99 protein-coding genes and 1 pseudogene (2 of these 100 only partly in view) are annotated in these 115343 nt (G+C 71.1%); 52 read left to right on the top strand and 48 right to left on the bottom strand.

The genetic code is table 11. From position 1 onward, the window contains the following. The 4 genes from EDF24_RS07925 to EDF24_RS07910 form a co-directional block, all read right to left on the bottom strand. Positions 1-772, bottom strand: the 5' portion of a protein-coding gene (locus EDF24_RS07925) for an aminotransferase class V-fold PLP-dependent enzyme (RefSeq protein WP_260233407.1). It extends 530 nt beyond the left edge of the window; 772 of the gene's 1302 nt are visible here — the first part of the coding sequence; its start codon is at positions 770-772; its stop codon lies beyond the left edge, outside the window. Between the two features lie 162 nt (positions 773-934). After that, positions 935-1147, bottom strand: a complete 213-nt coding sequence (locus tag EDF24_RS07920; protein ID WP_123655625.1) for an Rv0909 family putative TA system antitoxin — start codon at positions 1145-1147, stop codon at positions 935-937. Positions 1148-1257: 110 nt separating this feature from the next. Next, positions 1258-2541, bottom strand: coding sequence for a chloride channel protein (locus EDF24_RS07915; RefSeq protein ID WP_123702076.1), 1284 nt, complete (start codon positions 2539-2541; stop codon positions 1258-1260). 58 nt (positions 2542-2599) lie between these two features. Beyond that, positions 2600-3034 (bottom strand): zf-TFIIB domain-containing protein, encoded by a 435-nt coding sequence (locus tag EDF24_RS07910; protein ID WP_123702074.1) that lies wholly within the window; start codon positions 3032-3034, stop codon positions 2600-2602. 175 nt (positions 3035-3209) lie between these two features. Between EDF24_RS07910 and EDF24_RS07905 the strand changes: the two genes are divergently transcribed. Next, on the top strand, positions 3210-4385 hold the full coding sequence (locus tag EDF24_RS07905) for an ROK family transcriptional regulator (RefSeq protein ID WP_123702072.1): 1176 nt from the start codon (positions 3210-3212) through the stop codon (positions 4383-4385). Positions 4386-4483: 98 nt separating this feature from the next. Here EDF24_RS07905 and EDF24_RS07900 read toward each other — a convergent pair whose 3' ends face one another. From EDF24_RS07900 to EDF24_RS07880, 5 genes are all read right to left on the bottom strand, one after another. Then, a complete protein-coding gene (locus EDF24_RS07900) occupies positions 4484-5857 on the bottom strand; it encodes a sugar ABC transporter substrate-binding protein (protein WP_123702070.1) in 1374 nt (457 codons plus the stop codon). 10 nt (positions 5858-5867) lie between these two features. After that, positions 5868-6821 carry a carbohydrate ABC transporter permease gene (locus EDF24_RS07895; protein WP_123655630.1) on the bottom strand — a complete coding sequence of 318 codons (954 nt, stop codon included), beginning with the start codon at positions 6819-6821 and terminating at the stop codon, positions 5868-5870. A 30-nt stretch (positions 6822-6851) separates the two neighbouring features. Further along, the gene (locus tag EDF24_RS07890; RefSeq protein WP_260233384.1) at positions 6852-7817 is read right to left on the bottom strand and encodes a carbohydrate ABC transporter permease; all 966 of its coding nucleotides are present in this window, start codon (positions 7815-7817) and stop codon (positions 6852-6854) included. Between the two features lie 173 nt (positions 7818-7990). Beyond that, entirely contained in the window at positions 7991-10222 is a 2232-nt protein-coding gene (locus tag EDF24_RS07885; protein ID WP_123702069.1) for an alpha-galactosidase, read from the bottom strand. A gap of 47 nt (positions 10223-10269) precedes the next feature. Then, positions 10270-11253 carry a magnesium and cobalt transport protein CorA gene (locus EDF24_RS07880; RefSeq protein WP_123655633.1) on the bottom strand — a complete coding sequence of 328 codons (984 nt, stop codon included), beginning with the start codon at positions 11251-11253 and terminating at the stop codon, positions 10270-10272. Positions 11254-11388: 135 nt separating this feature from the next. Here EDF24_RS07880 and EDF24_RS07875 point away from each other — a divergent pair, with 135 nt between their 5' ends. Then, positions 11389-12192: a tryptophan-rich sensory protein gene (locus EDF24_RS07875; protein WP_123655634.1), complete on the top strand. Its 804-nt coding sequence runs from the start codon at positions 11389-11391 to the stop codon at positions 12190-12192. A gap of 294 nt (positions 12193-12486) precedes the next feature. On the opposite strand, the gene ald is transcribed toward EDF24_RS07875, so the two are convergent. The 3 genes from ald to EDF24_RS07860 all read right to left on the bottom strand — a co-directional run bounded on the left by ald (position 12487) and on the right by EDF24_RS07860 (position 15752). Further along, positions 12487-13587: an alanine dehydrogenase gene (gene ald, locus EDF24_RS07870; protein WP_123702608.1), complete on the bottom strand. Its 1101-nt coding sequence runs from the start codon at positions 13585-13587 to the stop codon at positions 12487-12489. 124 nt (positions 13588-13711) lie between these two features. Then, positions 13712-14734, bottom strand: coding sequence for an AraC family transcriptional regulator (locus EDF24_RS07865; protein ID WP_123655636.1), 1023 nt, complete (start codon positions 14732-14734; stop codon positions 13712-13714). Positions 14735-14789: 55 nt separating this feature from the next. Further along, on the bottom strand, positions 14790-15752 hold the full coding sequence (locus EDF24_RS07860) for a sugar-binding transcriptional regulator (RefSeq protein ID WP_260233383.1): 963 nt from the start codon (positions 15750-15752) through the stop codon (positions 14790-14792). A 182-nt stretch (positions 15753-15934) separates the two neighbouring features. On the opposite strand from EDF24_RS07860, the gene EDF24_RS07855 reads away from it, so the two are divergent. Beyond that, positions 15935-17689 carry a glycerol-3-phosphate dehydrogenase/oxidase gene (locus EDF24_RS07855; RefSeq protein WP_123655637.1) on the top strand — a complete coding sequence of 585 codons (1755 nt, stop codon included), beginning with the start codon at positions 15935-15937 and terminating at the stop codon, positions 17687-17689. A gap of 88 nt (positions 17690-17777) precedes the next feature. Here the strand turns inward: EDF24_RS07855 and EDF24_RS07850 are convergent, their stop codons facing one another. After that, positions 17778-18434: a histidine phosphatase family protein gene (locus EDF24_RS07850; RefSeq protein WP_123702063.1), complete on the bottom strand. Its 657-nt coding sequence runs from the start codon at positions 18432-18434 to the stop codon at positions 17778-17780. Between the two features lie 66 nt (positions 18435-18500). Continuing rightward, positions 18501-20036 carry an MFS transporter gene (locus EDF24_RS07845; protein ID WP_123655639.1) on the bottom strand — a complete coding sequence of 512 codons (1536 nt, stop codon included), beginning with the start codon at positions 20034-20036 and terminating at the stop codon, positions 18501-18503. A gap of 198 nt (positions 20037-20234) precedes the next feature. On the opposite strand from EDF24_RS07845, the gene EDF24_RS07840 reads away from it, so the two are divergent. Then, positions 20235-20762: a DinB family protein gene (locus tag EDF24_RS07840; RefSeq protein ID WP_123702061.1), complete on the top strand. Its 528-nt coding sequence runs from the start codon at positions 20235-20237 to the stop codon at positions 20760-20762. Between the two features lie 246 nt (positions 20763-21008). On the opposite strand, the gene EDF24_RS07835 is transcribed toward EDF24_RS07840, so the two are convergent. Then, positions 21009-21971 (bottom strand): sugar-binding transcriptional regulator, encoded by a 963-nt coding sequence (locus tag EDF24_RS07835; RefSeq protein ID WP_123655641.1) that lies wholly within the window; start codon positions 21969-21971, stop codon positions 21009-21011. 77 nt (positions 21972-22048) lie between these two features. Here EDF24_RS07835 and EDF24_RS07830 point away from each other — a divergent pair, with 77 nt between their 5' ends. The 5 genes from EDF24_RS07830 to EDF24_RS07810 all read left to right on the top strand — a co-directional run bounded on the left by EDF24_RS07830 (position 22049) and on the right by EDF24_RS07810 (position 26585). Then, entirely contained in the window at positions 22049-22528 is a 480-nt protein-coding gene (locus EDF24_RS07830; RefSeq protein ID WP_123702059.1) for a ribose-5-phosphate isomerase, read from the top strand. 152 nt (positions 22529-22680) lie between these two features. Beyond that, a complete protein-coding gene (locus tag EDF24_RS07825; RefSeq protein WP_148070853.1) occupies positions 22681-23523 on the top strand; it encodes a hypothetical protein in 843 nt (280 codons plus the stop codon). A gap of 116 nt (positions 23524-23639) precedes the next feature. Beyond that, complete coding sequence (locus tag EDF24_RS07820) at positions 23640-24713, top strand: outer membrane lipoprotein carrier protein LolA (protein ID WP_123702054.1); 1074 nt, start codon at positions 23640-23642, stop codon at positions 24711-24713. An 86-nt stretch (positions 24714-24799) separates the two neighbouring features. Further along, positions 24800-25723, top strand: coding sequence for an ABC transporter ATP-binding protein (locus EDF24_RS07815; protein ID WP_123702606.1), 924 nt, complete (start codon positions 24800-24802; stop codon positions 25721-25723). Then, on the top strand, positions 25710-26585 hold the full coding sequence (locus EDF24_RS07810; RefSeq protein WP_123655645.1) for an ABC transporter permease: 876 nt from the start codon (positions 25710-25712) through the stop codon (positions 26583-26585). Before EDF24_RS07815 ends, EDF24_RS07810 begins: the two co-directional genes overlap by 14 nt. A gap of 3 nt (positions 26586-26588) precedes the next feature. On the opposite strand, the gene EDF24_RS07805 is transcribed toward EDF24_RS07810, so the two are convergent. From EDF24_RS07805 to EDF24_RS07790, 4 genes are all read right to left on the bottom strand, one after another. Next, positions 26589-27623 carry an NADP-dependent oxidoreductase gene (locus EDF24_RS07805; RefSeq protein WP_123702052.1) on the bottom strand — a complete coding sequence of 345 codons (1035 nt, stop codon included), beginning with the start codon at positions 27621-27623 and terminating at the stop codon, positions 26589-26591. 221 nt (positions 27624-27844) lie between these two features. Beyond that, the gene (locus EDF24_RS07800; RefSeq protein ID WP_123702050.1) at positions 27845-28762 is read right to left on the bottom strand and encodes a metallophosphoesterase; all 918 of its coding nucleotides are present in this window, start codon (positions 28760-28762) and stop codon (positions 27845-27847) included. Positions 28763-28922: 160 nt separating this feature from the next. Then, entirely contained in the window at positions 28923-31466 is a 2544-nt protein-coding gene (locus EDF24_RS07795; RefSeq protein ID WP_123702048.1) for an alpha-L-rhamnosidase, read from the bottom strand. 69 nt (positions 31467-31535) lie between these two features. Further along, positions 31536-32378, bottom strand: coding sequence for a helix-turn-helix transcriptional regulator (locus EDF24_RS07790; protein WP_123702046.1), 843 nt, complete (start codon positions 32376-32378; stop codon positions 31536-31538). A gap of 136 nt (positions 32379-32514) precedes the next feature. Between EDF24_RS07790 and EDF24_RS19125 the strand changes: the two genes are divergently transcribed. The 7 genes from EDF24_RS19125 (at position 32515) to EDF24_RS07760 (ending at position 41448) form a co-directional block, all read left to right on the top strand. Beyond that, the gene (locus tag EDF24_RS19125) at positions 32515-32706 is read left to right on the top strand and encodes a ferredoxin (protein ID WP_185017414.1); all 192 of its coding nucleotides are present in this window, start codon (positions 32515-32517) and stop codon (positions 32704-32706) included. Further along, on the top strand, positions 32703-33950 hold the full coding sequence (locus EDF24_RS07785) for an NAD(P)/FAD-dependent oxidoreductase (RefSeq protein ID WP_185021602.1): 1248 nt from the start codon (positions 32703-32705) through the stop codon (positions 33948-33950). Before EDF24_RS19125 ends, EDF24_RS07785 begins: the two co-directional genes overlap by 4 nt. Beyond that, positions 33947-35215 (top strand): cytochrome P450, encoded by a 1269-nt coding sequence (locus EDF24_RS07780; RefSeq protein ID WP_148070851.1) that lies wholly within the window; start codon positions 33947-33949, stop codon positions 35213-35215. Before EDF24_RS07785 ends, EDF24_RS07780 begins: the two co-directional genes overlap by 4 nt. Before the next feature lie 183 nt (positions 35216-35398). After that, on the top strand, positions 35399-36811 hold the full coding sequence (locus EDF24_RS07775) for an extracellular solute-binding protein (protein WP_185021601.1): 1413 nt from the start codon (positions 35399-35401) through the stop codon (positions 36809-36811). Beyond that, a complete protein-coding gene (locus tag EDF24_RS07770; protein WP_207909581.1) occupies positions 36808-37779 on the top strand; it encodes a carbohydrate ABC transporter permease in 972 nt (323 codons plus the stop codon). Before EDF24_RS07775 ends, EDF24_RS07770 begins: the two co-directional genes overlap by 4 nt. Further along, positions 37776-38705 (top strand): carbohydrate ABC transporter permease, encoded by a 930-nt coding sequence (locus tag EDF24_RS07765; protein WP_123702037.1) that lies wholly within the window; start codon positions 37776-37778, stop codon positions 38703-38705. The genes EDF24_RS07770 and EDF24_RS07765 overlap by 4 nt, the downstream gene beginning before the upstream one ends. A 76-nt stretch (positions 38706-38781) precedes the next feature. Continuing rightward, entirely contained in the window at positions 38782-41448 is a 2667-nt protein-coding gene (locus EDF24_RS07760; RefSeq protein WP_123702035.1) for a glycoside hydrolase family 78 protein, read from the top strand. Between the two features lie 50 nt (positions 41449-41498). Here the strand turns inward: EDF24_RS07760 and EDF24_RS07755 are convergent, their stop codons facing one another. Genes EDF24_RS07755 through EDF24_RS07745 form a run of 3 tightly spaced genes read right to left on the bottom strand, consistent with a single transcriptional unit; the run spans position 41499 to position 43691 of the window. Continuing rightward, a complete protein-coding gene (locus EDF24_RS07755; RefSeq protein ID WP_123702033.1) occupies positions 41499-41930 on the bottom strand; it encodes a DNA methylase in 432 nt (143 codons plus the stop codon). Between the two features lie 46 nt (positions 41931-41976). Next, entirely contained in the window at positions 41977-42369 is a 393-nt protein-coding gene (locus EDF24_RS07750; RefSeq protein WP_243698251.1) for an L-rhamnose mutarotase, read from the bottom strand. Next, on the bottom strand, positions 42366-43691 hold the full coding sequence (locus EDF24_RS07745; RefSeq protein ID WP_221181356.1) for an MFS transporter: 1326 nt from the start codon (positions 43689-43691) through the stop codon (positions 42366-42368). Before EDF24_RS07745 ends, EDF24_RS07750 begins: the two co-directional genes overlap by 4 nt. A gap of 326 nt (positions 43692-44017) precedes the next feature. Here EDF24_RS07745 and EDF24_RS07735 point away from each other — a divergent pair, with 326 nt between their 5' ends. The 12 genes from EDF24_RS07735 (at position 44018) to EDF24_RS07680 (ending at position 60588) form a co-directional block, all read left to right on the top strand. Continuing rightward, on the top strand, positions 44018-45028 hold the full coding sequence (locus EDF24_RS07735; protein ID WP_123655657.1) for a LacI family DNA-binding transcriptional regulator: 1011 nt from the start codon (positions 44018-44020) through the stop codon (positions 45026-45028). An 18-nt stretch (positions 45029-45046) separates the two neighbouring features. Then, complete coding sequence (locus tag EDF24_RS07730) at positions 45047-46144, top strand: LacI family DNA-binding transcriptional regulator (protein ID WP_123702029.1); 1098 nt, start codon at positions 45047-45049, stop codon at positions 46142-46144. 304 nt (positions 46145-46448) lie between these two features. Further along, positions 46449-47771, top strand: coding sequence for an ABC transporter substrate-binding protein (locus EDF24_RS07725; protein WP_123702027.1), 1323 nt, complete (start codon positions 46449-46451; stop codon positions 47769-47771). Positions 47772-47851: 80 nt separating this feature from the next. Then, positions 47852-48706, top strand: coding sequence for a carbohydrate ABC transporter permease (locus EDF24_RS07720; protein ID WP_123702602.1), 855 nt, complete (start codon positions 47852-47854; stop codon positions 48704-48706). Continuing rightward, positions 48703-49569 (top strand): carbohydrate ABC transporter permease, encoded by an 867-nt coding sequence (locus tag EDF24_RS07715; RefSeq protein ID WP_395867621.1) that lies wholly within the window; start codon positions 48703-48705, stop codon positions 49567-49569. The genes EDF24_RS07720 and EDF24_RS07715 overlap by 4 nt, the downstream gene beginning before the upstream one ends. 110 nt (positions 49570-49679) lie before the next feature. Then, positions 49680-51989, top strand: coding sequence for a family 78 glycoside hydrolase catalytic domain (locus EDF24_RS07710; protein ID WP_123702022.1), 2310 nt, complete (start codon positions 49680-49682; stop codon positions 51987-51989). A 302-nt stretch (positions 51990-52291) separates the two neighbouring features. Beyond that, positions 52292-53461 (top strand): L-rhamnose isomerase, encoded by a 1170-nt coding sequence (gene rhaI / locus EDF24_RS07705; RefSeq protein WP_123702020.1) that lies wholly within the window; start codon positions 52292-52294, stop codon positions 53459-53461. Between the two features lie 2 nt (positions 53462-53463). Further along, positions 53464-55548, top strand: a complete 2085-nt coding sequence (locus tag EDF24_RS07700) for a bifunctional aldolase/short-chain dehydrogenase (RefSeq protein ID WP_123702600.1) — start codon at positions 53464-53466, stop codon at positions 55546-55548. Positions 55549-55552: 4 nt separating this feature from the next. Next, on the top strand, positions 55553-57046 hold the full coding sequence (locus EDF24_RS07695) for a rhamnulokinase family protein (protein WP_123702018.1): 1494 nt from the start codon (positions 55553-55555) through the stop codon (positions 57044-57046). Between the two features lie 128 nt (positions 57047-57174). Next, the gene (locus EDF24_RS07690) at positions 57175-58365 is read left to right on the top strand and encodes an alpha-hydroxy acid oxidase (protein ID WP_123702598.1); all 1191 of its coding nucleotides are present in this window, start codon (positions 57175-57177) and stop codon (positions 58363-58365) included. Between the two features lie 79 nt (positions 58366-58444). Then, positions 58445-59380: an ABC transporter ATP-binding protein gene (locus EDF24_RS07685; protein WP_123702016.1), complete on the top strand. Its 936-nt coding sequence runs from the start codon at positions 58445-58447 to the stop codon at positions 59378-59380. Continuing rightward, positions 59377-60588 carry an ABC transporter permease gene (locus tag EDF24_RS07680; protein WP_123702014.1) on the top strand — a complete coding sequence of 404 codons (1212 nt, stop codon included), beginning with the start codon at positions 59377-59379 and terminating at the stop codon, positions 60586-60588. Before EDF24_RS07685 ends, EDF24_RS07680 begins: the two co-directional genes overlap by 4 nt. Positions 60589-60645: 57 nt before the next feature. On the opposite strand, the gene EDF24_RS07675 is transcribed toward EDF24_RS07680, so the two are convergent. Continuing rightward, positions 60646-61842, bottom strand: a complete 1197-nt coding sequence (locus tag EDF24_RS07675) for an ROK family protein (RefSeq protein WP_123702012.1) — start codon at positions 61840-61842, stop codon at positions 60646-60648. A gap of 134 nt (positions 61843-61976) precedes the next feature. Between EDF24_RS07675 and EDF24_RS07670 the strand changes: the two genes are divergently transcribed. Genes EDF24_RS07670 through EDF24_RS07655 form a run of 4 tightly spaced genes read left to right on the top strand, consistent with a single transcriptional unit; the run spans position 61977 to position 66826 of the window. Further along, on the top strand, positions 61977-63272 hold the full coding sequence (locus tag EDF24_RS07670; RefSeq protein WP_123702010.1) for an ABC transporter substrate-binding protein: 1296 nt from the start codon (positions 61977-61979) through the stop codon (positions 63270-63272). A gap of 11 nt (positions 63273-63283) precedes the next feature. Continuing rightward, positions 63284-64234 (top strand): carbohydrate ABC transporter permease, encoded by a 951-nt coding sequence (locus tag EDF24_RS07665; RefSeq protein ID WP_123702008.1) that lies wholly within the window; start codon positions 63284-63286, stop codon positions 64232-64234. Then, on the top strand, positions 64234-65136 hold the full coding sequence (locus EDF24_RS07660; RefSeq protein ID WP_123655670.1) for a carbohydrate ABC transporter permease: 903 nt from the start codon (positions 64234-64236) through the stop codon (positions 65134-65136). Before EDF24_RS07665 ends, EDF24_RS07660 begins: the two co-directional genes overlap by 1 nt. A 25-nt stretch (positions 65137-65161) precedes the next feature. After that, positions 65162-66826: a glycoside hydrolase family 13 protein gene (locus tag EDF24_RS07655; RefSeq protein WP_123655671.1), complete on the top strand. Its 1665-nt coding sequence runs from the start codon at positions 65162-65164 to the stop codon at positions 66824-66826. A 99-nt stretch (positions 66827-66925) separates the two neighbouring features. Here EDF24_RS07655 and EDF24_RS07650 read toward each other — a convergent pair whose 3' ends face one another. From EDF24_RS07650 to pnuC, 3 genes are all read right to left on the bottom strand, one after another. Continuing rightward, positions 66926-67585, bottom strand: coding sequence for a hypothetical protein (locus tag EDF24_RS07650; RefSeq protein WP_123702006.1), 660 nt, complete (start codon positions 67583-67585; stop codon positions 66926-66928). 201 nt (positions 67586-67786) lie between these two features. Next, complete coding sequence (locus EDF24_RS07645; RefSeq protein WP_123702004.1) at positions 67787-68470, bottom strand: hypothetical protein; 684 nt, start codon at positions 68468-68470, stop codon at positions 67787-67789. Between the two features lie 33 nt (positions 68471-68503). Continuing rightward, positions 68504-69169 (bottom strand): nicotinamide riboside transporter PnuC, encoded by a 666-nt coding sequence (gene pnuC, locus EDF24_RS07640; protein ID WP_123702002.1) that lies wholly within the window; start codon positions 69167-69169, stop codon positions 68504-68506. A gap of 367 nt (positions 69170-69536) precedes the next feature. On the opposite strand from pnuC, the gene EDF24_RS07635 reads away from it, so the two are divergent. From EDF24_RS07635 to EDF24_RS07610, 6 genes are all read left to right on the top strand, one after another. After that, positions 69537-70091: an alternate-type signal peptide domain-containing protein gene (locus tag EDF24_RS07635; protein WP_123655675.1), complete on the top strand. Its 555-nt coding sequence runs from the start codon at positions 69537-69539 to the stop codon at positions 70089-70091. Positions 70092-70168: 77 nt separating this feature from the next. Continuing rightward, on the top strand, positions 70169-70765 hold the full coding sequence (locus EDF24_RS07630) for a TasA family protein (protein ID WP_123702000.1): 597 nt from the start codon (positions 70169-70171) through the stop codon (positions 70763-70765). Next, on the top strand, positions 70762-71646 hold the full coding sequence (locus EDF24_RS07625; RefSeq protein WP_123701998.1) for a hypothetical protein: 885 nt from the start codon (positions 70762-70764) through the stop codon (positions 71644-71646). The genes EDF24_RS07630 and EDF24_RS07625 overlap by 4 nt, the downstream gene beginning before the upstream one ends. Next, entirely contained in the window at positions 71634-72281 is a 648-nt protein-coding gene (locus tag EDF24_RS07620; RefSeq protein ID WP_123701996.1) for a signal peptidase I, read from the top strand. The genes EDF24_RS07625 and EDF24_RS07620 overlap by 13 nt, the downstream gene beginning before the upstream one ends. An 11-nt stretch (positions 72282-72292) precedes the next feature. After that, the gene (locus EDF24_RS07615) at positions 72293-72820 is read left to right on the top strand and encodes a hypothetical protein (RefSeq protein ID WP_123701994.1); all 528 of its coding nucleotides are present in this window, start codon (positions 72293-72295) and stop codon (positions 72818-72820) included. An 80-nt stretch (positions 72821-72900) separates the two neighbouring features. After that, positions 72901-73158 (top strand): hypothetical protein, encoded by a 258-nt coding sequence (locus EDF24_RS07610; protein ID WP_123701992.1) that lies wholly within the window; start codon positions 72901-72903, stop codon positions 73156-73158. A gap of 12 nt (positions 73159-73170) precedes the next feature. Here the strand turns inward: EDF24_RS07610 and EDF24_RS07605 are convergent, their stop codons facing one another. Then, positions 73171-73680: a hypothetical protein gene (locus EDF24_RS07605; RefSeq protein ID WP_123655681.1), complete on the bottom strand. Its 510-nt coding sequence runs from the start codon at positions 73678-73680 to the stop codon at positions 73171-73173. 51 nt (positions 73681-73731) lie between these two features. Between EDF24_RS07605 and EDF24_RS07600 the strand changes: the two genes are divergently transcribed. Then, complete coding sequence (locus EDF24_RS07600; RefSeq protein ID WP_123701988.1) at positions 73732-75039, top strand: GNAT family N-acetyltransferase; 1308 nt, start codon at positions 73732-73734, stop codon at positions 75037-75039. Between the two features lie 136 nt (positions 75040-75175). Here the strand turns inward: EDF24_RS07600 and EDF24_RS07595 are convergent, their stop codons facing one another. The 5 genes from EDF24_RS07595 to EDF24_RS07575 form a co-directional block, all read right to left on the bottom strand. After that, positions 75176-76174, bottom strand: coding sequence for an ABC transporter permease (locus EDF24_RS07595; RefSeq protein WP_123655683.1), 999 nt, complete (start codon positions 76172-76174; stop codon positions 75176-75178). After that, complete coding sequence (locus EDF24_RS07590) at positions 76171-77109, bottom strand: ABC transporter permease (protein WP_123701987.1); 939 nt, start codon at positions 77107-77109, stop codon at positions 76171-76173. Before EDF24_RS07590 ends, EDF24_RS07595 begins: the two co-directional genes overlap by 4 nt. Continuing rightward, a complete protein-coding gene (locus EDF24_RS07585; protein WP_123701985.1) occupies positions 77106-78791 on the bottom strand; it encodes a dipeptide ABC transporter ATP-binding protein in 1686 nt (561 codons plus the stop codon). Before EDF24_RS07585 ends, EDF24_RS07590 begins: the two co-directional genes overlap by 4 nt. Further along, on the bottom strand, positions 78788-80455 hold the full coding sequence (locus tag EDF24_RS07580; protein ID WP_123655686.1) for an ABC transporter substrate-binding protein: 1668 nt from the start codon (positions 80453-80455) through the stop codon (positions 78788-78790). The genes EDF24_RS07585 and EDF24_RS07580 overlap by 4 nt, the downstream gene beginning before the upstream one ends. A 183-nt stretch (positions 80456-80638) precedes the next feature. Then, the gene (locus EDF24_RS07575) at positions 80639-81931 is read right to left on the bottom strand and encodes an MFS transporter (protein ID WP_185021599.1); all 1293 of its coding nucleotides are present in this window, start codon (positions 81929-81931) and stop codon (positions 80639-80641) included. A 55-nt stretch (positions 81932-81986) separates the two neighbouring features. On the opposite strand from EDF24_RS07575, the gene EDF24_RS07570 reads away from it, so the two are divergent. Next, positions 81987-82943 (top strand): DUF5937 family protein, encoded by a 957-nt coding sequence (locus tag EDF24_RS07570; RefSeq protein ID WP_123655688.1) that lies wholly within the window; start codon positions 81987-81989, stop codon positions 82941-82943. Between the two features lie 410 nt (positions 82944-83353). On the opposite strand, the gene EDF24_RS19500 is transcribed toward EDF24_RS07570, so the two are convergent. The 7 genes and pseudogenes from EDF24_RS19500 to EDF24_RS07540 form a co-directional block, all read right to left on the bottom strand. Continuing rightward, a complete protein-coding gene (locus EDF24_RS19500) occupies positions 83354-83635 on the bottom strand; it encodes a hypothetical protein (RefSeq protein WP_260233409.1) in 282 nt (93 codons plus the stop codon). 102 nt (positions 83636-83737) lie between these two features. Next, positions 83738-83833 (bottom strand): annotated as a pseudogene (locus EDF24_RS19495) (DUF2510 domain-containing protein); the annotation flags it as partial. Between the two features lie 127 nt (positions 83834-83960). Next, positions 83961-85229, bottom strand: a complete 1269-nt coding sequence (locus EDF24_RS07560) for a D-arabinono-1,4-lactone oxidase (RefSeq protein ID WP_123701978.1) — start codon at positions 85227-85229, stop codon at positions 83961-83963. 11 nt (positions 85230-85240) lie between these two features. Further along, positions 85241-86770: an L-arabinose isomerase gene (gene araA / locus EDF24_RS07555; protein WP_123655690.1), complete on the bottom strand. Its 1530-nt coding sequence runs from the start codon at positions 86768-86770 to the stop codon at positions 85241-85243. Then, entirely contained in the window at positions 86767-87528 is a 762-nt protein-coding gene (locus EDF24_RS07550) for an L-ribulose-5-phosphate 4-epimerase (RefSeq protein WP_185021598.1), read from the bottom strand. The genes araA and EDF24_RS07550 overlap by 4 nt, the downstream gene beginning before the upstream one ends. Then, complete coding sequence (locus EDF24_RS07545) at positions 87525-89198, bottom strand: xylulokinase (protein ID WP_123701976.1); 1674 nt, start codon at positions 89196-89198, stop codon at positions 87525-87527. Before EDF24_RS07545 ends, EDF24_RS07550 begins: the two co-directional genes overlap by 4 nt. Positions 89199-89874: 676 nt before the next feature. Next, a complete protein-coding gene (locus tag EDF24_RS07540) occupies positions 89875-90864 on the bottom strand; it encodes a LacI family DNA-binding transcriptional regulator (protein ID WP_123701974.1) in 990 nt (329 codons plus the stop codon). 176 nt (positions 90865-91040) lie between these two features. Here EDF24_RS07540 and EDF24_RS07535 point away from each other — a divergent pair, with 176 nt between their 5' ends. The 4 genes from EDF24_RS07535 to EDF24_RS07520 all read left to right on the top strand — a co-directional run bounded on the left by EDF24_RS07535 (position 91041) and on the right by EDF24_RS07520 (position 96344). After that, positions 91041-93071 (top strand): glycoside hydrolase family 127 protein, encoded by a 2031-nt coding sequence (locus EDF24_RS07535; protein ID WP_123701972.1) that lies wholly within the window; start codon positions 91041-91043, stop codon positions 93069-93071. 4 nt (positions 93072-93075) lie between these two features. Continuing rightward, positions 93076-94383, top strand: a complete 1308-nt coding sequence (locus EDF24_RS07530; protein WP_123701970.1) for a sugar ABC transporter substrate-binding protein — start codon at positions 93076-93078, stop codon at positions 94381-94383. A gap of 64 nt (positions 94384-94447) precedes the next feature. Then, on the top strand, positions 94448-95389 hold the full coding sequence (locus EDF24_RS07525; RefSeq protein ID WP_123655695.1) for a carbohydrate ABC transporter permease: 942 nt from the start codon (positions 94448-94450) through the stop codon (positions 95387-95389). A gap of 4 nt (positions 95390-95393) precedes the next feature. After that, complete coding sequence (locus tag EDF24_RS07520; RefSeq protein ID WP_123701968.1) at positions 95394-96344, top strand: carbohydrate ABC transporter permease; 951 nt, start codon at positions 95394-95396, stop codon at positions 96342-96344. Between the two features lie 174 nt (positions 96345-96518). Here the strand turns inward: EDF24_RS07520 and EDF24_RS07515 are convergent, their stop codons facing one another. Then, the gene (locus EDF24_RS07515) at positions 96519-97574 is read right to left on the bottom strand and encodes a substrate-binding domain-containing protein (RefSeq protein WP_165931398.1); all 1056 of its coding nucleotides are present in this window, start codon (positions 97572-97574) and stop codon (positions 96519-96521) included. Between the two features lie 189 nt (positions 97575-97763). On the opposite strand from EDF24_RS07515, the gene chvE reads away from it, so the two are divergent. The 3 genes from chvE (at position 97764) to mmsB (ending at position 101716) form a co-directional block, all read left to right on the top strand. Next, positions 97764-98897 (top strand): multiple monosaccharide ABC transporter substrate-binding protein, encoded by a 1134-nt coding sequence (gene chvE / locus EDF24_RS07510; RefSeq protein ID WP_123655698.1) that lies wholly within the window; start codon positions 97764-97766, stop codon positions 98895-98897. 100 nt (positions 98898-98997) lie between these two features. Next, the gene (mmsA, locus tag EDF24_RS07505) at positions 98998-100548 is read left to right on the top strand and encodes a multiple monosaccharide ABC transporter ATP-binding protein (protein ID WP_123655699.1); all 1551 of its coding nucleotides are present in this window, start codon (positions 98998-99000) and stop codon (positions 100546-100548) included. After that, on the top strand, positions 100535-101716 hold the full coding sequence (gene mmsB / locus EDF24_RS07500) for a multiple monosaccharide ABC transporter permease (RefSeq protein ID WP_123655700.1): 1182 nt from the start codon (positions 100535-100537) through the stop codon (positions 101714-101716). Before mmsA ends, mmsB begins: the two co-directional genes overlap by 14 nt. Positions 101717-101797: 81 nt before the next feature. Here the strand turns inward: mmsB and EDF24_RS07495 are convergent, their stop codons facing one another. Next, positions 101798-103078 carry an alpha-amylase family glycosyl hydrolase gene (locus EDF24_RS07495; protein ID WP_185021626.1) on the bottom strand — a complete coding sequence of 427 codons (1281 nt, stop codon included), beginning with the start codon at positions 103076-103078 and terminating at the stop codon, positions 101798-101800. Positions 103079-103202: 124 nt separating this feature from the next. On the opposite strand from EDF24_RS07495, the gene EDF24_RS07490 reads away from it, so the two are divergent. Continuing rightward, on the top strand, positions 103203-103601 hold the full coding sequence (locus EDF24_RS07490) for a DUF3253 domain-containing protein (RefSeq protein WP_123701964.1): 399 nt from the start codon (positions 103203-103205) through the stop codon (positions 103599-103601). Positions 103602-103678: 77 nt separating this feature from the next. Here EDF24_RS07490 and EDF24_RS07485 read toward each other — a convergent pair whose 3' ends face one another. Both EDF24_RS07485 and EDF24_RS07480 read right to left on the bottom strand, forming a co-directional pair. After that, positions 103679-104062, bottom strand: coding sequence for a hypothetical protein (locus tag EDF24_RS07485; RefSeq protein WP_148070849.1), 384 nt, complete (start codon positions 104060-104062; stop codon positions 103679-103681). Between the two features lie 20 nt (positions 104063-104082). After that, entirely contained in the window at positions 104083-104700 is a 618-nt protein-coding gene (locus EDF24_RS07480) for a nucleotidyltransferase domain-containing protein (RefSeq protein WP_185021597.1), read from the bottom strand. A 91-nt stretch (positions 104701-104791) separates the two neighbouring features. On the opposite strand from EDF24_RS07480, the gene EDF24_RS07475 reads away from it, so the two are divergent. Together EDF24_RS07475 and EDF24_RS07470 are read left to right on the top strand one after the other, a co-directional pair. Next, entirely contained in the window at positions 104792-105895 is a 1104-nt protein-coding gene (locus EDF24_RS07475; protein ID WP_123655704.1) for an SDR family oxidoreductase, read from the top strand. Positions 105896-105927: 32 nt separating this feature from the next. Next, on the top strand, positions 105928-106236 hold the full coding sequence (locus tag EDF24_RS07470; RefSeq protein WP_123701958.1) for a biopolymer transporter Tol: 309 nt from the start codon (positions 105928-105930) through the stop codon (positions 106234-106236). A 205-nt stretch (positions 106237-106441) separates the two neighbouring features. Here the strand turns inward: EDF24_RS07470 and EDF24_RS07465 are convergent, their stop codons facing one another. From EDF24_RS07465 to EDF24_RS07450, 4 genes are all read right to left on the bottom strand, one after another. Continuing rightward, entirely contained in the window at positions 106442-108265 is a 1824-nt protein-coding gene (locus EDF24_RS07465) for a beta-galactosidase family protein (protein WP_123701955.1), read from the bottom strand. Between the two features lie 65 nt (positions 108266-108330). Then, positions 108331-109665 carry a sugar ABC transporter substrate-binding protein gene (locus EDF24_RS07460; RefSeq protein ID WP_185021596.1) on the bottom strand — a complete coding sequence of 445 codons (1335 nt, stop codon included), beginning with the start codon at positions 109663-109665 and terminating at the stop codon, positions 108331-108333. An 86-nt stretch (positions 109666-109751) separates the two neighbouring features. After that, positions 109752-110711: a carbohydrate ABC transporter permease gene (locus tag EDF24_RS07455; protein ID WP_123655708.1), complete on the bottom strand. Its 960-nt coding sequence runs from the start codon at positions 110709-110711 to the stop codon at positions 109752-109754. Then, entirely contained in the window at positions 110708-111643 is a 936-nt protein-coding gene (locus EDF24_RS07450; protein WP_123655709.1) for a carbohydrate ABC transporter permease, read from the bottom strand. The genes EDF24_RS07455 and EDF24_RS07450 overlap by 4 nt, the downstream gene beginning before the upstream one ends. 179 nt (positions 111644-111822) lie before the next feature. Here EDF24_RS07450 and EDF24_RS07445 point away from each other — a divergent pair, with 179 nt between their 5' ends. Further along, positions 111823-112851 (top strand): LacI family DNA-binding transcriptional regulator, encoded by a 1029-nt coding sequence (locus EDF24_RS07445; RefSeq protein ID WP_260233382.1) that lies wholly within the window; start codon positions 111823-111825, stop codon positions 112849-112851. A gap of 340 nt (positions 112852-113191) precedes the next feature. Here EDF24_RS07445 and EDF24_RS07440 read toward each other — a convergent pair whose 3' ends face one another. Beyond that, positions 113192-114697 (bottom strand): alpha-N-arabinofuranosidase, encoded by a 1506-nt coding sequence (locus tag EDF24_RS07440; RefSeq protein WP_123701951.1) that lies wholly within the window; start codon positions 114695-114697, stop codon positions 113192-113194. A 294-nt stretch (positions 114698-114991) separates the two neighbouring features. Here EDF24_RS07440 and EDF24_RS07435 point away from each other — a divergent pair, with 294 nt between their 5' ends. Beyond that, positions 114992-115343, top strand: the 5' end (the start) of a protein-coding gene (locus tag EDF24_RS07435) for an extracellular solute-binding protein (protein WP_123655712.1). The gene runs 1004 nt beyond the window's last position; 352 of the gene's 1356 nt are visible here — the first part of the coding sequence; its start codon is at positions 114992-114994; the stop codon falls past the right edge of the window.

Below are 115343 nucleotides of genomic sequence, written 5' to 3'. Positions count from 1 at the left end.
GTCCCCAGAGCACGCCGATGCCGTTCGGGCCGAGCATCTTGTGCCCGGAGAACGCGGCGAAGTCGATGCCGAGGGCCTGCACGTCGAGGGGGCGGTGCGGTGCGGACTGGCAGGCGTCGAGGACCACCAGGGCACCCTGCGCGTGTGCCGCCGCGACGATCTCGGCGACGGGGGCGATCATCCCGGTGACGTTGGAGACGTGCGCGAAGGCGACGACCTTCGTGCGGTCGGTGATGAGCGCGATGGCGTCGGTGGCGCTCCAGCAGCCGTCGTCGTCGACGGGCACCCAGCGGAGCGTCGCACCGGTTGCGATGGCGAGCTCCTGCCAGGGCACGAGGTTCGCGTGGTGCTCGGCCTCGGTCACCAGGACCTCGTCACCCGGGCCGATCCGGAAGCGTTCGGCGTCCGCTCCCCCGCGGCCGCGGCTGGCGTTCGCGATGCCGTACGCGACGAGGTTGAGGGCGTCGGTGGCGTTGCTCGTCCACACGACCTCGCTCGGGTTCGCAGCACCGATGAAGCCGGCGACGGTGGCGCGGGCGTCCTCGTAGGCGTCGGTGGCCAGGGCGGCGAGGGTGTGCGCGCCACGGTGGACGGCCGCGTTGTCGTGCTCGAGGAAGCGGCGTTCGGCGTCGAGCACCTGGCGGGGCCGTTCGGCGGTGGCGCCGGAGTCGAGGTACGCCAGCGGCTCGCCGTTCACCTGCTGCTGCAGGATCGGGAAGTCGGCCTTGATCCGCTCGACCTGGTCGTCGGTGAGCGGCTGGTTCGGTGCCACGATCGTCACTGCGCTTGATCCTCCTGGTCGTCGGGGACGACTCACTGTCGTCGGGGACAACCGCTCCATGGTCCCGGTTGTTCCGCCAGGAGTCCAGCCGGTCCCCCGACAGCGAACGACCCCGGACCCGTTGCCGGGGCGGGGCCGTTCGGTGTGCGGACGCTACTCGTTGCCGACGTGCTTGTCGGCGGAGTCGCGGGCGCCGTCGATCTTGTCGTCGAACTTGCCGCCGGTGGCCTTCTTCACGGCGTCGGCGACGCCGTCGAGCACCTTGTCGCTGATGCCCTCGGCCTTCTCGCTCTTCAGGGCGTCCTGGACCTTGCCGTCCTTGAGGAAGTCCTGCGCCTTCTTCGTGATGTCGTCGAACCCCGCCATGTCCGTGCCTCTCGTTCGGCGCGGAGCCGGTCGCCCCGCCGCGTGCCGCCGATGGTAGGCCGGTCGGGTCGCGCGCGTGCGGGTCGCGCGGGCTCGGGTGTCGGGTGCGGTCAGGCCATCTGGGCGCTGCGTCGGCGCGCCAGCACGTAGCCGACCGCGACGGACCCGGAGACCGCCAGGAGCGACGGGATGAGGATGTCGGTGCCCTGCTCGGTGAACTCGACGACGAGCACGAGCGCGGTGAACGGCGCGCGCATCGTCGTCGCGAGGAACGCCGCGGCGCCGATGAACGCGAAGGACGCCAGCCCGGGGCCGTCCGCCGGCCAGAGCAGGATCCACGCACCGCCGAGGAACCCGCCGAACGCCGCGCCGATCGCGATCGACGGCGTCAGGGTGCCACCCACAGCACCGGCACCGATCGTGGCCGAGGTGGTGATGGTCCGGATCAGACCGAGCACGAGGAGCAGCACGATCGGCGCGAAGCCGAGCATCGAGCCGTCGTCGACGGAGGTGTTCATCGCCAGGATGCCGAGCGCCCGGCCGTTGCCGAGGATCTCCGGGAACGGCACGGCGATGAGCCCGACCATCGCGAACACGACCGGCAGTACGACGAGCAGGTGCCAGCCCTTCGGCGCGATGCCCTGGAGCCGGTTGGTCAGCTTCACGAAGCCGACGCCGGCGAAGCCCAGCACCGGTCCGACGACGACGGCCCAGACGAGCAGCGACGGCGACATGTGCATCGCGGGCACGTGGTAGAGCACCTCGTCCGGGATCACGAGTCGCGCGACGAAGGCCGCGACGGCGCTCGTGGCGAACGCCGGCAGCGCGGTGGCGAAGGTGAGCTCGCCGAGCAGGACCTCGACCGCGAAGAGCGCACCGCCGAGCGGCACGTCGTACACGGCGGCGAGGCCGGCGGCGGCGCCGCACGCGACGAGGATCTTCGTCTCGCGCTTCGACAGTCCCGCGCGGGCGGTGACGAGCTGGGCGAGCCAGGCGCCGATCTCCCGCGGCGCCACCTCTTTGCCGATGGACGCACCGAGGCCGACCGCGAGGATCTGGACACCGGCGTTCGCCAGGGTCGCGAGCGCCGGCATCCGCTTGCCGTTGACCGCACCGGGCACGGAGACGATCGGTCGGCCCCACCGTCGGAGCGCCCACCAGGCGAACCCGGTCAGGATGCCCGCGGCGACGAGGGCGAGGAACCGGTTCAGCGCGGACGGGGCGTCGGCTGCCTCGAGGTGGCCGGCGAACGGGAACCCGAACGCGACGAACTGGATGAGCTGCAGCGCGAGCCACACCGAGACCCCGGCGATGCCACCCGCGACCCCGACGAGTCCGGTGACGACGACGAGCTTCAGCACCCAGCCCGGGGTCGTGTGTGCGGTGTGCGGCATATCGGAAACCCTATCGGCCGCGGGCCCGCCGCTCCGGCCCCGTCACCGCCGGGCGTCGTCAGTCGAAGAGCTCGCTGAGCCAGTTCCCGCGGCGCTTCTTCCCGTACGGCTGCTGGCCGTACTGCTGGCTGGACTGCTGGCCGTACTGCTGCTGGCCGTACTGCTGCTGGCCGTACCCGCGGCGGCCCTTGTCCCACGACCCGGGCGAGCCCGGGGATCCCGGGGACGCGTACCCGTTCCGCGGGACCGCCATGCCGGACGTGTACCCGGGCACGTAGCCGGGCGCAGGCGCGGCCGGCACCGCGTGCGGACCGGGTGCCGGAGCCGGCGCGGGGGCCGCGGTCGCGGTGGGCGCTGACGGCGCTGCTCGCTCGATGATCTTGTCGAGCTCGCCGCGGTCGAGCCACACACCGCGGCACTCGGGGCAGTAGTCGATCTCGATGCCGGATCGCTCCGACATCACGAGGGTCGCCTGGTCGTTGGGGCACTGCATGAGGAGGTCCTTCCGATCGGCGCGAGGTGCGCACTGCGATCGATCCTGTCGACCGCGTGTGTGCCGCCCGTGCGGAACCCCTGGACAGCCCCTGTGGATCACCGGAGTGTCCACCGCCCGGCACCGGCAGGACCCGGCACCAGCGCCTGCGCCCTAGGCTGACGACGTGCCCGAGATGCCCGACGCAGGACCCCAGCACGGCTGGGAGCCGCTGGTCGGCAGCGCGCAGTCCGTCGTCCTCGAAGTGCTCCGTGCCGGGCCGCGTCCGCGCACCGAGCTCGCCGCCCGCCTGGGCCTCTCCGGCCCGAGCCTGTCCCGGATCACGAAGCCGCTGCTCGAAGCGGGGATCCTGATCGAGCGCGACGGCGTGCAGCAGACGGTGACCGGCCGCCCCTCGATCCCGCTCGACATCGACCAGGACGCACACCACTTCATCGGGGTGAAGCTCACCGGCGACAGCCTCTTCGCCGTCTCGACGGACCACCGCGGCGAGGTCCTCACCGAGCGTGAGGAACCACTCGCCGACCGGGACGTCAGCGCCGTCGTCGCCCGGGTCGCCGAGGTGATCGCCGCCATCACCGCAGCGGACGACCGGGTCCGGGGCGTGTGCGTCGCGCTCGGCGGCGCGACCGAGGACCGCCGGACCGTCCGTCGGGCGCCGTTCCTCGGCTGGGAAGACGTCCCGCTCGCAGCGCTGCTCGCCGACGCGACCGGACTGCCGTGCTCGGTGGAGAACGACGTCCGGGCGCTCACCCACGCTGAGCACTGGTTCGGGGAAGGGCGTGACCACCGGTCCTTCGCGCTCCTGACGATCGGTGCCGGCATCGGTCTCGGTCTGGTCGTCGGCGGCACCGTCGTGGCAGGCGCCCACGGAGCCGCCGGCAGCATCGGGCACCAGCGGCTCGGTGGGACCGCGGGGACGTCGGACCTCCGCTGCGAGTTCGGGCACCGCGGGTGTGCACGGGCGGTCATCAGCGCCCGGGCGATCGCCCTCGCGGGCAGTGCGTCGCTCGGCCGTCAGGTGTCGGCCGCCGAGCTCCTCGACGTGGCGCGTGGCGACGGCACTGGTGCCGACGCTCGCGCTGCCCGCACCGTGGTCGACACCGCGGCCGAAGCGCTCGGGCTCCTCGTCGCGGACGTCGTCAACGTCGTCGACCCCGAGGTCGTCCTGCTCTCCGGGGAGCTCGTCGGCGTCGCCGAGGTCGGCCGGACAGCGCTCGACCGCTCGGTCGAGGCCGCCCGGCACTGGTCGACGCCGGCGCCCACCGTCATCGCGCAGCCGTTCCGCTTCAACGAGTGGGCCCGGGGCGCGGCCGCGGTCGCCATCCAGATGCACGCCCTCGGCGCCTGACCCCCACGCGCCCGCGCCCGCGCCCCTCGCACCGTGCGACCCGGCGCCCCGAGCGCCCCTCGCACCGTGCGAGGGGCCGCACCCGCCGCCCGCCCCGCCTACGTCAGCTGCAGCAGCGTGTTCACCTGGTCGTTGACCCCGGTCAGCGTGCTGACCGGCTTGCCGTTGGCGTAGATGTCGTCGAACGCCGGCTGGACGAGCGCCTGGATGTCGCCCGGGTTCCGCGTCACCGGGAACAGGAACGTCGTCTTGTCGGCCACCTGCTGGGTGAACGCGGACACGTCGAAGCCCTTCTTCCCGAACGCCGCGACGGCTGCAGCGGTGCCCTCGGGCCGCGCCGGGAAGACGATCCCGGCCTTCCCGACGATCTGCTGCGCGGTGGACCCGCCGAGGAACGCGACCCACTTCGCCGCGGCCTCCGGGTTCCGCGCCTGCTTCGTGATCGAGTCCCCCAGGCCGTTGAACATCGACGCGCGGTGCCCCACCGGCCCGGACGGGGTCGGTGCGATGGCGACGTCGATGCCGGCGAGGTTGCCGTACGCGCCGATCATCCACGAGCCGTTGAACGAGAGCGCGACCTTCTTCGCGCCGAGCTGCACGTCCGGCCCGGTCGTGGTGGAGAACACCCCGTACTTCGGCATGAAGCCCTTCTCGGCGAGCCCGAAGTACCAGGAGATCGTCTTCTGGAACCCGGCGTCGTCGTAGCGGAACTTGTTCCCCCACGGGTTGCTGTTCGTGTAGAACCAGTCGGTCGACCCGGTGAACGGCGACCACTGCGTCTGCCCGAAGCCGTCGCCGCCGCTGCCGTTCGCGCTCATCCCGTAGACGGCGATGTCGGTCTTGTCGAAGCCGGGCTCGTCGCCGCGACGCCCCTTGCCGTCGATGGTCAGGTGGGCGAGCATCTGCTCGAACGTGCCGCCGTCGTCGGGGTTCCACTCGAGTGCGGCGAGCTGGTCGGCGGTCACACCGGCCTTCGCCATCACCTTGGTGTCGTAGAACATCGCGATGGTGTCCCAGTCCTTCGGCGACCCGTAACGGTGGCCGTCCTGGCCCTTCCAGAGCTCGGCGAGCCCGGACTGGTAGTCGGCGTCCTGGATCGACGCGGTGGCCTCGAGTTCGTCGAGCTTGTAGAGCACGTCGAGGTCGGCGTACTGCGGGAACTTCGTCAGGTGGTCGGTGAAGACGTCGGGCGCGGTGCCGGCGATGAACCCGGCGGTGAGCTTCGTCCAGTAGTCGTTCCAGCCGAGCTGGGTGATCGTGATCGTGATGCCGGGGTTCTCGCGCTCGAAGGCCTTCGCGACCGCCTGGTAGGCGGGGAGCTGGTTCGAGTCCCACAGCCAGTACGACACGGTACCGGTCGCACCGCCGGTGGAGGACGCGCGGCCGGGCGACGAGCACGCGGCGAGCGCACCGAGGGCGAGGGCGGATGCACCGCCGGCGAAGAGCGCGCGGCGGGTGATGGAGTTCGTCATGGGGAGCGTCCTACTTGATGCCGGAGAAGCCGATGGAGTTGACGATGCGCTTGGCGAAGACGCCGAACAGCACGATCATCGGGAGCGCTGCGACGAGCGTGGCCGCCATCAGCCCGGACCAGTCGGTGCCGGACTGCGGGGCCTGCGACTTGAAGACGCCGAGCGCGACGGTGAGCACCCGCGAGCTGTCGGTGTACGACACCATCAGCGGCCAGAAGTAGTCGTTCCACGCGGTGATGTACGTCAGCACGGCGAGCGTCGCGATCGGTGCGGAGGCCATCGGCAGGATGAGCCGGAAGAACACCCGGACCTTCCCCGCGCCGTCGATGAGGGCCGCTTCCTCGACCTCCTTCGAGATGCCGAGGAAGAACTGCCGGAGGAAGAACACCGCGAACGGCGTCATCAGCATCGAGGGCAGCGAGATCCCGAGCAGGGTGTCGACGAGGCCGAGCGACTTGATGAGCGCGAAGTTCGGCAGGAGCGTGAAGATCGTCGGGACCATGAGCCCGGCGAGGAACACCGCGAACACCTTGTCGCGTCCCGGCCACCGCAGCCGCGCGAAGGCGTAGGCGGCGCCGGCGGAGAAGAACACCTGCCCGACGGTGATCATCGTCGCGGTGATCACGGAGTTGAGCAGGTACTGCCAGAAGTTGATCGCCGCGCCGGAGCCGCCCTGGGCGAGCGCCTCCTTCGTGGACTGCAGGCCGAAGACGCGCTCGAACCCGCCGAGGCTGAACCCGGTCGGCAGGAGCGAGGTCGGGTCGGCGGAGATCGCACCGTTCGACGACAGCGCCGTGCGGAGGATCCAGTAGAAGGGGAAGAGGGTCACGACGATCACGGCGATCATCGCGATCCAGGCGAACACCCGGCCGACGGACGGCTTCGGACGTGGGGGCTTGGCACCGCGGGTGGTGAGCGCGCGGGTGGTCGTGGGGTCGGCCACGGGGGGCAGTGTGCTGGTCATCTTCGACTCGCTTTCGGGGTCCGTGGCCGGTCAGTCCAGATCGCTCTCGCCGGAACGCGAGAGTCGGTACTGGATGAACGTGATGACGCTGAGGACGATGAGGAGGGCCACCGAGACGGCGGACGCGTAGCCGAACTGGAACCGGCCGAAGGCCAGGTTGTAGATGTAGTTCTGCACGACGTTCGTGGCGTTGGCGGGTCCGCCCTGGGTGGTCACCGCGACGGTGTCGAACACCTGGAACGACCCGATGGTCGTGATGATGAGCACGAGCGACAGGATCGGGCGGAGGAGCGGCACCGTGATGCGCCAGAACATCTTCCACTCGCTCGCACCGTCGATGCGGGCAGCCTCGTAGACCTGCTCCGGCAGGGCCTGCAGTCCCGCGAAGATGAGGAGCGCGGTGTAGCCGACGTTCCGCCAGACGTTGATGAACGCGATGGTCGGGATGCCCCACACGTCGCTCTGCAGGAACGGGATGCGTCCGATGCCGAGCGCGGAGAGCACCTCGTTGCCGATGCCGAGCTGCGTGTCGAGGATCCAGAGCCAGATCAGCGCCGCGACGACGTTCGACACCAGGTACGGCGCGAGGACGATCCCCCGGACGAACGTGGACTTCGTGAGCCGGTGCATCATCACCGCGATGAACAGGGCGAGGACCGTCTGGAACCCGATGTTCAGCAGCACGTACTCGACCGTCACCGCCATCGAGTGCCAGAAGATCGAGTCCTGCACGAGGCGCTCGTAGTTCTGCAGCCCGGTGAACACCGGCGGGGTGAGCAGGTTGTAGGACGTGAAGCTCAGGTAGATGCCGCGGATCGTCGGCCAGAGCAGGAACAGCGCGAACCCGATCGCGGCTGGTGCGATGAAGGCGAGCGCCAGCCACAGGTCGTTGCGTGGTCGTCGCTTCCGCGGAGCGGCGGTCCCGGCCGCTGTCTCGGTGTCGGCGCTCGGTCGGCTGCGCCGGACCGGCACCGTCAAGGGTGTTTCGGTGGCCATCGTGACTCCTTCGTCAACGTGGTTGCCGTCCGGGTGGCAGCCCCGGACGGGTTTAGTGTCGCCACAAAAGAAAGCGGTGTCAAGAGGTCGCCACGACGAGGTGGTGACCAGCTGACGGCCTGGAGGCTCGTGGCGGCGCCGCCATGAGCCTCCAGGCCGTCACGGGGTCCGGATCAGATCGCGGTGAGCCGGAACGGGACCACGCGCTCGGTGTACGTGGCCGGGGCCTCGAGGCCCACCGACGCGAGGACGCGACCGGTGAAGACCCGCGCACCGGACCACCATTCCGGGGCACGGACGCCGTCGGCACCGCTGCCGATGAGCACCGGGTCGACGCGGTACCGCGCGTCCGGGTCGAGGTCGCGGAACGTGATCCGACCGCGGAGACTCACCTCGGGGGCGGCGAGGGACGCCAGGAAGAACATCGCCTCCCGGCGGTCCGGCGCGACCACGCCGTAGACGTTCAGCGTGTCGTCGACCTGGTCGACGCGCACCAGGTCACCGCCGTGCAGCAGCGCCCGGGTGTCCTTGTAGAGCGCGATCCACTCGGCGAGGTCCCGCTCCTCGGCCGCGGTGGCCTTGGACAGGTCCCACTCGATGCCGAGGTGCCCGAACAGCGCGGTGCCCGCACGGAAGGACAGGTCGTGCCAGCGCCCCGTCGTGTGGTTCACGCCGCTGGCGATGTGCGAGCCGAGGAGCTCCGCCGGCAGCAGCTGCATCGTCCAGCGGTTCATCTGCTGCCGCTCGAGCGGGTCGATGCAGTCCGAGACCCAGACGCGGTCGGTGTGCTCGATCACGCCGAGGTCCACGCGGGAACCACCCGACGAGCACGACTCGATCTCGAACCCCGGGAAACGGTCCTTGAGCGCCGCCATCAGCCGGTACGCCGCCAGGGTCTGCTCGTGGACGGCCGCCCCGCCGTCCCGGTACCCGGCCTCGACCAGGTCCCGGTTGTGGTCCCACTTCACGTAGTCGATCCGGTACTCGTCGATGATCGCGGTCATCCGGTCGAGCACGTACTCGTACGCCTCCGGGATCGCGAGGTTGAGGACCTGCTGGTGCCTGGACCGGACCGGCAGGCGTCCGTCGGCCTGCATGATCCACTCCGGGTGCGCCCGGGCGAGGTCGCTGTCCTCGTTGATCATCTCCGGCTCGAACCACAGGCCGAACTGCATGCCGGCGGCACGGACGTGGTCGACGAGCGGCGACAACCCGTCGGGCCAGACGTCCTCGTCGACGAACCAGTCGCCGAGGCCCGCGAAGTCGTTGCGACGGTGGCGGAACCACCCGTCGTCGAGGACGAAGCGCTCCACGCCGAGGCGGGCGGACCGGTCGGCGAGGTCCTCCAGCCGGGCCAGGTCGTGGTCGAAGTAGACCGCCTCCCAGACGTTGATCGTCATCGGGCGGACGCTCCGGGGGTGCTGCGGACGGCTGCGGAGGTACCGGTGGAAGCGGCGGGCCTGCTCGTCGAGGCCGTTCGCGTACGCGCCGTGGAGCCAGGGGCCCTCGTAGGTCTCCCCCGTGCCGAGGCGCACCTCGCCCGGCAGCAGGAGCTCGCCGCCGCCGATGACCTGCTTGCCGTTGAACAGGCGCTCCGCGAAGTGCCGGTGGTTGCCGCTCCACGCGGCGTGGACACCCCAGAGCTCGCCGTCGGCGAAGCCGAACCCGGGGACGCCGACGCTCAGGACCGTGGCCGCGTCGGCCCCGGTGCGGCCCTTCCGTCCCTCGCGCTCGTGGATGCCGACCACGAGCTCGCGGCGCTGCGGGGTGCGCTCCTTGCCCCAGCGGCCGGCGAAGTCCAGGATCTCTCGGGCCCTGGTCGGGATCGGGAGCGCGACCGTGAGGTCGTCGACCGTGTACGTGCCGGTGCCGGTGTTCGTGAGGGCGGCGCGGGTGCGGACGAGGCCGGAGGGCAGCAGCTCGATCTCCAGGCGGACGGCGAGCTGGGCGTGGGCATCGGCGGCCTCGACGACGACGGTCGCGGGGCCGGCGTCGATGCGGGTGGGGGCGGCTGCACTGTCTGCCGTCTCGTGGGCCTGCGCCTCGTGGGCCCGTGTCTCGTGGGCCCGCGTCTCGTGGGCCCGTGTCTCGTGGGCTTCTCCGATCACGTCGATGCTCGTCGTCGTGAACCGCGGTGACCAGTCCTCCCCGTCCCGGTGCCCGCTCACGCCCGGCTTCCCGGACCAGCCGGCGTGCGGCTCGGGCAGGATCGCCACGCGGATCGGTTCGTCGACGGCGTTCGACACGATGGGCTCACGGCCCGCGGTGACGATCGCCTGCAGGTCCTCGGTGGACAACTCCCCGAGGGCGGCACCCCAGTGCACCACCGAGGGCAAGCGACCCCCGGTGCAGTCGAGCACGAGGGAGACCCCGGCGGTGGTCAGGTGGACGAGGGAGTGCGTCATCGGAGCTCCTGGTCGGCTTACTTTTGTTGCGTAAGTATGTCAGGTCGTCAGAACCAGCGCTTCACCTTGAAGACCACGAACAGCGCAGCGGCGAACGCGACCATCGCGATCACCGCCAGCGGGTAGCCCCACGTCCACGTCAACTCCGGCATGTGCGTGAAGTTCATGCCGTAGATCGCCGCGATGAGGGTCGGCGCGAAGAGGATCGCCGCCCAGCCGGAGATCTTCTTCGTGTCGTCGTTCTGCTTCTGCGCCGCCAGGGTCGCGTCGACCGTCAGCGCGTTCTGCAGCAGCTGCCGAAACGTGTCGATGCGCTCGACCGTCCGGATCGCGTGGTCGAGGACGTCACGGAAGCGGCGCTGCATCTCGACCGGCAGGTGGTACTTCTCGGCGCCGCGGTGGATGTTCTCGATCATGTGGATGAGGGGCCGGGCGGCGCGCTGGAAGTCGACGACCTCCCCGAACAGCTCGTAGATGCGACGGGACACCCCGGCGACCCCGGCGAAGAGCTGGTCCTCGATCTGGTTGATGTCCTCCTCGAGGCCCTCGATCACCGGGATGTAGTCGTCCACGATCGAGTCCATCAGCGCCCACAGCTGCGCTTGCGGCCCCGCGGTCACGAGCCCCGGCTTGCCACTCATCCGCTGCAGTGCTCGCGGTACGACGTGCTTCCCGCGGGGGTCGGCCTGCACGACGGCCAGGAAGAAGTCCTCCCCGACGAAGGCGTGCACCTCGCCGAACTCGACCTCTTCACGCTGGTCGTTGTAGAGCGCCGGCTTCAGCACCGCGAACAGCGTCGAGCCGTAGCGCTCGAGCTTCGGTCGCTGGTGGCCCTCGGCGGAGTCCTCCACCGCGAGCTCGTGCAGTCCGAGGGCGACCGCGACGTCCCCGAGCTCCACGGCGTCGGGCTGGTAGAGGACCACGCAGGCGCTGGCGTCCTGCTCGTGCATCATCCGGAAGGTGTCGTCGAGCGTCGGACTCGCGATCGGTGCGATGCGGTCGATGTACGCGGTGTTGAGCTCGACGGTCACGACCCCAACCTACGCAGGTCCCGGGGCCGCATGTCCCCCGCTCGCTGGACCCCGCCTGCACGCGCGGGTGGATGATCCGTCTACCGTGCAGGTCATCAGCATGCTGACGAAGGCGTGTCGACGAAGGGAGTGGCCATGCGATGGTTCCGGAAGATCGTGATCGCGGCGAGCGCCGTCGTCGCCGTGGTGGGCTCGTTCATCGGGTCCGGCGCCGCCGGTGGCACGCCGATCCAGGACGCAGCGGGCGGGGCACTGTCGGCGTCGTCCACGGCGATCGCCCCCGACGGGCCGGCCTTCGGCATCTGGAGCGTCATCTACGTCGGCCTGATCGCCTTCGCCGTGTGGCAGTTCCTCCCCCGCCGCGGTGACGAGGCCCGCCACGACCGGCTCGCCGTCCCCGCGACGCTGTCCCTGCTGCTCAACGCCGCGTGGATCCTGTCCGTACAGTTCGGCTTCCTCTGGTTGAGCGAACCGATCATCGTCGCGCTGCTGGCCGTCCTCGCGTGGACGTTCGTCATCCTCCGACGCACCCGCCCCTCCGGCATCGTCGAGGCCATCGTCACCGACGGCACCTTCGGGCTCTACCTCGGGTGGGTGTGCGTCGCGACGGCGGCGAACACGGCCGCGGTGCTGACGGCCGCCGGCTTCCGGGGCTTCGGGCTGTCGCAGGACGTCTGGGGTGTCGTCGTGGCCCTCGTCGCCGGGCTCGTCGGGGTGTTCATCGCCGTGGCCGGTCGTGGGCGCCTGGCTCCGACGGCGTCGCTCGCGTGGGGGTTGGCGTGGGTCGCGGTCGCGCGGCTCGACGGCCCCCTGGTGTCCGTGCCGACCGCGGTCGCGGCACTCGTCGCCGCTGCGCTCGCCGTCGTGGTGACGCTCGTCGTGCGGGCGCGCGCTGGCTTCCGCGCTCCGGCCGCGCACGCGCCCCGCGCGGTCCGGTAGCGCCGCGCGCGGTCCGGTAGCGCCCCGCGCTGCGGCGGCCGAGCACGCGACGAAAGCGACACCACGCGGCCGGATGCGCCACGCAATCGTGTATCCGATGTCGCCCGATGCGCGTACATCATCCCCGCAGCGACGAAAGCGACACCACGTACACCTTTGCGCGGCGCAATCGTGTACGCGGTGTCGCTTCCCTCACCCCGCCGCGTGCCCCGACGGCCGGCGCGGGTGCGCCGGTGCGGGTGCGCGGGCGCGGGTGCGCGGGTGCGCCGTCGCCTGCCGTCAGAGCCCCGCGGCTCAGCGCGCGGCGGCCGTCAGCCCGTGCGCGGCAGCGACGGCCTCGTTCGTCACGTGGCCGTCGTGCACGTTGAGCCCGCGGGCGAGCGCCGGGTCGGACTCGAGCGCCGCTTCCCAGCCCTGGTTCGCGATCGCCACGGCGTAGGGCAGCGTCGCGTTCGTCAGCGCGATGGTCGAGGTGCGCGGGACGGCACCGGGCATGTTCGCCACGCAGTAGTACACGGCGTCGTGCACCCGGAACGTCGGGTCGTCGTGCGTGGTCGGCCGCGAGCCCTCGAAGCACCCGCCCTGGTCGATCGCGATGTCCACGAGCACCGATCCCGGACGCATGTCCGCGACCATCGCGTCGGTGACGAGCTTCGGCGCCGACGCCCCGGGGATGAGCACGGAACCGATCACCAGGTCCGCGTCCTGCAGCGCCGAGGCGATCGCGTGCGACGAGGACCGGAGGGTCGTGATGCGCCCGTCGAACCGGGCGTCGAGTGCCCGCAGGCGCGGCAGGCTGATGTCGAACACGGTGACCTCGGCACCGAGCCCGAGCGCCATCGCCGCGGCGTGCTCACCGGCGACACCACCGCCGATGACGACCACGCGGCCCTTCGGCGTGCCGGGGACGCCGCCGAGCAGCAGCCCGCGGCCACCGTTCGCGCGCATCAGGTGGTTCGCGCCGACCTGGGCCGAGAGCCGACCGGCGATCTCGGACATCGGCGACAGCAGGGGCAGCGAGCGATCGGGAAGCTGGACGGTCTCGTACGCGATCGCGGTCGCGCCGGAGTCCATCAACGCGGAGGTCAGCGGGCGGTCGGCTGCGAGGTGCAGGTAGGTGAAGAGGACCTGCCCGGGTCGGATCGACGCGTACTCGGACGCGACCGGCTCCTTCACCTTGAGGACGAGCCCGGCACGGCTCCACACCTCGGCGGCCGACGGGACGATCGTCGCACCGGCGGCGGCGTACTCGGCGTCCGGGAAGGACGAACCGTCACCGGCCCCGGCCTGCACGAGCACGTCGTGCCCGTGCATCGTCAGCTCGGCGACACCGGCAGGGGTGGCGGCGACGCGGAACTCGTTGTTCTTGATCTCGGTGGGGACGCCGATGAGCATGGCGGACTCCTTCGTGGGCTGCGAGCGGCGGGCGACCACCATCCAGCCACTCGTGCGTGTCCGGCGCGTTACGGCCGAACATCCCGCTGATCAGATCCCGATCCGTGCGATGGGATTCGGCTGCTCAGCTCCGGGCGCGGAGCGATTCACTCGGCAGTTCGCCGAACCGCGACCGGTACGCGGCGGAGAACCGGCCGAGGTGACCGAACCCCCACGACCGGGCGATCTCGGCGACCGACACCTCGTCACGGTCGGCATGACGGAGGTCCGCGTGCGCGCCGTCGAGCCGGACCTGCCGCAACAGGTCCCCCGGCGTCTGGTCGAGGTGCCGGCGGAGCGACTGCTGCAGCCCGCGGGGGCTGAGCCCCGCGGCCGCGGCGATCTCCGGCGTGCCGATCGGCTCGTTCGCGTGGGCGTGCACGAACTCCAGCGCCCGGCGCAGTCGCGCGTGCTCCGGCCCGGTGCCGGGCACCGAGGCGCGCCAGAGGGTCCGGCGCGGGAACGCACGGAGCGCTGCCGTGCCGAACGACTCGGCGACGACCCGGCGCTCGACGTCACCGAGGACGTGGTCCATGTCGAGCCACGTCGCCGAGTGTGACCGGACGGCGTGCTGCCACGCTCGCAGTCCGTCGCCGGACGCCCGCTGCATCGGCTCGAAGGCGAAGTCGTCCTCACCGGCGAGCGAGCTCAGGAAGGAGCGGTCGAGCTGCACCATGTTCAGCGAGATGTCCCGGTGGTGCAGGTCCCAGGTGTCGTCGATGGGCAGCACCAGGGGGACGCCAGCCTGCAGGTCGACGGACTGGCCGCCGTAGGTCAGGGTGCTCGTGCCCGAGCGCAGCCAGATGACCATGAACTCGGCGTCCGCGCGACTCTCGCTCCGGATGTCGACGTCGAAGCGTGCGGTCCGCAGGGACATCCGCTCGTCGCCGACCCCGGCGAAGCTCCACGCGCTGCGCGGCGAGGTCCGCCGGACGTTCGGGGAGCGGAGCTCGTAACCAGCCGAGAAGAAGGCCAGTGCCTGGTCGACGTCGGTGCCGGCGAGCCGCTTGGACCAGCGACGATCGGGTCGGTCGGCGGCGTCGATCGGGGACACAGGTGTGGCGCTCACCGCCGTGGCCGGCGGACGGGAGTCCGTGGGAAGCACCATGGCCGAGAAGGTACGCGCGACCACCGACAGCGACCCGTGATCCGCGTCCCCCGGCTCAGTTCTGCAGGATCGCCTGCCCGATGCTCTCGTCGAGGATGAGGTCGGTGATCAGCCCGGCGGCCAGTGCCCCCTTGAGCGACGCCGCCTTCCCCCGCCCGGCCACCACGCAGATCCGCCGCGGAGCCCGCTTGATCGTGTCCAGGTCCGGCCCACCGGCGCGGGCGTTCACCCCGATGTCCTTCCAGGACCCGTCCGCCCGGTAGAACACGGTGGAGACGTCACCGACGACCTTGGCCTTGGTGAGTTCCTCGCGGTCGGCGGGGTCGAGGTACCCGCCGGAGTACACGTGCGAGGGGACCGGGGCCTGCGGGGCGCCGACGCCGAACACGACGACGTCCATCCGCTCGTGCAGGTCGAGCACGCGGCGGATCGAGCGCTCGCGGAACAGCGCCGCCTTCGTGGTGGGGTCGTCGAAGAACGCCGGGACCGGGAACTGCTGCACGAGCGCGCCGTACGCCTCGCCGAAGCGTCGGAGGATCTCGGACGCGTAGACGATGCCCGTGGTGCGGGTGTTCGCGGCGCCGTTCACCTGCACGACCGTCGACCCGTGCGTGGTCTTCGGCACGAGGTACCGGCTGACCGCACTGACCGTCGAGCCCCAGGAGATCCCGATCACCATGTTCGACTCGATGTACTGGGTCAGGATCCGAGCGGCGGAGAGCGCGACCCGCTCGAGCCGGTCGACGTCGCTCGTGTGGTCCGGCACCGGGACGACGTGCGCGTGCACGCCGAACCGTGCACGGATGTTCCGGCTGAGCGCTGCGGCCTGGTCGAGGGGTGACCGGATCTGGATGTCGACGAGTCCGGTGTCCCTGGCGTGCTTGAGCAGTCGGGACACCGAGGAGCGGGACGTGCCGAGTTCGTCGGCGATCGCGTCCATCGTCAGGTCCTGCAGGTAGTAGAGGTGCGCGGCCCGCAGGGCCTGCTGCGTGCGCATCGGTTGGGCGGCATCGCTCATGGAGCAACCATGCACGGACGTGCATGGCGCTTGCAAGCCCGACCGCCCGTGCCGAACCGGAATCGGACACGTCGACACGTGTGCTGCACGTTCGTGCACGCGAGTTGCCCGGCCTCTCACCGGAGGAGCACGATCGTTCTCGAACCCAGCGAACCGACCCACAGAAAGCGACGCGTACGCACATGTCGAAGACGACGCAGCCCCGACGCACAGTGACGAACCTCACCGAGCGTCCGAACGCACAGGTCCTCATCGTCGGTGGCGGCATCAACGGCATCGCCACCTTCCGCGACCTCGCCCTCCAGGGCGTCGACGTCGCGCTCGTCGAGCGTGGCGACTACGCCTCCGGCGCCTCCGCGGCGTCGAGCCACATGATCCACGGCGGCATCCGCTACCTCGAGAACGGCGAGTTCCGCCTGGTGCGCGAGAGCGTGCAGGAGCGCAACGGCCTGATCCGCATCGCCCCGCACTACGTCAAGCCGCTGCAGACGACGATGCCGATCTTCTCGACGTTCTCCGGCATCATGAACGCCCCCTTGCGGATGCTCACGCACAAGCAGCGCTCCACGAAGGAGCGCGGCGCGATGCTCATCAAGATCGGCATGACGATCTACGACTCCTTCTCCCGTGACGGCGGCTCGGTCCCGAAGCACGTCTTCCGCACCAAGAAGGCCGCGCTCGCGGACATGCCGGCCCTGAACAAGGACCTCAAGTACACGGGCACCTACTACGACGCCTCCGTGCACGAGCCGGAGCGCCTGGCGCTCGACGTCCTCAAGGACGGCCTCACGGCCGGCACGAGCGCCGACGGGACCACCACCAGCGCGGCCACCGCCCGCGCCACGAACTACGTCGAGGCAGCCGGCACCCGCGACGGCGGCGTCCTGCTCCGCGACCGCGAGACCGGCGACGAGTTCGTCTTCACCGCCGACGTCGTGATCAACGCCTCCGGTCCCTGGACCGACCTCACCAACGGCGCGTTCGGCGGCGAGACCAAGTTCATGGGCGGCACGAAGGGCTCGCACATCGTCGTGCACAACGACGAGCTGCTCGAGGCCACCAAGGGCCGCGAGCTGTTCTTCGAGAACGACGACGGCCGCATCGTGCTGATCTACCCGCTCAAGGGCCGGGTCCTCATCGGCACGACGGACATCGACGCCGACCCCGCGAAGCCGGTCACCACGACGGACGAGGAGATCGACTACTTCTTCGGTCTCGTGAAGCACGTCTTCCCGCAGATCGACGTCACCCGCGAGCACATCGTCTACAGCTACTCCGGCATCCGTCCGCTCCCCCGCCACGAGGACACCGCCCCCGGCTTCGTCTCCCGTGACTACCGGATCGTGGACACCCCCATCGCCGGTCTGCCGAAGAGCACCGTGCTGTCGCTCGTCGGCGGCAAGTGGACGACGTTCCGTGCCCTCGCCGCGCACCTCTCGACCGAGGCCACGACGAAGCTCGGTGTCGCCCGCAAGGTCGACACGACGGGCATGGCCATCGGCGGCGGCAAGGAGTACCCGACCACGGACGCCCAGCGCGCCCTGTGGATCAAGTCGCACCGCGACGGGCTCGACGCGAAGCTGGTCGAGGGTCTGCTCGAGCGCTACGGCACCCGCGCGGCCGAGGTCGTGGACGTCCTCACCGACGGCCCGGTCGAGGCACTCGAGTCCGACCCTGCGCTGACCCGCGCCGAGGTCGCGTACTTCGCCGAGCACGAGCACGCCGTGCACCTGGTCGACGTGGTGCTCCGCCGCACGAACCTCGCGTTCGTCGGTGGCGTCACCATCGACCTCCTCGACGAGCTCGCCGACGTGCTCGCCGGCGTCCTCGGCTGGTCGCCGGAAGAGCGCTCGGACGAGGTCCAGCGCACCCTCGACGTGCTGCGCGAGTCGCACGGCGTGATCGTGCCGTTGACGGCAGCCGCCGCCCGCGCCTAGTCGCGGCCAGGTGGGTGGTCGTCACCACTGACGGACGGGAGGCCCGGTGCCAGCTGGCACCGGGCCTCCCTTCCGTCTGTGTCCGGGTCTAGAACCGCTCGCCGGTCGGGTCCTGCGCGGTCCGGTCGATGAGGTCGTCGCCGCCCATCGGCTCGCCCTCCCAGTCCACGAGGCGCCACCCGTCGGCACTCGACCCCTCGAGCTCGACGACGCCGGTGTTCTCCAGGTGCCGGTCCGCGCCGAGGTCGTTCGGCACGTTCTGCGCGGTCGTGGCGGCCCAGATCCGGATCGCCGCACCGTGGCTGAACGCCGCGGCGACCGCGACGCCGGTGTCCTCGATCTGCCGGACGGCCTCGTCGTAGCGGTCGAAGAAGTCCTCGCCGGTCTCCGCGCCGGGCATCCGGGCCTCGCGCTCCCCCGACGCCCACGCGTAGCAGGCGGCCAGGTACCGCTGCACGGAGGTCTGGTCCCGCGCTCCCTGCAGGTCCCCGGCCTCGATCTCGCGGAGGCCCGGGAGCACCACGGGGTCGATGCCGAGCGCCGCGGCGAGCGGAGCCGCGGTGTGGTGCGTCCGGACCATCGAGGAGACGAAGAGCCGCTCGATGCCGCGGTCCGCGAGCGCCGCCGGCAGTGCTGCTGCCTGCTGCTGCCCGAGCTCCGTCAGGCCCGGACCGGGCACCTCGGCGTCGAGGACGCCGTTCACGTTCGCGGGGGTCTGGCCGTGTCGGATGAGCAGCAGTCGCATGCTCCCACCCTACGGCGGCCTCGGAGCCCGGCCCGGGCCCCGACGCCACCGTCGGTGCGCGGCGCGTCAGCGTGCCGCGGACAGCTCCCGCTCCCGGGCCGCCCGGACCGCGTCCTCGGCTGCGAAGGGCAGGTCCCCGAGGTCGAGGTTCGGGTTCGTGTCCTGCGTGAGGACGAGCTCGCGGGCCTCCTCGGCCGTCTCCACCGCGGGCATCGACCCGGGGAGCGGTCGCTGCGAGGACTCCTTCATGCAGAACACCCCGATCGCACCGACGACGCTCATCGCCATCAGGAAGTACGCCGGCGCGAGCTCGTCGCCCGTCGCCGTGAGCAGCGCCTGCACGATGAGCGGCGTCGTCCCGCCGAACACCGCGATCGCGATGTTGTACGCGAAGCCCATCCCGCCGTACCGGGTGGAGGTCGGGAACAGCGCCGGCAGCGACGCCGCCTGGTTCGACACCCACAGCGCGGTCATCAGCGCCAGGAGCGCGAGGCCGGACAGCGTCGACCACTGCTCGCCGTGCCCGATGAGCAGGAACGCGGGGACGACGAGCACGACGGTCGTCGCTGCACCGATCCACATCACGACGCGACGGCCGAGCTTGTCGGACAGCTTGCCGGTCAGCGGCAGCATCACGGCGAGGAGCACCAGCACCGGGATGGTGAGGAGCGTGCCGTCGAGCGCGGAGTACCCGAGCGAGTCGGTGAGGTACGTCGGCATGTACGAGGTCAGCGCGTAGCCGACGGTGTTCGACGCGGCGACGAGCATGATCGCGATGACGATCGGACGCCAGTGCTCGCGGATCATCGCGAACACGTTCGCGGGGCGGTCCCCGGACGCGTCGGCGAGCACCTCGGAGGACGCGGCCTGCGCGGCCTGGGTCGCGGCGAACACCGGGGACTCCTCGATGCGCAGACGGAACCAGATCGCCACGGCGCCGATCACACCGGCGGCCAGGAACGGCAGCCGCCAGCCCCACGCGGTCATCGCGTCGTCGCCGAGGGTGATCTGCAGCACGGACACCACCGTGGCGCCGAGCGCGAAGCCCATGTAGCTGCCGAAGTCGAGGATGCTCGCGAAGAACCCGCGGCGACGGTCGGGGGCGTACTCGGTGACGAACGTGGTCGCGCCGGCGTACTCACCGCCGGTCGAGAAGCCCTGCAGGAGCTTGAGCACGACGAGGACGATCGGCGCGAAGACCCCGATCGTCGCGTACGCCGGCAGCGCCCCGATGAGGAAGGTCGACGACGCCATCAGGATGAGCGTCGTGGCGAGCACCTTCTGGCGACCGATCCGGTCCCCGAGGCGCCCGAACACGATCCCGCCGAGCGGCCGTGCGACGTACGTCGCCGCGAACACCCCGAGGCTGAACAGGATCTGCACCGCGGGCTCGGCGGTCGGCAGGAACACCCGCCCCATGGTCACGGCGAGGTAGCCGTACACGCCGACGTCGTACCACTCCATCGTGTTGCCGACGACCATGCCGCTGACGGCCTTGCGCATCATGCTCTTGTCGACGACGGTGACGTCGCTCTCGCGGAGCCGACGGGCCGGCTGTTCGGCTGGCCGTCGGCGCTCGGTACTGCTGGGATCGGAACCCACGTGTTTCTCCTCGGGTCGGGACTCGGGACGGACCCGGATCGACCGGGTCGGTGAACGGGCCACGACGTTACCGAGCAACCGAAATGTCATTGGCCGGTGATTCCCAGGCAACGGCGTGTCACCCGAACGAGGGGCACGCCCGATCCGCAGCAGGACACGGAAGCGTGAACCTGAGTAACGACGTCATAACATCGGCCCATGGCGATCGAACCGGACACGAAGAACTGGACCTGGGTCATCGAGAGCGCGTGCCCCGAGTGCGGCTACGACGGCAGCACGGTGACGATCCGCGACGTCCCGGGCATCATCGAGGCGAACGCGACCGGCTGGCCCGGCGAGCTCGCGCGGGCCGGTGTCCGCGACCGTCCGGACGAGGACACCTGGTCAGCGCTCGAGTACGGCGCGCACGTCCGCGACGTGCACCGGAAGATGACCGAACGCCTCGCGCTCATGCTCGCCGAGGACGCCCCGACGTTCCCGAACTGGGACCAGGACGCCACCGCGATCGAGGACCACTACGGCGAGCAGGACCCGGCCACCGTTGCGCGCGAGCTCGGCGAGGCCGCCCACCGCGCGGCCCGGGCGTTCGACGACGTCCGGGACGACCAGCTCGAGCGCACCGGCCTCCGCTCCGACGGCAGCGCGTTCACCGTCGCGACGCTCGCCACCTACTACGCACACGACCCGGTGCACCACCTCTGGGACGTGCGGCGGGATCGCGCGTAGGCAGTCCCAACGCGCGGAGGCAGTCGAAACGCGCGTAGGCAGTCCCAACGCGCGGAGGCAGTCGAAACGCGCGTAGGCAGTCGTTCCTTTCGACCCGGTACGCGCGTTCCCACCTCCTGACGAGCGCGCGGTGGGTGGGAACGCGCCGACCTGCGGACGGGAGGCGCGGGTCGGGGCCGCACCGCGCCTCCAGACCGTCTCGTCCCACGTCCGGGGCCGCAGCCGCGTCACCCGTGTGGTGTCGGGTCAGGCGAGCGCGTCCAGCAGGGCGCGTCCCGTCGCGGCGTCCGTCACCAGCTCGTTGACCAGGCCGCCACGGACCGCCCCGATGATGCTCGGCACCTTCGACTCCCCGACCGCCAGGCCGACGACGTGCGGGACGGCGGAGAGGACCTCGCGCGCGGTGCGCACCATCCGGTCGCTGCCCGCGAACTCGATCGCCCGCCCGTCGGCGTCGTAGAAGTTCAGACAGACGTCGCCGGCCGCACGGTCGAGCGCCTCGTCCTCCACCGGGATGCCCCGGGTCATCGCGTCGCGGGTCGGGATCGGCGCACCGATGCCGAGGATCGCGCCCTTCGCCCGACCCCAGAGCCCGATGACGTGCTGGAACGCCGGGTCCTCGTCGAGGGAGGCGCGCATCGCCTCCGACGGCAGCGCCTGCGCGAAGAGGAAGGCCGGGATCGCACCGGAGCGCTCCGCGGCCGTCCGGGTGATCTCGTTCGTCTGGAACCACGGCATCGGGTCCGCCTGCCCGCCCACCGTCGGGACGAGCTGCACGCCGTGGAGCTGCGGCATCCCGGAGCGTGCGACGTCGTACACCGTGCGACCGGAGGACATCAGGACCGCGTCGCCGGGCTGGAGCGCCATGCCCTCGACGGCTGCGGCGACCGGCGCGGCCAGGTCGGCGCCGAGCGTCGCCGCGTGCGTGACCGCCGTGAGGTGCACGGCCCGGAGCCCCAGCACGACCTGCAGCCGCTCGGCGAGTGCGACCGTCTCGTCCTGGAACGGGTCGACGACCTCGATGCGGACGAGCCCGGCGCGCCGGGCCTCGGAGACCAGACGCGACACCGTCGGCCGGGAGACGCCGAGCCGGGCGGCGATCTCCACCTGCGTGGCGTCCTCGAGGTAGTACATCCGCGCCGCCTGGTAGACGGTGTCGAGCGGGAAACGGCTGCGGGCGCCGTCCGGGGTGGGGGTCTCGGCCGACATGGGGTGATCGTAGCGCGCCACGCGCAGCAGAAATTGTGTGCTGGACAAATGTCCTGCGTCCGCGCAGACTGGCCTGCATGACGTACCGACTGGTGATCGGCTCGGATGATGCCGGGTTCGACTACAAGGAGATCATCAAGCGCGACCTGCTCGCGGACGACCGGGTGTCGAGTGTCGTGGACGTCGGTGTCGACGCCGACGGGCACACGGCGTACCCGCACGTGGCGGTCGACGCCGCACGGCTGGTGGCCTCGGGCGATGCCGACCGGGCGATCCTGATCTGCGGGACCGGGCTCGGGGTGGCGATCAGCGCGAACAAGGTGCCGGGCATCCGGGCCGTCACCGCGCACGACTCGTACAGCGTCGAGCGTTCGGTGCTCTCGAACGACGCGCAGGTGCTCTGCATGGGGCAGCGTGTGATCGGGGTCGAGCTGGCGCGGCGCCTGGCGAAGGAGTGGCTCGGGTACTCGTTCGACACGTCCTCGGCGTCGGCCGAGAAGGTCGCCGCGATCTGCACCTACGACGGCAGCGCCCCCGCCGGGGTCGACGCGGTCTGACGTCGGCGGCCCGGGCCCGGGCCCGGGCCCGGGCCCCGACCGTCGCGGGGCCCCGCGTGCTTCGCGTGCTTCGCACAACCAAAAGCAGTCCGCGCCACGGAAGTCCGTGGTGCGGACTGTTCTCGGTTGTGCGGCGGGCCTACGCTCGCACCGTGCAGTGGACGGACGATGTCGAGCGAGGGGCGTGGCTGCTCGACCGAGTGGGGCGATGGGCGACACCGGGCGGCGTCGCCGGCATCGGGTTCGCGGCGTACGCCAGGATCCTGCACCCGCCGACAGCCGACCGAGAGGCGGCCACCGGCGTCCCCGCGGTCGACGGCCGTGCTCTGCGGTGGGCGGACGTCGCAGCGCGGACCGGGCGTGTGGTGCACCCGCTCGTGCAGTGGTCCCGCCTCGTCGGTCGGGAGGACGAGTTGCCGCGGTCGTTCGACGACGGCTGGACGATCTGGCCGCCGCCGCAGGGCTGGTGCGCACCGGAGCAGTTCGCGGTGCTCGCCCGGCACCTGGCCGTCGCGACGCACACACCGTCGGACCTCACCGCGGGTGTCTGGACCGGGTGGGGTGACCTCAACGGGTCGGCCACGGCAGGTGTGCTGTGGCGAGGCGACCAGGAACCGACCCCGGGAGAGATCGCCGAGACGCAGGCTGAGGCCGTCCGAGCGATGCACGCACGGGTGGCCGAGGACCTCCGGCGTGGAGTCGTCGCTGGGCCGGTGCTCGAGTGGCCCGGTCGTGACTTCGCCCTCCTGCGGACCTCCGTGGCAGAGCTCGGCGGTCCGTCGTGGCTCGACGTCGGTCACACGCCGCAGATGCTGTGGCCGGAGGGCCACGAGTGGGTCGTGGCATCGGAGATCGACTGGGACTCCACCATCGTCGCCGGTCCACGCGGCCTCGTCGATGCGGTGCTCGCCGACGGTCGTCTCGAGGTGTTCGAGGTCGACGTGGATGCTGACCTCACGCAGTCAGGGGACGAGGTCGACGTTCGCCGGCGGTGACACCCTTCCGGTCGTCGGCGGCTCGGGCCACTGCGGCGCGGGACGGGTGCACAGCGGACTGTCGGTTGCCCGACCTAGTGTGCTGAGCACTCGAACGCTGTACCGAGGGGAACCCGATGAAGAAGTCCGCATGGCTGCCCGCCGTCATCGCGCCGGTGGTCGTCGCCGGGGCCATCGCGGCGCCGGCACTCGCCAACGCCGCCAGCACGCCGCTCGCGGGGGCGAACCCGACCGCGGCGGACGTCATCGCCAGCGTCGCGAAGTCCTCCGGCGCGCAGTACTCGGGCAAGCTCGCGCAGACCAGCGACCTCGGCCTCCCGGAACTCCCCACCGGGTCCGGCGGGTCCTCGCTCGAGGGCAACGCCTCCGACGCGCTGAGCCTCCTCACCGCGTCGCACACCGCGCGCGTGTACGTCGACGGTGCGACGAAGCAGCGCGTGCAGGTGACGGAGCAGCTCGCCGAGCAGGACCTCATCCGCAACGGCAGTGACGTCTGGACGTGGGACTCGAAGGAGCGCCAGGCCACGCACGTGACCCTGCCGGCGGACACCGCGAAGTCGATGCAGGACGGCACCACGACCCCCGCCGACATCGCGAAGCAGGCGATCGACGCGATCCGCCCGAGCACCACCGTCTCGAAGCCGACGACCACGAAGGTCGCCGGGCAGAGCGCCTGGCAGATCACGCTCACCCCGAAGTCGTCCGGCACCCTCGTCGGCAGCGTCCAGCTCGCCGTGGACAAGCAGACCGGTCTCCCGCTCCGCGCTGCGATCGAGGCGAAGGGGCAGTCCGACCCGGCGTTCCAGGTCCGCTTCACCAGCCTGTCCTACGGCGCACCGGCGTCCCGGCTGTTCGACTTCACGCCCCCGTCCGGCGCGGAGGTCACGACGAAGGACCTGTCCGACGCCGCTGACCACGCGGGCGCCGGCAAGGGCGACCGATCCACGAGCCACGACGGCGCTCCGACGCTGACCGGCAAGGACTGGTCCACGATCGCCGAGCTCCCGGCCGGCACCGCAGACCAGAGCGGCCTCGGTGACGATGCCTCGACGCTGCTGAACCAGCTCACGAAGGCCGTCGACGGCGGCCGTGCGATCCAGACCTCGCTCGTGTCCGTGTACCTGACCGACGACGGCCGTGTGCTCGCGGGCGCCGTGCCGGTGTCGAGCCTGGTCGCCGCCGCGAAGTGAGCCCGACCGACCCGGCACCCGACACCACCGACGCGGCACCCGCCACGACCGACGCGGGCGCCCCGACGACCGCAGCCGACTTCGCGATCCGCACCACGGGCCTCCAGAAGGTCTTCCGCAAGCAACGCGCGGTCGACGGCATCGATCTCGCCGTCCCCCGGGGTGCCGTCTTCGGGTTCCTCGGGCCGAACGGCTCGGGGAAGACGACCACCATCCGGATACTGCTCGGCCTGTCGTCCGCGACGGGCGGCACCATCGAGGTGCTCGGCGAATCGATGCCCTCGGCGCTGCACTCGGTGCTCCCCCGCGTCGGTGCGCTCGTCGAGGGCCCGGCGTTCTACCCGTACCTCTCCGGCCGCGCGAACCTCAGTCGCTTCGACGCCGCCGATCCGACCTCGGACCCGCGCACCCGGAAGGCCCGCGTCGCGGCGGCACTCGACCGTGTCGGGCTCTCGCACGCCGCGGACAAGAAGGCGCACGCGTACTCGCTCGGCATGAAGCAGCGGCTGGGCCTCGCGAACGCGCTGCTCTCGCCGCGCGACCTGCTCGTGCTCGACGAGCCGACGAACGGCCTCGACCCGCAGGGCACCCGCGAGGTCCGCAACCTCATCCGGTCCCTGGCGGACGACGGCACGACGGTGTTCGTGTCGAGCCACCTGCTCGCCGAGATCGAACAGGTCTGCACGCACGCCGGGGTCATGCGCACGGGCAAGCTCGTCGCGCAGGGCACCCTCGACGACCTCCGGTCCGCCGGCGCACGCACGGTGACCGTCCACACGCCGGACCTCGGTCAGGCCGGGTCGGTGCTGATGCGGCTCGGGCTGACCCCGCGGCACGACGGCGGCGCCGATGCACTGGTGGCCGACCTGCCCGCCGAGCTCCTCCCCGAGACGATCGTGGCGGAACTCGTGCGCGCGGACGTCAGGGTCCGCGGCATCGCCGTCGGTGGTGGCACCCTCGAAGACCTGTTCGTCGCCCTCACCGGGGAGGGCTTCGATGTCGCAGCCTGAGCGCACGGCGACCCCGGCGCAGACGGCCCGCACCGCACCCCCGACGCGGTCCCGGCCCTTCGCGCTGCTCGGCTCCGAGCTCGCGCTCGTGTTCCGCCGTCGCCGCACGTGGGCGATGCTCGGCGCGCTGGCGCTCGTCCCGATCCTCATCGCGGTCGCGGTCCGGCTGACCACCGGGGACGACTCCGGCGGCCCCGCGTTCCTCGGCGACATCACGAACAACGGCCTGTTCGTCTCGTTCACGGCGCTCACGGTGTCGATCCCGCTGTTCCTGCCCCTCACCGTCGGGGTCGTCGCGGGTGACACGGTCGCGGGCGAGGCCAGTCACGGCACGATCCGCTACCTGCTCGTCGCGCCGACCGGGCGCCTCCGGTTCATCCTCGTCAAGTACGCGGGCGCGGTCGCGTTCTGCCTCGCCGCGACGCTCCTCATCGTGCTGGTCGGTGCCGCGATCGGCGCCGCGCTGTTCCCGATCGGGCCGGTGACGCTGCTCTCCGGGACGCAGGTCGACGGCTGGTCGTACGCCGGTCGTGCCCTGCTGCTGGCGCTCTACGTGACGCTGTCGATGCTCGGGTTGTCCGCGATCGGGCTGTTCGCGTCGTCCCTGACGAACGTGCCGGTCGGTGCGATGGCCGCGACGGTGGTGCTGGCCGGGGCATCCCAGGTGCTCGACCAGCTCCCGCAGCTGGACTGGCTGCACCCGTTCCTGTTCTCACACCAGTGGCTCGGGTTCGGGGACCTGCTCCGTGACCCGATCGCGTTCGACTCGTTCGGCAGCAACGCGCTGCTGCAGCTCGGCTACGTCGCGGTCTTCGGCACGCTGGCGTACGGCCGGTTCGCGACGAAGGACGTCCTCAGCTAGCGCTCACTGCGCCTCGGGCCGTGCCGGCGTGCCGCTCGACACCGGGTCCCTGAGGTCGCGGGACTTCTCGGACTTGTACCAGTGCAGTCGCGCGCCGGTCTCGACCGGCTGCATGCCGACCACGACCTTGCCGCGCGAGTGCATCTCCGCCAGGTCCTCGTACGCGTCGACGATGTACTCGAACGGGTAGTACCCCGAGATGATGAACTGCACCTTGTGCCGCTGCACCAGGTCACCGAGGGTGGTGAGCATCTCGATCGCCTCCTGGTCGTCGCCGGGGGCCCGCAGGAACCGGATCTCGAGGTCGCGCCGGTCCTCGCTGGAGACGAACCGCTTCTCCGGGGCACCGAGCGACTCCGCGAGGGCAGCGTTCTCGCCCTCGTCCCGGTTGTCGATGAAGGCGGTGATCGGGCGGCCGTCGGCGATCTCCCGGATCCGGTCCGCCTCCCCGTCGCCGTAGGCGACCGGGAGCGTGCCGATCTGCCGGAGGGCGTCGTGGTTGCGCGGGCTGCCGAGGCCGATCACGGTCGCGCCGGCCTCGTGCGCGAGCTGGCACTCGATGTGTCCGACGCCACCCGCCGCGGCGCTGATCACGACCGTGTCCTGGGGCCCGAGCTTCAGCGACCGCACGACCGAGAGCGCCGTGCACCCGGCGAGGTACAGGCTGCCCGCGACCTCGAACGTCATCGTGGAGGGCTTCTTCACGACCGCGCCGCGCGGGACGGTCACCCACGTCGCATGCGCGCCGCCGTGGGGTGCGTGCCCCATGACCTCGTCGCCGACGTGCAGGTCGCGCACCTCGGTACCGCGGGCGCGGACGACGCCGGCGAAGTCGACGCCCTGGTGTGCTGGGAACTCGAGGTCGACGTGGTCCTGCAGCCGGCCTTCGCGGAGGAACCGCTCGATGTGGTTCAACCCGGCGACCGACACCTCGACGACGACCTCGCCCGGTCCGGGCTTCGGCTGTTCCTGGGTGACGAGCTCGACGACGTCGAATCCGCCGTAGCGGTCGTACTGCACTGCACTGCCGGTTCGCATGGCGCACTCCTTCGGACGTTGTTGCACCGGCCTACTCGCGCTGCCGAGGAACTGCCTGCGCGTCCGGGGTACCGGCAGCTGCGCTGCACCGGACGGGAGGCACGGCGTGCGTCCGACCCGACGGCCGCGGCGATTCGACGGCCGGCTTCAGTGCGCTCCGGCTTCAGTGCGCGCCGGGTTCAGTGCGCCGGGTTCAGTGCGCCGGCTTCAGTGCGCCGGCTTCAGTGCGCGCCGGCTTCGGCGATGATCGCCGCGACCGCGTCGGTGTCGTGGTGCACGGCCACGGTGTCTGCTCCCGCGACGGGGACCCGGACCGGGGTGGACCAGAGCGAGCCGTCCTCGGCGACGTCCACGACCAGCGCGCCCGTGCCGACGTACGCCGTCTCGGAGCCGTACGCGCCGATCACGTCGGTGTCGTTCGCGACGCCCGGGGCGACGAGGACCGGCACCCCGCCGATGCTGCCGGCGAAGTGGTGGTGGTAGTGCCCGGCCAGGACGACCCGCACGTCCGAGCCCCGGAGCACGTCGGCCAGGTCGCCCGGGTTCTGCAGTCGCAGCGCTTCGTGCAGGGCGGTCGGCGCGGGCAGCGGCGGGTGGTGCAGCACGACGATCGACCCGTGCGGCGCGCCCGCGTCCTCGGCGAGTGCCGTCCGGAGGCGGTGGAGGGTCTCCTCGCTCAGGGTGCCGTAGCCGGCACCGGGGACGCTCGTGTCGACGGTGAGCACCCGACGCCCGGCGACGAGCGACTGACCCCAGACGGGGACGGTCGGCGGGTGGTACTCCATCGTGTGCATCACGGGGCGGCCGCCCTCGCCGAGGACGTGCCCGTTCGCGAGGACCTGCCGGAACCCCTCGCGCCTGTCGTGGTTGCCCGGCACCGTGACGAGGGCCGCGCCGTGTCGGGTCGCCCAGCCCCCGACGCGCTCGAGGAGCACCGCGTAGGACTCGGGCGAACCGTCCTCGGAGACGTCCCCGGAGACGACGACGAGGCCGACCCCCTCGACCGCGTCGAGTCGTTCGAGCAGCGTGTCGAGCACCGCCGTGGTGTCGACCGTCCCCTGGTGCAGGGCACCGTCGCCGGTCAGGTGGGTGTCGGACAGGTGCAGGACGCGGAGCGTGCCGGGAGCGGGGGGCTGCATGGCGCCACGCTAGCGACCGGAGCGCTCAGCCCGCTGGGCACGGCCCCCGGCCACTGCGCCCGGCGGTGATCGAGTGCGCAGCACCTGCGCACCAAGGGCAGCTCGGCCGCAACGTCTGCGCACTCGACGCATCAACTCGACGCATCAACTCGACGGCCCGTCAAGCGAGCGCGCTCGACACGGTGTGCGACCCGGGGCCGAACTCCGTCGATGAACCGTCGGGCAGTCGGACCTCGGCCGTCGTCCCCGGCGGCACGTCGACCGTCAGGGTGACGACCCCACCCGCAGCGGACCACCGCACCCCCGCCGTCCCGTACGGCGTCCGGACCGAGCACGACGCTGCCCCGACGGCCCCGCACACGGCCGGCGCGACGAGGAGCCGCCGCCACCCGGGCGACACCGGCCGCAGCCCGGCGACGTACCCGGTGAGCCAGTCGTCGACCGTGCCGAGGAAGTAGTGCCCGTGCGACCGCGCGGCGAGGTCCCAGTGCTCGAAGGTCGACGTCGCGCCGGCCGCCCACCACGCACCCCACGACGGCACCGTCGTCTGCCGGGCGACCGCGAGCGCGACGTCCGCGTACCCGGCGTCGGTCAGCACCGGGAGCAGCCACTTCGTCCCGATCGCCCCGGTGTCCAGGTGGTCTCCTCGGGCCCGGACGTCCGCGGCGAGCGCCGCCGCGACGGACGCCCGGTCGGCAGGCGAGCGCACCACGTCGAACGCCAGCGCGAGCACCTGGTGTGACTGCCGGAACCCCTCGTCGCGCGGACCTCGCACGACACCGTCGACGACGAACGCGTCCACGAACGCGCGTCGCACGTCCTCGGCTGCGGTGGCCGCCCACGAGCCGTCCCGGCCGAGCACGTCGTCGATCCGGGCGACGGTGTCGAGGATCCGGACCAGGAACGCCGTCGCCGGGACGCGGGAGTCCTCGGGTGGGTTGCCGCCGCCGGGGTCCGTGCCCGGTGCGACCCAGTCGCCGAGGATCGTGTCCGCGATCCCGCCGGGCGAGCGGGACAGCTCGAAGCGGGCGTACTCCTCGATGGTCTCGACGTGCGCCCCGAGCACGGCCGGGTCCCCCGTGTGCCGGTACAGGTCCCACGGCACCGTCGCGAGCGCGGCGTGCCAGACGGGTGCCCGTTCGTCGACGCCGAAGACCCCGGCATTCGGGGCGATGAGCGCCGGCGGGTGACCCGGCGTGGTCGTCTCGGCGAGGTCGCCGACCCACTTCGTGAGGACGGCCGCGGCGTCGAGGTCGGTCAGGAACATGTCCGCCCCGACGGCGGCGTCCCCGGTCCACCCGTTCTTCTCGTACTTCGGGGTGTCCGTCGGGTACCCGTGCAGGTTGTTCTCCATGGTCCACACGGTGGCGTCGTGGATCCACTGCAGCAGGTCGTCGTCGACCGTGAACGTGCTCGTGACGGCGGCGTCGGTGCGGACGACGCACGCCACGACGTCGGACGGGGCGGGTCCGGCGTCCGAGGGCCATCCGGACACCTGCACGTACCGGAACCCCTTGTAGGAGAACCGCGGTTCCCAGGTCACGGCGTCGTCGTCGAGCGTGACCTCGTCCGTCTGGAAGCCGTCCGCGAAGTAGTGCTTCTCGTCGTCGGCGTTCGGCAGTCCGTCGGCGCGGAGCCGCTCGCCGTACCGGATCCGCACGGTGCTGCCGGCAGCACCACCGGGCAGGCGGAGGCGCACCCACCCCGCGATGACGCGGGGGAACGCGACGACCCACTCCCCCGGTGCCGTCTCGACCACCGAGTCCGGGACGAGTTCCTCGACGACGCGGATCGGCTGTTCGAGCCGCGCTTCGAGCCGGCCGCCGGGTCCGGGCACGACGACGGCGGGGCGCATGGCCCCGGCGGACGGTCGGCCGGGTCGACGGCGGAGATCGTGGATCTCGCCGCCGTACAGGTCGTCCAGGAGGATCGTCCCGCGTCGGGCGGTCCAGTCGGGCCCGGTGCCGATCACCTCCACTGCCCCGTCCTCGCGTTCCAGCCGCAGCAGCGCCCGGACGCGCGGCTCGGCGTGCCACGGCGCGCGCTCCCACGCCCAGACGTTCGCGTTCGTCATGCCGAAGAACCCACGGCCGAGTTCGAGCCCGAGGTCGTGCCCGCCGCCGTCGGCGAACGCGGGCGTCAGGTCGTGCAGGACGACCTGGACCCGCTGGTCCCAGTGCGTGGTCGTCGGCGAGAGGACCTCGTCCGTGGCCAGGCGTCCGTCGACGCGGACGTCGACGTGCCCGCCGGCGGTGACGGCGAGGAGCGCACGGGTGACGGGAGCCCCCGCAGCGATCGTCCGGGCGAGCACCGGTGCCGCGAGGCTGCCGTCCCGCGACCGCTCCCGCGCGTGGTCGGTCTCGGGCGCACCGTCGGTCGCCGCGACCCAGTCGGCGTCGTGCCAGGCGCGCTCGTCGGTGGGGGCGGGTGTGAACGCTCCGCGTGCGGTGGTGACGGACGCGCCGGAGTCGATCCGGGCCTCCCAACCGTGTCGTCGCCACGGTGCGAACCGGACGCCGCTCGGCGATCGCAGCCACGGTTCGGACGTCGCGACGGGGCCGGAGTCCCAGACGACCGCGTCGCCATCCCGGACCACGACGCGCACCGCAGTCTGCGGTCCGGTCGGCGTCCAGGCGAACCGCACCCCCTGGTCAGCGGTGCCGACCGCGTCGATCCGACCGTCCGTGGTGCCCAGGGGCTCCATCGCTCCTCCATGCCGCGGTGCACCGGCGCACCGACCGCGTGAAACGATTCACTGCCCGGGCGCCTCGTGTCAAGGGCGGATCTGCCCGAGCCCGTAGAGGCTCGGCGGTTCCCCGAACGTCGCACGGAAGACGCGCGAGAAGTACAGCGGGTCGGTGAAGCCGACGGCCCGGGCGACCTCGCCGACGCGGAGTCCGCTCGTGCGGAGGAGTTCAGCGGCCTCCCGCATCCGGGCGTTCCGGATCCACGCGGCGACCGACGTGCCGAGGTGCGCGGCGAACAGGCGACCGGCGGTGGAGACGCTGCACCCGCCCGCAGCGGCCACGTCGCCGACCGTGAGCGGCGTGTCGAGGCGCTCGGTCACGAAGGCGGTCATGCGTTCGAGTGCGGCGGGGATCCCGTCACCCTGGCCGGTGGTGTGCACCGACTCGGCACGGAAGAGCGCACCGAGTGCGCGGCTGGCGGACTCGTCCCACGCCTCCTCCCCGAAGCGCTCGACCGTGTACCGGCCGAGCGAGGCGATCCGGCGCGCCAGTGCCGTCGACGCCACGGAGTGCACCGGGTGACCGGCGTCGCCGTCGCGGGCCGCGGAGGCGTACAGCGGGTCGCCCGGTTGGTGCGCGACGGCGGGGACGACCGGGACGCCGCGTGCGTGCCGCGGCACCACGTGCACGGTGCCGAGGCGGAAGGGCGAGCGGGCGTCGGCGCGGTACTCGACGTCGTGGTCCCACGGCAGGCGGAGGACCGCGCCCGCCGACAGCGTGAACCACTCGTCGCGCGAGCGCACCCGGCCGGTGCCGCCGAGCACCCACAGGAAGCACTCGCTCCGCACGCGCTCGTGCCGGATCCGCTCCCCGGCGCGGAAGCGGTACCAGTTCGCCGCGACCACCACGGGGCCGACGCCTTCGTCCATGCAGCGAGGGTAGCTGCTGCCCGTGGTGACCGGAACATCCATGTTGTGGTCGCTCACCCCATGGGCTGCGCGCGATCGTCGACCTAGCGTCGACGGGACCGGTCGACACACGGCCGGCGGAGCCACGGGAGGCACCATGCGGATCATCGCCGACACCAGTGCGTGCGTCGGGGCGGGCCAGTGCGCCCTCGTCGCCGGCGAGCTGTTCGACCAGGACGACGACGGGATCGTCGAACTCCTGGTCGAGCGGCCGGACGGGCCCGACCAGCCCGACGCCCGACGTGCCGCGGCGCTCTGCCCGGCGCGCGCGATCACGATCGAGGAGTGAGCGTGCACGTCGTCGTGGTCGGCGCCTCGGTCGCGGGCGTCACCTGCGCCGAGGGGCTGCGGGCCGCCGGGCACACCGGGCCGATCACGCTGGTCGGCGCCGAACCACACGATCCGTACGCCCGGCCGCCGCTGTCGAAGCAGGTGCTCGCCGGGTCGTGGGAGCCGGCACGCGCCACGCTCCGGACGGCCGCCGCGCTGCGGGAGCTCGACGTGACGCTGCGGAGCGGTGCCGCCGCCACGGCACTCGACCCGCTCGCGCACCGCGTCGAGGTCGGGGACGAGCTGCTGCCGTACGACGTGCTCGTCGTCGCGACCGGGGTCGAGGCGGTCCGTCCGTCGTTCCCCGGTGCCGACGGCGTCCGGCAGCTCCGGACCCTCGACGACGCCCTCGCGCTGCGGGCGGCGTGGGCCACGGCCCGGCACGTCACCGTGATCGGGACGGGGGTCCTCGGGTCGGAGATCGCCTCGGCGGCCCGTCGGGACGACCGCGAGGTCGTGGTGGTCGGGCGGAGCGGACGGTTGTCCGCGGGCACCGTCGGGACGCTGTTGTCCGATCGGCTGCTGACGCTGCACCGCGGGAACGGGGTGGACGTGCGGGCTGGCGTGGGAGTGCGCGGTGTCGCACACGCCGGTGCCGGCGCGGCGACCGGCGCCGGTGTGCGGACCGGCGCGGCGACGGTGTTCCTCGGCGACGGGGACTCCGTCGCCACCGACCTCGTCGTCGCGGCGACCGGCGGGCGACCGCGGACCTCGTGGCTCGCCGGGTCCGGGTCCGGGCTCGACGTCTCCGACGGCGTCGGCTGCGATGAACTCGGCCGTGCCGCCCCGGACGTGTACGCGATCGGCGACGTCGCCCGATGGCGGGACCCGCGATCCGGTCGGGCCGTCCGGGTCGAGCACCAGACGAACGCCGTCGAACAGGCGCTCTCGGTCGCGGCGACGATCACCGGCAGCGCCGCGACGCCCGCGCCGACGCCGTTCTTCTGGTCCGAGGTGCACGGGGTCCAGATCCAGGCCGCCGGCACCTTCGACGCCGCGCTGCCGCTGTCCCCGTGGCCCGACGACTCCGACGTGCTCGTGCAGCGGGACGGCGTCGACACCACCACCGGCGTCGTCGGATGGGGTGCACCGCGGGCGTTCCGGCGCGCCCGAACCGAACTCGACCGCCCCGCGGCGGAACCCGGATCCGCGGCCGTGCCCGCGCCCGCGCCCGCGCCGGCGCCCGTGCCCGTGCGGGCATGAACCCCCAGGAGGCCCCCGTGTCCGGATGCCCGTTCCACCAGCTGCCCGCCGACAGCACCCCGCTCACACCGTCCCCGCGGTTCGCCGCGTGGCGGGACGCCGGCCCGGCCACCCCGCTCGAGTACCAGGACGGCCACGTCGGCCTGGTCGTGACGCGGTACGACGCCGCGCGGGCGGTGCTCGGGGACCCGCGCTTCAGCCAGGTGCCGCACCGGATGCCCCGCGGTCCCGCGCCGGACCCGGCGGAGGGTGCGACGCCGGACCACGACCCGGACCCGGCTGCACCGCCCGCGCCACCGCCCGCGTCACCGCCCGCGCCACCGCTCGACGACGCCGCCCGGCGCTCGATCGACGCGGCGAACCTGCTCGCGCTCGACGGCGACGTCCACCAGCGGATGCGCCGCGGCGTGACCGGACGGTTCTCGGTGAAGCAGGTGCGCGGCCGCGAGCCCGAGGTGCACGCGTCCGTCGAGCGACAGCTCGAGCACCTCCGGAGCACCGGCGGCCCGGTCGACCTCTTCGCGGAGTACGCCCAGCCGATCGCCGCGCGGACCCACTGCAGCGTGATCGGTGTGCACGAGGACCTGGTCCCCGAGTTCTCCCGGCACTTCGTCCGGGGCACCACGACGCAGGAGCGGTTCGACTTCATCCGCCGGGTGGTCGACCGGCGGGCGGCGGACCCGGGCGAGGACGTCATCACGGACCTGCTCGCCTCGGACTTCTCCCGCGAGGAGCTCGAGGGCATGGTCTTCCAGCTGATGAGCGCCGGCCACGACTCGGTGGCGTACCTGATCGCGACGGCGACGGTGGCGCTCCTGACCCATCCCGATCAGCTCGAGCGGCTCCGGGCGGACCCGGCGCGGGTCGCCCCCGCGATCGAGGAGTTCATGCGCACCGGGGCGATGTTCCTGACGCTGTTCCCGCGGACGGCGACCGAGGACCTGGAGATCGAGGGCGTGGTCGTCCGTGCGGGGCAGACGGTGTCGGTCTCCCCCGTCGGGGCGAACCGGGACCCCCGGCGCTTCGAGGACCCCGAGCAGTTCGACGTGGACCGGGACGCCTTCGGGCACCTCGGCTTCGGGCACGGTCCGCACGGGTGCATCGGCCAGCAGCTCGCCCGGCTGGAGATCCGCCTGGCGATCACCCGGCTGCTGACCGGCCTGCCCGGGCTCCGCCTGGTCGACGCCGAGCAACTCCGGCCGCTGCCGTTCGCGAACCCGGTGGCGACCTACGAGGCGGGCGCCGTCGTCGTCGCGTGGGACTGAGCACGGGACACGGAAGGGCCCAACACCGACCGCCAGTCAGTTTCATCCATCATTGTGAATTAACACTGGCGCCCATGACCACGGATGCGTATATTCATCGCCACACCGCTGAAACGATTCATCGCGAACGATGAACGCCACCCACGGCGCCCGATCATCAACGACGACGACCGGAGGTACTCGATGACGAGACCACCATTCCCGCCCACCAGGCCCGTGGCACGCGACGTGTCCCGACGGGCGTTCCTCGCCGCACTCGCTGCCGGCACGGCCACCATCGGACTCGCCGGCTGCACCGTGATCTCCGGCGGCGCCGTCGCCGCCGACCAGCAGGGCATCCGCCTCAGCAAGGACCCGGCATCGGGTCGCGAGCACGTCGTCGAGATGTACAACATCTGGGGCGGCACGCTCGGCAACGCCTGGGTCATGCTCGCCGAGCTGTACGAGCGGTCCCAGTCCCACACCGGCGTCCGCGTGACCTACGCACCGCTGTCCGGCAACACCCAGATCCGCCTGCAGACCGCGATCGCCGCCGGCACTCCGCCGGACCTCGCCTTCTGCACCCCGGAGGAGTACCCGCAGTTCGCGGGCTACGGCGTCGTGACCCGCCTGGACGGCTACATGGCGAAGGCCGGGCTGGGCGAAGCGGACTACGCACCCGCCGTCTGGAAGCAGATGACCGCGACCGACGGCATCTGGGCGCACCCGATCCTCGTCGACGTGAACTTCCCGCTGTTCTGGAACAAGAAGGTGTTCGCCGCCGCCGGGCTCGACCCGGAGACACCCCCGAAGACGATCGACGAGCTCGACCGCTTCTCGGACGCGATCCTCACGAAGGACGGCCGTCGGGTCACCCGCATCGGCACCATCCCGTGGGACTACTACGGCTTCAGCAACTCGATGTTCACGATGGGCTTCGCCTTCGGCGGCAAGTTCATGAGTGACGACAACCAGGTTGCGACGCCCGACGACGACAACATCGTGCAGGCGCTGCAGTGGATGTGCGACTACGCGAAGAAGGTCGGCGGCGCGAGCCAGCTGGCCGTCACCGCGCCGTCACAGACCCTGCCGACGATCGCCAGCGGGAACGTCGGCATGGCGCCGATGACCACGACCGACAGCTCGAACGTCTACAAGCAGGGCGACAAGGCGAAGGTCGAGCTCGGCGCGGCGCTCTTCCCCTACGCGGAGGGACTCGGCCAGCCCGGCGGCGCCACCTGGCTCGGCGGCTACGACCTCTTCATCCCGAAGGAGTCCAAGGAGCACGACGCCGCCTGGGACTTCCTGCAGTTCGCGACGGTGTCGGACAAGGGAACCGAGTCGAACTACGAGTACGGCACGCTCCTGCCCGGCTACACGAAGTCCCCGGTGCTCGAGGAGTTCCGCAAGGACCCGAACGTCGCGATCTACCGCGAGGGGCTCCTCGCCGCCCGCAACATCCGCCCGACCATCCCGGTCGCGAGCACCTACGCGACCGCGCTCGACGTCGCCGTCAGCAGCGCGATCTACGGCAAGACGACCCCGGAGCGCGCGCTGCAGAGCGTCGCCTCGCAGGTCAACTCGGCCCTCGACGAGTTCCGGAAGGAGCACCCGTGAGCGTCACACGGAGCATCACGACGCGCGGTGCGAAGCCGCGCGGGACGTCCTGGTTCACCCACTGGATCCCGCGCACGCGCGCGCAACGCCAGACGTTCCTGTGGGGCCTCTTCTTCACCGCACCCGCCATCATCGGGCTCATCGCCTTCACTGGCGGCCCGATCATCACCAGCGCCGTGAACAGCTTCACGAACGCGAACCTGCTCGGCGGCACCCGGCAGTGGGTCGGGTGGGACAACTACCGCCAGCTGTTCGGTGACGGGCAGTGGTGGCTCTCCCTCGGCAACACCCTGTTCATCACGGTGATCTCGGTGCCGCTCGGCATCGCGGTCGCCCTCGGCCTGGCGCTGCTGCTCAACTGGCGGGTGAAGGGCCTCGGGTTCTACCGCGTGGTCTTCTTCGTGCCGTCGATCGTGCCGATCGTCGCGAGCGCCGTGATCTGGGCGTACGTGCTCAACCCGCAGTACGGCGTGATCAACAACGTCCTCGGGCTGTTCGGCATCCAGGGGCCCGGGTGGCTCTCCGACCCGGACTGGTCCAAGCCCGCGCTGATCCTCTTCGGGCTCTGGGGCGTCGGGAACCTCATGGTGATCCTGCTCGCGGGACTCCAGGGCGTGCCGCAGGACCTCCTCGAACAAGCGTCCCTCGACGGAGCCGGCTCCTGGCAGCAGTTCCGGAACGTGACGCTGCCGTTCATCAGCCCGCAGCTGCTCTTCGCGACGATCACGGGCCTCATCGCCGGCTTCCAGTACTTCACGCAGGCGTTCGTGATGACGGGCGGGTACGGCGATCCAGCCGGCTCGACCCTGGTGTCCGGCGTCTACCTGTACCAGTCGGCGTTCTACCACTACCAACTCGGATTCTCGAGCGCGGTCGGGTGGGTGCTGTTCATCATCATCGCCGCCGTCTCGATCCTCGCGTACCGGATCATCGGCCGGCGCGTCTACTACGGAGGTGAGGCGCGATGACCGCCATCCAGAACCCGACCGCAGCCGCGGCGGCCGCTCGCGAACCCGGGCTGAACACCGCACCGAGCAAGCCGGTCCCCCGGCACCGCCGCCGGACCTGGCCGCAGATCGCCGAGTCGATCGCGAAGCACTCCGTCCTCATCGTGCTCAGCGTCGTGTTCCTGATGCCGCTGTTCTGGATGGTGACGGGTGCGTTCAAGACGCAGGCGGACATCGGGGCGTTCCCGGTGAAGTGGTTCCCGGAGACCATCACGACGGGCAACTTCTCCTACGGGCTCGCCACGTTCCCGCTGCTGCAGTACTTCTGGAACACCCTCGTGATCTGCGTCCCGTCGATGATCGGCGCCGCGCTCTCCAGCGCGATGGTCGGCTACGGCGTCTCGAAGATCCGGTGGCCGTGGCGGAACGGCGTCTTCACGATCCTCATCGCGACGATGATGGTGCCGTTCTACGTGACGATGGTCCCGCTGTTCGTGGCCTACCGCGACATCGGATGGACGGGCACGTACCTGCCGCTGATCGTCCCGACGTTCTTCGGCATCCCGTTCTTCATCTTCCTGATGCGGCAGTTCTTCCTCGGCATCCCGGAGGCACTGTCCGACGCAGCCCGGATCGACGGCGCCGGCGAGCTGCGGATCTTCATCCAGGTGATCCTGCCGCTCTGCAAGCCGGCGCTGGCAGCGGTGATGCTGTTCCAGTTCCTGGCATCGTGGAGCGACCTGCTCGGACCGCTCCTCTACCTCACGAAGTCGAGCCAGTACACGCTGTCGCTCGGCCTGACGTTCTTCCAGGGGGCCCAGGGCGACACCGCCGTCGGCCCGCTGATGGCCGTCTCGACCATCATCCTCATCCCCATCGTGGTGCTGTTCTTCTTCGCCCAGAAGACGTTCATTCAAGGAATCACGATGTCCGGGATCAAGGACTGAGCGCAGAAGACGTTCATGCAATCCAACCCGGGCGAATCACGATGTCCGGGATCAAGGACTGACGAAAGGACCACGCATGACCGACACGACAGACATCCTGACGGCCCGGCGGGTGGCCGGTTCCGCATCGACCGACGGGAGGCCCGGCTCGGCTCCCACCGCAGCGCTCGCCCCGACGGGACTCGCCGTCGAACACGTCCGCGAACCGCTCGGGATCGGCGCGGCCGAGCCGCGGCTCTCCTGGCACGTCGCGGAGGCCGACTCCGGCTGGGAGCCCGGCCTCGCCGAGGTCGAACTCCTGCACCGCTCCGCGGGGACCGACACCGGCACCGTGGCCGAGGTCGACGTCTCCGGGGTCCTCGTCCCGTGGCCGTTCGCCCCGCTGGCATCCCGGGAACGCGCCACGTGGCGGGTCCGCACCCTCGGGGTGGACGGCACCGCGACCGACTGGAGCGAGCCCCTGGAGGTCGAGGCGGGCCTCCTGTCCGACACCGACTGGACCGCCTCGTTCGTCGCGGCGCCCTGGCGGGAGAACACCCGCGTCGACCAGGCGCCCCCGATCCTCCGGCGCGAGGTCACACTGACGGGCGACGTCGTCCGCGCACGGCTCGCCGTGGCGAGCCTCGGGCTGCACGAGGTCACGATCGACGGCGTCCGCGTCGGCGACGCCGAACTCGCACCCGGGTGGACCTCGTACGGCCACCGCGTCCGCTACCTCGTGCACGACGCCACGCCGATGCTCACGGGCGGCCCGCGGACCGTCACGCTCGGTGCGCGCCTCGGCGACGGCTGGTACCGCGGCCGGATCACCTGGGACGACCGCGTCCGCGACGTGTACGGCGACCGGCTGGCGCTCATCGCCCAGCTCGAGGTCGAGTACGCCGACGGCTCGATCGAGACGTTCGGCACCGATGACTCCTGGCGCGCGGCGCGCGGCGGGATCCTGCTCTCCGGACTCTACGACGGAGAGAAGTGGGACGGCAGGGTCGAGCCCGACGGTTGGCAGGCCGTCGGGTTCGACGACGCCGCGTGGGACGCGGTCGAGGTCGTCGACCGTCCGGACGCGGCACTCGTCCCCTTCGACGGGCCGGTGGTCCGCGTGACCGAGGAACGCGAGCCGGTGTGGTCGCGCCGCTGGGACGCCGGCGCGATCCAGCTCGACTTCGGTCAGAACCTGCCCGGGCGCCTGCGCATCCGGAACAAGGAGGTCGGGCCGTTCGGCGTCACGATGCGGCACGCCGAGGTGATGCAGGACGACGAACTCGCGACCCGGCCCCTGCGCACCGCGAAGGCCACCGACGTCTACTACTCCGGGCCCGGCGACGACGGCAGCGGGACGTGGCAGCCGCGCTTCACGGTGCACGGCTTCCGCTACGCCGAGGTCGAGGGCTGGCCGGGCGCCGAGCTGGAGCCGGGCGACGTCGTCGCCGAGGTGATCCACTCGGACATGCGCCGCACCGGCTGGTTCCGCTGCTCGGACCCGCGGCTCGAACAACTGCACGAGAACGTGGTGTGGTCGATGCGTGGCAACTTCGTCGACGTGCCGACCGACTGCCCGCAGCGCGACGAGCGCCTCGGGTGGACCGGGGACCTGCAGGTGTTCACGCCGACCGCCGCGTTCCTCTACGACTGCGCCGGCGTGGTGCGGTCGTGGCTCCGCGACCTCGCGCTCGAACAGCGACCGGACGGCGGCGTGCCGTTCTTCGTGCCGACGCTGCCCGATTCCGACCCAGCCGGACACCACGCCGCGGTGTGGGGCGACGCGGCGACGCTGACGCCGTGGGGGCTGTACCAGGCGTTCGGCGACCAGGGGCTCCTCGAGGACCAGTGGGCGTCCGCGAAGGCCTGGGTGGACGGGGTGCTCGCCACCTCGGACGAGGCACTCGTGCGTGTGGACGGCTTCGAGTTCGGCGACTGGCTCGACCCGCTCGCGCCGCCGGAGGACGCCGCCGCGGCGAAGGCGGACAAGTACTGCCTCGCGACCGCGTACTCGTACCGGTCGACGTCGGTGCTCGCACAGTGGGCAGCGGTGCTCGGACACACGGACGAGGCCGCGCACTACGCGGACGTCGCGTCCCGGATCCGCGTCGCGTGGCAGGACCGCTTCCTGCGCTCGGACGGCACCGTGATCGACGACTCCCAGGCATCGTCGGCGATCGCCATCGTGTTCGGGCTCGTCGACGCTGCCGGGCCGGTCGGTGCGCGACTCTCCGAGCTCGTGCGGGAGAACGGGCACCGCATCGGGACCGGCTTCGCCGGCACCCCGGTGGTCTGCGACGCGCTGCTGCTCGCCGGGCACCTCGACGACGCCTACGGGATGCTCCTGGAGGACTCCTGCCCCTCGTGGCTGTACCCGCTGACGCAGGGCGCGACGACGATCTGGGAGCGCTGGGACTCCCTGCTGCCCGACGGCCGGGTGAACTCCGGCGGGATGACCTCATTCAACCACTACGCACTGGGGTCGGTCGCCGACTTCATGCACCGCGTGGTCGCCGGCATCGCGCCCGCCTCCCCCGGGTACCGGACCATCCGGTTCGCACCGCGGCCGGGCGGCGGGCTGACCTCGGCGGGAGCGACGCTCGACACCCCGTACGGTCGCGCCTCGATCGACTGGTCGGTGGCCGACGGCACGCTGTCCGTCAGCGCGCGGGTCCCGGTCGGGGCGACCGCGGTGCTCGACCTGCCGGGTGCCGCGCCGATCGACCTGGCGCACGGCACGTGGGAGGCGTCCGTCCCGGTGTGACCTTCGGTCCTGCCCGGCGTCAGTCGGGCAGGACCGCGTCCTGCCCGGCGTCAGTCGGGCAGGACCGCGTCGGGCACGTCGCGCAGGAAGATCTCGATCGTCTTCGGCCCGACACCCTTGAGCTCGCCCAGTCGGTCGCGCAGTTCCTGCCGCGAACTCGCCGTCTTCACCAGATGTGACACCGAGCCCTCGTCGGCGTCGAGCGTGTGCATGGTCTCGTGCAGCGCATCGGTCATCTGGTAGTCGAAGCGCCCGTAGCCGCCCTCGTCCAGGACCTTCCGCAGCCCCTCACGACCGGCCTCAGCGAACTTCCCCGGACTCGTGAACCCGTGGTCGATGAGCGCGCGGTACGTGTCGGCCGCCTGCTGCTGCCGGATCGGCCTGCCGAACAGCATGCTCGCGAGGAACCACCGGTAGAGCTGCTGGGGCTTGCCGTCGGACAGGTCGATCCCGAGGTCCTCGGCGTGTGTGACGTCAGCCATGCCGCGGACGCTACCCGCCGCGTCCCGAGCGCCGGGGCGGCGCGCGTCAGTCGGGAGCGTCGGCGGCGGCGAGCTGGTCCTCGAGGTTGAAGACCTCCGGCAGGATCCGGGCGGTCTGGTCGGCCCGGCCCGTGGCGCCGTCGAAGAGGTCCTGCATGTGCGACTCCCACGCCGCCGCGACCTCGCTCGACGCGAGCGCCGCATCGGCATCGGCCACCGAGTCCGTCTCGTAGTAGCCGATCAGGAGCCCGTCGTCGTCGAGGAACAGGGAGTAGTTCCGTCGGCCGGCGCCGGCGATCGCGCGGAGCATCGCCGGCCAGACGGTGGCGTGGCGCTCCCGGTAGGCGTCCATGTGCTGCTCGGCCACCTGCAGACGGAAGCAGACGCGGGTGACGTGATCCGGGCCTCCCGTCGGGTGCTGACCCGTGGACTCGATCACCGGGACGCTTCCGCGCGCTCGTCGACCGTGCGGACCGTGCCCGTGCCGCTGGTGACCGTGCCGTAGCGTTCGACCTCGATCTCCTCGAGGGACTTGCCCCGCGTCTCCGGTGCCCAGATCGTCCCGACGAGGAACGACACCGCCAGCAGGCCGATGATCAGGCCGCCGAGCGGGCGGAGGCCGATGTCGGTGAGGAGCACGGGGAACCACATGCTCAGCAGGCCGACCGTGACCCGGGCGGCGAGGAACAGCACGCCCTGGGCGCTCGCGCGGTAGCGGGTGGCGAACAGCTCGCTCGTCCACAGGCCGTAGAACGCCTGCGCGCCGATGCCGGACGAGATCCCCCAGCCGATCGCGAAGAAGAGCAGGGTCCCGAGGTTCGCGGGCCCGTAGATCAGGACCGCCCAGGTGAGGATCGCGAGCGCGGCCCCGACGGCGAACAGGAGGCGTCGGCTGATCCGGTCGCCGAACCGCATGAACACGAAGTACGTCGTCAGCACCGTGCAGAACCACACGAGGACCTGCAGGGAGTCCTGCTCGATCACACTCGTGACCCCGGTGGCGGCGTAGATGCGCGGCTGGAAGATGCCGGCCTGCCCCGCGACGGTGTTCCACATCGCGTAGACGCCGAACAGGAACAGCATCGCGACGAGGTTGATCCGCTTGCTGAAGAGCTGGCCGACACCGTGGAAGAGGCTGACCTGACCGGTGGCGGCACGCTCGTCCTTCCAGATGTTCGACTCCGGGAGCCCGCGGCGGAGCCACCACACCACGGCCGCGACGACGAACAGGTGCGCGAAGATGAGCCGGCTGCCGAGCAGACCGAGCGGCGCTGCGGCGATGGCGAGCGCGAAGCCGACCATCGGGCCGATCGACCACGCGAGCTGCGCGGTGCCGACGTGGGCGGCACGCTTGCCCGCGGGGGCCTGCTCGGCGATGTACGTCCAGCTCGCGGGGACACCGGCGCCGACGGCGATGCCGCAGAGGATGAAGCCGGTGAGGAGCATGCCGTAGTTGCCGGCGAACACCGCGAGCACGACGCCGAGCATGTAGAGGAGCAGGTCGTAGGTGTAGATGAACTTGCGGCCGTAGCGGTCGCAGAGCGGGCCACCGATGGCCGCGCCGATCGCAGCGCCGAACGCGTTCGAGGACAGGCTCGCGAGGAGCCCGACGCCGAGGTCGCCGATGTGGAACTGCGCCTGCCAGAACGCCAGGCTCGTGGCGATCGCGATGATCGACCCGGACTCGATGTAGTTCGACATGGCCACCGAGATGGTGGCCTTCCAGCCGGTGGTGTTGCTCGCTCCGATGCGGACCGCCATTGGTCCTCCGTTCGTCCGTTTCGTCAGTGAATCGTTTCAACGCTGCGCGAGGACGATATCCGGTCCCGCTCCCTCGCCGCAAGTGCAGGGCGGGGCGGTGGGGCGGCGGGTCGGGGGTCGGGGGTCGGGGGGGGGGTCGGGGGTCGGGGGGGGGCGGGGGGGGGTCGGATCGCGCGTGGGAGGTGGAATCGCGCGTAGGAAGTCGATTCTTCCGACCACCCACGCGCGATTCCACTTCCCATCGCAGACGTGATGGGAAGGAACGAGCGGGCACTGCGAGGCGCGCCTCGCACGGTGCGAGGCCACCGGGATGCCAGGATGACCGCATGACGGTGAGCGTTCGTGAAGTGGCAGCGCTCGCGGGCGTGTCGCTCGGCACGGTGTCGAACGTCCTGAACCGCCCCGAGAAGGTCGCCCCCGCGACGGTCGAACGCGTGCAGAACGCCATCGCCGAACTCGGCTTCGTGCGGAACGACTCCGCACGCCAGCTCCGGGCGGGCCGCAGCTCGACCGTCGGACTCATCGTCCTCGACGGCGGCAACCCCTTCTTCACCGACGTCGCACGCGGCGCCGAGGACGCCGCGATGTCGAAGGGCCTCGCGGTCCTGATCGGCAACTCCGACGAGTCCACCGAGCGGGAGGCCACCTACGTCGACCTGTTCGAGGAGCGCCGCGTCGCCGGACTCCTGATCTCCCCCGCCGGCGACGACCTCGCGCGGCTCGCACGACTCCGGGACCAGGGCACGGCGGTGGTCCTCGTGGACCGGCGTGCCGACGACGAGCACTTCGCGTCGGTCTCGGTGGACGACGTCGCCGGGGGCCGGATCGCGGTGTCGCACCTGCTCGCGATCGGCCGCCAGCGCATCGCCTTCGTCGGCGGGCCCTTCGGGATCCGGCAGGTGGCGGACCGGCACGCCGGAGCACTGGCCGCGGCGACCGCAGCGGGCGCGTCGCTCGAGGTGCTGCGGACGACGTCACTCTCCGTGCTCGAGGGACGGCGCATCGGCGAGGAGCTCCAGCGCCGCCCCGCCGGTTCGCGCCCGGACGCCGTGTTCGCGGCGAACGACCTCATCGCCGTCGGACTCGAGCAGGCGTTCATCATGCGCGGGTCCGTGGTCGTGCCCGACGAGATCGCGATCGTGGGCTACGACGACATCGCGTTCGCCGAGGCCGCCGTCGTCCCGCTGACGTCGATCCGGCAGCCGGCGCAGGACCTCGGTCGTCAGGCGATCGAGCTGCTCGTGCGTCAGGTCGAGCACGGGCAGGACGTCGACCTGGAGCACGTGGAGTTCACGCCGGAGCTCGTGGTGCGCCAGTCCACGGTCCGCGAACGCTGACACGTCTACGATCAAGGGATGGTGCAGCCCCCTCGTCGTGACGGGCCGCCGAGCGTGCACCACGTCGCTGCTCGGGCGGGCGTGTCACTGGCGACGGTGTCGAACGTCCTGAACCACCCGGAGCGCGTGCGCGAGACCACCGCCGCACGCGTGCACGCGGCGATCGCCGACCTCGGGTACACGCCGAACGGTAACGCCCGCGCGCTGGTCTCCGGCAGCACGCGCTCCATCGGCCTCGTGGTCTCCTCGCTGCAGAACTCCCTGTTCAGCGACATGCTGAACGGCGCACAACTGGCCGCGCGCGCCCGGGGTTTCACGCTGCTCATCGCCAGCAGCGAGAACGACCTCCGTGCGCAGGCCGACCACCTCGCGTTCCTCGAGAGCACCAGGACCTCGGGCATCCTGCTCGCCACGATGAGCGAGTCGCGCGAGCAGGTCGAACTCACCCGCCGACACGGACACCCGGTCGTCTACGTGAACTTCGAGCCGTCCGAGGTGGACGCCTGCTCGGTCGTCGTCGACAACGAACAGGCCGGGTTCATCGCAGCCGAGCACCTCATCGCGCTCGGCTGCCGTCGGATCGGGTTCGTCAGCGCACGTCAGGAACTCCAGCCGGTGCACCGACGACGCTCCGGGGTCCTCCGCGCGATCGCCGCCCACGCCGGCGTCTCGCTGGTCGACGTCGACGCCGGGGACATCGACCCACCCGGTGGGACTGATGCCGGCGCGCGGATCGCCCGGATGGCCGATTCCGAGCGACCCGACGGCGTGCTCGGCGTGACGGACCTGCTCGCGATGGCGGTGGTGACGGAGCTCCGCGCTGCTGGGATCCGCGTTCCGGAGGACATCCCGGTGTCCGGCTGCGACCACAACTCGATCGCGTGGGGTGGCGCCGTGCCGCTGACATCGGTGACGATGCACGGTGCCGAGATGGGATCGGCCGCGGTCGAGCTGCTGCTCGGCGAACTCACGGACGCTCCGGACAGACACGTGCACCGCAGCGTCGTCATCGGCAGTGAACTCGTCCCCCGCGAGAGCACGCTCGGCCGCGAGGGGGCGGCCGCCGCCCGCGCCGCCGCTGCCTCACCGACGGATCCGCGCCGCACCGAGCCCTGACGCACCCCTCGCCCGTCGAGACACCGCCGGGCTTCGGGCGTCTCACGATCAGGCCGACGTCTCGACGGGTCTGGGCACCTCGGGTGTTCCGGGAACGGACACCCGCGCACCCCGTGCATGACGCCTCGGGCTTGGAGCGCGCCAGTTCGTCACGAATCGGAATCAGTTATTGACACGCTTCAATCGACGTGGTTCGATTCCGATTGAAACGTTCTAAACAGCACGACCGGAGCCGCGACGACGCGGTTCCGGGTCCGTTTCACCCCGGGCACCCCGCACGCTCGGGCCTTACGAGGAGGTAAGGATGTCAGCTCGTTCCCTGACCACAAGGCTGCTCGCCATCGGCGGCGCCACGGTCCTCATCGGCGGTCTCGCCGCGTGTTCGTCGGGCGGCTCCGCCGACACCGGCAGCGGCGGCAAGCTCCAGATCAGCTACCTGGTCGACAACTCCACGGCGACCGCCGTCACGACGAAGGCCCTCGTCGCGGCGTTCGAGAAGTCGAACCCGGACATCACCGTCAAGGTCGACACGAAGCCGCAGGGCACCGACGGCGACAACCTGGTCAAGACCCGGCTGTCCACCGGCGAGATGGACGACGTCTTCAACTACAACTCCGGCTCGCTCCTGCAGGCACTCAACCCGGACAACACCCTGGTGGATCTGTCGGACCAGAGCTGGGCGAAGGACGTCGACAAGCAGTTCACGAGCGTCGTCAGCACCGACAAGGGCATGTACGGCGCACCGATCGGCACGAGCTTCGGTGGCGGCGTGATGTACAACAAGAAGGTCTACGCCGACCTCGGCCTGAAGATCCCCACCACGTGGGACGAGTTCATCAGCAACAGCGAGAAGATCAAGGCCGCGGGCAAGGCCGCGCCGATCATCCAGACGTACGGCGACACGTGGACGAGCCAGCTCTTCGTGCTCGCCGACTTCGCCAACATCGCGGCCCAGCAGAGCGACTGGGCATCGCAGTACACCGCGCACGAGGAGTCCTACGCGAAGCAGCCGGCATTCGCCGGGTTCCAGCATCTCGCGGCAGTGCAGGACAAGAGTCTGCTCAACGAGGACTACGCATCGGCCACCCAAGCCAACGGCCTGAAGATGCTCGCCGACGGGACGGGTGCGCAGTACCCGATGCTGACCAACTCGATCTCCACGCTGCAGCAGGACAGCCCGGACGCGGTCGACGACATCGGCGTCTTCGCGCTCCCGGCGGACGACGCGGCGGACACGCGGATGACGATCTGGGAGCCGAACGGTCTCTACGTCCCGAAGACCACGACGGGCGACAAGCTGGCAGCGGCGAAGAAGTTCATCGCCTTCGCCAACTCGTCCGACGGCTGCAAGGTGCAGAACGACACCGGCATCGCCGGGGGCCCCTACGTGATCAGCTCCTGCGCGCTGCCGGACTCGGTGGCTCCGATCGTCGATGACCTGCAGAAGTACATCGACGACGGCAAGTCGTCGTCGGCCCTCGAGTTCCACTCCCCGATCAAGGGACCGAACCTCGAGAAGATCTGCGTCCAGGTCGGCTCCGGCATCTCCACCGCTGCGGTGGGCGCGAAGCAGTACGACCAGGACGTCGTGCAGCAGGCCCAGCAGCTCGGCATCAAGGGCTGGTGACGACGGTGACCGCGACCCTCACGACGGCGGCGGCCCCGCCGCGGACCACGAAGGCCGGACCGGGTCCCGCCCGGAAGCGCATGCGCTCGTTCTACCCGGCCTGGTTCTTCATCCCGGCGATCGCGCTCTACGTCGTGTTCTTCGCGGTCCCGACCTTCGCCGGGTTCTACTTCTCGCTCACCCGCTGGACGCTGTTCGACCAGACCTTCATCGGCTTCGACAACTTCGTCCGGTTCTTCCAGGACCCGCAGCTCGTCTCGGGATTCGTCCACACGTTCGAGTACGGGTTCGTGACGAGCGCGGCGAAGGTGGTCCTCGGACTCGCCCTCGCCCTGCTCCTCACGTCCCCCGTGCTCGGGCGTGGCTACCTCCGGGCGGTCGTGTTCTTCCCGGTGCTCGTATCGACGATCGGCATCGGCATCACCTTCAAGGCACTGATGGACCCGTTCCACGGGATCATCAACGGCGTGCTCGGCTCGGTCGGCCTCCCCACCCCGGGTTGGCTGACCGACCCGGCGCTCGCACTGTGGAGCGTCGCGGCGGTGGACATCTGGAAGGGCGTCGGCATCGCGACCCTCATCTTCATCGCGGGCATCGTGGCGATCCCGCAGGAGTACTTCGAGGCTGCTCGTGTCGACGGCGCGAGCGCGTGGACGATCTTCCGGAACATCACGCTGCCGCTGTCCCGCCCGGCGATGGGGACGGTGATCATCCTGTCGCTCATCGGGGGCCTACGGTCCTTCGACCTGATCTGGGCGATGACCGGCGGCGGACCCGGGTTCACCAGCGATGTCATCGCGAGTGTGATCTACAAGCAGTACCAGGCGGGCTTCTACGGCCTGTCGACGGCCGGCAACGTGGTCCTGTTCGTCGTCGTCACGGCGATCATGGTCCCGGTGTCATGGCTGCTGAACCGGAAGGAGCCGGAACTGTGACCGCCATCAGCACGCCCACGCCGCGCAGGAGACGCCCGGCGGCCGTCCGCAAGTGGATCATCGGCATCGTCGCCATCGTCGTCTCGTTCGTGGTCTTCCTCGTGCCGTTCGTCTTCGTCCTGCTGCAGGCCGCGAAGTCACCGGCCGAGGCGAACCAACTCGGTTTCACCCTGCCGACCGACTGGCAGCTGTGGCAGAACCTGCAGGCAGTGTTCCAGACGGGCGAGTCCGGCATCGTCCGGGCGTTCCTGAACAGCGCCGTGCTCACCGTGGGCAGCGTCGTCATCATGGTGGTCTTCTCCGCCATGGTCGGCTACGTCCTGCAGCGTCGCCCAGGGCGGTGGAACGGTGTGATCAACTTCTTCGTCCTCGCTGGCCTGATCGTGCCACCAGCGATCGTCCCGACGATCTGGGTCCTGCAGGGGCTGAGCCTGTTCAAGACGATGGGCGGGATGATCCTCATCGAGGCCACCTTCGGCCTGTCGTTCTGCATCCTGTTGTTCCGCGCGTTCGTGGCGACCATCCCGAAGGAGCTCGACGAGGCAGCCGTGCTGGACGGCGCCGGCCCGATCCGGCTGTTCTTCGGCGTCATCCTGCCGCTGCTCAAGCCGGTCATCATCACGGTCGTGCTCGTGCAGGCGGTCGCCGTCTTCAACGACTTCGCGAACCCCCTGTACTTCCTGCCCGGGTCCGAGAACGCCACCGTCCAACAGACGCTGTACGCGTTCCAGAGTCAGTCCGTCAGCCAGCTCAACCTGCTGTTCACCGACGTGCTGCTCATCACGATCCCGCCCCTGATCCTCTACGTCTTCTTCCAACGCCAGATCGTCGCCGGCATGACCAGCGGCGCCGTCAAGGGCTGACGCCCGCCCCGGACGGGAGGCCCGACCCACCACCACGGGTCGGTCTCGTCCGGCAGTCCCCACCCACCAACGACGCGGCCGTCGACGACGACGGCCGCCGGAAGGACACCATGACCAACTGGACCGCACCGTTCATCGGGAGCGACACCGACCTGGGCAGCGCTCCGATCCTGCGCCGGGAGTTCACCATCGACGACGGCCACGGCGCCGTCCGCAGAGCGACCCTCGACGTCAGCGCCCTCGGCGTCGTCGAGGCGTGGCTCGGCGGGACCCGGGTCTCCGACCACCTGCTCGAGCCCGGGTGGACGAGCTACGAGTGGCGCATCCGCGTCGCCTCGCACGATGTGCTCTCGCACCTGCGCTCGACAGCCCCGGGTGCGGCGGTCGTGCTCGCACTCGTCATCGGCAACGGCTGGGCGGCCGGACGGCTCGCATGGGGCGGCGGTGGCGGCTGGTACACGGACGAACGCGCCGGGTTCGCCGAGCTCCGCATCGAGTTCGAGGACGGCCACGTACAGACCGTCGCCACGGACACCGACTGGCAGGCACTGTCGAGCGCGATCACCGCCGACCAGCTCTACGACGGTGAGGACATCGACGGCCGCCTCCGCGACGGCAGCTTCCTGACGCCCGGCACGGTGACGACGCCGAGCACCGACGGACACGCCGGCACGACGACGACGGTCCACACGGTCGACATCGGCGACCGCGAGCTCGTCGCCGACACGGTCCCGCCGGTCCGACCGCTCGCCGAGATCACCCCGGTCGAGGTCTGGACGAGCCCGTCCGGCGCGACACTGGTCGACTTCGGCGTGAACCTGGTCGGCTGGCTCCGCGTCGTCGCCTCCGGTCCGGCCGGCACCGTCCTGACGATCAAGCACGCCGAGGTGCTCGAGCACGACGAGCTCGGCACGCGCCCGCTGCGCACGGCGAAGGCGACGGACCACCTCACCCTGAGCGGCGCTGCGGAGGACCGCTTCGAGCCCCGCTTCACGTTCCACGGCTTCCGGTACGCGTCCGTCGAGGGCTGGCCAGGCACCCTCGACGAGCTCCGGACGGCACTGGTCGCGGTGCAGGTGGGCTCCGACCTCACCAGGACCGGCACGTTCGAATCGAGCCACGACCTGCTCAACACCTTCCACGACAACGTCGTCCGGGGCATGCAGGGCAACTTCCTGAGCGTCCCGACGGACTGCCCACAGCGTGACGAGCGCCTCGGCTGGACGGGCGACATCGCGGCGTTCGCTCCGACGGCGTCGTACCTGTTCGACACCAGGGCGTTCCTCGGCGACTGGCTTCGCGACGTGTGGCTCGAGCAGCAGCATGCCGACGGGGTCATCCCGTTCGTGGTGCCGGACGTGCTGAAGTACTCCCCCGCCGAGGACTTCGGCAAGCCAGACGCCACCGCGATCTGGTCCGACGCCGGGGTCTGGGTGCCGTGGACGCTCTACCAGGCCTACGGTGACACCGCCGTACTCGAAGAACAGCTCGACTCGATGGTCGCGCACCTGCGTCGGATCAAGGACCACCTGTCGCCCCAGGGCCTCTGGGACACGGTGTTCCAGTTCGGCGACTGGCTCGACCCCGACGCCCCGCCGGAGGACGCGGCGAAGGCGAAGGCCGACCCGGGCGTCGTCGCGACGGCGTGCGCGTACCGCAGCGCGACCCTGGTGGCGCAGGCGGCGCGCTTGACCGGCCACGAGGCGGAGGCGAGCGAGGCCCAGGAGCTGGCCACGAGCCTCCAGGCCGCGTTCCGGGAGCACTACGTGACGGGCGGACGGATCACGTCCGACTGCACCACCGTCTACGCGCTCGCCATCGTGTTCCGGATCCTGTCGGACGAGGAAACCGCGGCGGCCGGTGACCGACTCGCGGAGCTTGCGGCCGCGTCGGGGTACCGGATCTCGACGGGCTTCGCCGGCACGCCGTTCATCACGGACGCGCTGACGCAGACGGGTCACATCGACGACGCATACCGGCTGCTGCTGCAGACGGAGTGCCCGTCGTGGCTGTACCCGGTGACCATGGGGGCGACGACGGTCTGGGAGCGCTGGGACTCGATGCTCCCCGACGGCACGATCAACCCGGGCGAGATGACCTCCTTCAACCACTACGCACTCGGTGCCGTGGCGGACTGGATGCACCGCGTGGTGGGTGGCCTCGCGCCGCTGGAGCCCGGGTACGCGTCGGTGCTGATCGCGCCGCAGCCCGGCGGGGGCCTGACGTGGGCATCCACCTCACTCGAGAGCGTACGCGGGCGGATCGCGGTGCGGTGGGAGGTGATCGACGGCGAGCTCCAGGTGCAGGCGACGATCCCGGACGGCGTGACCGCCGTCGTGCGGCTGCCCGGCCTCGACGAGCAACGGCTCGGCGGCGGTACGCACGAGCTGCGTGCGCCGGCCGCGGTCCCCGCGGGGTAGGCCGGGCGGACCCGCCGGGTAGGCCGGGCGGACCCGCCGGGCGGCCCGGCCCGGCCCGGCCGCCCGGCCGCCCGGCCCGGCCCGGCCGCCCGGCCGCCCGGCCCGGCCGGCCCGCGGCCCGCGGCCGTTCGCACAACCGAAACCACCTCGCACCACGGGATCTCGCGGTGCGGAACGCTTTTGGTTGTGCGGAAGCGATCCGCACCGCTTACGCGACAGGCGCGCACGCCGCACCGCTTGCGCCGCGCTCCGCCGACGACTACCGTATGAAACGATTCAATCGCACACGAGGAAGTGACACGATGACATCAGCGAGCTTCAGCTCCGTCGCCGAACAACTGGCGCGCCAGCAGATCGAACTCCCGTCCTGGGCCTTCGGCAACTCCGGCACCCGCTTCAAGGTGTTCAGCACACCCGGCACCCCGCGCGACCCCTACGAGAAGATCGCGGACGCCGCGCAGGTGCACCGGTACACCGGGCTCGCCCCCACCGTCGCGCTCCACATCCCGTGGGACGTCGTCGACGACTTCGCGGACCTGAAGCGTCACGCGCAGGAGCACGGGGTCTCCCTCGGCACCGTCAACTCGAACACGTTCCAGGACGACGACTACAAGTTCGGCGCACTGACCCACGTCGACGAGTCGATCCGGCAGAAGGCGATCGACCACCACCTCCGCTGCATCGACGTGATGGACGCCACCGGCAGCCGTGACCTGAAGATCTGGCTCGCCGAGGGCTCGAACTACCCGGGACAGGAGGACATGCGGAGCCGCCAGGACCGCCTGCACGACTCCCTGTCGACGATCTACGACCGGCTCGGGGACGACCAGCGCCTGGTGCTCGAGTACAAGTTCTTCGAGCCGGCGTTCTACCACACGGACGTCCCGGACTGGGGCACCAGCTACGTCCAGACGAGCGCGCTCGGCGACAAGGCGATGGTCTGCCTCGACACCGGCCACCACGCCCCCGGCACGAACATCGAGTTCATCGTGATGCAGCTCCTGCGTCTCGGGAAGCTCGGTTCCTTCGACTTCAACTCGCGCTTCTACGCGGACGACGACCTGATCGTCGGCGCCGCCGACCCGTACCAGCTGTTCCGCATCCTGGTCGAGGTCGTCCGCGGCGGCGGCTACGACAACCCCGATGTGGCGTTCATGCTCGACCAGTGCCACAACGTCGAGGACAAGATCCCCGGCCAGATCCGCTCGGTGCTGAACGTGCAGGAGATGACCGCCCGTGCGCTGCTGCTCGACCGCGTCGCGTTGACCGCCGCGCAGGAAGCCCACGACGTCCTCGGCGCGAACGAGATCTTCATGGACGCGTTCCAGACGGACGTCCGGCAGGACCTCGCCGCCTGGCGCGAGTCCCGCGGACTCCCCGCGAACCCGATGCGCGCCTACCTCGACTCCGGCTACCAGCGCACGATCGCCGACGAGCGTGTCGGCGGCGTCCAGGCCGGTTGGGGCGCGTGACCATGAGCAACAGCCTGGAGGCCCGGGTGGACCCCGCCACGCACGACACCGACGCAGACACCACGATCGGTGCCCTCATCGCGCGGTCGAACGCGCTCGGCTCCGATCCCCGCATCACGAACTACGCCGGCGGGAACACCTCCGCGAAGGGCACCGCCACCGACCCGGTGACCGGCGAACCGGTGGAGCTGCTGTGGGTGAAGGGCTCCGGGGGCGACCTCGGGACGCTGACCCCCGCTGGCCTCGCGGTGCTGCGGGTCGACCGGGTCCGCGCGCTCCAGGACGTCTATCCAGGCGTCGAGCGCGAGGACGAGATGGTCGCCGCGTTCGACTTCTGCCTGCACGGCAAGGGCGGCGCCGCGCCGTCGATCGACACGGCGATGCACGCACTCGTCGACGCCCCGCACGTGGACCATCTGCACCCGGACGCCGGCATCGCCATCGCCACCGCGGCCGACGGCCCGGCCCTGACCGAGACGGTCTTCGGCCAGAAGGTGGTGTGGGTCCCGTGGCGCCGTCCGGGGTTCCAGCTCGGGCTCGACATCGCCGCGATCAAGCGCGACCACCCGGAGGCGATCGGCACGATCCTCGGCGGGCACGGCATCACGGCGTGGGGTGACACCAGCGACGAGGCCGAGCGCAACTCCCGCTGGATCATCGACACCGCGGAGCAGTACATCGCACAGCACGGCGCAGCGGACCCGTTCGGCCCGGTCCGCCGGGGCTTCGAGGCGTTGCCCGTCGACGATCGACGTGCCCGTGCGGCTGCGCTCGCTCCGACGATCCGCGGCATCGCCGGCCACGACAAGCCGGTCGTGGGGAGCTTCACCGACAGCGACGCCGTCCTCGACTTCCTGGCGTCCGCACGCGCCGAGGAACTCGCGGCCCTGGGCACGAGCTGCCCGGACCACTTCCTCCGCACCAAGGTGAAGCCGCTCATCCTCGACCTGCCCGCGACGGCCACCGCCGAGGAGCAGATCGAACGCCTGCACGAGCTGCACACGACCTACCGCGAGGACTACCAGGCGTACTACGACCGGCACGCCGACGAGCAGTCCCCCGCGATCCGTGGTGCCGACCCGCTCATCGTGCTGGTCCCCGGCGTCGGGATGTTCTCCTACGGCAAGGACGCCCAGACCGCCCGCGTCGCCGGCGAGTTCTACGGCAACGCGATCAACGTCATGCGCGGCGCGGAGTCCCTCAGCACCTACGCCCCGATCGACGAGGCCGAGAAGTTCCGCATCGAGTACTGGGCCCTCGAAGAGGCGAAGCTCCAGCGGATGCCCGCACCGGCGAAGCTCGCCACCCGTATCGCCCTGGTCACCGGCGCGGCGAGCGGCATCGGCAAGGCGATCGCGAAGCGTCTCGCGGCCGAGGGGGCGGCGGTGGTCATCGCGGACCTCGACCTCGAGAAGGCACAGGCGACCGCGACGGAGATCGGCAACACCGACCGGGCGATCGGCGTCAGCGCGAACGTCACGAGCGCCGCCGACATCGAGCGTGCGGTCCAGGAGACCCTGCTGCACTTCGGCGGCCTCGACCTCGTCGTCAACAACGCCGGGCTGAGCCTGTCGAAGTCCCTGCTGGAGACCACCGAGCAGGACTGGGACCTGCAGCACGACGTGATGGCGAAGGGCTCGTTCCTGGTGTCCAAGGCCGCCGCGAAGGTCCTCATCGAGCAGGGGCTCGGCGGCGACATCGTCTACATCTCGAGCAAGAACTCGGTGTTCGCCGGCCCGAACAACATCGCCTACTCCGCCACGAAGGCCGACCAGGCGCACCAGGTGCGACTCCTGGCGGCCGAGCTCGGCGAGCACGGGGTCCGCGTCAACGGCATCAACCCCGACGGGGTGGTCCGCGGCTCGGGCATCTTCGCGTCCGGCTGGGGTGCGAACCGCGCGAAGACCTACGGCATCGAGGAACAGGACCTCGGGAAGTTCTACGCCCAGCGGACGATCCTCAAGCGCGAGGTCGTGCCGGAGAACGTCGCGAACGCCGTCTACGCGATCTGCACGGACGACTTCTCGCACACCACGGGGCTGCACGTGCCCGTGGACGCGGGCGTCGCCGCGGCGTTCCTGCGCTAGCGCCATGGCCAGCAGCAGCGGCAGCGTGGCCGCGGTCGACCTCGGCGCCACGAGCGGCCGGGTGATCGTCGGGCACGTCGACACGGACGGCGTGCGGATGGAGCACGTCGCCCGGTTCCCGAACGGTCCGGTGACGCTCCACGAGCACGACCGGGACGCCCTGCACTGGGACGTCGTCGAGCTCTACCGGCAGGTGACCGTCGGGCTGCGCGAGGCCGTCGCCCGGCATCCGGACATCGCCAGCATCGGCATCGACTCCTGGGCGGTGGACTACGGCCTGCTCCGTGACGGCCGGCTGCTCGGGCTGCCGTACGCCTACCGCGACGAGCGGCACGAGCGCGGGGTCGCCGAGGTGCACGCGCGCATGGACGCCGCCGAGCTGTACCGCCGGAACGGCCTGCAGCACCTGCCGTTCAACACGCTGTTCCAGTGGGCCGCGGACCCGGCGGTCGGCGGAGCCGACCGTGCCCTGCTCGTCCCGGACCTCCTCGGGTACTGGCTCACCGGCGTCGAGGCGGCCGAGCGCACGAACGCATCGACGACCGGGGCCCTGAACGCCACCACGCGTGGGTGGGACCCGGCGTTGCGGGCTGCCGCGAGCCTCCCGGCCGGGTTGCTGCCCACCCTGCGCGATCCGGGAGACCGACTCGGCCCCCTGCTGCCGGCCGTCGCCGACCTGGTCGGCGCCAGGACCGGTCGGCGCAGCGCGCCCGTCACGCTCGTCGGGTCGCACGACACGGCCTCCGCGGTCGTCGCGGTCCCCGCGACCGAACCGGACTTCGCGTACATCTCCTCCGGCACCTGGTCCCTGGTCGGCGTCGAGCTCGACGCGCCCGTCCTGTCGGACGCGGCGCGCGACGCGAACTGCACGAACGAGGGCGGCGTCGACGGCCGGGTCCGGTTCCTCAAGAACGTGTCCGGGCTCTGGCTGCTCTCCGAGAGCGTCCGGACCTGGGAACGTGGCGGCGCGAACATCGACCTGGAGGCCCTCATCGCCTCCGCCGCGGCCGTCACCACCCCGGTCACCGTCTTCGACCCCGCGGACGAGTCGTTCACGCCGCCCGGCGACATGCCGACCAGGATCGCGGCCTGGTGCTCGGCGCACGGTCTCCCCGCACCGACGACCCGCGCGGAGTTCGTGCGGTCGATCCTCGAGTCACTCGCCGCGGCCTACGCGTCCACGCTGCGGACGATCACCGAAGTGACGGGCAAGGACATCCGCGTCGTGCACGTCGTCGGCGGCGGATCGCAGAACCGGCTGCTCTGCCAGCTCACCGCGGACCGCACCGGGCTGCCCGTCCTGGCGGGCCCCGTCGAGGCCACGGCGCTCGGCAACGTGCTCGTCCAGGCGCGCGCCGCTGGACTCGCAGGCCTCGGAGGGGCTTCACTGGAGGCACTCCGGAGCATCGTCGCGCGGACCGTCGAGCCCGTGCGCTACTCCCCCACGGCGCCGTCGCGCGCCGAACCCGACCGGACCAACGTCAGGAGCCACGCATGACCACCACCGACGACGGCAAGCGCATCGACCCCGCGACCGGAGCACCGTTCCCCGGGCCGGGGAGCGCGTCGACCGCACGGCCGAAGGTCAAGCGGCAGCTGCCGACGGTGCGCGACCTCGCGCCGCTCATGCAGTTCAAGAAGCCGGACCTGAACGCCCGGCGTCGGCGGCTCGACCGGGCGCTGACGATCTGGGACCTCCGGGACATCGCCGAGCGCCGCACCCCGCGTGCCGCGTTCGACTACACCGAGGGCGCCGCCGAGGCGGAGATCTCACTCGCCCGTGCGCGCCAGGCGTTCGAGGACATCGAGTTCACGCCCGCGATCCTGCGCGACGTGTCCTCGGTCGACACCTCCTGGGACGTGCTCGGGTCGCCGGTCGCGTACCCGTTCGGCATCGCGCCGACCGGGTTCACGCGGATGATGCAGACCGAGGGCGAGCGGGCCGGAGCCCGCGCCGCCGGACGCGCGGGCATCCCGTTCGCGCTCTCCACGATGGGCACCACCGCGATCGAGGACGTCCGCGACGCCAACCCGCACGGCCGGAACTGGTTCCAGCTCTACATGTGGAAGGACCGCGAGAAGTCGATGGCGCTCGTGTCCCGCGCCGAGAAGGCCGGGTTCGACACGCTCCTCGTCACCGTCGACGTGCCCGTCGCGGGAGCGCGGCTCCGCGACAAGCGCAACGGGTTCTCGATCCCGCCGCAGCTCGGCGTGAAGACCATCGTGAACGCGATCCCGCGGCCGTGGTGGTGGTTCGACTTCCTCACCACCGAGCCGCTGGCGTTCGCCTCGCTCGACCGCTGGTCCGGCACCGTCGGGGAGCTCCTCGACCACATGTTCGACCCGACCGTCACCTACGAGGACCTCGCCTGGATCCGCTCGCAGTGGAAGGGCAAGGTCGTCGTCAAGGGCGTCCAGTCCCTGGCGGACGCGAAGCGTCTGGCCGACATGGGTGTCGACGGCATCACGCTCTCGAACCACGGCGGCCGACAGCTCGACCGCGCCCCGGTGCCGTTCCACCTGCTGCCGCAGGTCGTGAAAGAGGTGGGGAACGACACCGAAGTGCACCTGGACACGGGCATCATGTCCGGCGCGGACATCGTCGCCGCCGTCGCCCTCGGTGCGCGGTACACGATGGTCGGCCGGGCGTACCTCTACGGGCTGATGGCGGGTGGCGAGGCCGGGGTGGACCGGATGATCCAGATCCTCTCCGAACAGATCGAGCGCACCATGCGCCTGCTCGGTGTCGCGTCGCTCGAGGAGCTCGAGCCCGGTCACGTCACGCAGTTGGCGCGCCTGGTGCCCCTCGGCCGGTAGTCAGCGTCGATCCGGACCGTCCCCGGAGGGGGCGGTTCAGCGGCGGCCGGTAGGGTCGGCGGAGCGAGAAGGGGGCTCCATGGCCGGGGCGAGCATCAGCGTGCAGGACTTCGTGATGCGGTTCGGGGACCGTGCGGTGGTGGACGGGCTCTCGTTCGACATCGCCCCCGGTGAGACCTTCGGGCTCCTCGGCAGCAACGGCTCCGGCAAGACGACGACGATCCGCGCGCTGCTCGGCATCACGTCGCCGACCTCGGGCACGCTCACGATCGACGGGCACCCGTACCGGCCGGCCACCGGTGGGATCGGGTACCTCCCCGAGGAGCGCGGGCTGTACCGCAAGGAGTCCGTCCTCGACGTGATGACGTACTTCGCGGCGCTCCGCGGCATGAAGCGCCCCGCGGCGACGGCCTGGTCGATGGACTACCTGGCGCGGGTCGGGCTCGCGGACCGGGCGAAGGCCCGCGTGGACAAGCTCTCCGGCGGGCAGCAGCAGAAGGTCCAGCTCGGGATCACGATCATGGACCGGCCGCGCCTGCTCATCCTCGACGAGCCGACGAAGGGCCTCGACCCGGTGAACCGCCGGCTGCTGCTCGACCTGGTCGACGAGCGGAAGGCCGACGGTGCGACGGTGATCCTCGTGACGCACCACATGGACGAGGTCGAGCGGCTCTGCGACCGGATCCTCCTGCTCAAGGACGGCACCGCGGCCGCGTACGGCTCCATCCCCGAGGTGCAGGACACCTTCGGCGGCGCCGTCGCGAAGGTCGCCCTCGACGGTCCGGTCCCGTCGTCCCCGCGCTACAAGCTCGCCCGGCACGAGGGGCACGTTGCCTACCTCGTGCCCTCGACGTCGGCAGCAGCGGACGGGTCGGACATCCTGGCGTCGCTGGTCGCCGCGGGCGTGCACGTCACCGGCTTCGAGATGCGCCGGATCCCGCTCGACGAGATCTTCGTGCAGGTCTACGGCCACGACGCGGGCGCCGACGAGCGCATGGCGGGAGGAGCACGATGAGCCGCATCGGCACCGTCATCCGGTTCGAGTTCGTCCGCGCGGTCAAGAAGCCCGCGTTCTGGATCGGCACCCTCGCGCTCCCGTTCGTCATCATCGTGGTGTCCCTGCTCGTCGGGGTCGGGCAGGCCGCCGGCACGGACTCCGCGGTCTCGAGCTCGTCGGCGACGAAGACCCCGTTCCACTACGTCGACCACTCCGGCCTGGTCTCGGAGTCCGTCGCGGCACGCTGGGGCGGGACCCCGTCCACCGATCCGTCCGGGGACCGGGCCGACGTGATCGCCGGCCGGCTCGACGCGCTCGTCGTGTTCCCCGAGTCCCCGTCGACGGACTCGATCACGGTGACCGCGAAGGACCGCGGGCTGTTCGAGAACGGCGGGTACTCATCGCTCGCGCAGCGCGTGCTCGAGCAGAGCGTGGCCGCGGAGGTCGACGACCCGGAGGCGGTCAGCATCCTCCGCTCCCCACCGACCGCGGACGTGACGGCCTACGCGAACGGGAAGGTCGCGCCCGGGTGGCTGTCGATCGTGCCGCCGTTGGTCTACGTCGCCGCGTTCTTCGGCCTGGTGATCCTGCTCGCCGCCCGCATGGTGACGGTGGTCGTGGAGGAGAAGGAGAACCGCATCTCCGAGATGATCCTCACCACGGTGACCGCCGGGGACCTCATCCGCGGCAAGGTCGTCGCGATGCTGCTGGTCTGTCTGGTCCAGATCGGGGTGTTCCTGGTGCCCGGCCTGCTCTCGCTCGTGGTCGTCGTCCCGCTCGTCGCCGACCGGGTCGGGGACGTCGTCATCGACCCGTGGCGGATGCTCGTCGGCGCCCTGCTGCTGCTCGGCGGGGTACTGCTCGCCTCGGCGCTCTTCGTGACCGTCGGCGCCGCGGTCCCCTCGATCAAGGACGCCTCGACGCTGCAGTCGGCGGCGATCTTCTCGCTGATCATCCCGGTCTACGCGGCGTTCTTCGTGATGACGAGCCCGTCGTCGCCGGTCGCCACCTTCTTCACGTACTTCCCGACGTTCACCCCGGTCACCGCGATGGTGCGGAACGCGGTCGGTGCGCTGTCCCCGGTGGAGTCGGTGGTCTGCATCGTCGAGGTGTTCGCCGTCGCGTTCGTGCTGCTCTGGTTCGCGCAGTACCTGTTCCGGCACTCGGTCGCCCAGTACGGGTCGAAGGTCACCGTCCGGCAGGTGCTCTCCTGGCGGCGGCGCTGACCCGCACGCGCGTGGCCGCAGTCACCGCGACGGTCACCGTCACCGTCACCGTCGCCGTCACGCGACGATCGCGGTCCGCCCGGGCAGACTGAGCGCGAGCGGTGCCTCGCGCACCACGTCGAGCGCCAGCGCGATGGCACCGCGGACGACGACGTCCGCGCCGAGCGTCGACGCGACGATCGTCGGCACGGGGTCGTAGTGCCACGTGTCGAGCAGCCGGCGGGCGTGGGCGATGACGACCTCCGCCGGCTCGGCGATGGCGCCGGCGACCACGACGCGGTCGATGTCGAGCAGGCTCGCGAGCACCACGCAGACCCGGGCGAGCCGGTCGCCGAGCCGTTCGACGAGCTCGACCGCGACGGCGTCGCCGGCCTCGGCGGCGGCGAACAGCGCCGCTGCGTCGATGCCGTCCGGGGCCGCGGCGAGCGGGGTGCCGGGGAGCACGCGACCGTCCGCGACCGCCTCGGCGGCGAGCACCCGAGCCGTGCTCCCGAGTCCCTCGGGCGAGCCGACGCCGGCCACCAGGTCGAGCACGCGCATCTCACCCGCGCCGCCGTGTGCGCCGCGGAGCAGGGTGCCGTCGACCACGAGCCCGGTGCCGAACCGTTCGCCGGCGAGCAGTGCGGCGAACGAACCGTCGCCACCGGCACCGCGTTCGGCGACGGCCGCGAGGTTCGCGTCGTTCTCGACCACGACGGTGCCCTGCCGGAGCACCGCCCCGAAGCCGGGGTTCATCGCCGCCCAGTAGCCGCCGTCGTCGGCCGGCGAGGCACCGACGGCATCGACGGGCGCGGGGACCCCGACGGTGGTGACCAGGACGTCGTCGCCGGGGACCGCGGCCGCCGCCAGTGCGCGTGCGACCGTGTCCCGGATGACGCCGAGCCGGACGGGGACGTCGAGGCCGGCCTCCCCGAGGTCGCCGGAGGCACGCCCGAGCACGGTCCCGCGCAGGTCGGCGACGAGCACCGCGATCCGGTGCTGCCCGGCGTCGATGCCGACGACCACGCCCGCGCGCTCGTCGAGCCCGTACCGCCGGGCCGGCCGTCCCATCCGGTACTCCCCCGCCGCGCGGGCGTCGTCGAGCTCGCGGATCCAGCCGAGCCGGACGAGTTCGTCGCAGGCCGCGAGCACGGTGGAGCGGGTCAGGCCCGTGGCGTCCATCGCCTCTGTCGCGGTGAAGGCGCGCGCGGCGAACGCATGGTCGAGCACGATCTCGGCACTCGACCCGCGTGCGGTTCCACGGCGCTGCGGCATGTCGTGACACTACCGCGACGCGAGTTCCTTGCGCTATTAGATTTTCTCGCTACATTTAGTCCTGCGGGCGGCACCGGAGCCGGTCCGCGATTCCGGAACGGCAGGGACGCCGGGTCCGGACGGACGGAGACGACGTGAAGCAACACGCCACGACTCGGAACACCGCGGGGGTCAGCCGACGGTCGTTCCTGCTGGGGGCCGGCGGCATCGCCAGCGGTTTCGCACTCGCCGGGTGCGCCCCGATCGGATCGACATCGAAGCGACCCGAGACGATCACGTTCTACGTGTCGAAGCCCGAGGTCATCGGGTACTTCGACGACCTGATCGCCCAGTTCCACGACAGCCAGTCGAGCGTGCGGGTGATCCGCGACTCGACGTCGAACATGTCCGCGAACTTCGTGCGGAACGCGCCGCCGGACCTCGGGTGCTGGAACTACAACTTCTCGGTCGTGCCGTTCGTCGAGCACGGGGCCCTCACCGACCTGTCCGACCTCGAGCAGGCGGACACGATCAACCCCGACCTGTGGCCGCTCATGGAGCAGACCGCGGACTACCCGGGCCGCAAGAGCGCACTCCCCTACTCGGTGATGTCCGCCAGCGTGATCTACAACAAGCAGCTGTTCGCCGACAACGGCGTCGAGGTCCCCACCACCTGGACCGAGCTCGCCGCCGTCTGCGACAAGCTCACCGCCGCCGGGGTCACGCCGTTCTACAACACCTACAAGGACACGTGGACGATCGCCCAGGGGATGTTCGACTACAGCATCGGCGGTGCACTCGACGTGCCGGCGACCTTCACGTCCCTGCAGCGTGAGGGCACGAGCGTCGGCAAGGACTCGAAGGTGTCGTTCGAGAAGGACTTCGCGATGCCGATGCAGCGCATGACGCAGCTCGCGAAGTGGTCGAACAAGGACGCCGCCAGCCGTGGGTACGGCGACGGCAACCTGGCGTTCGCCCAGGGCAAGGCCGCGATGTACATGCAGGGACCGTGGGCACTCGGCGAGATCGCGAAGACCACGAAGAACATGGACCTCGGCACGTTCCCGCTGCCCGTCACCGACGACCCCGACGACCGGAAGGTCCGGGTGAACGTCGACCTCGCCCTCTGGATCCCGGAGCAGTCGAAGAAGCAGGAAGCCGCCCGCGACTTCCTGACCTTCCTGATGCAGCCGAAGGTCAACGACAAGTACAACGCGGACAACAACGGCTTCGGCGTCCGGAAGGACGCCCCGCCGGCCTCGAACCCCGCGCTCGCCGGCATGCAGTCGTTCTACGACTCCGCCGCGTTCTCCCTCGGCGCCTCGCAGCTCATCCCCGCCGAGATCCCCGTCGCGAACTACGCCCAGGCGATCGCCCTGGGCGGCGACCCCGCGCGGCAGCTCCGCACCCTCGACGCCGACTGGGCGCGGCTCGCGCTCCGGTCCGCCTAAGGAGTCGACGAATGGCAACCACGACCACTGAATCGATCACGACGGCGGACCGCAGCCGCCGTGGCGGAGCCGCACCGGGCCTCCCGGCCGGCATGCGCCGTCCACGGCGGCGACTCGACCCGGTCTTCCTCGCGTTCCTCCTGCCGACGCTCGTCATCTTCACGCTGGCGATCACGCTGCCGGCCGTGATGGGCATCGTCCTGAGCTTCACCGACTCCGTCGGGTTCGGCGAGTTCGGGTTCATCGGGCTGACGAACTACCGCGCCGTGTTCTCCGACCCCGCGATCCTGCAGGCGTACCTCTTCACGATGGGCTTCGCGCTCGTCACGGTCCTGCTGGTGAACGCGATCGCGTTCCTGCTCGCCATCGGCCTGACGTCCAAGATCCGCGGGAAGATCGCACTCCGCGCGGTGTTCGTCCTGCCGATGGTGATCTCCGGCATCGTCATCGCCTACGTGTTCTCGTTCCTGTTCTCGAACAGCCTGCCGGCCGCGGCGACCGCGCTCGGTTTCGGCCCGCTCGAGCAGAGCATCCTCGCGAACCCGGACCTGGCGTGGATCGCGATCGTCATCGTCACCGCGTGGCAGGCGATCCCGTCGACGCTCCTCATCTACATCGCCGGCGTGCTGTCGATCCCCGGTGACGTGTACGAGGCGGCATCGCTCGACGGCGCGTCGTCATGGCGGCAGCTGCTCTCGATCACGGTGCCGCTCACCGCGGGCTACATCGTCATCAACCTCGTCATCGGGTTCAAGAACTTCCTGAACGCGTACGACGTCATCGTCGGTCTCACGAACGGCGGCCCCGGCACCTCGACGACCAGCGTCGCGATGTCGATCTTCAACGGGTTCTCCAACGGCGACTACTCGTACCAGATGGCGAACGCGACGATCTTCTTCGTGATCGCCGTCGTCATCGCCATCGTCCAGCTGCGGGCCACCCGCGGGAAGGCCTCGTTCTGATGACCGTCCAAGCACCGCTCAACACCCGCACCACACTCACCGGCAGCGTCCGCTCCGTGGACGCCGACAAGACCCACGGCCGCCGCGGTCGGGGCAACTGGACCCTGACGATCGTCCTGGTCGTCTGCGCGTTCTCCGTCCTGATCCCGCTCTACGTCACGCTGAGCATGGCGTTCAAGACCACCGGGCAGGCGGTCGACGGCAACGCGTTCTCGCTGCCGGCGCCGTTCAGCGTGCAGGGCTTCGTCGAGGCCTGGCAGCTGACCGACTTCCCGCGGGCGTTCGGCGTCTCGGTGATGGTCGCCGCGATCACCGTCGTCGGGACGATCCTGCTGGCGTCGTTCGCGGCGTACGCGATCGCCCGGAACTGGGAGCGCCGACTGTTCCGCTGGTCGTTCTTCTACCTGCTCGCCGCGATGTTCCTGCCGTTCCCGGTGCTCGCGCTGTCGCAGGTGAAGCTGACCGGCATGGTGGGGCTCGACAACCCGTTCGGCGTCGCGATCCTGCACGTCATGTTCCAGCTGTCGTTCAGCGTGATGCTCTTCACCGCGTTCCTCCGGTCGATCCCCGGGGAGCTCGAGGAGAGCGCCCGCATCGACGGGGCGAGCACGTGGCAGGTGTTCTGGCAGCTGGTGTTCCCGCTGCTCGCACCGATGAGCGCGACGGTCGGCATCTTCGCCTTCCTCGCCTCGTGGAACGACTACATGATGCCGGCGCTCATCACCGCGGACCCGGCGCTCCAGACGCTGCCGGTGCTCCAGCAGATCTTCCAGACCCAGTTCAGCAACAACTACAACGTGTCGTTCGCCTCGTACCTGATGGCCATGGCCCCCGCGATCATCGTCTACCTCGTCACCCAGCGATGGGTGATGGCGGGCGTGACGCAGGGTGCCATCAAGTGATCGACCGGACCCCCGAGAGGACCCCATGACCGACATCCTGGCCCAGCCGGCCACCGCGACCACCGCCACCGACGAGACCTGGTGGCGTCAGGCGAGCGTCTACCAGATCTACCCCCGCTCCTTCGCGGACGCGAACGGTGACGGGATCGGTGACCTGCGCGGCATCACCGAGCGCGTGCCGTACCTGGCGTCGCTCGGCGTCGAGGCGGTGTGGCTCAGCCCGTTCTACCCGTCCGCCCTCGCCGACGGCGGCTACGACGTGGACGACTACCGCGACGTGGACCCGAAGCTCGGGACCCTCGACGACTTCGACGCGATGGTCGAGGCCCTGCACGGCGCCGGCATCCGGGTGATCGTCGACATCGTCCCGAACCACACGAGCGACCGGCACGCGTGGTTCCGCGAGGCCCTCGCCAGCCCGGCCGGGTCCCCCGCCCGCGACCGGTACGTCTTCCGCGACGGCACCGGTCCGGACAAGAGCGCGGCGCCCGCCGACTGGATCTCGATCTTCGGCGGCCCGGCCTGGACCGCCGCGGGCGACGGCCAGTGGTACCTGCACTCCTTCGCGAAGGAGCAGCCCGACCTGAACTGGGCGAACCGCGAGGTCCGCGACGACTTCCTGCACACGCTGCGCTTCTGGTCCGACCGCGGGGTCGACGGCTTCCGCATCGACGTCGCGCACGGGCTCGCGAAGGACCTCGGCGAGGTGCTGCCGACCTGGGCGGAGCTCGCCGAACTGCCGAAGGACGGCACGCACCCGCTCTGGGACCGGGACGACGTCCACGAGATCTACGCCGAGTGGCGGAAGGTGTTCGACGAGTACACGCCGGCACGCACCGCCGTCGCCGAGGCGTGGGTCGCCGCGGACCGCCGCGCCCGCTACGCGAGCGCCGACGGGCTCGGGCAGGCGTTCAACTTCGACCTCCTCGAGGCCGACTTCGACGCCGGGTCGTTCCGCAGCATCATCGAGTTCAACCTCGGCCTCGCCGAGCAGTCCGGCTCGTCGACGACGTGGGTGTTCTCCAACCACGACGTCGTCCGGCACGCCACCCGCTACGCGCTCCCCGCCCGGAACGGCACGACCGAGAAGCAGGGCGGCGCCTGGCTCCTCGCCGGCGGCTCGCAGGACGACCTCGACCAGGACCTCGGGCTCCGTCGGGCGAAGGCCGCGACGCTGCTCGAACTCGCACTGCCCGGTTCCGCGTACCTGTACCAGGGCGAGGAGCTCGGCCTGCAGGAGGTCGGCGACATCCCCGACGCCGACCGTCAGGACCCGGCGTTCTTCCGGAACCCGGGCGTCGACGTCGGCCGCGACGGCTGCCGCGTCCCGATCCCGTGGACCCGCACCGGTTCCTCGTTCGGCTTCGGCCCCGGCGGCTCGCACCTGCCGCAGCCGGCCTGGTTCGGCGCGTCCTCCGTCGAGGCCGAGGACACCGACCCGGACTCGACGCTGAACCTGTACCGGAAGGCGCTCGGTCTCCGCGGGCAGCTGCAGTCCGAGGAGCACCTCGAGTGGCTCGAGACGGGTCGCGACGACGTCCTCGCGTTCCGCCGGCCGAACGGCTGGACGAGCGTGACGGTGTTCGGCGACGAGCCCTACGACCTCCCCGCCGGTGAGCTGTTGCTCGCCTCGGCTCCGGTGGCAGACGGCGCCCTGGCGGGCGTGGGGACGGCCTGGTTGCGCGCGTAGGAACGCGACCGGGGATCGGACGGGAGGCACGGTGCGGGCAGGCGCCGTGCCTCCCGTCCGTCACGGGGTGGCCCCGTGGCGGCCGTCACGTCCGGCGGGTCAGTCCGCCAGGACCGGTGACCTCGGGGCCGACGACGCCGGGATCAGGTCGAGGTCCCACGCGGGGACCTCGCGGCGGCGCCAACCCTCGCGGAGGGCGTGCACCGCGTGGTCGTACTCGGCCAGCACGTCGAGGTGCGGGCGCACGAGCAGCTGGATCTGCAGGCCCTCGTAGAGCGCGAGGAGCTGCGTCGCAGCGCGGTCGGCGGGGACGACGAAGTCCTCCGCACCGCGGTCGAAGTCGCGCTGGAGCCCGGCCGTCAGCGTGCCGAGGTACTCCTCGTAGCGCTTCCGGAACAGTCCCGCGAAGGTCGTGTCCGCACCGGCGATGTTGATCACGCCCGCGAGGACCCGGACCAGGCCCGGGTCGGCGACGTCCTCGGCGAGGGTCATCCGCACGTGGTCGATGGTGCACGTCGGCTTCCGGAGCCGGGTCGACCCGCGGAGGGTCGTCCAGTGGTCGTAGGTCACGAGCAGCAGGGCGTCCCACGTGGGGAACGCCCGCGCGACGGCGTCGAGCGGCAGGCCGGCGACGTCCGCGATCACGGCGGCGTCGACCTGGTTGAAGGGGTGCAGGCGGTACGCACGGATGGCGGCCCTGATGAGGCGCTCCGCGGTCGTCTGTTCGTCGACGATCGTGTCGTCAGTGAGGGTCTCCACGGGACCATCCCACCCCATCGGCGGGCGGGTGTCTCGACCCAGACCGGGGGCCGTCCAGCCGGTGTAGTCGCGCCCGTTCCGGTGCGTGCTGGCGCGTGCGAGGCGCCCTCGTGTGCACGAGGCGCCGCCGTCCTGCCGAGACGCCTCGCTCTTCGGCGGCGTCTCGCGCGGCGTGCGGCGTCTCGCGCGGCGCCTTGCCGCTCACGCGTCGGGGAGGGCGAGCTTCGAGCCGCGCGGCTCCGTGTTCCGCGCGGCGTTCGGGGGCGGGGGCGTGTACGGCGGGGTGGCCTCGACCCGGCGGCGGGTCAGTTCCGCACGACCGAGCCACACCACGGCAGCGATCCACACCCCGCCCTGCAGCAGCATGTACGCGGGCGGGAACAGCAGCGCGATCACGGACTGCCATGCCAGGCCGCTGACGAGCGCTCCGATCCACACCGCCAGCCATCCGAGCGGCACCCACCGCAACCGGTCGATGCTCCCGATCGCCGGTCCGATCGTCTCGGCCGCCTTCGCGAGGACCTCGTCCCGGTCCTCGGGCAACAGCTCGGGCGGCCGGGCCGCGAACTGGCGACCGATGCGCTCGGAACGCCGCCACCCGACCAGGCGGGGCCCGGACGGCACGGGGACACGGCCGGCGGACCGCGTGAACGCCGCCGAGAAACACCCGACGGCGCCGGCCCAGGCGACCGCCATCACCAGCGACGCAGCCAGGGTGCTGCCGGTCCAGGGCGTCAGCAGGTCGGTGACGACGAGGACCGCGCCCGCGACGAACGCGACGGCCGCGCCGACGATCGTGCGACGACGGAGCCGGACCGGGTCCAGGAACTCCCGTCGGTGTGCGCGGTACACGCGCCACCCGGTGCCGAAGGCGCCTTCGCTCATGCGCCCATCATGCTCGGCGGCGCTGAGGCATGCTCAGCCGACGGTGACCGGGGCCGCCGGGGGCTTCGTGCGCTGCTTCGCCCAGACGAAGAAGCCGGTCAGGGTGAAGACGCCGTAGAAGACGTACATCAGCCCGGACGCGTAGTACCCGGCGGAGAAGAGCAGCGGGACGCCGACCAGGTCGACGGCCACCCAGATGAGCCAGAACTCCACCCAACCCTTCGCCATCCCGTAGGTGGCGAGGAGCGAGCCGACGAAGATCCAGGCGTCGGACCAGACCGGCTCGTACGAGCCGAGCGCGCGGAAGATCGGCGTCAGCACCGCGGTGCCGCCCACCAGGGCGACGACGAGCAGGAGACGGGTCCGCCAGGAGGCCCAGCGCGGGTCGATCACGCTCGTCGCCTCCGCGGGACGGTGCGTCCACCGGTACCAGCCGTAGATGCTCACGATGACGAACATGACCTGGCGACCGGCCTGACCGAGCAGGTTGACCGGGTTCGGGGTGTCGAAGAGCGCCCCCATGAAGACCGTGAAGAGCAGGGCGTTCCCGATGATGCCGACCGGCCACGCCCAGACCTTGCGGCGCATGCCACCGAGCGCACTGAGCAGACCGAAGACGTTGCCGATCACCTCGCGCCAGAGCACCGTCTGGTCACCGATGACGATCTGCGCGTCGAACAGCCAGTGCACGATGCCCATGGGTCCCTCCTCGTTTCCGGTCGATGCAACCGTATGGGTCGGTCCGGCATTCCGCCGCACCCGTACTCGAATCGGGGTACAAACCATGTCCGCACTGTCGGGGACGAAAATCACCCCCGGACTGGGTCCATGCGAGTGCATGTTCCCTCTTGTCGGCACTTTGGGGGACCGGCTAGATTCGATACCGGAGCGGATCCAGCCCGCCCGAGTCGCTCAGAGCCTCGGAGCCCGGCGATCCACTCCCGGCACAGGTCAGCCGCGACCCCTCGAACCACTGGGTCGATGACAACGTCCCACCGGCACGACAACCCGAACCACCGTGCCCGTGGCCTTCAGCGCTCCCCCCTGCGCAGAAACGGACACCCCCATGCACAAGATCGTCACCGGTGCCATCGCCGGCGCCGCCGGCGTCGCCCTCCTCCTCGGCGGAGCGGGCACCTTCGCACTCTGGAACGCCAGCGCCTCGAGCGCCGCGTCCTCGATCAGCTCGGGCACCCTGACCCTGAGCGCCAACAACGACGGCGCTTGGACCGACATCACCAACGGCCGTTCCGCCGCGATCAACCCGACGACCGCGCTCATGGTCCCGGGCAACACGTACCAGTTCACGCAGACGCTGAACATCGGCGCGACCGGTCAGGACCTCAAGGCGAACCTGACCTACGCCAGCCAGAGCATCACCGGCGACGCCACACTCCTCGCGGCCACCACGAAGACCCTCGCGGTCACGTCGTCCAGCGCCTCCGTCGTGCAGTCGACGTCGAACGCGAACACCTTCGTGGTGTCGCCCTCGGCGTCCACCTCCACCGTCAAGGTCGTGTTCACGATCTCCCTGCCGAGCTCCGCGACGAACGGCCAGGGCGGCACGCTCAACGTCGGCGCCCTCGCCTTCACGCTGACGCAGACCGCGATCGCGTCCTGAGCCTCGGCGTGGTGGGTCCCTGATCCGCTCACCACGCCGAGTCCACCCACACGACCACGACGACCAGGGGAACGAGCATGACCGGGACAGCGACGAGGACGGGGCGCCACCGCGCACCCCGCCGCGCGCGCTGGGTCTGGCCGACGGTGCTCGCCCTGGTCGTCGCGGTCGTCGTCGCGCTGGTCGGCACCGGCGGCACGTACGCCCTCTGGAACGGCGCGGCGAGCACCACGGCGTCGACCGTGAAGTCCGGGACGGCCACCATCCGCGTCGGTGCGCTGACGGCGATGAACACCGCGGTCCTCGCACCCGGGACCGGCGTGACCGGGACCTTCACCGTCGCGAACACGGGCACCGTCCCGCTCTCGATGCGGGTCGCGACCACCGCGACGACCGTGGCGTACGCGACCAGCGCCTCCAGTGCGACCGTGCTGGGTGAGGAGACCCTGAAGCTGTCCGTCGTCGCGACCGCCGCGGACTGCCGGACCGGACTCTCCGGTGCCAGCGCCCGCGTCGCGGCGTTCGACACGGGCAGCGGCTACTACACGCTCCCCGTCGGCGCCAGCGGGATCGGCTGCGTCGAACTCGACCTCGACGCCGACGCCCCCCAGTCCGTCGCCGGCGCCGTCACCGACTTCACGCTCACCGTCACCGGGACGCAGGTGGCGTCGTGAGCCGCCGGTTCCGCGTGCTCCTCGCCGCACTCCTCACCGCGGTGTTCGTCGCCGGCGGGTCGAGCGCGGCGTGGGCGCTGTGGACTGCCACCGCCACGACGGCGTCCAGCGTCACGATCGGCAAGGTCTCCGCGTCGATCAGCGGCACGAGTGCGATCACGACGACGTTCTCGTCCACCGTGACCTCCGTGACGAAGCCGGTCACGTTCACCAACTCCGGGTCGATCGCCGGGACCACCTCGACCACCGTCTCCGTCGTGTCCGGCAGCTCGACCGCTCTCGCACAGGCAGTCACCGTCGTCGCGTGGCCGGTCGCATCGGCTGCGGCCTGCACCGATTCGACGGCCGTCGGCAGCGGTTCCGTCACGGGCACCTGGGCATCGCTCCCGAGCATGTCGTCGAAGCTCGCCGCCGGTGCCAGCGCCGTCTGGTGCACGCGCAGCACGCCGACGTCATCTGCGCCGGCCTCCACCACCACGAACGTCAACGTCAACCTCACACTCACCGCGGGCACGTGGACCTCAGGCGTCCTGCAGGGCGGCTTCTACCTCAACACGTCCGCCGCGGCGGCAGCGCTCACGTGCACCGACCACAGCGGGAACTACGTCGACGTCACCTGGCCGGCGTCGTCCCGTCCGACGGACACCTGGTACGCGGCGTTCGTCGGCACCACGATGGTCGGGCAGAAGGCGCAGGACTACTCCGCGCGGATCACCCTCGCGCCGCAGGACATCCCCAAGAGCGTCGCGTCGAGCGGCACCGTCACGGTGACCGTGAAGGTCATCGACAGCGCGGGCACCGCGACGACCACCGTCGCCGGCAGCGGCCCCCTGACGCTCTTCACCCAGAACGACGGGGCGGCGATCCGATGCGGCGCCTGACGTCCTCCGCCGCCGCCCCGGCCCGGCGTACCGGCTGGCGTGCCGTCGCGCACGCGGTCGTCCTCGGCGCGAGCACGGGGCTCCTCCTGCTCGTCGCCGGACTGGCGGTCGTGCTCATCGTCGTCCCGAAGGCCTCGGGGTCGACGCCGCTGACCGTCCTCACGCAGTCGATGGAGCCGACGCTGCCCCCGGGCACGCTGATCGTCGTGCGCCCCACGCCGATCGCGGACATCCACGTCGGGGACGTCGTCACCTACCAGATCGTGTCCGGACAGCCGGCCGTGATCAGCCACCGGGTCGTCTCGATCGCGTCCTCGTCCGACGGCTCCCGCACGTTCGTCCTCAAGGGCGACAACAACGCCGCCCCCGATGCGCAGCCGGTGACGGCAGCGCAGGTGCGCGGCGTCGTCTGGTACAGCGTCCCCGAGGTCGGGTACGTCAACCAGCTCGTCAACGGCTCGCGGAGCTGGCTCATCCCCGCCGTCGCGGGCGTGTTGCTCGCGTACAGCGCGGTCATGGTGACGGTCGGTGTCGTCTCCTCGGTCCGGCGCCGGCGTGCGCGGGCCCGGGACCGTGACCGTGGCCGGGACCGGGACCGGCGTCGTGGCCGACGTCGTGGAGCGCACTCGGTCTAGGCTCGGGCGTCGTGACGGACGGTGTGACGCGGACCCGCGAGCTGCTCGACGACGCGGCACGACGGCTCCGGACCGCCGGCGTCCCGGACGAGGCGCTCGGCGAGTACGTGCAGCCGAAGGCCGTGCTCGGCATCCACCGCGAACCGACGATCCGGTCCCTCGGCCGCGTCTGGCGGGTCGGCGCGCTGCTCATCGGTTCCTCGATCGAGACCGGCGGGAGGGTGTGGGCGACGGGCACCATCACGCGGGTCACCGACCCGGGCCGCGCGCAGTTCCAGTCGGTGTCCGCCGAGACCCGACGGGCGTACCGGGCTGCCGCCGTCCGTGGACACTTCGACGCCGGGGACACCGTGAACCACGGCGCGACGCCGATCCCGCTCGACGACACGCTCGTCGACGGCGGCGGGGTGCTCCTCGTCCAGGACGACGTGCCGCTCGTCCGCTGGTCCCCCACGGCGGGTTCGACGGTGCCGCTCGCGGACTACCTGGTCGACCGGGTCGGCCTGCTCGTCGACCCGCCGGCGGGCGCGACCGACTGAGTGCCGGACCTGCCGCCGACGGACCGTCGGCCGAGCGGCGGCGGCGAGCCGGGCCTCCCGTCCGCGCGTACGGTGAGGCCATGTCCCACAGCCGCTCCGTCGCGTCCACCGACTCGGTCGGCGCGATCGCTTCGTCCCGCAGCATCGCGTCGATCGCGTCCTGGTGCGCCGTCGGCGCGCTGTTCAGCAGCGTCGCCGTGCTGAGCATCGGGTCGTTCGCATCGGTGCTGTCCGTCGGCTCGTTCCTGTCGGTCGGCTCCGTCGGCTCGGCACTGTCGATCGGATCCGTCGGCCGGTTCGGCGCGGTCTTCGGCCGGCAGGTGCTCGGCCGCCGCTGAACCGGTGTCGGCTCAGTGGCCGTCCAGCGCGTGGCAGCCGCCGTCGAGCACGAAGCCGTCGGGCTCCGCGGTGACCGTGCCGTCCTCGTCGACGCCGCCGACCAGGCAGCCGTGCTGGTCGACCTGCGCCTCGAACCGGACGGCACCGGTCGTCGCGTCCACGACGAGCCACGGGTCGGGTGCGCCGGCGTCGGCGAGTGCCTGGCGTGCTGCCGCCTCGGTGACCGGACGGGGCGCATCCGCGAGCGCACGGCGGACCGTGCCCGCGGCGCTCTGGAGTGCCGGGCGGTCGACGTCACGGACCTCGGTGCGTTCATGGTGGCGCTTGTTCAGCGAGTACTGCGGCGGCCCGTCCCCGGCGCCGCCCGGTGTCGTGCCCGGTGTGGCGCCCGGTGTGCTGACCGGTGTGGCGCTGCCCGGCGTCTCGAGCGCGGCCGGGCCACCCTGGACCGCACACCCGGAGAGCGTCATCGCGGTCAGCGCGGCGAGCACCAGGCCCGCGCGTCTCGTTCGTTCCCCCATGTGGGCATCCTGACAGGGCAGCGCGTCACACGCCACCGATAGGGTCGGCACGTGGCCCAGATCAACGACGACTTCACCGACCGCTTCGACCTGCGCGAGTTCACCCCCGGCACCGATGCCGACGGGGCACCGGACGAGCGCACCGCCGCCTGGCTGGAAGCCGTCGCGATGGGCTTCCACGAGAGCACCGGCTCACCGGAGAACGCTGCGCGGATGGCGTCGTACTTCGTCGCCGACCATGAGACCTTCCTCGGCGTGTACGTCCGGCAGCCCCTCCCCGGTTCCGTGGACGAGACCTGGCCCGCCGGCACGTTCACCTGGTTCCGCAAGCCGCTCAGCTGGGGCGACGGGTCCTCCGTCGACACGCAGGCCATTTCCGCGGTCACCGTCCGGCCGACCGAACGGCGCCGGGGCATCCTCCGCGCGATGATGACGCACGCGCTCACCCGCGGGGTCGAAGAGGGCTACGCGATGGCGTCCCTCACCGCGTCGGAGGGCACGATCTACCGCCGCTTCGGGTTCGGCAGCGCGATCCGCGAGCGCGCCGTCAGCGTCCGCCGGAACCGTGCGCTCCCGTTCCTCGCGCCGACGACGGGCACCGTGACCGTCGTGCCGCTCGCCTGGCTCGCCGACGGCGTCGGGAAGGACGTCTTCGCGCGGTTCCACGAGCGCACCCCGGGGTCGATGGTGCGGAACACCGGCACCTGGCCGGTGGTCTTCGGCGAGTTCACCGGCGACGGCGAGAAGGCCAAGGACGTCCGGGCCGCCGTGCACCGGGCCGACGGGTCCGACGTCGTCGACGGGTACGTCACGTGGCGGGTCAAGCAGGACGGGAAGGACACCGCCGTCGAGGTCGTCGACCTCGTCTACGCGACCGATGCCGCCTACCTCTCGCTCTGGGAGTTCCTGCTCTCGATCGACCTCAACGACGTCGTGAAGTACAACCGCTCGCGGCTCGACGACCCGATCGTGACGGCGCTCGGGGACAACCGGGCGTACGACGTCGACCACGAGGAGGACCACGTGTGGCTCCGGGTGCTCGACGTCCCGGCGACGCTGCGCTCGCGGCCGTACGCCGTCGACGGGTCGATCGTGCTCGAGGTGTCGGACTCGCTCGGGTTCGCCGCGGGGACGTACCGGCTCGACGTGGCGTCCGGCGTGGGGACGGTCACGCGGGTGTCCGACGCGCCGGACGTCTCGCTCGACGTGGCGGACCTCGGTGCGCTGCTGCTCGGGTCGGTGTCCCCGGTGACGCTCGCGGCGGCGGGGCTGCTGCGTGCGGCGGACCCGGCGGTCGCGGTGCGGCTCCGCGCGATGCTCCTGCCGGCCCGGACCCCGCACGGCATCACGTACTTCTGAGGCGGCGGGCGGCTGCGCCGCCGCGGCCGCGGCGCAGCTGCGCCGCGCCTTTGCACAACAGAAAGCACCCCGAACCACGGATTCCCGTGGTTCGGGGTGTTTTCGGTTGTGCGGCGCCGATCGGCGCCGCGTTCGCCTACGCCCGGCGCCGCACCCGCGGGTCGACGAACGCGTAGACCACGTCGACGATGACGTTCGCCGTCACCACGAGGAACGCCGAGAACAGCGTGAACCCCACGACGACCTGCAGGTCGAGCGTGTGCACCGCGTCGATGAGCAGCGCCCCGAGGCCCTGCATCGAGAACACCTTCTCGGTGATGACCGCCCCGCCGAGCAGTGACCCGAGGTCGAGCCCGAACAGCGTCACCACGGGCAGGATCGCCGTCCGGAGGCCGTGCCGCACGACCACCTGGCGTTCGCGGATGCCCTTCGCGCGGGCGGTCCGGACGAAGTCCTGCGACATCGCCTCGAGCATCTCGCCGCGGGTCAGCCTGGCGTAGATCGCCGCGCTGATGAACGCGAGCACGCACCACGGCAGGATCAGGTGCGTCAGCCATCCGACGGGGTCCTCGGTGAACGGCACGTACCCGCTCGTCGGCAGGATCCCGAGGACGAACCCGAACAGCAGGATGCCGAGGAGCCCGACCAGGTAGGACGGTGCGGAGACGCCCGCGACGGCGATGCCCATCACGGTGCGGTCGAGCGCGGAACCACGGCGGAGTGCCGAGGCCGCTCCGCCGGCGACGCCGGCGACGAGCCACAGCACGGCCGCCCCGACCGCGATCGAAGCGGTGACGGGCAGGCGCGTGACGATGAGGGACGTCACGCTCTCGTGCAGCTGGAAGGAGTACCCGAAGCACGGTGCCGCGCACTGGATCGCGGAGACGCCGCTGCCGAAGCTCCGCCCGGTGAAGATGCCGCCGAGGTACGCCAGGAACTGCGCGATCCACGGCTTGTCGGTACCGAGGAACGCCTGCACCTCGCGCAACCGGTCGGGCGTGCAGGGCTTGTCACAGATCGCCCGCGCGGGGTTCGTCGGCAGCAGCATGAACAGGGCGTACGTCACCGCGGCGACGACGAGCAGCACGACGACGGCACCGAGCACGCGGACGAGCAGGAATCGGAGCGTGCTCACCGGGAGCCTCCTCGGGGGTCGAGCGCGTCGCGGAGGGCGTCGCCGAGGACGTTGAACGCCAGGGTGATCAGGAACAGCGCGGCGCCGGGGAAGACGAGGTACATCGGGTCGGTCTGCACCCAGCCGATCGCGTCGCCGATGCTCCGGCCCCAGGACGGCGTCGGCGGTGTGACGCCGACGGCCAGGAACGACAGGGCGGCCTCGGCACCGATCATCGACGGGATCGAGATCGTCGCGTAGACGGTGATCGTCGCCGCCAGGTTCGGCAGCAGCTGCGTCCGGATCACGTGCCAGCGTCCGGCGCCGAGCGCGGTGGAGGCGACCACGTAGTTCCGGGTGCGCAGCGACAGCGTCTGGCCGCGGATCACGCGCGCGACGGACGGCCAGCCGAAGAACCCGATGACCAGGACGACGAGCAGCGGCTTCGGGAACGACGTCGGCACGATCGCGGTGAGCGCGATCATGAAGACCAGCGACGGGAAGCCGAACATCACGTCCACCACGCGCGAGAGCACGCGGTCGTACCAGCCGCCGAAGAACCCGGTCGTGACGCCGACGAGCACGCCGATCACGATCGACATCGCGGTGGCCGCGAGCCCGATCCCGAGCGAGGTCCGCGCACCGTACGTCACGATCGCGAACAGGTCGCGGCCGGTCAGCGGCTCGACCCCGAACCAGTGCGTCCCGCTCACCCCGCCGAGCGCACCCTTGGGCGCTCCGAACGAGTTGAGCGCGTTGATGTTGTACCCGTACGGGTCCTGTCCGCTGATCGCGGCGATCACCGGCGCGAACACGGCGACGACGAGGAAGACCACGATGACGATCGCCGAGACGACGGCCCAGCGGTCCTGGCGGACGCGCCGGACGACGGCGCGGAGGCCGGTCGAGCGTCCCGCCGACGCGGCGACGGGCCGGTCGACGACGTTCGCGGTCACGAGGCACCTCCGACGAGCTCGCGCCACGCATCCCGGCGTTCGGCCTGGCGGGCAGGGTCGGCCACGGGAGCGGCGGCGAGCAGCATGCGCGTGTAGTCCTCCTGCGGGTCGTCCAACACGGTCGACGTGACGCCCCGTTCGACGACGCGGCCGTCGTGCAGGACGACGACCTCGTCGGCGAGCTGGCGGACCACCGCCAGGTCGTGGCTGATGAGCAGCATGCCGAACCCGAACTCGTCCTGCAGCGCCGAGAGCAGGTCGAGCACGGCGGCCTGCACGGTCACGTCGAGCGCGGACGTCGGCTCGTCGGCGATGACGAGTGCGGGCCGCAGGGCGAGGGCGCGCGCGACGGCAACGCGCTGGCGCTGTCCGCCGGAGAGCTCGTGCGGGAAGCGTTCGGCCCAGGTCGGGTCGAGCTGCACGGCCTCGAGCAGGTCGCGGACGCGCACGCCGCGGTCGGCCGACGACGAGCCGTGCACGAGCAGCGGCTCCGCGATGCTCCACCCGATGGTCTGCCGCGGGTTGAGCGAGGACGCCGGGTCCTGGAACACGATGCCGACGCGGCTGCGGATCTCGCGCAGCCGTCGTCCGCGGGCGGTCCGGAGGTCGCTGCCGTCCACCTCGACCGTTCCGCCGACGACCGGCACCAGGCCGGCGAGCGCCCGTCCGATCGTGGACTTGCCGGAGCCGGACTCCCCCACCAGCCCGAGGGTCTCGCCGGCACGGAGCTCGAAGTCGATCCCGGAGACGGTGGGTGCACCCCGACGGTCGTAGCGGACGCTCACGTCGCACAGACGGGCGACCACCGGACGGGAGGCTGGGCTGGCGTCCGCAACGGAGGCGCGGCCCTGCGGACCGGCCGCATCGAGCGCCGTCACCGACCCTGCGGACGCATGCCGAGCCTCCAGGCTGGGAACGGCTGCCAGCAGTGCGCGCGTGTACGCGGCCTGCGGCGCCGCGAACAGCGCGTCCACCGCACCGTGCTCGACGGGCTCGCCCCGACGCATCACCAGGACCTCGTCCGCGACGTCCGCGACCACGCCCATGTCGTGCGTGATGAGGAGGACGGCGAGGTCACGCTCCCGGCAGAGCGTCCGCAACAGGTCGAGGATGCCGGCCTGCACGGTCACGTCGAGTGCCGTCGTCGGCTCGTCCGCGATCAGCGCGACCGGGTCACCGGCGAGCGCCATCGCGATCATCGCGCGCTGGAGCTGCCCACCGGAGAGCTCGTGCGGGTACGCCTTCCGGATCCGCGCCGGATCGGCGAGGCCGGCGGAACGCAACAGCTCGTCGATGCGAGCGGACACCCCGGCGCGGTCGAGCCCACGCGGGTGCGCCCGGACCGCCTCGGCGATCTGCGTGCCGATCGACAGGACCGGCGTGAACGAGTTCATCGGCTCCTGGAAGACCACGCCGATGCCCGCCCCGCGGACCGCTCGGAGCTCGTCCACCGATGCTCCGACGAGCTCGGCGCCGCGGAACCGCACACTGCCGGAGACCCGGGCCTGCGGCGGCAGCAGCCCGAGCACGCTCATGGCGCTGACGGACTTGCCCGAGCCGGACTCCCCCACCAGGGCGAGCACCCGACCGGGCGTCAGGTCGAAGGAGACGTCACGGACGACGGGCTCCGCGTCGCCGAACGCGACGCGGAGCCCCTCGACCTGCAGGATCGGATCCGTCACTTGCCGAGCGAGACCTTGAGGTAGTTCGGGTACGCCGGGAAGTCCGCGATCTGGAAGTCCTGCACGTTCGACCCGGCGAGGAACGACTGCTTCGCGTAGATCAGCGGGACGACCGGAGCGTCCTCCATGATCTTCTTGTCCGCCTGCGCCCAGAGCTTCTGCGCGGCGTCCTGGTCGACCGTTCCGGTGGCCTCGTCGATCAGCTTGTCGACGTCCGGGTTGCTGTACTGCGAGACGTTGTAGCCGCCGTCACCGACCTGCGACGAGGCGTAGAGCGGCTGGATGTTGGCGTTCGCGCTCGGGAAGTCCGGCTGCCAGCCGAACAGTGCGAGGTCGTAGTCGCTGCCGTTCGTCGCGTCGGTGTAGAACGAGTCGGAGTCCTCCGGCTTCAGCGTGACCGTGATGCCGGCGCGCTTCAGGCCGGACTGCAGCGCCTGGGACTCGGCGAGCGACGAGGGGTCGTTCGGCGTCAGGAGCGTCAGCTTCAGGTCGGTCGCGCCGGCCTGCTGCAGGAGCGACTTCGCCTTGGCGACGTCGCCGGTGGCCTTCGTCTCGTAGAGGTCGTAGTCCTGCCGCCCGGCGATGCCCGGCGTGATCAGCGTCGACGCGTAGGTGCCGGCGAGCGCACCGCCCGCGGCGATCCGGTACGACTTCTTGTCCACGGCGTACTGCAGGGCCTGGCGCACCTTGAGGTCCTTGAGTGACCCCTTCTGCGTGTTGATGGCCATGTACTGGATCGGGCCGGCCTTCGACGTGGCGAGGCGGTCCTGCGCGGACGGGTTCGAGCGCACCTGGTTCAGTTCGGCCGCGCCGAGGTAGGTGGCGCCGAAGGAGTCCTTCGCGTCGCCGTTGTCGGCGATGAGCGTCTGGGTCACCGTCGAGGGGTCCTGCGACTCCTTGAACACGACCTTCGAGGGACCGGCGGTGCGGACCGAATCGGTCTTCGCGCTCCACGACTTGTTCCGGACCAGGGTGATCTGCGAGCCCTGCTGGTTCGACTGCACCTGGTACGGGCCGCTCGCGACGGGCTTGGCGTCGTAGGCGCCGGTGTCCGTGCCGTCGCCCTCGGGGACCGGGGCGAACGCGGGCATCGACACGAGCCACGGCCAGTCGCCGTACGCCGCGTTCAGCTTGAAGACGATGGTCGAGTCGTCCGGGGTCTCGATGCTGTCGAGCGTCTTGCCGTCGAACGGGCCCTTGTAGGTGTCACCGCCGACCAGGAGCGACTTGTGGTAGCTGAGGCCACCGGTGAGGGTCGGCGCGAACGAGCGCTCGATGCCCCACTTGATGTCCTTCGTGGTGATCGCCGAGCCGTCCTGGAACTTCAGCCCCTTCTTGAGGTGGTAGGTCCAGGTCTTGCCGCCGTCGCTCGAGTCGCCGGTGTTCGTCGCGAGGTCCGGGACCACCTTGGCGGTCTTGCCGGGCTCGACGTCCCAGGCGGTCAGGCGGCGGAGCACCAGGCCGAGCGTCGTGATGTTGAGGTTCTGGCTGGTCGCCGGGTCGAGGTGCACCGCGGTGGCCGTCGTCAGGATGTTGAGCGTCCCGCCCTTGGACGTCGCGCTCGTGGCGTCGTCCGAGGCGCCGCCGCCCGAGCAGCCCGTCAGGACCAGGGCTGCTGCTGCGGCCACGGCTGCGGTGATGGTCAGGCGCTTCGGGCGTCTCATGACGGGGGTGCTCCTCGTGGGGTTGGTGCTGCGGTGCTGTGCTGCGGTGCTGTGCTGCAGTGCTGTGCAGTGCTGCCCGGTTCGCGTGCTCGGCCGTGCTGCTCTGGCGGCGTCCATCCTGGCACCGGGCCCGGACACCGGGCACACCGGCGGGACGCACGACGAAACAATCCAAGTCGTCTGTTACGGCTGGGCATTCCCGATCGGCACGCTGTGTTCCGGCGCGGCGCGTCGCGCGATGGCCGCCGTGCCCAGTGCCGCACCCAGGAACACCACCGCGAGCACCGCCCATCCGAGCGTCCCGAGGTCGATCGCGGTGAGCGTGACGACCGCCGGCGCCACCATCGCGCCCATCGCGTACCCGGTGCCGTACACGCCCTGGTAGGCCCCGACCCGGTCGGCCGGCGCCATCTCGAAACTGAGACTCCATCCGGCGGCACTCGACGTGATCTCCGCGAGCGAGTGCACCAGCGCAGCGACCACCAGCACTGCTCCGGCGACCGCAGCCGCCGTCCAGTCGTCTCCTCGAACCCAGCCGGCGGCCGCCCAGAGCACGCACGCCAGCGCCATCAGCCACCCGGCGTGCCGCATCGCCCGACCGGCGCCCGCGATCGTCCCGGTGCCGCGCGCCATCCGGACCTGCAGTGCGATGACCACCGCGGTGTTCACGAGGAGCAGCGGCGAGACGAGGACGTCCGGAGCAACGGTGTGCCCGACGACCCAGAGCGGGACGGCGACCTCGAACAGGCCGAACTGGATGCCGAACACCCCGGTCAGCGCCGTGACGCCGAGGAACCGGATGTCCCGGTACGGCGACCGCCCGCCGAGGTCCGGCCGGACGATCGAGCCCGTCTCGGTGCGCTCGGCCGGTGCGGCGTCCACCCGGACCGCCGGCAGCCCGAGCAGCAGGAACGCCGATGCGACGAAGAGCACGCCGGCGGCCACCATCGTCACCCGGTACGCCTCCCCCGTCCCGACCGCGAGCGGGATCGCTGCGAACGCCGTCCCCGCGGCGATCCCGATGTTCGTCACGGTCCGCATCGTCGCGCGGACCCGGACGCGCTCGCCGCCCGGGAACGCCCGGCCGATCGCGGCCGACCGGACCGACGAACCGCCCTGCTGTGCAAGGGTCACGACGGACGCCGTGAGCACCAGCGTCGGCAGGTCGTGGACGAGCACGTACCCGACGAGCGCGAGGCCCTGGACGAGGTGCAGCCCGACGAGCATCCGGCGGGAGCTCCACCGGTCCGCGAGGTGCCCGAACCCGAGCGAGCTGATCACCCCGACCGCGCCGGCGACCGTCAGTCCGAGCCCCACCGCCACCGCGGGGATGCCGACGATCGTCGTGAGGTAGAGCGAGGTCAGCGTGAAGAACGCGCCACGTCCGACCGTGTCCACGAGCGTGACGGCCAACAGACGTCGGAGCGTGGCGTCCTGCTGGACGAGACGGCGGATCGGGACGGCGGTGGTGCTCATGGTCCATTTCTGCCCTGCCGCGTGGCCGGCCCCAATGGATGTAGCCTCGGGCTTCATGATCCGGTACCAGCTCGAGGCGTCGGACGTGTCGACGATCCGGTTCGGCATCTCGCCGCTCTCCGAACTCGGCCTCGGACTCCGGGCGTTCCGCGCGCCCGACCGCTACCCGCTGCAACGTCGGTGGCTCGACGGCATCGCCGCCGTCCGCCCGCTCCTCGACGACGAGGTCCTGCTCGGGCTGGTCGACGAACGACGCTGGGTCGCCGACTTCGTGAACCCCCGGCCGGCGTCTCCCCTGACCTCGTTCGACGACGAACTGGTCACGCTCGGCCGGATCTCCCGCACCCGGCTGCACGCCGACCTCGAACGGGTGCACGGCACCGTGCCCGCCGTGTTCACCGGGCGGCACGAGGCGGTCGTCGAACGGCTCCAGCGCGCGCTCGCCACCGCGTGGGAGCTCTGCTTCGCCCCGTCCTGGCTCCGGATGCGCGCCGTCATGCAGTCCGACATCACCCACCGCGGCCGCCTCGCAGCGCACGAGGGCATCGGAGCCGTGCTCCGCGGACTGTCCGACGCCGTCCGGTTCGACGGCCGGCACCTCGACGTCCGCCTGTCGAGCCCGATCGCCCGCGACCGTCCGGTGCAGGGCGAGGGCGTCACCCTGGTGCCGTCGATGTTCGTCGTCCGGGCCTCCACGCCGATCGACGACGACCTCCCGCCGACGATCATGTACCCGGCACGCGGGCAGGGCGCGATGTGGTCGACCACGGGGCACCCCGACCAGGGCGCCGTGCGGGACCTGCTCGGCGGCACACGGTCAGCGCTCCTGCACGCGCTCGGCGAGCCGGCGTCCTCGACGGACCTCGCGATGCGGTTCGGCGTGTCGACGTCGGCGGTGAACCAGCACCTGCGCGTGCTCGAGCGCAGCGCCCTGCTCAACCGGACGCGGTACGGCCGAGCGGTCCTGTACTACCGGAGCGACATCGGCGACGCCCTCGTCCGCACCGGCTGACACATCAGTATCGGTAGGCTGGTCCTCGGAGCCGTGGCACCGCCGGATCGCGGTTCCAGGGCGAACGAGTGAAGCCCGGAACTGCAACAACAGTCCCGGGCTTCGGTTCGCTCTCCGAGTGGAAAGCCAGGGGAAACGGACTCCCTCAGTCGAACACTCGGGAGCCAGTGTAGCCGAGCCCGCTCGGCCACACACCCCTGGCCTGAAGCTCCTCATGTCCGCCGGCGACGACACCAGGAGGTACTCGATGTCGAACGACGACGAGCGCCGGCCCAGGCGTCAGGTGCCGTGGTTGGGGATCGCGAGCTTGCTCGTGGTGACCGCCAGGTTCCTGCACGACCTGTTCCGCAAGGGTCAGTGACCCGGGTGCTCCGCGCCGCATCCAGCCGCGCGGAGCGCCCCTCCTCACCTCAACCCAACAGCTGCGCCGCGTGCGAGGCCAAGACCCCTGAGGCCGCGAGCCCCAGGATGATCGCCGCGAGGGAAACGCCGAATCCGGTCACCCGGGAACCGGTCAGCTGCCCCGCACGTGCGAGGCCGATCGCGCCGAAGACGATGCCGAGGATCCCGGGGATCGCGAACACGTCGAAGATGAACGCGATGAGCGCGAGGACGAGTCCGGCATAGCCGAACGGGTTCGCCGCACGCGTCGCGCGGTCCTTCGCGACCCGCGCCTTCCGGCCTCGCAACACGGGCGGACTGCTCAGGTCGATCCGGTACTCGGACGGCGCCGGCGGCCGGGGAACATCATGGACCCCGACGGACGTGCCGGCAGCGGCGAACTGCGGCTGCGGCTGCGGCGCTGGCTGTCCCCACCGTGCACCGTCCCACCATCGAGTCCGACTCGGATCCTGCGGGTCCGGGTACCACCCGGCGATCGGCAGCGTCACAGTGCTCCCCTCGTTGCCTGTCACCGGAGCGTAGGGCGCAGCCGCTGCGCGACACAGCCCCCAGTGCTGGTGACGGCAGCGGGAGCGCGCCGCGCGGGCACCGGACGGGAGGCCCGGGTCGGCTCCGTCAGGACAGGACGCGGTCCAGGAAGGGGTTGCGGAAGCGGCCCTCCGGGTCCAGCTCCCGCGCCAGGGCCGCGAACGCCGCCAGGTGCGGGTACGCCTCGTGCAGGCGCGCCGGCGTGGCCGCCGACACCTTCCCCCAGTGCGGCCGCGGGTCGAAGGGCTCGAGCGCCTCCTCGATCCGCAGGACCGCGGCGGCGACGGCCGGAGCGTCCCGCCGGAAGGTGAAGTGGATCCCCACCGACTGCCGCTCCGACGACGGTGCGAGCCACGCGGTGTCCGGCGCGACGGTCCGGACCTCGGCCGCGATGAGCAGCGGCGCGAAGAGCCCGGCGAGCGGCCGCAGGGCACGGAGCGCCGGCACCGCGAACTCCGCGGGGACCAGGTACTCCGCCTGGATCTCCGCGCCGGTGGACGGTGAGAACGTCGACCGGAAGTGCGGCAGCCGCTCGGACCACGGCCCGGGGACGCCGCCCTGTTCGGTGACGCTGGCGGCGTCGTTCTCGCCCGGGTGCACGGCCTCGGTGGCGCGGCGGGCGCCGAGGGCGACGAGGTCGACCGACGGTGCGGGTTCGTCCACGCGGTGCTTCGTCCACACCTGACGCGCGCCACGGTCGTCGAAGGACGTGAACATCGACACCGAGTACGCGTCCGACATCACGGCGTCGAAGTGCTCCTCGACGGCGTCCCACGGCAGGTCCAGGTGCACGGTGGTCGCGACCTGGAACGTCGGCACGATCGCGAGCTCCACCGCGGTGACGACCCCGAGCGCGCCGAGTGCCACCCGGTGGGCGTCGAGCTGACCCGCGGCGGAGTCCGACCCGACGGACGAGACGGCACCGGAGGCGCGGACCACGTCCAGCCCGACCACCGCCTGCGCCAGCGAGGGGTTCCGTGTGCCGGAGCCGTGCGTGCCCGTGGCGACGGCCCCGGCCGTGGAGATGTGCGGCAGGGACGCGAGGTTCCCGAGTGCCCAGCCACGAGCCTCCAGACCGGCCGCGACCTGTGCGTGCGTCATGCCGGCGGCGACCCGCACCACGCGTCGGGCCGTGTCGATCTCGAGCACCGGGGGCATGTCGATGAGCGACACCTGGAGTGCGTCGGTGTCGGCGATCTCGTTGAACGAGTGCGTCGACCCGAGCGCCGTCAGGCGCGGCGTCGTGCGGACCAGCTCCTGCAACTCGGACACGCTCGTCGGCCGCGCCAGTCCGGCCGCCCGGTAGGTGACGTTGCCGGCCCAGTTGGTGCGCTCCGCTGCGATCACGTCGCTCATCGTACGGACCCTCAGAACCCGCGGTCGAGACGGTGCCAGGTCTGCTGCAGCCGCACCTCGTCGCGGAACCCGCGGGACGTGGTGTGCTCGTCGATGACCAGGAACTCGGTGCCGACCATGGTCGCGAGGTCCTCGATCACCTGCAGCCCGACGGCCGTCGTCATCACGGTGTGGTGGGCGGCGCCAGCGGTGAGCCAGGCCTCGGCGGCGACGGGGAACGACGGGCGCGGCTCCCAGACGGCACGGCCGACCGGCAGCTTCGGCAGCGCTTCCGTCGGGGGCACGACGTCGACGACGTTCGCGGTGAGGCGGAAGCCGTCGCGGGTGTCGGAGAGCGCCACGACGACGGCCTCCCCGGCGTCGGCCGTGAAGACCAGCCGCACCGGGTCGTCCTTGCCGCCGATGCCGAGCGGGTGGATCTCCAGCGTCGGCCTGGTGCTGGTGAGCGTGGGCGACACCTCGAGCATGTGCGCGCCGAGGATCTTCTCCGCACCGGGCGTGAGGTCGTACGTGTAGTCCTCCATGAGCGACGCCCCACCGGGCAGGCCGGCGCCGGCGACGTTCATCGCACGGACCAGGACCGCGGTCTTCCAGTCACCCTCGGCGCCGAAGCCGTAGCCGTCGGCCATCAGGCGCTGCACGGCGAGGCCGGGGAGCTGCCTGAGGTCGCCGAGGTCCTCGAAGTTCGTGGTGAACGCGGCGCTGTCGTTCTGCTCCAGCAGCGCGCGGAGGCCGACCTCGATCGCGGCGCCGTCGCGGAGGGCACCGTGCCGGTCGCCGCCGTCGCGCCGCAGGGACGGGTCCACGTCGTAGTCGCGTTCGTACGTGGCGACGAGCTCGTCGACCTGCTCGTCGGTGGCCGCTGCCACGGCCGCCGCCAGCTCGTTCACCGCCCAGGTGTTCACCTGCACGCCGAGCTCGATCTCGGCCTCGGTCTTGTCACCCTCGGTGACGGCGACGTAGCGCATGTTGTCGCCGAAGCGCGTCAACTTGAGCGACCGGATCGCGGCGGCACCGGCGGCCGCGCGCGACCAGTTCGCCACGCGCTGCTGCACGCGCTCGTCGGACACGTGCCCGATGGCGGTGGCGTGCCGGACACCCATCCGGGCCAGGGCGTACCCGAACTCGCGGTCGCCGTGCGCGGCCTGGTTGAGGTTCATGAAGTCGAAGTCGATGTCCGCCCACGGCAGCGCGACGTTCGCCTGCGTGTGCAGGTGCAGCAGCGGCTTCGTCAGGGCGTTCAGGCCGCCGATCCACATCTTCGCGGGGCTGAAGGTGTGCATCCAGGCGGTGACGCCGATCACCTTGTCGTCCGCGCTGGCCTCGATGAGCGCGCGGCGGATGCCGTCGGCGTCCTTGAGCACGGGCTTCCAGACGAGCTTCACCGGCACGTGCTCGGCGAGTTCCGCGTGCACCGCGCGGCTCTGCTCCTCCACCTGACGCAGGGTCTCCTCGCCGTACAGGCCCTGGGACCCGGTCAGGAACCAGATCTCGTAGCTGTCCAGGGTCGCCTGGGGGTCGACGGGGTTGTCCTGCGTCATTGCATGGCTCCTTCGGGGTTCTGTCCGGCTGTGTCTTCTGACGGCCGTTGGCCGTACACGTTCTGGTAGCGATCGAAGAGTCGATCGATGTCTGCTTCGGCGATCGGGACGACCTCGCCGCCCTGCTTCGCGATGTGGACGGTGCGTGCCACGTCCTCGCACATCACGGCGGCCTTCACGGCGTCCTTCGCGTCCTTGCCGATCGTGAACACGCCGTGGTTCTGCATGAGGACCGCGCGGGAGCGGTGACCGGTGAGCGTCTCGACGATGCCGTGGCCGATCGAGTCGTCACCGATGATCGCGAAGGGGCCGACCGGGATCGGGCCGCCGAACTCGTCCGCCATCGCGGTGATCACGCACGGGATCGGTTCGGCCCGGGCCGCCCAGGCGGTCGCGTACGTCGAGTGCGTGTGCACGACGCCGCCGACCTCGGGCATGTTCCGGTAGACGTGGGCGTGGGCCGCGGTGTCGGAGCTCGGGCCGTGGGCGTTGCCCCAGCCGTCCGCGGGGACGCCGTCGAGGGTGCAGACGACCTGGTTCTCCGGCGTGAGGTCCTCGCTCGCGACCCCGCTCGGCTTGATCACGAAGAGGTCCGTGCCGGGGACGCGCTCGGAGACGTTGCCACCGGTCCAGATCACGAGGCCGTAGCGGACGAGTTCGCCGTGCAGGCGCGCGACGCGTTCGCGGGTGGCGGCCACGGCCTCCTGGGTGGTGGGGTCCTGGTGGCCCGCGTCGGCGGGCTGGCTTGCGTCGGTCATCGGGTCGGCTCCTTCTCGGTCTGGAGGCTCGGTTCGGCTTCCGTCGTCGGCTCGCCGTCCGTGGGCGGTTGCGTCTGCTCGTCCTGCTGGGTCGGCCGGGTCGCGGCGACCGCCGCGGCCTGCATCGGGAGGCCGGCACGGAAGCGCTCGAGGTACGCGCGGAACCCGGCGACGTCGCGCTCGTCCGGCTCGGCCACGTGCACAGCGTCCCCGCCGAACACCCGCGTCGCGAGGTACTCGGTCAGGTCGGTGTCGCCGGCGTGCTCGAGGTACGCCGCGAGCACCGCGATCCCCCACGCCCCGCCCTCACCGGCGGTCTCCTCGAGGGCGACCGGGACGCGGAGTGCGGCGGCGAGCAGGCGCTGTGGGGTGCCCGGCGTGCGGAACAGGCCGCCGTGCGCGGTCATCCGGTCGACCCGGACGTCCTCGGTCGCCAGCACGTCCATGCCGATCGCGAGCGTCGCGAAGGCGCCCTGGACCTCGGCGCGGACCAGGTTGCCGAGCGTGAAGTCGCTGCCGGCGCCGCGGACCAGGAGCGGGCGGCCGTCCTCGACGTGCGTGACCGGCTCACCGGCGAGGTAGTTGTACGACAGCAGGCCGCCGGCGTCCGGGTCGGCCCGCTCGGCTTCGGCGAGCAGGGTGGCGTACACGTGGTCGATCTCGATCGGCGTCCCGGCAGCCTCGGCGAACCTGCCGAACACCCGGGCCCACGCGGCGATCTCGCTCGCACCGTTGTTGCAGTGCACCATCGCGACGGCGTCCCCGGCGGGGGTCGTCACGACGTCGAGCTCCTCGTGCGGGGTCGCCATCGCGCGTTCGAGGACGACCATCGCGAAGATGCTCGTGCCGACGCTGACGTTGCCGGTGCGGGGCGCGACGGCGTTCGTCGCGACCATGCCGGTGCCGGCGTCGCCCTCGGGTGGGCAGAGCGGGACGCCGGGCTCCAGCGTGCTGGTCGGGTCGAGCCAGGCGGCACCGTCGGGGGTCAGCGCGCCGGCGTCCTGGCCGGCGACGAGCACCTCGGGCAGGAGCGGGCGGACCGGCTGCCCGAGCAGTGCGTCCGCGGTGTGGAGCATCGCGGCGTCGTAGTGCCGGGTCGCCGGGTCGATCGGGAAGGCCCCGGATGCGTCGCCGATCCCGAGGACGTTCCGCCCGGTCAGGCGCCGGTGCACGTACCCGGCGAGCGTGGTGATGCCGGCGACCTCGGCGACGTGGGGCTCCTCGTCGAGGACCGCCTGGTAGAGGTGCGCGATCGACCAGCGCAGGGGGACGTTGAAGCCGAACGCCTCGGAGAGCCGTTCCGCGGCGGGGCCGGTCGAGGTGTTGCGCCACGTGCGGAACGGGACGAGCAGCTCCCCGGCGGCGTCGAAGGCCAGGTACCCGTGCATCATCGCGGACACCCCGAGCGCCCGGAACGTCGTCGGACGGACGCCGTGCTGCGCTTCCGCGTCGGCCACGAGGTCGGCGTACGCGGCGCGGAGCCCGGTCTCGACGGCGTCGAGGGAGTACGTCCAGCGCCCGTCGACGAACTCGTTCTCCCACTCGTGCGAGCCGGAGGCGACGGGCACCAGGTCCTCGTCCACCAGGACGGCCTTGATGCGGGTCGACCCGAGCTCGATCCCGAGGGTCGTGCGGCCCTCCGCGATCCCCTGTCGGCGGTCCACGCCCATGCTGTCCTCCCGAGACTCCGTCGTCCGTGCACCCGGCGTCGGGTGAGCGCTCACATCCTGCCACGTGAGCGCTCACTCTCGCAATGCCGCCCCGCGCTCCGCGCTTCGCGCCCCGCGCTCCGCGCTCCGCGCTCCGCGCTCCCGCGCTCCCGCGCTCCCGCGCTCCCGCGCCGCGCGCTCCGCGCTCCCGCGCCCCGCACTCCCGCGCTCCCGCGCCCCGCGCTCCCGTGCTCCCGTGCTCCCGTGCTCCCGTGCTCCCGCGCCCCGCGCTCCGCGCTTCCGCGCCCCGCGCTCCCGCGCCCCGCGCTTCGCGCTCCCGTCCCGTCCCGTCCCGTCCCGTCCCGTCGAGGTCGCACTTCGTGTCGCGTCCCCGCGACGCATGCGACACGAAGTGCGATCTCACCGGCCGAGAGGCGCGCGCGTGCCCGCGGCGGCGGCCCGACGCACTCCATGCTCCGAACGTCCCCACACCCCCACCTCCACACCCCCACACCCCGCACCCCGGCACCCCGGAACGCCCCCGAACCCCGTCGAGATCGCACTTCGTGTCGCGTCCCCGCGACGCATGCGACACGAAGTGCGATCTCACCCGGGGGGGTGCCACGCCGCGAGGGCGCGGCGCCGCGAGGGCGCGGCGCGGCGCGGCGCGGCGCCGCGCGGCGCGGCGCGGGGCGCGTCAGGCGCCGATGGTGCTCTCGCGGATGACGAGGGACGGGGTCACGACGGCGGACTCGGCGGGCGAGCCGTCGATGCGGTCGAGCAGCGCCCGGCCCGCGACCCGCCCGAGCTCCTCGAGCCGCAGGTCCACCGTGGTCAGCGGCGGCCGGCTCGCGAGCGCCATCACGGCCCAGTCGTCGAACCCGGTGACGGCGACGTCCTCGGGTACCGAGCGGCCGGCCTCCCGCAGCCGGTCGCACACGCCCCGCGCGATCTGGTCCGACCCGCACACGATCGCGTCGATCGGCTCGTCGCCGCGCAGCAGGACGTCGGCGGCCTGACGCCCCCAGCGCTCCGACCACTCGCCGTACATCGGCGGCACCACGAGCCGCGACCCCAGGACCGCGGACGCTCCCGTCACACGGCCGGACGCGGAGTGGTGCCGTGCGGGCCCGGTCACGATCGCGACCCGCTGCCGCCCGAGCGTCACGAGGTGCGACGCGACGAGCCCCGCCCCGTGCTCGTCGTCGACGGTGATCGACACGTCGGCGGGGTCGGTCGAGGGCGTGAACGCGTAGACGACGGGGATCGCGACGTCGATCGGGGGCCGGGCATCGGCGGAGCGCCCGGTGACGATGATGCCGTCGACCCCGCGGGCGACGAGCGAGCGGAGGTAGTGGGCTTCGCGGACGTGGTCGTCCCGGGTGTCGCAGAGGAGCACCGCCATCTGCCCCGCGGAGAGCACGTCCTCGGCGCCGAGCAGCACCGGGATCGAGAACCGTCCGAACGAGTCGGTGGTGATCATGCCGACCGTGTAGGTCCGGCCCGAGGAGAGCGCGCGGGCCCGGGCGTCCCCGACGAACCCGAGCTTCTCGGCGGCTTCCTTGACCCGCATCCGCGTCGCGTCCCGGAGCTGCCCGGTGCCGTTCAGCGCCTTCGACGCGGTGCCGATCGACACCCCGGCGAGCGCTGCCACGTCGGTGATCCGAACGGGTCGTTCCAGGGTCACGGCAATCCCCTTTCCGGATCGTCGGCGAGAGCACGATCATACGATCATCTCAGGAACCGCCTCTTGCGCACCGCCGGGACCTGTCGTAGCGTCACGCCCCAGAAACCGTTTTCCGTTAGACGCGACCAGCACCGTAGCGACCAGCGGACCTGTCAACGACGACACCAGGAGCCGACATGACCACCACGCTCGCGACCGAGCACCGGGCACGCACCGCGACCCCGGTCCTCCCGACCGCGGACGCGCACCTCGCGTTCCGCCCGCTCCCCGAGGGGACGGCCCGGATCACCGGCGGCTTCTGGCACCTCCGCCAGGAGCGCAACGGCCGCGACGCGATCCGCGACGGCTACCGCCAGCTCGAGACCGCCGGGAACTTCCGGAACCTCCGCATCGCTGCGGGGACCGAGGAGGGCGAGGTCGTCGGGCCGATCTTCATGGACTCGGACGTCTACAAGTGGCTCGAGGCGGTCGCCTGGGAGCTCGGACGCGAACCGGCCGAGGACCTCCGTGCCCTCCAGCGCGAGGTCACCGAGCTCGTCGCGGCAGCGCAGGCCGACGACGGCTACATCGACTCCGTGCAGCAGGTCCGAGGGGTCGGGACGCGGTACTCGGACCTCAAGTGGAGCCACGAGATGTACTGCGCCGGGCACCTCATGCAGGCGGCGGTGGCGCAGTCCCGGGCGACGGGCGACACGGCGCTGCTCGACGTCGCCGTGAAGAACGCCGACCACCTGGTCAGGACGTTCGGCGACGGCGACGACAAGACCCGTGACATCGACGGCCACCCGGTCGTCGAGATGGGCCTCGTCGAGCTGTACCGGGAAACAGGGACCCGCGCCTACCTCGACCTGGCGCACTGGTTCGTCGACGCCCGCGGCACCGGCATCATCGAGCGCGCGGGCGGCGAGCCGACGTACTTCTCGGACCGGGTCCCGAGCCGCCAGGCCACGACCGTCGAGGGCCACGCCGTCCGCGCCGTGTACCTGGCTGCGGGTGCGGTGGACGTCGCGATCGAGACCGGCGACACCGAGCTCCTCGCCGCGAGCGAGCGGCAGTTCGCCGACATGATGGCGACGAAGGCGTTCATCACCGGCGGCCTCGGTGCGCGCTGGGACTGGGAGGCGTTCGGCGACCCGTACGAGCTCCCGACGGACCGCGGCTACGCCGAGACCTGCGCCGCGATCGGCGGCGTGCAGTGGGCGTGGCGCCTGCTGCTGGCCACCGGGAAGCCGGAGTACGCGGACGCCGTCGAGCGCCTGCTGTACAACGCGTTCCTGCCCGGCGTCAGCCTCGCGGGCACCGAGTACTTCTACGTCAACCCGCTCCAGCACCGCGACCACGCGCACGCCGACGAGAACCGCTCCCCCGCCCACGGGCGCCGCGGCTGGTTCGACTGCGCCTGCTGCCCGCCGAACATCATGCGGACCTTCGCGAGCCTCGACGGCTACCTCGCCACGGCGACCGAGGGCGGCCTGCAGCTCCACCAGTACGCGACCGCCGATCTCGGTCCGGTGTCCGTGGAGACCGGCTACCCGCACGACGGCCACGTCCGGATCACGATCACCCAGGACGGCCCGCTCGCGCTGGGCATCCGGGTCCCGGCGTGGTCGGACACGACGACGATCACGCTCGACGGCGACACGCAGCACCCGGGTGCCGGCGCCCTGCACACGATCGACCGCGAGTGGCACGTCGGCGACACCGTCGAGGTCGTCTTCGACACCACCCCGCACCGCTTCGTCGCCGATGCCCGCATCGACGCCGCCCGCGGGCAGGTCGCCATCGAGCGTGGTCCGCTCGTGTACGCGGTGGAGCAGCCCGACCAGGACGGCTTCACGGTCGACGACTTGACGATCGACGCGGACGCGCCGATCACCGAGGAGTCCCGCGACGACCTGCTCGACGGGGTCGTCACGCTGCGGGTCCCGGCACACGCGCCGGCGGACCACGCGCAGCCGGCCTGGCCGTACCGCCGTCTGGACACGACCCGGCCGGGAGGCGCGGCTGCGGCCCGCACCGCGACCAGCGTCGACGACGCGACGACCGGCGGCGGGGCCGACCCCGGCCTCCCGTCCGACACGAACGGAACGGGCGGAACCACCGGAACCACCGATGGGTCCGTGACGGCCGTCGCGATCCCCTACTACGCCTGGGCCAACCGCGGCGCCGTCCCGATGCGGGTGTGGCTCCCGCTGAGCGCGGACTGACACCGTGGACCGCAGAGCGTTCCTCGTCGGCGGTCTCGCCGGCGGCGCGGCCCTCGCCCTGGCGGGGTGCTCCGGCACCCTGCCCAAGGTGGACGCGCAGGTGGCGGGCTTCGGCACCACGGCGACCGGCACCGTGCACGTCTGGTGCCGGTCGGCCACCCAGGCCGGCCTGACCAGCGCGGTCGCCGGCTTCAACAAGAGCCACCCGCACCTGCAGGTCGAGTTGACCCCGGTGCCGGACGGCCAGTACGTGACGAAGCTCGCGACCGCGATCCGGGGCGGTGAGCCGCCGGACGTGGTGGACCTCGACGACATCAACTCGCAGCTGTTCATCTTCCGCGAGGCGTTCGCCGACCTGACCGACGTCGTGAAGGGCCTGGACTACTACGACGAGCTGTCCACCGGGCACCTGCGCCTGCTCGAGTACCGGGACCGGCTGTACGGGCTGCCGTACCTGGCCGACAACTCGCAGCTGTTCGTGAACACCGACCTGTTCGAGCGGGCGGGGCTCGACGTCGACGACTCGACGAAGGACCTGGACTCCCTGCTCGTGGCCGCGAAGGCCCTGCGGAAGCTCGGCGACGACGTGTACGGGTGGACGATCTCCGGCAACGCGGCCGGCATCATCGGGTTCGTCACGCAGCCGCACGTCTGGGCCACCGGGGTCGACATGATGTCCGGCGAGGTGGGCAAGCAGCAGGCGAACATCACCGGCAACGACGCCCTGCAGCAGATGCTCGAGTTCTACCGGCAGCTCTGGAAGGACGGCGTGCTCAGCCGTGCGACGTACTCGGATGCCGGGACGACGTGGGGTGCGGACTTCCGCGCCGGGAAGGTCGGGATCATGCCGACCTCGTACGGGGCGGCGGTGCCGGCGGCGACGAAGGCGATGCGCGCGAAGATGCGGACGGTGCTCATCCCGAGCGCCGACGGTCGGCGGTCGTTCTTCGACGGCGGCGACAACATGTGCATCCCGAACGGCGCCGCGAACCCCTCGGGTGGCTGGGCGTTCATGCAGTACGCGAACTCGCTCCAGCAGCAGCAGCTCCTGCCGAACGGCGGCTACTTCCCGACCAGGGCCGACGCCGCGACGCCCGCGTACCGGAAGCAGTTCCCGCTGGCGTTCGGGCCGCTCGACGCCATCGACAAGGGCTACGCGCCGCAGACCCTGGCGTACAACCTGCTCGTGAACCAGCCCTCCTCGCCGTACTTCGCGATGTTCCGCGAGGCCGTGTTCGGCGCCGGCGTCTCCAGTGCGATGCGGACCGCCCAGTCCGACTACCAGCGCATCCTCGACCAGGTCCAGGCCTGATCGCGTCCGGCTCCGCCCTGCTCCTGCTCCGTCCTGCTCCGCTCTGCACAGTGAGGTGCACGTCATGTCGACCATCTCCGCCCGACGATCCGCCGTCGGCCGCCGTCCACTCGGACGCGGCCGCGGACCGTCCCGCAACTCGCTCACCCACCCGCCACGCGCCGGCGCACTGCTCGTCACCCCGGCCATCGCGTTCGTCGCGGTCTTCGTGCTCGCACCGCTGCTGTTCGCGCTCTACATCTCGTTCACGAACTGGCCACTGATCGGGCCGTACCGGTTCATCGGCCTGCAGAACTACGCGACGCTGTTCCAGGACCCGACGTTCGTGCACGCGATCGGCTACACACTGCTGTACACCGCGATCGTCACCGTGCCGATCCTGGTGCTCGGGTACTTCCTGGCGGTCCTCGTCCGTGCTCGACGACGCGGCTCGACGCTCCTGCGGACGGTGTTCTTCCTGCCGTACGTGGTCGGCCTCACGACGCTGAGCTTCATGCTCGTGCTCGAGGCGCAGCCGGGATCCGGCGCCGTCAACATCGTGCTGCAGGCGCTGCACATCACCGACGGCTCGACCGCCTGGCTGGTGAACGGCCCGCTCGCGACGCTGCTCATCTGCGTGCTCGTCGTCTGGGCGGTGTCCGGGCTGACGATGGTGCTGCTCATGTCGGCGATGCAGGGCGTCCCCGACGAGGTGTACGAGTCCGCGCAGCTCGAGGGTGCCTCGTGGTGGCAGACCGAGCGGCTGATCACGCTGCCGATGATCCGCCCGACGATCGCGCTGAGCGTGATCATCTCGGTGATCGGCTCGCTGCTCGCCTTCAACCAGTTCTACATCCTGACGCAGGGCGGCCCCGGCACCGAGACCACCACGATCGTCAACGCCATCTACAACCGCGGGTTCGTGAACCTGCAGCTCGGTGCCGCCACCGCGGAGTCGATCGCCCTGGTGGTCGTCATCGCGGCCGTCACCCTGTTCCAGTTCTGGGCACTGCGAGAGAAGGACTGACGCCATGAGCACCACCACCACCCGTGCGGTCGCGCCCGGTCCGGACACCTCGACCAGGACCCTGACGACCGACCCCGGCCGACGCCGCCGCCACCAGCAGGGCAGCGTGCAGCACCCGCGCGACACGACCGTCAAGCGGACCCTCTACGCCATCGCCGGCATCGGCTCCGCGCTGGTCTTCGGCGTCCCGCTGATCTGGTCGATCCTCCGGGCGTTCCAGTCCGAGGCGACGATCACCTCGGCGCCGGACGCGTCGACGTTCTTCCAGCTCGGCTGGCAGAACTTCGCAGCCGTCTTCGGGGCGTCGTCGCACCTGCTCACCGGTGTCCTCAACTCGGTCATCGTCTCGGTCTGCACCGCCGTGCTGACCGCGATCCTGGCGACGATGGCCGGGTACGGGTTCGCCCGCTTCCGGTTCGGCGGCTCCGGGCTCGTCTTCGGGCTCGTGCTGCTGACGATGATGGTGCCGTTCCAGGCGATCCTGACCCCGCTGTACCTGGAGATGAACGCGCTCGGGCTGACGAACTCGCTGCTCGGGCTGGTGCTCTTCTACACGACGGTGAACCTGCCGTTCGGGGTGTTCGTGATGCGGAACGCGTTCGAGTCGATCCCGACCGAGCTCGAGGACTCCGCGTTCGTCGACGGGGCATCCCGCTTCCGGGTCGTCGTGTCGGTGCTCCGCCCGCTGCTGCTCCCCGGGGCGGCGACGGCGGCGCTGTACGCGTTCCTGGCGTCGTGGACGGAGTTCCTCGGGGCGCTGACGTTCCTCACGAAGGACTCGCTGTACACGCTGCCGGTCGCGCTGCTCAACCTGCAGACGGGGGCGTACGGGCAGGTGTCGTACGGCAACCTCGTGGCGGGGTCGGTCGTGGCGATGATCCCGTGCATCGCGCTCTACGTCGGCCTGCAGCGGTTCTACGTCGCCGGCTTGTCGTCCGGCGCGCTCAAGGGCTGAGCGCCCGCGCCGGGCCGGGCCGGGCCGGGCCGCGCCGCGCCGGGCCGCGCCGCGCCGGGCCCGGCCGCCGTCCCGCTGAGATCGCACTTCGTGTCGGTTGTCCTGGCGGGCACCCGACACGAAGTGCGATCTCAGCGCCGACGGCGCGCCGCGCCGCGCGCCCCGCGCGCCCGGCTACGCGCTGCGCCGCACCACCAGCGACGGCTGCAGGAGCGTCTCGTCGACGGGGCCGCCCTCGATGAGGGACCGCGCCGCCGCGAGCACGCCCTCCCCCATCGCCATGAAGTCCTGCCGCACGGTGGTCAGCGGCGGCGTGAAGTGCTCGGCCTCGGGGATGTCGTCGAACCCCACGACGGCGATGTCGTCCGGGACCCGGAGCCCGTCGTCCGCGAAGGCGTGCAGTGCCCCGAGCGCCATCTGGTCGTTCCCGCAGAACACCGCGTCCACCGCCGTGACGTCGATCGACCGGCCGGCCGCGAAGCCGCTCCCCGGGGTCCAGTCGCCGTCGAGCACGACCGGTTCCAGACCGGCGGACTGCATCAGGCGGATGTACGTCGCCCGGCGGACCTCGGACTCCTGCGACACGGTCGGCCCGGAGATGTGCACGATCCGGCGGTGACCCCGGTCGAACAGGTGCTGCATCGCCAGGGTGGTCCCCGCGACCTGGTCGATCGCGACCGCGGCCACCGAGGGCAGCAGCCGTCCGGCGGAGGACCCGGCGGGCACCGCGTCCCGCTGCACCGCGTTCGACACGACGACCGGCACGGTGATCGGCACGGTCAACGAGGCGAGCGCGTCGAGCACCCGGTTGTCGGCGGCGACGAGCACGACCGCGGCGACGTCCTGGGCGAGGAGCGTGGTGAGGGCGCTGGAGAGGTCGGCGGGGCGGGGGTCCTCCGGCAGGGTGGAGAGCAGTACGTGGTACCCGGCGTGCCGGGCGGCGCGTTCGAACCCGATCGCGGTGCTCGACGGGCCGTAGAGCGCATCACCCGCGGTGACGAGTCCGATGGCCTTGCTGCGGCCCCCGGCGAGCGCCCGGGCAGCGGCGCGTGGGCGGTACCCGAGCTCCCCGATCGCCGTGGTGACGCGGGACCGGAAGTGGTCGCGGACCGTCGGGTCGCCGTTGATCACGCGGGAGACGGTCTGGTGGGAGACCCCGGCGCGTTCGGCGACGTCGAAGATCGTCGGGGCCTTGCGCCCCTTGCCGTTCGCGGCCGCGGTGGTCGTCACGGGGCAACCGTACCGCGCGGCACGGAAACCGCACTCCCCGGACGATTCGACCTGACGGAGTTGACAGGGCGGTACACAAAGCCCAGTATGTGAGCGCTCACTCAGAGCAATCACATCTCCGACACCGGCAGAGCAGCCGGGTCACCCGAGCGCGTCGACGTCGACGCGAGAGGAAACAGAGGTACTTCGATGATGAAGCGCAGGATCGTCGCGGGCGTCGCCGCCCTCGGCATCGCCATCTCCCTGGCCGCGTGCTCGGCCGGCGGACGCGCCGCCACCGATGACGGGGGCAGCAGCAGCAGCGACAACAAGGGCGCACTCGTCGGCGTCGCGATGCCCACCAAGGTCTCCGAGCGGTGGATCAAGGACGGCAACGCGGTCAAGTCCGACCTCGAGAAGGCCGGCTACAAGGTCGACCTCGAGTACGCGGACAACAAGATCCCGCAGCAGGTCCAGCAGGTCAGCAACATGATCACCAAGGGCGCGAAGGTCCTCATCGTCGCGTCGATCGACGGCGGGTCGCTCTCCGACCAGCTCGACGCCGCCGCCAAGGCCGGCATCAAGGTGATCTCCTACGACCGCCTGCTCACCGGCAACAAGAACGTCGACTACTACGTGTCGTTCGACAACGAGAAGGTCGGCGTCGACCAGGCGAACTCCCTGCTCACCGGCCTCGGCATCCTCGACGCCGACGGCAAGAAGACCGGCAAGAAGGGCCCCTTCAACATCGAGGTCTTCGCCGGCTCGCCCGACGACAACAACGCCACGTTCTTCTTCAACGGCGCGATGAAGACCCTCAAGCCGTACCTCGACGACGGCACGCTGAAGATCGGCTCCGGCCAGGACGGCTTCACGCAGGCCGCCACGCTGCAGTGGGACCCGGCGACCGCCAAGGCCCGCATGCAGAACCTCATCGCGAAGTCGTACTCCGGCGGCACCACGCTGAACGGCGTGCTCTCGCCGTACGACGGCATGTCGATCGGCATCATCTCCGCACTCCAGGGCGCCGGCTACGGCACGTCCAGCCGTCCGCTCCCGACCATCACCGGTCAGGACGCCGAGCAGGCATCGGTGAAGTCGATCATCGCCGGGCAGCAGTACTCGACGATCTACAAGGACACGCGTCAGCTGGCGGAGAAGTCCGCGAGCATGGCCGAGGACATGCTCTCCGGCAAGAAGCCGAAGGTCAACGACACCACGAGCTACGACAACAAGGTGAAGGTCGTCCCGACCTTCCTGTTCCAGCCGACGGTCGTGACCAAGGAGAACTACGAGAAGGTCCTCGTGGACTCCGGCTACTACACCGAAGCCGACCTCAAGTAGGACCCGACCAACTGTCGGACGGGAGGCGCGGTGCCAGACCGCACCGTGCCTCCCGTCCGTCTCCACTCGCGCGCAACGCGCACAACGGAAGGCGGTCCACGTGACGGACACCATCCTCGAGATGCGGGACATCACGAAGACGTTCCCCGGCGTCAAGGCCCTGCAGGGCGTCTCCATCGAGGTCGAACGCGGGCAGGTCCACGCGATCTGCGGTGAGAACGGTGCCGGCAAGAGCACCCTCATGAAGGTGCTGTCCGGGGTCTACCCGGCCGGGACGTTCGACGGCGAGATCCTGCTCGACGGCGAAGCCGTGTCGTTCTCGAACATCAACGACTCCGAAGCAGCCGGCGTCGTGATCATCCACCAGGAGCTCGCACTGAGCCCCTACCTGTCGATCGCCGAGAACATCTTCCTCGGCAACGAGCGCTCCAAGGCGGGCTTCATCGACTGGAACAAGACGAACCTCGCCGCCGCGGAGCTCCTGACGCGCGTCGGCCTCAAGGACAACCCGATCACGAAGATCGTCGACATCGGCGTCGGCAAGCAGCAGCTCGTCGAGATCGCGAAGGCGCTGTCGAAGCGGGTGAAGCTCCTCATCCTCGACGAGCCCACCGCCGCGCTCAACGACGACGACTCCGCGCACTTGCTCGACCTCATCCGGTCGCTGCAGGCCGAGGGCATGACGGCGATCATCATCAGCCACAAGCTCAACGAGATCAAGGCGATCGCGGACAAGGTCACGATCATCCGCGACGGCCAGACGATCGAGACGCTCGACATGCACGCGGACGACGTCTCCGAGGACCGGATCATCCGGGGCATGGTCGGCCGCGACCTGTCGAACCGCTACCCGGAGCACGAGTCGAACGTCGGCGAGGAGCTCCTGCGGATCGAGGACTGGACCGTCCACCACCCGCTCGACGCGTCCCGCGAGATCATCCACCAGGCGAACCTCACCGTCCGCGCCGGCGAGATCGTCGGCATCGCGGGGCTGATGGGTGCCGGGCGCACCGAGCTGGCGATGAGCGTCTTCGGGCACTCGTACGGCACGGGCATCTCCGGCACCGTCTACAAGCGCGGCGAACCGATCAAGACGCACACGGTGTCCCAGGCGATCGACCACGGCATCGCCTACGCGACCGAGGACCGGAAGCGCTACGGGCTCAACCTGCTCGACGACATCAAGCGGAACATCTCCGGCTCGGCGCTCGGGAAGCTCGCCGAGTGGGGCTTCGTGAACGGGTCCGAGGAGACGACCGTCGCGCGGAAGTTCCTCAAGGACCTGAACATCAAGGCGCCGAACGTCGACGTCGTCACCGGGAAGCTCTCCGGCGGCAACCAGCAGAAGGTCGTCCTGTCGAAGTGGATGTACGCGGACCCCGAGGTCCTCATCCTCGACGAACCGACCCGAGGCATCGACGTCGGCGCGAAGTACGAGATCTACACGATCATCAACGCGCTCGCGGACCAGGGGAAGGGGATCATCGTGATCTCCTCCGAACTCCCCGAACTCCTCGGCATCTGCGACCGCATCTACACGCTCTCCGAGGGCCGCATCACGGCGGACGTCCCGCGCTCCGAGGCGACGCCCGAGGTCCTCATGCAGTACATGACCCAGGAACGGGAGACCCCTGTCAATGAACGCGCTTAAGTCCGCCGCCGGCTACCTCACCGGGCAGCTCCGACAGATCGGCCTGTTCATCGCGCTGATCGTCATCGTCATCTTCTTCCAGGTGACGACCGGCGGGATCACCCTCGCCCCGATCAACGTCTCGAACCTGATCGTCCAGAACAGCTACATCCTGATCCTCGCCATCGGCATGGTGATGGTCATCATCGCCGGCCACATCGACCTGTCCGTCGGGTCGGTCGTCGCCTTCACCGGCGCGATGGCGGGCGTCATGATCACGCAGTGGCACGTGCCGTGGCCCGTCGCCGTCGTCCTCTGCCTGGTCATCGGTGCACTCGTCGGTGCGTGGCAGGGCTTCTGGATCGCGTACTTCGGGATCCCGGCGTTCATCGTCACCCTGGCCGGCATGCTCGCGTTCCGCGGTGCCGCGCAGATCGCCCTGCAGAACCAGCAGATCTCGCCGTTCCCGGAGGGCTTCCGCTCGCTCGGCTCCGGCTTCCTGCCCGCGTTCGGTTCGTCCGGCTACGAGCCGCTGACGATGATCCTCGGCTTCGCGGCCGCCGCGATCCTCGTCGTCACCGCGTTCCGCGGCCGTGCGACCCGTCGGAAGTACCAGCTCGAGAGCGAACCCGTCGCCTGGTTCATCACCAAGCTCGCGTTCACCGTCGCGCTCGTCATCTACGTCGCGCTGCTCCTCGCCAGCTACAACGGCACACCGATCGTGCTCGTCATCCTCGGCGTGCTCGTGGTCGTGTACTCGCTCGTGATGCGGAGCGCCGTGTTCGGCCGGCACATCTACGCCATCGGCGGCAACGCCCTGGCGGCGCAGCTCTCCGGCGTGAAGACGAAGCGCGTCACGTTCCTGCTCTTCGTCAACATGGGCGTCATCTCGGCGCTGGCGGGCGTGGTCTTCACCGGCCAGCTCAACCTCGCGTCGCCGAGTGCGGGCAACGGGTTCGAGCTCGACGCGATCGCCGCGGTGTTCATCGGCGGCGCGGCCGTCACCGGTGGCATCGGGACCGTGCCGGGAGCCATCGTCGGTGGTCTCATCATCGGCATCCTGAACAACGGCATGTCGATCCTCGGTGTCGGCACCGAGTTCCAGTCCCTCATCAAGGGCCTGGTGCTGCTCGCCGCCGTCGCGTTCGACGTGTTCAACAAGCGTCGGGCGGCGTCCGCGCGCAAGTAGCGGTCGCGGTCTGCGGTTCGCCGCGGTCGAGTGCGCAGCAACGGGTGGGTTCCGGTCCGGGACCCACCCGTTGGTGCGCGCTCACCTGGTCAGGACGGCCCAACCCCCGGACAGGAGGCTGACGGTCCCGTCCCGCAGGTCGCCCCCGCCCGCCTCCACCCGCGTGGCGTCGGCGACGGGCAGGTCGACGGGGTCGTCGGACAGGTTCAGGGCGGTCACCACCGCGGCGTCCGCGGTCGCGGTGCGCAGCACGATCGCGGTGTTGGTCAGGTGGGTCACGTCGGTGTGCGCCCGGTGCAGCCACGGTTCGCGGCGGCGCAGCGCGACGAGCGCCTCGTACGCGTGCGTCAGGGACGTCGGTGCCGGCGGCGCGTCCGGGAACTCCGGCCGGACGGCGTCGTCCCCACCGATGCGTTCCTCCTTGACCCCGGTCCAGCCGTACTCGTCGCCAGCCCAGACGCTCGGGGTCCCCGCGACCGTGAAGAGCACGGCGGCCGCGTGCCCGGCGAACCGCTCCCCCACGGCGCTCGCGATCCGCGTGACGTCGTGGTTGCCGACGAAGGTGCTCGGGACGAACGTCGCCAGCAATGCGTCGTGCCGCTCGATCGCGTGCGCCAGCTCGTGGCAGTTCCGGTCCGCGATGCCGTGCCAGACGCCCTGCCACAGCTCGTACTGCGTCGTCGAGTCCATCGTCGACTCCCGGACGATCGCCGCCGCGTCGCCGTGGATCACCTCGCCGGTGAACCAGGCGTCCGGGAACCGCTCCCGCACCCGGGGCAGCACCCGCGCCCAGAACGCCGGCGGCACCGCGTAGGCCGCGTCGAGCCGCCACCCGTCGATCCCGCGCTCGAGCCAGTGCGTCATCACGTCGACCACCAGGTCCTCGGTCGCCGCACTGCCGTGGTCGAGCGCCACCAGGATGTCGTGCCCCTCGAACAGCCCGACCGGCACCGGGTCACCCGGTGCCCAGCCGGTCCAGTCGATGTCGAACAGCGCGGCGGACTCCGCAGCCGGGCCGTCGGACTCGAGCGCCCGGAACGCCGGGTGCTCCCGACCGACGTGGTTGAACACCCCGTCGAGCAGTACCCGGACGCCCTTGTCGTGCGCCGCGGCCACGAGTGCGTCGAAGTCACCGTCGTCCCCGAGCCGCGGGTCGATCCGCAGGTGGTCGACAGTGTCGTAGCCGTGGGTGGAGCTGGCGGAGACCGGGCCGAGGAGCAGCCCGTTCAGCCCGAGGTCGACGACGTGGTCGAGCCAGTCCGCGATCCGACCGAGCCGGTGCTCGACGGGCCGATCCGCCACGGGTGTCTCCGGCCGGATCTCCGCTCCCACGAAGCCGAGCGGGTACACGTGCCACCACATGACGTGCCGGACCCAGTCGGGCTCGGGCGGACGGGTGGCTGCGTCGTCGGTGGTCACCGCTCCGATGCTGCCAGGCGCCGCGCTCGCTGGGTACGCCGGTGCGCTTCCGGACGAAGATGGGCGCATGGGACGAGCGATCCGCACCGAGGACGATGCCGCGCGCAACGCCGCAGCGCACGCCGAGCGGACCTGTGCGTCGTGCGGACGCCGGATGCCGACGAACGCCCCGCCCGATGCCAGGTGGTGTTCGGACGCCTGCCGCCGGCACAAGCTCGACGACACCGACCGGCACCTCGAGCGGACCATCGACGAGCTCCTCGACGCCCGAGCACTCACGTCGAGCACCTGTCCCTCGGACGCCGCGCGGGCGATCGGCGGGGACGACTGGCGCGACCTGATGGAGCCGGCGCGCCGGGCCGCGCGGCGGATGGTCGCGCGGGGCGAGGTCGAGATCACGCAGGGCGGGAACGTCGTCGACCCGTCCACGGCGAAGGGCCCGATCCGCATCCGTCGCCCGCGGTGAGGCTCAGTCCGACCAGCCGCACGCGATCATGCCGACCCGTCACGTCGATCACGAGATCGAGAACTCCTCGACCTGACTCACGCGGCGAGGATCTGCTCCCTCCGCCCGACCAGGCGTTCGAGCGCCGTGACCAGCTGCCGGGTCTGGTCGCGAGTCCCGCGCGATGAGGAGTACTGGAAGTGCGCTTTCTCGTCCGTCAGGCGCTTGAGGTTGTTGCCCGGCTGGCGATCGGGCGAACAGGCCCTGTCGAGAAGCCGTCGCGCTTCGCCGTGATCATCACCCTTGAAGTGGTACCCGAGCGTGCTTCCGCAGATCGCGTCGGCCGCCGCGATGCCGCCGAGAACGGCGTTGGCACCAGCCGCCTTCCAATCAGCGTTCAGCTCGGACTCGACGCACAACCGCGCTACCTCGAGATAGGACTTCGCTTCGTCCCGGCGCCGCTGGACTTCGTTCGGTGCCATCGACCTGGTTCGCGCGGCCATCAGATCAGGTCGCGGATGTCGCGGCCGTACACCGTCTTCGCGTCATCCCGCCAGGAGCCGAGCAGCGGGTCGTTCTCCATCGCGAATCGCCGGAGGTCCGGTCTCGTCACGTCGAAGACCTGGCAGTCATTGCCACTCCAGATCCGCACCATCGACCCGAGCTCCACGATGAGCTCGGTGTCGACGTGGTCGTCGAACACGACGACGAGATCGACGTCCGAGGCAGCCGTCGAGTCCCCGCGGGCGACCGAGCCGAAAACGGAGACCGAGATCACGCCCACGTCACTCCGGTCGACGAGATGAACGATCCGGCGCTCCAGTTCCTGACGCGCCTCGAGCGCGAGCTCGATCGCCGGCCACAGGACGTGCGAACGGTTGGCACGGTAGGAAGAGTGCTGCAATCCCCGTTCCACGACGACGAGGCCCGCCAGCTCGAGCTTGTCCAACGCGCGTTTGATGCCGGTGTGGCTCGCGACGCCTGCGACGCGAGCGACCTGCCGCCCTGTCATGCCGCTGTCCGTTCGCGCCAGGACCCGGATGGCCCTGGCGGCCGTCCGTCCTACGAGCGTCGCCAAGGGCTCGGCTACTTCCATCAACCGTCCTCCATCCGTGTACACAAAAGTGTTACACGTGTTTCGCTTTTGTGTACACCTCGGCGGTCCACCTCGTGAGGGAAGGATCACGGGGCGACAGGTGTTGGGGAACGCGATGACTCCTGACGAGACCACCAGCACGCAGCACTCCGACCGTCGCATCGCCCTCGTCGTGGGCGCCAGCGGCATCACCGGCTCCGCCCTCGTGCGGAACCTGATCGGCGACGGGTGGGACGTCGCTGCGCTGTCCCGCCGTGCCGGCAGCCGCGATGGTGTCCGCGGTGTCGCCGCCGACCTGCGCGACCCCGACGCGCTCCGGGCCGCGCTGGCCGGGGAACGCCCGACCCACGTCTTCTTCACCGCATGGCAGCGACAGGCGACCGAGGCCGAGAACATCGCCGTCAACGGGGCGATGGTCCGCGACCTCCTCGCCGCGCTCGAGCACGCACCACTCGAACACGTCGCACTGGTGACCGGGCTGAAGCACTACCTCGGCCCGTTCGAGGCGTACGCCGCCGGCGAGATGCCGGACACGCCCTTCCACGAGGAGGAACCGCGTCTCGACACCCCGAACTTCTACTACGCGCAGGAGGACGAACTCTTCGCCGCAGCCGAGCGGCAGGGCTTCACCTGGTCGGTGCACCGCTCACACACGGTCATCGGCCACGCGGTCGGCAACGCGATGAACATGGGCCTGACGCTCGCGGTGCAAGCGACGATCGCGAAGGAGCTCGACCTCGACTTCGTGTTCCCGGGCAGCGAGGCGCAGTGGAACGGGCTGACCGACATGACCGACGCCGGACTCCTCGCCGAGCACATGGTCTGGGCATCCACCACGCCTGAGGGCGCGAACGAACCGTTCAACATCGTCAACGGGGACGTCTTCCGGTGGCGCTGGATGTGGCCGCGGCTCGCCGCACACCTCGGGGTGGACCCGGCTCGTGTCGTCGGGTACCAGGACGAACCGCGCCCGCTCGAGGAGCAGATGGCACCGTACGAGTCGTCGTGGGCATCCATCGCCGAACGGCACGGGCTCGCCGAGCCGGACATCACCCGGGTCGCGTCGTGGTGGCACACCGACGCGGACCTCGGTCGGGCGATGGAGGTCGTCACCGACATGGGCAAGAGCCGCGACGCCGGCTTCACCGGGTACCGCCGCACCGAGCAGGCGTTCGCGGACCTGTTCGCCCGCTACCGCGAGGACCGGCTGATCCCCTGACGCCGCCCTCGGGACCCGGGCAGACTCGGGTCATGACCGAGCCCGACGACCACTTCTTCGTCGTCGACGGCCGTCGCTGGCGGCGCACGGACCCGGCGATCCCCGAGGACCTCGCCGCGCGGCTCCGGTCCCACCTCGGCCGCGGGCGGAACGCGGTCAAGCAGGCGAAGCGCGCCGGCGACGACGAGGCCCTCGCCGCCGCACGGCACCGCAACGGCATCGCGAAGCACGGGCTGGGCGAGCGGGGTCCGGCGTGGTGGGAGCGCCCGGAAGCCGACCGTGTCGCCGATGCCGAGCGAGCCGCGGCGGACCTCGACGCCCTCGAACCGCGCGATCCCTGACGCGCGTTCCTTCCCATCGCGCCCGCACTGGGGAGCGGAATCGTGCGCAGGGGGTCGGAAGAACCGACCTCCTACGCGCGATTCGACTCACCACGCGGGATTCGACCTACCGCGGGCAGGGCACCGGGCAGCGCGCGGGGATCGGGAGCGCGGGGCTCGGGAGCGCGCGAGGACCGGGAGCGCGGGCGCCGGGCGCACCGCGGGGTCAGGACTCGGTGTGGCCGAGCGACGGCTCCGTGCGCAGGCACACCGTGCGCGACGCCGCGGCGTGCAGCTCGAGCACGACGACCTCGTTCGTGCCCTCGCGGAGCACCGGCCCGGGCACCGCGAGCGTCTGCTGCGGCCCTCGCGACCAGTACCGCCCGAGGCAGAACCCGTTCACCCAGGCGACGCCCTTCCGGAACCCGTCGAGCGACAGGTAGCGGTCCCCCGGCGCGGCGAGGTGGAACGACCCGAGCGCCAGGACCGGCCCGGCGAGCACGTCCCCGTCGGTCGGGGCCACGGAGCGCAGGGCATCGAGCGCGGCGGCGGGCAGCGGGTCGAACGCCAGCGGCGACGCCGTCCACCGTTCGAGCGGCGCACCGTCGACGGACACCTCGCCGATGAGGCCCTTCGGCTCGCCGATCCGGGGCCCGTAGTCGACGCGGCCCTGGTCCTCGACGAGGAGCTCCAGCGTGCCGGTGACCGGTGGGAGCGCGATCGCGCGGTCGTGGTGCTCGCGTTCGAGGACCCCGACGGGCCGCCCGTCGACGCTGACGATCGCACGGTCGCGGACCTCTTCGCCGACGGTGAGCACACCGCCGGCAGGCAGGTCGACCTCGGTGCGGTAGAGCACGAAGCCCGACGCGGCACCGAGTGCGTCGAAGGTGGGGACCCCGTCGTGCGCGGTCCACGACGTGAGCTGCGGGAGCAGCGCGTGCAGGGCACCGGCCCGCTCGAGTCGGACGGCGACGTCCGTGGCGGGGGTGGGCCGAGCCTCCAGACCGGCTGCCGACGACCCGTCGAGGTGACCCGATCCACCTGGTTCCATCGATGCGGGCAGGGCCGGGACCGGCGCGTACCGTTCGATCACGGCGCGGAACGCGTGGAACTTGGCGGTGGGCCGACCGGCCTCGTCGAGGGGTGCGTCGTAGTCGTACGACGTCGCGATCGGCCGGTACACGCCCTTGTCGTTCGCCCCGTTGGTGAAGCCGAAGTTCGTGCCCCCGTGGAACATGTAGATGTTGACCGAGCCGCCGGCGCCGAGCAGGTCCTCGAGGTCGGAAGCCGAGGCAGCGGCCGGGGTGGTGTGGTGGTGCTCGCCCCAGCTGTCGAACCAGCCGTCCCAGAACTCCGAGCACATCAGCGGACCGGTCGGCTGCGCCTGGCGCAGCCGGGCGAGCCTGGACGTGACGCGGGAACCGAACGAACCCGTGCGGTGCAGGGACGGGAGCGAGCCGTCCTCGAGCATCGAGTCCATCGGCTGGTCGACGCTCGTGAACGGGACGGTGAGGCCGATCGCGCGGTGCATCGCCTCGAGCTTGGTGAGGTAGACCGGGTCGGAGCCGTAGGCGCCGTACTCGTTCTCCACCTGGACGAGGACGATGGGGCCGCCCTCGTCGATCTGCCGCGGGACGAGGATCGGGGCGAGGGCGTCGAGGTACCGCGACACGGCCGCGAGGAACTGCGGCTCGTCGCGGCGGATGCCCACGGTGCCGTCGGCGAAGAGCCAGTACGGCAGCCCGCCGTTGGTCCACTCGGCGCAGATGTAGGGGCCGGGGCGGACGATGGCGTGCATGCCCTCGGCCGCGACGAGGTCGAGGAACCGGCCGAGATCGAGGCCGTCGGTGAAGTCGAAGGTGCCGGGGGTCGCCTCGTGGGCGTTCCACGCGACGTACGTCTCGATGGTGTTGAGGCCCATCAGCCGGGCCTTGCGGATCCGGTCGGCCCAGAGGTCCGGGTGGACCCGGAAGTAGTGGATCGCGCCGGACAGGATCCGGTGCGGCTCGCCGTCGAGCAGGAAGTCGGTGTCGCCGATGGCGAAGCGCATCACGCGCCCTTTCTGGAGGGAGGGGCCGCACGGTCGTCCGTGCGGCCCCTCGGGGTGAGCGGGTGCTACTTGGTCGAGACCGTGAAGCCCTGCTGCTTGCCGTACTTCACGAGCGCAGCCTGCCAGGCCTCGAGGCCGGAGTCGAGCGAGGTGCCCTTCTCGTAGGACTGCCCGACCGTGTCCGCGTAGACGCTGTTCGCGTACACCTGGTACGGCAGGTAGGTGAAGTCGTTGTCAGCGCTCTTGGACGCGTCGACGAGGACCTCGTTGATCTTCTGCCCACCGAAGTAGGACGGCTCCTCGTTGAGGAACGACGAGGACTCCAGGTCCGCGGTGGTCGACGGGAACCCGCCGGACTCCATGAACACCTTCGTGGACGCCTTCGACGAGTTCAGCCACTTCAGGAAGCCCGCGGCGAGTGCCGGGTTCTTCGTCTGCTTCATGACGACCTCGGCGCTGCCGCCGTTGTTCGCCGTGGTGGCGGTGGTGCCGTCGTAGGTCGGCATCGGGGCCACACGCCAGTCACCGGACGCGTCGGCGACGCTCGCCTCGAGGTTGCCCGGCATCCACGCGCCCGTGATGAGCGTCGCGATCTGGCCGTTGCCGAGCTGCTTGTACCAGTCGTCGGTCCAGCCGACGGTCTTGGAGAGCAGGCCCTTCTCGACCAGCTCGTTCCAGGTCGCGGTCCACTTCTTCGTCCCCGCGTCGGCGAGGTTCACCGTGACCTTGTCGCCCTTCGTGGTGAAGGGGGTGCCACCGGCCTGGGCGATCATGCTCGTCGTGAAGCCGGCGTCGCCGGAGTCCGCGGTGATGTAGGCGTCCGGGTCGGCGGCGTGCAGCTTCGCGGCAGCGGCGACGTACTCGTCCCACGTCTTCGGCACGGCGATGCCGTACTCGTCGAAGACCTTCTTGTTGTAGAACAGCGCCATGGGGCCGGAGTCCTGCGGCAGGCCGTAGATCTTCGAGCCGTCGGTGACGGAGCTCCAGGTGCTGGCCGCGAACTTGCTCTTCAGGTCGCCGAAGCCGTAGCTCGACAGGTCGAGGAGCGACTCGGAGAGCGAGAACTGCGGGAGCGCGTAGTACTCGACCTGGGCGACGTCGGGGGCACCCGAGCCGGCCTTGATCGTGTTCTGCAGCTTCGTGTACTGGTCGGCGCCGGTGCCGGCGTTGACCAGCTTGACGGTGACCTTCGGGTACGCCTTCTCGAACGCGGCGACCTGGGCCTTCGCGGACGGGGTCCACGACCAGTACGTCAGCGTGCCGCCCTTCTCGAGGGCCTTGTCGATGTCGGAGGCGGAACCGCTGGCGGACGAGCCGCCGGAGGCGCAGGCCGCCAGGGCGATGGCGGCGGTGACGCCGATGGCGAGGGCGCTCAGCCCGCGCCGGAGACGCTTGTTCATTCGGGTGCCTTTCACTTCTTCGTGTTGGGAGTGGTGCTGCTGTGGTGAGCGGCTCCACCGGCGTCCGCCGGGCAGCCGCCCCGGGTTCAGGCCTTGACGGACCCGGCCGCGAGGCCGGACTGCCAGAAGCGCTGCAGGAAGAGGAACGCGACCACGATCGGGATGATCGTGAGGAGCGATCCCGTGACGACGAGGTTGTAGATCGGCTGGGCACCGGAGCCGGTGGCCTGCGCGTTCCACTGGTTGAGGCCGACGGTGAGCGGGTACCACTTCGGGTCGCTCAGCATGATCAGCGGCAGGAAGTAGTTGTTCCAGGTGGCGACGACCGCGAAGAGCAGCACCGTGACCACGCCGGGCGCGAGCAGTCGGAGCGCGATGGTGAAGAAGATCCGGAACTCGCCGGCGCCGTCCATCCGGGCGGCCTCGATGAGCTCGGTCGGGATCGCGTCGACCGCGTAGGTCCAGATCAGGTACATGCCGAACGGGCTGATCAGGGACGGCAGGATGATCGCCCACGGGGTGTTCGTCAGGCCGACCTGCGAGAAGAGCAGGAAGGTCGGGACGGCCAGCGCCGTGCCGGGCACCGCGATCGCACCGAGGACCACGGCGAACACCGCGCGGCGACCGGGGAACGCGAACTTCGCCATGCCGTAGCCCGCGACCGTCGCCAGCAGGGTCGCCCCGCCGGCACCGACGACGACGTACAGCAGCGTGTTGCCGAACCACTGCAGGAAGATGCCGTCGTTGTACGTCAACGTGTCGACGATGTTCTGCCAGAGGTTGAAGTTCCCGCCGAACCAGAGGCCGAACGTGGACAGCAGCGACGACTGCGTCTTCGTGCTGTTCACGAGCAGGTAGAACAGCGGCGCGAACGAGTAGACGACGAAGACGACCATCACGGCGGTCAGCAGACCGGACCGCTTCGGCTTGCGTCCGTCGACGGGCTGCTTCGCCTTCCGGGAGGCTCGTCCTGCTCCGGCACGGCCGTCGCGGAGCGTCGTGGTCGCCTCGGTCACCGTGGCCGGGGGGCTCTGGAGGGTGCTCATCGGTTCTCCTGTCGGGTACCGCGGACCTGCACGACGTAGGCGATCACGGCGGTGATGACGCCCATCACGATGGCGACGGTGGCGGAGTAGTTGAACTGCTGGCCGCTGAAGGACAGCGAGTAGGCGTACATGTTCGGCGTGAAGGCACTGCCGATGACGTTCGGGGCCAGGGTCTTCAGCAGGTTCGGCTCGTTGAAGAGCTGGAAGCTGCCGATGATCGAGAAGATCGTGGCGATGACCATCGGGCCGCGGAGCGCCGGGAGCTTGATCGAGAACACCGTGCGCAGCGGGCCGGCGCCGTCGAGCTCGGCGGCCTCGTACAGCTCGCCGGGCACGGTGCGGAGGGCCGCGTAGAAGATCAGCATGTTGTAGCCGAGGAACTCCCACGTGACCACGTTGCCGATGGACGTCAGGACCCAGGTCGGGCTGAACGGCTGCAGGAGGTCGATGCCGAGCGCGTGGTTCGCGGCACCGGTCAGGCCGAACTGGTTGCCGTAGATGAAGCCCCAGATGAGCGCAGCGACGACGCCGGGGACCGCGTAGGGCAGGAAGACCGCGATGCGGAAGAAGCTCGTTCCCCACAGGCGGGCGCTGTCGAGCGCGAGCGCCGCGACGAGCGCCAGGCCGAGCATGATCGGCACCTGGATCACGAGGAAGATCGCGACGCGGCCGAACCCGGTCCAGAACTGCGAGTCCTGGAAGAGCTGGATGTAGTTCGCGAACCAGACGAACTGGTTGCCGCCGACGAGCTGGTCGCGGAACAGGCTGAGCCAGAGCGCGTACCCGATCGGGACGATGAGCATCAGGACCAGGACGGCCACGAACGGGCCGACGAACAGCCATCCGGTGAACCGTCCGCGGGGCTTCGGCCGACGTCGCGGGGGCGTGGCGGGAGCGGTGGCCGCTGCCGGGCGCGCTGCGAGCGTGCTCATGTGACTCCTTCGTCTGCTGCGTTCGGGTGCGTTCGCGTGGCGTGCTGGTCGCGGTTTCGTCGCGGTCATGTTGACGTCAACATCGAACGGCGCGACGATAGCATGGCAACGTCAACATGCGCTAGCGTTCGGGGCAGCCGTCGGGTGTTCCTGCGGCATTCCGAACGAGAGGGGGCGACGTGAGCACCGATCTGTCGTCCGCCCGTCGAGCCCCCTCGCTCGCCGCCGTCGCCGAAGCCGCCGGCGTCTCGATGCAGACCGTGTCCCGCGTGGCGCGCGGCTTCGACAACGTCAGCCCGGAGACCCGGCTCCGCGTGCAGGCGGCGATGACCTCGCTCGGCTACCGCCCGAACCGTGCCGCCAGGGCCCTGCGCTCCGGGCGTTTCCGCACGATCGGCGTGATCATGTTCACGCTCGCGTCGTTCGGCAACATGCGCACCCTCGAGGCGATCGCCGACGCCGCCGGGGCCGCGGACTTCACGATCACGCTGCTGCCGATGGCATCCCGCACCGAAGAAGGGGTGCGCTCGGCGTTCTCACGCCTGCACGAACAGGCGGTCGACGGCGTCGTGATCATCATCGAGTCGCACGTCATCGACACCGCCGAGGTCGCGCTCCCCGACGGCGTCCCCGTCGTGGTCGTCGACTCCACCGGCACGACCGAGCACCCGGCGATCGACACCGACCAGGCCGAGGGTGCACGGCTCGCCACGCAGCACCTGCTCGACCTCGGGCACGAGACGGTGTGGCACGTCGCCGGGCCGTCCTCCTCGTACTCCTCGAGCCGGCGACTCGCGGCGTGGCGCTCGACCCTCACCGCCGCCGGCCGCCCGGTCCCGCCGGTGTTCCACGGCGACTGGGGCACGTCGTCCGGCTACGGGGTCGGCCTCGAGATCGCCCGCCGCCCGGAGATCACCGCCGTCTTCGCCGCGAACGACCAGACCGCGCTCGGCATCCTCCGCGCCTGCCACGAGCTCGGGCGCCCCGTGCCGGATTCCCTCAGCATCGTGGGCTTCGACGACATGCCGGAGTCCGACTCGTTCTGGCCGCCGCTCACCACCGTGCACCAGTCCTTCGACGAGGTCGGGCGCCGCGCAGTCTCGACGCTCCTCACCCAGATCGAGGGCGCGCCGGTCACCGCCGCGACGGACTTCGTCCCGGTGCGCCTGGTCGTGCGCGCGAGCACGGCGGCGCCGCCGGCGCGCTGACGCGCGGCGCCTGCCCGCCCGCCCGCCCGCCTGCCCGCCTGCCCGCCTGCAGTGTGCGCGGTTCCGTACACCGTGCCCGGCGCGGCAGGCCGCACCATGTCCGCAAGCTCCCACACTGCGGACGGGAGGCTCGTGCCGGCCCCGCACCGAGCCTCCCGCCCGGTGGTCCGCACGTTCCTTCCCATCGCGCGCGCACTGGAAAGAGGAAACGCGCGTAGGAGGTCGGAAGAACCGACCACCTACGCGCGTTTCGACCACCTACGCGCGAAACGACCGACCGACCGGCCGGCCGGCCGCTCCGCGCCCGGCCGCGCCCGGCCGCTCCGCGGACGCGCAGCACCTACCCGATCGACAGCGCCGTCCAGCTCACCGGGGGGAGCTCGATCGTGACGGTGTCGCCCTCGCGACGGACCGTGTCGTTCGTGCGGAGCCCGACGCGCGCGGTGTTCGCGAGGTCGTTCACCGCATGCAGGTCGTCGTCCCACACACCCTCGGCGTGCACGTCACCCGACACGGCGAGGCCACCGAGGTCGATCGTGACCGTGGTGCTCTCGGACGGGTGGCGGTTCACGAGGAAGACGGCTGCCGTGCCGTCCTCGGTGACCGTGGCGGCGGAGTCGACGACCGGCACGTCCCCGTACTTGCCACCGTCGACGGTGTCACCCGACGCGACGACCCGCAGCGACGTGCCGTGCGCCAGGCGCGACGTCAGCGAGAACGGGAAGAACGTGGTCTGACGCCAGGCCTCGCCACCGGGCTCGGTCATGATCGGGCCGATCACGTTGACGAGCTGCGCGATGGAGGCCGACGCGACCCGGTCCGCGTGCCGGAGGAGCGAGATGAGCAGGCTGCCCACGACGACGGCGTCCGCCACGGTGTACACGTCCTCGAGCAGGCGCGGTGCGACCGGCCACTCGTCGAGCGTGAAGGACTGCTGCTGCTCGTTCCACTTCGTGATCGACCAGACGTTCCACTCGTCGAACGAGATGTCGATGCGCTTGTCGGACTTCTTGTGCGCCTGCACGTGGTCCGCCGCCGTGGTGACGGTGTCGATGAACTTGTCCATGTTCACGCCGGAGGCGAGGAACGACGCGAGGTCGTCGCCCTCCTCGTAGTACGCGTGCGCGGAGATGTAGTCGACGTCGTCGTAGGCGTGCTCGAGGACGGTGCGCTCCCACTCGCCGAACGTCGGCATCGACGCTCCGGAGGAACCGCAGATGACGAGCTCCAGGTCCGGCTGGATCTGGCGCATGCCCTTCGCGGTCATCGCGGCGAGCTTGCCGTAGTCGTCGGCGTTCTTGTGGCCGAGCTGCCAGGGCCCGTCCATCTCGTTGCCGAGGCACCACATCGTGACGCCGAAGGGCTCCTCGCGGCCGTTGCGCTTGCGCTCGTCGGAGCGGGCGGTGCCGCCGGGGATGTTCGCGTACTCGAGCAGTTCGATGGCGGCGTCGGTGCCGCGGGTGCCGAGGTTGACGGCGAGCATCATCTCGGAGCCGACGGAGTCGAGCCACTGCTGGAACTCGTGGAGGCCGACCTCGTTCGTCTCGGTCGAGTGCCACGCGAGGTCGAGGCGGCGGGGACGCTGGTCGACCGGGCCGACGCCGTCCTCCCACTTGTAGCCGGAGACGAAGTTGCCGCCGGGGTAGCGGATGGTGGTGACGCCGAGCTCCTTGACGAGCTCGATGACGTCCTTGCGGAAGCCGTGCTCGTCGGCGGTCTCGTGGGCGGGTTCGTGGATGCCGTCGTAGACGTGCCGGCCGAGGTGCTCGACGAAGCCACCGAACAGACGGCGGCGCACCGGCCCCACGGTGAACGCGGCGTCCAGGACGAGGTGTGTGCGGGGCATGGATCTCCTTCGATCGTGCGTGCAACGTGTGAGTCCGGGCGGACCCGGTCCGGGCGAACCCGGGTCCGGGCGAACCCGGGTCCCGGCGAACCGGGGTCCCGGCGAACCGGGCATGGGCGAATCCGGATGGGTGGCACCCCGTCACGAAAGTGAGCGCTCACCTGATTGCAACGCTACCGGTATCCGCCCCGACACGAAAGGGGTGGCGCGCCGACGGACTGCGGGCTAATGTGAGCGCTCACGGAGCACCGGCCCAGGTGTTCCCAGCCCGGCCCATCCCGATGGAGTGATGCCATGCCGAATCGACCGACCCCACCCGTGTCGCGACTCACGCGACGCGGCTTCCTGGCAGCAGGTGCTGCTGCCGCGACCGTCCTGCCACTGGCGGCCTGCTCCAGCCCGCTGTCGGCCGGACTCGCGGGGAGCGCCCTCAACCCCGAGACCCTCGTCTTCTGGAACCTGTTCGGTGGTGGTGACGGCGCCCGCATGCAGGCGATGGAGGCCGGCTACGCCAAGCAGCACGGCGGATCCTCGTCGCTGCAGGCGACGACGTTCGCCTGGGGCAACCCGTACTACTCGAAGCTGACACTGGCCACCGTCGGGAACAAGCCGCCGGACGTCGCGGTCGCCCACCTGACCCGGGCGA

The sequence above is a fragment of the Curtobacterium sp. PhB130 genome (genome assembly GCF_003755165.1).
Taxonomy (GTDB): domain Bacteria; phylum Actinomycetota; class Actinomycetes; order Actinomycetales; family Microbacteriaceae; genus Curtobacterium.
This window is presented reverse-complemented; position numbering and strand designations above follow the sequence as displayed.

Bases quoted from the DNA above. Each gene is read 5' to 3' on its own strand.
- EDF24_RS07920 (WP_123655625.1), bottom strand. From the start codon at position 1,147: ATGGCGGGGTTCGACGACATCACGAAGAAGGCGCAGGACTTCCTCAAG.
- EDF24_RS07915 (WP_123702076.1), bottom strand. From the start codon at position 2,541: ATGCCGCACACCGCACACACGACCCCGGGCTGGGTGCTGAAGCTCGTC.
- EDF24_RS07910 (WP_123702074.1), bottom strand. From the start codon at position 3,034: ATGCAGTGCCCCAACGACCAGGCGACCCTCGTGATGTCGGAGCGATCC.
- EDF24_RS07905 (WP_123702072.1), top strand. From the start codon at position 3,210: ATGCCCGACGCAGGACCCCAGCACGGCTGGGAGCCGCTGGTCGGCAGC.
- EDF24_RS07900 (WP_123702070.1), bottom strand. From the start codon at position 5,857: ATGACGAACTCCATCACCCGCCGCGCGCTCTTCGCCGGCGGTGCATCC.
- EDF24_RS07895 (WP_123655630.1), bottom strand. From the start codon at position 6,821: ATGACCAGCACACTGCCCCCCGTGGCCGACCCCACGACCACCCGCGCG.
- EDF24_RS07890 (WP_260233384.1), bottom strand. From the start codon at position 7,817: ATGGCCACCGAAACACCCTTGACGGTGCCGGTCCGGCGCAGCCGACCG.
- EDF24_RS07885 (WP_123702069.1), bottom strand. From the start codon at position 10,222: ATGACGCACTCCCTCGTCCACCTGACCACCGCCGGGGTCTCCCTCGTG.
- EDF24_RS07875 (WP_123655634.1), top strand. From the start codon at position 11,389: ATGCGATGGTTCCGGAAGATCGTGATCGCGGCGAGCGCCGTCGTCGCC.
- ald (WP_123702608.1), bottom strand. From the start codon at position 13,587: ATGCTCATCGGCGTCCCCACCGAGATCAAGAACAACGAGTTCCGCGTC.
- EDF24_RS07865 (WP_123655636.1), bottom strand. From the start codon at position 14,734: ATGGTGCTTCCCACGGACTCCCGTCCGCCGGCCACGGCGGTGAGCGCC.
- EDF24_RS07860 (WP_260233383.1), bottom strand. From the start codon at position 15,752: ATGAGCGATGCCGCCCAACCGATGCGCACGCAGCAGGCCCTGCGGGCC.
- EDF24_RS07855 (WP_123655637.1), top strand. From the start codon at position 15,935: ATGTCGAAGACGACGCAGCCCCGACGCACAGTGACGAACCTCACCGAG.
- EDF24_RS07850 (WP_123702063.1), bottom strand. From the start codon at position 18,434: ATGCGACTGCTGCTCATCCGACACGGCCAGACCCCCGCGAACGTGAAC.
- EDF24_RS07840 (WP_123702061.1), top strand. From the start codon at position 20,235: ATGGCGATCGAACCGGACACGAAGAACTGGACCTGGGTCATCGAGAGC.
- EDF24_RS07835 (WP_123655641.1), bottom strand. From the start codon at position 21,971: ATGTCGGCCGAGACCCCCACCCCGGACGGCGCCCGCAGCCGTTTCCCG.
- EDF24_RS07830 (WP_123702059.1), top strand. From the start codon at position 22,049: ATGACGTACCGACTGGTGATCGGCTCGGATGATGCCGGGTTCGACTAC.
- EDF24_RS07820 (WP_123702054.1), top strand. From the start codon at position 23,640: ATGAAGAAGTCCGCATGGCTGCCCGCCGTCATCGCGCCGGTGGTCGTC.
- EDF24_RS07810 (WP_123655645.1), top strand. From the start codon at position 25,710: ATGTCGCAGCCTGAGCGCACGGCGACCCCGGCGCAGACGGCCCGCACC.
- EDF24_RS07805 (WP_123702052.1), bottom strand. From the start codon at position 27,623: ATGCGAACCGGCAGTGCAGTGCAGTACGACCGCTACGGCGGATTCGAC.
- EDF24_RS07800 (WP_123702050.1), bottom strand. From the start codon at position 28,762: ATGCAGCCCCCCGCTCCCGGCACGCTCCGCGTCCTGCACCTGTCCGAC.
- EDF24_RS07795 (WP_123702048.1), bottom strand. From the start codon at position 31,466: ATGGAGCCCCTGGGCACCACGGACGGTCGGATCGACGCGGTCGGCACC.
- EDF24_RS07790 (WP_123702046.1), bottom strand. From the start codon at position 32,378: ATGGACGAAGGCGTCGGCCCCGTGGTGGTCGCGGCGAACTGGTACCGC.
- EDF24_RS19125 (WP_185017414.1), top strand. From the start codon at position 32,515: ATGCGGATCATCGCCGACACCAGTGCGTGCGTCGGGGCGGGCCAGTGC.
- EDF24_RS07780 (WP_148070851.1), top strand. From the start codon at position 33,947: ATGAACCCCCAGGAGGCCCCCGTGTCCGGATGCCCGTTCCACCAGCTG.
- EDF24_RS07775 (WP_185021601.1), top strand. From the start codon at position 35,399: ATGACGAGACCACCATTCCCGCCCACCAGGCCCGTGGCACGCGACGTG.
- EDF24_RS07765 (WP_123702037.1), top strand. From the start codon at position 37,776: ATGACCGCCATCCAGAACCCGACCGCAGCCGCGGCGGCCGCTCGCGAA.
- EDF24_RS07760 (WP_123702035.1), top strand. From the start codon at position 38,782: ATGACCGACACGACAGACATCCTGACGGCCCGGCGGGTGGCCGGTTCC.
- EDF24_RS07755 (WP_123702033.1), bottom strand. From the start codon at position 41,930: ATGGCTGACGTCACACACGCCGAGGACCTCGGGATCGACCTGTCCGAC.
- EDF24_RS07745 (WP_221181356.1), bottom strand. From the start codon at position 43,691: ATGGCGGTCCGCATCGGAGCGAGCAACACCACCGGCTGGAAGGCCACC.
- EDF24_RS07735 (WP_123655657.1), top strand. From the start codon at position 44,018: ATGACGGTGAGCGTTCGTGAAGTGGCAGCGCTCGCGGGCGTGTCGCTC.
- EDF24_RS07730 (WP_123702029.1), top strand. From the start codon at position 45,047: ATGGTGCAGCCCCCTCGTCGTGACGGGCCGCCGAGCGTGCACCACGTC.
- EDF24_RS07725 (WP_123702027.1), top strand. From the start codon at position 46,449: ATGTCAGCTCGTTCCCTGACCACAAGGCTGCTCGCCATCGGCGGCGCC.
- EDF24_RS07720 (WP_123702602.1), top strand. From the start codon at position 47,852: ATGCGCTCGTTCTACCCGGCCTGGTTCTTCATCCCGGCGATCGCGCTC.
- EDF24_RS07710 (WP_123702022.1), top strand. From the start codon at position 49,680: ATGACCAACTGGACCGCACCGTTCATCGGGAGCGACACCGACCTGGGC.
- rhaI (WP_123702020.1), top strand. From the start codon at position 52,292: ATGACATCAGCGAGCTTCAGCTCCGTCGCCGAACAACTGGCGCGCCAG.
- EDF24_RS07700 (WP_123702600.1), top strand. From the start codon at position 53,464: ATGAGCAACAGCCTGGAGGCCCGGGTGGACCCCGCCACGCACGACACC.
- EDF24_RS07695 (WP_123702018.1), top strand. From the start codon at position 55,553: ATGGCCAGCAGCAGCGGCAGCGTGGCCGCGGTCGACCTCGGCGCCACG.
- EDF24_RS07690 (WP_123702598.1), top strand. From the start codon at position 57,175: ATGCAGTTCAAGAAGCCGGACCTGAACGCCCGGCGTCGGCGGCTCGAC.
- EDF24_RS07685 (WP_123702016.1), top strand. From the start codon at position 58,445: ATGGCCGGGGCGAGCATCAGCGTGCAGGACTTCGTGATGCGGTTCGGG.
- EDF24_RS07680 (WP_123702014.1), top strand. From the start codon at position 59,377: ATGAGCCGCATCGGCACCGTCATCCGGTTCGAGTTCGTCCGCGCGGTC.
- EDF24_RS07675 (WP_123702012.1), bottom strand. From the start codon at position 61,842: ATGCCGCAGCGCCGTGGAACCGCACGCGGGTCGAGTGCCGAGATCGTG.
- EDF24_RS07665 (WP_123702008.1), top strand. From the start codon at position 63,284: ATGGCAACCACGACCACTGAATCGATCACGACGGCGGACCGCAGCCGC.
- EDF24_RS07660 (WP_123655670.1), top strand. From the start codon at position 64,234: ATGACCGTCCAAGCACCGCTCAACACCCGCACCACACTCACCGGCAGC.
- EDF24_RS07655 (WP_123655671.1), top strand. From the start codon at position 65,162: ATGACCGACATCCTGGCCCAGCCGGCCACCGCGACCACCGCCACCGAC.
- EDF24_RS07645 (WP_123702004.1), bottom strand. From the start codon at position 68,470: ATGAGCGAAGGCGCCTTCGGCACCGGGTGGCGCGTGTACCGCGCACAC.
- pnuC (WP_123702002.1), bottom strand. From the start codon at position 69,169: ATGGGCATCGTGCACTGGCTGTTCGACGCGCAGATCGTCATCGGTGAC.
- EDF24_RS07635 (WP_123655675.1), top strand. From the start codon at position 69,537: ATGCACAAGATCGTCACCGGTGCCATCGCCGGCGCCGCCGGCGTCGCC.
- EDF24_RS07630 (WP_123702000.1), top strand. From the start codon at position 70,169: ATGACCGGGACAGCGACGAGGACGGGGCGCCACCGCGCACCCCGCCGC.
- EDF24_RS07620 (WP_123701996.1), top strand. From the start codon at position 71,634: ATGCGGCGCCTGACGTCCTCCGCCGCCGCCCCGGCCCGGCGTACCGGC.
- EDF24_RS07610 (WP_123701992.1), top strand. From the start codon at position 72,901: ATGTCCCACAGCCGCTCCGTCGCGTCCACCGACTCGGTCGGCGCGATC.
- EDF24_RS07605 (WP_123655681.1), bottom strand. From the start codon at position 73,680: ATGGGGGAACGAACGAGACGCGCGGGCCTGGTGCTCGCCGCGCTGACC.
- EDF24_RS07580 (WP_123655686.1), bottom strand. From the start codon at position 80,455: ATGAGACGCCCGAAGCGCCTGACCATCACCGCAGCCGTGGCCGCAGCA.
- EDF24_RS07575 (WP_185021599.1), bottom strand. From the start codon at position 81,931: ATGAGCACCACCGCCGTCCCGATCCGCCGTCTCGTCCAGCAGGACGCC.
- EDF24_RS07570 (WP_123655688.1), top strand. From the start codon at position 81,987: ATGATCCGGTACCAGCTCGAGGCGTCGGACGTGTCGACGATCCGGTTC.
- EDF24_RS07560 (WP_123701978.1), bottom strand. From the start codon at position 85,229: ATGAGCGACGTGATCGCAGCGGAGCGCACCAACTGGGCCGGCAACGTC.
- araA (WP_123655690.1), bottom strand. From the start codon at position 86,770: ATGACGCAGGACAACCCCGTCGACCCCCAGGCGACCCTGGACAGCTAC.
- EDF24_RS07550 (WP_185021598.1), bottom strand. From the start codon at position 87,528: ATGACCGACGCAAGCCAGCCCGCCGACGCGGGCCACCAGGACCCCACC.
- EDF24_RS07545 (WP_123701976.1), bottom strand. From the start codon at position 89,198: ATGGGCGTGGACCGCCGACAGGGGATCGCGGAGGGCCGCACGACCCTC.
- EDF24_RS07535 (WP_123701972.1), top strand. From the start codon at position 91,041: ATGACCACCACGCTCGCGACCGAGCACCGGGCACGCACCGCGACCCCG.
- EDF24_RS07525 (WP_123655695.1), top strand. From the start codon at position 94,448: ATGTCGACCATCTCCGCCCGACGATCCGCCGTCGGCCGCCGTCCACTC.
- EDF24_RS07520 (WP_123701968.1), top strand. From the start codon at position 95,394: ATGAGCACCACCACCACCCGTGCGGTCGCGCCCGGTCCGGACACCTCG.
- chvE (WP_123655698.1), top strand. From the start codon at position 97,764: ATGATGAAGCGCAGGATCGTCGCGGGCGTCGCCGCCCTCGGCATCGCC.
- mmsB (WP_123655700.1), top strand. From the start codon at position 100,535: ATGAACGCGCTTAAGTCCGCCGCCGGCTACCTCACCGGGCAGCTCCGA.
- EDF24_RS07495 (WP_185021626.1), bottom strand. From the start codon at position 103,078: ATGTGGTGGCACGTGTACCCGCTCGGCTTCGTGGGAGCGGAGATCCGG.
- EDF24_RS07490 (WP_123701964.1), top strand. From the start codon at position 103,203: ATGGGACGAGCGATCCGCACCGAGGACGATGCCGCGCGCAACGCCGCA.
- EDF24_RS07485 (WP_148070849.1), bottom strand. From the start codon at position 104,062: ATGGCACCGAACGAAGTCCAGCGGCGCCGGGACGAAGCGAAGTCCTAT.
- EDF24_RS07475 (WP_123655704.1), top strand. From the start codon at position 104,792: ATGACTCCTGACGAGACCACCAGCACGCAGCACTCCGACCGTCGCATC.
- EDF24_RS07470 (WP_123701958.1), top strand. From the start codon at position 105,928: ATGACCGAGCCCGACGACCACTTCTTCGTCGTCGACGGCCGTCGCTGG.
- EDF24_RS07465 (WP_123701955.1), bottom strand. From the start codon at position 108,265: ATGCGCTTCGCCATCGGCGACACCGACTTCCTGCTCGACGGCGAGCCG.
- EDF24_RS07460 (WP_185021596.1), bottom strand. From the start codon at position 109,665: ATGAACAAGCGTCTCCGGCGCGGGCTGAGCGCCCTCGCCATCGGCGTC.
- EDF24_RS07455 (WP_123655708.1), bottom strand. From the start codon at position 110,711: ATGAGCACCCTCCAGAGCCCCCCGGCCACGGTGACCGAGGCGACCACG.
- EDF24_RS07450 (WP_123655709.1), bottom strand. From the start codon at position 111,643: ATGAGCACGCTCGCAGCGCGCCCGGCAGCGGCCACCGCTCCCGCCACG.
- EDF24_RS07440 (WP_123701951.1), bottom strand. From the start codon at position 114,697: ATGCCCCGCACACACCTCGTCCTGGACGCCGCGTTCACCGTGGGGCCG.